Consider the following 81996-nt stretch of genomic DNA (forward strand, 5'->3'; position numbering starts at 1 on the left):
ATAATAATTGAGGTTTGATTGTATTCGCTGCCGCAAAGCTACAATCAAACCTCAAGGTGTAAAAGGTGCATTTGTCCGAATGCTTACCTTTAGTAAGGAGCATCTATTTTATAGTTATTTGTGTTTTTGGAGGCAGCCCTTTGGCGTTGGTCGTTCTCCGACCGATGAGTTTTCTGGAGAGAAATAATGCATGGAACAGTTTATTTTACATTGCTTGCTTCTACTTTGTTAGATTTTATTATTTTTTCGGTAAAACGTAGTTTAATCGATTTCCTCCTATAATCCCACATTTTCATCCTATCTTGTTTCAAGGTTTTCTATCTACATTTGTTTTTGTAAATCGAATTACGGGATTATCCGTAAAAAAGCAAATTGTAAATTTTTAGAGAACGAAAAATAGGCATGAATCAATTTGTATTATTAAGCTGTTTGTGGCTGGGAGCCTGTGCAACGGCTTTTTCTCAGCAGGCCAGTGGGGTGAACTATCAGTTGGAACCCATGCCGTCAGTGCATAAACCGCTGCCGGAAAACTCTGTTCCGATGGGGGACAGCCAGACTTTTGAGGAAGTGAAACTGGATTTACCAATTACTGCCGGGCCGTATGAGCCCACGTGGGCATCGATAGAGTCCAATTATCCGGGTACGCCCGAATGGTTGCGGGATTCCAAGTTCGGGATATGGATTCACTTCGGACCGCAGTCGGCCGGAGAAAGTGGCGACTGGTATGCCCGCAAAATGTATGTGGAAGGGACGCCGGCTTACGAGAATCACCTGAAGAATTACGGACATCCTTCGGAAGTGGGCTACAAGGAGGTGCTACGCGACTGGAACCCGAAGAAGTTCAATCCTAAAGAATTAGTGGATATTTACAAGGATGCCGGCGCACGTTTTCTGATTATTCAGGGGGTACACCATGACCAGTTCGACTTATGGAACTCCAAATATCAGGCTTGGAATGCCACCCGCCTGGGACCGAAACGGGACTTGATTGGTGAGTGGGAGAAAGCGGCAAGAGAGGCGGATATCCGTTTCGGACTCACTTTCCATCATGAATACTCTTGGTGGTGGTGGCAGACGGCTTTTCAGTGTGATACGAAGGGCGACAAGAAGGGAGTACCGTATGACGGACACCTGACATTAGCTGATGGAAAAGGAAAATGGTGGGAAGGACTGGACCCCAGATACCTTTACGGCATCAATTTGAGAGAATATGAAACAGTGGCTGAGGCAGCCAACTCGCCTTGGTCACCTCCCAAGGCTGGCATTTTTAGCGGGCATCTGGCGTATGCGAAATGGTATGCGAAATGGTGGGCCTTGCGCATGATGGATGCCGTGGATAAATATAACCCGGATTTCATTTATACGGATGGTACGGACCAGCAGCCTTTCAGCGGTTCCGGTACGGGTACGGGATACAAGTGTGACGCCATGCAGCGGGTGATTGCGGATTTTTATAATAAGACACTGGCCCGTCGTGGAAAGGTGGATGTGTTCAGCATCGTGAAGTTCCGCAAGCAGACGAACGGTACGGTGAATACGTGTGAATCGGGAATTCCTGAGAATATCAAGACCGACCAGGCTTGGATTGCGGAAACCCCGGTAGGCGACTGGTTCTATGGCCCGAATTTCGTATACAGTTCAGATGCGATGATACGTTATCTGCTGGAGATTGTAGCGCGTGATGGTTCGGTGGGTGTTTCTATTCCGCTGCGTCCAGACGGCTCATTGGATGAAGGTTGCGTGAAGATGCTGAAAGAGGTCGGTCAATGGATGCGGGTGAACGGACAAGGCATTTACGGCAGTTCCGCTTGGTGTGTATTGGGTGAAGGTAAGGACGGCAAGCTGAATGTGTTGCCGGGTGGATTCATCGGAGGCAGTCAGGCTAATCATATCTTCTATTCTACGGATTTCCGTTTTACGGTAGGAAAAGACAAAGCTTTGTATGCCTGGTGCATGACGGTGCCGAAACCGGGAGAGACTTTGAAGATTGTGTCTTTGGGTACGAACTCCACAGTGGAAAAGAAGAAGGTGACTTCAGTAGAACTGTTGGGTGTAAAAGGTAATAAATTAGAGTGGAAACAGGAGGCAGACGGATTGCGTATTGTGTATCCGAAGTCTGCTTCTTTGAAGACGGCTGTAGGGTTTAGAATTGTATGTGAATGAGGAAAGCCGTCTGTAGGGTTTGAAACGAAAAATGCGGGATATGAGTGTCCCGCATTTTTTTTGTAGTATAGTCTGGTAAGTTTACAGTTTATACCCCCACTGCTCCAAGGCGAACGACCAGTTCTTTTCAACCAGTTCGACGGTCTCAGGCTTGTATTGGTATTTGTTTTTCTTGTACCCTTTCTTCTTGTTGACGTATGCTTCGATGTCGGCACGGGCTTCGTCAAAGCCGGGGAGGTTCAGTTTCTGGTAAATCTCCTGCGTCATATCGAAGGCGTTCTTCTCGTAATCCTCAAAACGGACTTCCACCAAGTTACCTTCCGGAATGAACTTCTTGTCGGCCTCGTACTTGTGATACAGCTTGGCGTAGACAGAAAGGATGTTGGTCTGCAGTTCTTCGTTACTGATGTCCTGCAATTTCAACGGCTGGATGGTGTTGGTGAAGAAACTGCGGGTTGATTCGAATACCGTGTACGGATTACGCATCAGGTAGATGAACTTGGCGTTCGGGAACATCTTCACCAGTTCTTTCACGCGTCCGGTGTGCGGTGGGTTCTTGCTGAGGAATTGTGTGCCGTGGGTGTTCCACAAGGAAATCTTGATCAGTTTGGTGAAGGTTTCCTCAAACACTTTCAGTTCGGCGTCACTGATGTCATCAAATAGCAGGTATTTGTCGGCGTATTCCTGCATGTATTTCGGCAGGAACCAGAAGTTGTAGTACGTGTAAGGCATCATGTTGGCCAGGGCAAACTCTTCTTCCTGTGGAAGGTCGACGGCCAGCTCCATGTTATCGGTCGGACGTTTGTCCGGCATCAGCCAGCTCATGTTCTTCTTGAAGAAGGGTTGTCCCCACATCATCAGGTGCGGAAACACTGTCTGATAGGTGGTGTTGTAGCCAAAATGCTTGTCGCAGGAGAACACGTTGTGCATGAAGGTGGTTCCGCTGCGCCAGTGTCCGAGAATGAACACAGGGTCGTGTTCCAGGGGATTGTCGGCCAGCAGCTTTTCATACCGTTTGTTCTGCAAGGGAACCAGGGTGGACAACAGACGGCATACGGCCTTGGTCAGGCGGTATTTGCCTTTGTACGCCGGGTCGATGGTACGTCCGGCAGTAATCTGGTTGAAGGTCTTCCAGTCGGCTCCTACCAGGGTATTGATGGGGAGTTTATTAAATTCAAGTAGTCCCATAATCTGTTTTGAGGGTTAATAGATTATTTTTTGATTTCCACGGCAATGCCCTGACGTTCCAGTTCTTTTACGGCACGTTCAATGGCTTCGTAATGTTCCGGACCGATGCCCAGTTTCGGCAGGTTGAGGACAGGCAGTTCCATCTGGTTGTGCATGTCTTTGTCGGCCACCTGGTTGATGATCATACCCACGGCACTGGTGTTGTTGGTAATCGGGTCAATCAGGATGAAGGCACCCGTAGCTTTGTTCTTGGTATAAGGGTCGAAGAACAACTCCTTGGAAGAAGTCAGTACCACATGAGCAATTTGGTTGAGCTGCATGGGCACATCTTCCTTGGCCAGGCGTCCGTTTTCCACAGACAGGTGTTCCATGGTGTTGATATCTACCTTGTACTTGATACTGTCAATGCGGGTACGGCTGGTGTTGGTGGTCTGTTTCAGGAAGAAAGATTTCTCCATGTCCATCTTTTCTTCGTCCATCCATACCAGCATGGCTTCGAAGTTACGTCCAATCATCGGCATGTTGTCGGGGTGTACCAGCATTTCACCACGGGATACGTCAATTTCGTCTTCCAGGGTCAAGGTGACAGACATCGGCGGGAAGGCATAGTCGAGTTCTCCGTCGTAAGTCACGATGCTCTTGATGTGCGAACGCTTGCCGGAAGGCAGGGCTACTACCTCATCACCTTTGTGTACCACGCCGGAAGCTACCTTTCCGCAGAAACCACGGAAGTCGAGATTCGGACGAAGCACATACTGTACCGGATAGCGGAAGTCTTTCAGGTTATGGTCGTTACCGATGTGGACGGTTTCCAGGAATTCCAACAGGGCGGGGCCTTTGTACCAAGGGGTACGGTCGGATTTTGCTACCACATTGTCTCCTTCCAAGGCTGACAGCGGAATGCACTGTACGTCGGGGATACCCAGCGGGGTAATGAAGGCTATATAGTCGGCTACAATCTTGTCGAACACTTCTTTGGAGTAGTCTACCAGGTCCATCTTGTTGACAGCCAGTACCACGTGCTTGATACCCAGCAAGGATACCAGATAGGTATGGCGGCGAGTCTGGGTGATGACGCCGGTACGGGCATCTACCAGGATGACGGCCAGGTTGGCAGTCGAACCGCCAGTAATCATGTTACGGGTATATTGTTCGTGTCCCGGAGTGTCGGCAATGATGAACTTACGGTTGTTGGTAGAGAAATAACGGTAAGCTACGTCGATGGTGATACCTTGTTCACGTTCGGCTTTCAGTCCGTCGAGCAGTAGGGCATAGTCGATGTGTTCGCCGGCGTTACCCATACGCTTGCTGTCGCGTTCCAGGGCATCGAGCTGGTCTTCATACAATTTCTTACTGTCGAACAGCAGACGTCCGATCAGGGTGGACTTTCCGTCGTCAACTGAACCTGCGGTCAGAAAACGGAGCAGGTCCTTTTGTTCGTCTTTTTTCAGGAATTCCTCGATAGACATCTTGCCTCTGGCTTCTCCTTCCATCGGGTTGCCTGATTTGCTTTTATCTAAATGTTCCATGTCGTTGCGTAATTAAAAATATCCTTCACGTTTCTTTTGTTCCATACTGGCTTCCTGGTCGAAGTCGATGACACGGGTGGTACGTTCACTCTTTGTGGTGGTCATCATTTCCTCCACAATCTTTTCGATGGTGTCGGCTTCGCTTTCAATGGCGCCTGTCAGCGGCCAGCATCCCAAGGTACGGAAACGGATTTTCTTCATTTCAATCTTGTCGCGGTATTTTTCCGGCAGACGGTCGTCATCGGGCATAATCAACTGTCCGTCGATGTTGACCACCGGACGTACCTTCGCGAAATACAACGGTACGATGGGGATATTCTCCAGACGGATGTACTGCCAGATATCCAGTTCGGTCCAGTTACTCAACGGGAACACACGGATGCTTTCTCCTTTGCGGATGCGGGCATTGTAGATGTCCCAAAGTTCCGGACGCTGGTTCTTGGGGTCCCACTGGTGGAACTCGTTACGGAAAGAGAAGATACGTTCCTTGGCACGTGATTTCTCCTCGTCACGGCGTGCACCTCCGAAGGCAGCATCGAATTTGTATTTGTCGAGGGCGTGCAGCAGGGCCTGGGTTTTCATCAGGTCGGTGTGTACCTTACTTCCGTGAGTGAAGGGGCCTACGCCTGCGCGGAAGGCTTCCATGTTGCTTTCCACAATCAGGTTCCAGCCGTATTTTTTAGCGTATTCATCGCGGAACTGAATCATTTCCTTGAATTTCCATTTGGAATCGATGTGCATCAGAGGAAAAGGAACTTTTCCCGGAGCGAAGGCTTTTTCTGCCAGACGGACCATGACGGATGAGTCTTTTCCAATGCTGTAGAGCATCACCGGATTCTCAAATTCGGCAGCCACTTCACGGATGATATGAATGGACTCGGCTTCGAGTTCTTTTAAGTGGCTTAATTTATATTCTTCTTGCATGGCTAATATATAATTTATTTTTTAGTGACTTTGGGAAGAATCAGGTCGAGCAGCTGGTCGACGGATTCTTTGAGTGACAGTTTGGAGGTGTCGAGCGAAAGGGCCGGATGCGCCGGTGCCTCGAATGGAGCCGAAATGCCGGTGAAGTTTTTGATTTCTCCCCGGCGGGCCTTGGCGTACAGGCCTTTTACATCGCGGCGCTCACATTCTTCCAGCGGGGTGCTGACGTAGATTTCCAGAAAATCGTCTTTCCCGATGATGCGGGCGGCCATTTCTCGGATTTCGTTATTGGGGCTGATGAAAGCTGCCAAGGTAATGATACCGGTATCGACAAACAGCTTGCCCACTTCGGCAATGCGTCGGATATTCTCTACCCGGTCTTCGGCTGAAAAGCCCAGGTTGTTGTTGATGCCGCTGCGGATGTTGTCTCCGTCAAGAATGCGGCACAACAGTCCACGTTGTTGCAGTTCGCGTTCCAGGGCGATGGCGATGGTGCTCTTTCCCGAACCACTCAGTCCGGTGAACCAGATCATAAGTCCGTGCTGGTGAAGGAGCTCTTCCTTATCTGCACGTCCCAGCATGCGGTCGAATATCGGATAGATATGAGTTGCTTTTGAATCGTTCATATTGTAAGGTTGTCTGTTTATATCTGTTTTAAAACGGCCATATCAGCGGGATGAGAAAGACCGATATCAGGAACGTGATGATGTTCAGCGGCAGTCCGATGCGGACGAAGTCGGTGAACTTGTAGTTTCCTATACCTTGTACAATCAGGTTGGTCTGATAGCCGATAGGGGTGGAGAAACTGGCCGAGGCTGCCATGCAGATGACCACGAAGAACGGCATGGGATTGACTCCCAACTGGGTGGACAGTGACAGGGCAATGGGGAAGGACAGGGCCGCCGCCGCATTGTTGGTAATCAGTTCCGTAAAGATGTTCGTAATGATGAACAGCACGGCCAGCAACACATAAGGACCGTAGTCATGGCTCAGGCTGATAATGTAACCGGCCAGCAAGTCGGCCACTCCGGAGTTCTCCATGGCTTTGCTGATGGCAAAGGCACAGGCAATGGTAATCAGAATGTCCCAGGATATATATTTGGTATATTTCTGAGGCGGGAATATCTTGGCCCATGCCATGATGACCGTGGTGATGGATACGAAAAAGAACATATCCAGTTTGATGCCTTCGGGAAGGAATTTCTCAATGCCCGGCAGTTCACCGATGGTGGCTCCCACAATCATGAACAGGAGCAGGAAGAGGGTAAACCAGCGCTTTTTCTTTCCGGCCGGTTCGTATTCTTTTCCGTTGGCCAGCATCAGGAAGACAGAAGATTCTCCCCATGTCTGGATAAAGCTGTCGTCTGTCAGTACCACCAATGTATCGCCTTCGCGGAAACTGACTTTGCTCAGGTTGGTATAGGTACGTCCGTTACGGCGAAGTTCTTTTACTTCCGCTCCATAATGACGCTTGAAGTCGAATTCGCTGACCGTCTTGTTGATACCCGGGAAACGGGGACCGATGACAGCTTCTACCAAATGCCGTGAAGAGTCGTTCTCTTCTTCATTGGCTGTGTCCGGACGGTTGGCGGGTAATAATTTCTTAGAGAACAGAAACAGGTAGATAATGCCTGCCAAAGCGATGAATACACCTACTTTACCCAGCTCGAACATGCTGAATCCTTTCATTCCGGCATCGAGAATCATGCTGTGTACCACCAAGTTGGTAGAGGTACCAATCAGCGTACAGATACCACCGAGAATTGTCACGTATGACAATGGAATCAGAAAGTAAGTGGCCGGAAGCTTGACATAGTTAGCCCACCGCTTGATGATGGGGGCAAATATGACCACCACTGGTGTATTGTTCAGAAAGGCTGATATGAAAGCGATGCTGGGCAGCATGCGCGCCTGTGCCCGGAAGACGGAGGTTGTCTGCTGGGGAAGTAGCTTTTTGATAAGCTGGGTCAAGGCACCGCTTTGACGTACTCCTTCACTGACCAGAAACAGTAAGGCGACCGTAATCATTCCTTTGTTGCTGAAGCCTTCCAGCATTTCTTTCGGGGTGAGAATGCCGGTGCAGAGGAAGACGACGACAACCGAGAATAGAATCATTCCCGGCCGCATCTTGTCCATAATCAATGCGACCAGCATGGCCACAAGTGAAAAAAGTACGATAAGAATCTCGATAGACATACAAATAGTTGGGTTATTCTGCTATGAACCAAGGGTTCAGCAAGTCTGTTTTGTTGTATTGTAGTGGCTCTTTTTTCCCAGCCTGATACACTTCCTTCCCGGAAGCACGGATAATGGCATGGCCGGCAGCGGTATCCCATTCCATGGTCGGGGCAAAACGAGGATATACATCGGCGTTGCCTTCTGCGATGAGGCACAATTTCAGGGAACTTCCTTTGGAGATGGTTTCTACCTGTGCATGCTTCTGCTGCATTTCGTGGATATAGGCTTCCGTCTCAGGAGTCAGGTGTGAACGGGAAGCGACGATGATAAAGTTTTGGTTGGTTCGGTTCGTATACGGCAAACGGTGCGCATGAGCAATCAGCGCATCCAAGGAAGTATATTCACCGGTTTCCGTGATGTGGTCTATCTTGTAGGCTCCTAAGGTGGTGTCGGCAAAATAGAGTTCCTTTTTGACAGGGATATAAATGACTCCTGCTTCGGGGCGACCGTCCTTTACATATGCAATGTTGACGGTAAATTCGCCGTTTCGTTTAATGAATTCCTTGGTGCCGTCCAATGGGTCGACAATCCAGAGTTCTTTCCATTGCTGTCTTTCTTCAGGCGCTATTTTGGCCCCTTCTTCACTCAGTAAGGGGTAGGGAGTGGAAGCCAATGCTTTGGTAATGACAGCATGCGATTTGCGGTCGGCAATGGTTAGCGGAGAATTGTCTGCTTTTCTCTCTATTTCAAAATCTGCGTTCGGGTCTGTATACACCGACATAATTTCTGCTCCGGCGGTAAGTGCGGCCTGGATGGCAGTATATAATATATTTTTATCCATGATAGTATAAATCGCTGTAAAATAACAGCTTTTTTAAATATCGTTTATGGTTGATTATTCGTTTTTTTTGTTCCTGTCCTATTTTTATAACTTCTTTTAAGAAACTACCTCTTTATCAAGTGAATGGAACTTGTCGTGAGGATGTTTCCAAATTCGCCACATGTAGTAAGCACAATGGGTGAAGGCAAACACAAAGGAAATGATTAGCAGGGTTTTATCTTCGTCCCATCCTACGGTTTGCTGGTGCCACAATCCGGTTACTACACTCAGTACTGACAAAATCAATCCCGTAAGGTTTAATACCATATCTCCTTTACGGTGTTTTCGTCCAGGTTCCAGTTTGCTGTGGTGGATACCATAAGACGCATATACATCCAGGCCGATGAGCATCCACAGTACCAGTCGTATCCAGGTATCGGCTGGAAGAAAGCTCATCATGCACAGGCAGGTGAGGATGCCCATGATGGGTACAAAGGGGACGAACGGGGTTTTGAAAGCCCGGTGTACATGGGGCATGGTTTTACGTACTATCAATATGGCAGCACAGACCAGGGTGAAGGCCAGCAGTGTACCGATACTGGTCATTTCGCCGGCAACTTGGGCTGGAATGAAACCGGCCAGCAGGCTGACTACGACCATGAACAAGGCATTGCTATGGACCGGTGTGCGGAAACGGGGATTGATTTTGGAAAAGAACGGAGGTAATAGTCCGTCGCGGCTCATACTCAGGAAAACACGGCTTTGTCCGAGCAGGGTAACCATGATGACCGAGCAGTAGCCGAACAAAATGGCCAGGATGATGGCCTTGTTCAACCATGGATAAACCGGTTGGATGATGCCTTGGGCATCAGGGTATCCCATTTTCTCGATGGCTACGGCTACCGGGGCGATGCCCACTTGTCCACTGAAATCGGTGTAGTGAGCCACTCCCGTCATGACATGAGCAAAGAGAATATATAAAATGGTACATACTAATAAGGATACCAAAATACCGATAGGCATATCTCGTTTGGGGTTTTTGGTTTCCTGGGCTGCGGTACTCACCGCATCAAACCCTAAAAAGGCGAAGAAGACGATGGCGGCCCCTCGGAAAATACCCGAAATACCAAATTCTCCCAATTTACCGGTGTTGGCAGGTATGTAAGGTACGTAATTGTCACTTTGGATGAAACGCCAGCCCAGTACGACGAAAATCAGAATCACCGCAATCTTCAGGAAGACAATCAGTCCGTTGAAGAACGAACTTCCGGCAGTACCCCGCATCAGAATCAGGCTCATGAGTACCACAATGACCATGGCAGGAATATTGACAATACCTCCGTCCCACGGACAGGCCGTGAACGCTTGAGGGAGATCAATGCCTATTCCTTGTAGGAATACGGTCATGTAACGGCTCCAGCTGATACTGACTGTCGTAGCGGCTACGGTATATTCGAGCACAAGGTCCCACCCAATAATCCAGGCGATGAGTTCGCCCATGGTGGCGTATGAATAGGTATAGGCACTTCCTGATACAGGAATCATGGAGGCAAATTCTGCGTAGCAGAGCCCGGCAAAGCAGCATCCGATGGCTGCAATGATGAACGAAAGCGTGATGGCTGGACCTGTATAAGAAGCCGCCACGGTACCGGTAATGGAAAACAGACCGGCTCCAATAATGACTCCCACTCCGAGAGCCACCAGGCTGACAGGACCTAACACACGTTTTAGCGTGCCGCTTCCTGTTTCTTTGGCTTCTGCTTGCAAAGCCTCAATACTTTTTCGAATAAAAAGCCCCATTTTTGCTGTATTTGTGAATTGTGGGGCAAAGATACAAAAAAATATGAAATATTTATTTCAGGTATTGTGTCACCTTTCCACTAAGTTGCAGCAAAGAGATTTCACACATCTTCGTATCATATTCTGCGGAAAGAATACGCTCTTCCGCATCAAGGAGGCTTTTCTGTGCTTCACGCATTTCGATTCCGGACAAATCTCCCAGCAGGTAACGTTCTTTGGCTATCTCATGGTTCTCTTTGGCTGAAATCAGGTTTTGCCGTTCCAAGTTCAACAGTCGGATGTTGTTGCGGTAGGCCTGCCACAGGTTACTCAGGTCGGCCCGGAGTCCTTGTTCCAGTTCGTCGCGGGCCAGCTGGGCGTTGCGGATGGCGAGGCTGGCATTCCGTTTTTCCCGTCGCCGGTTACCGTCAAAGATGTTGAATCCCACGGTGATGCCACCGCTGAATCCCCAGTTACTTCGCTGGCGGGTAGCATTGACATCGTATTTATTTAAGGTATAACCGTAACCTGCATTCAACCGTACATATGGATAGTTGCGCGACAATACTTTTTTATAATCCAGTTGGGCCAGCACGGTATTTTGATCAGCTTGTAGCAAACTGGAGTTGGCTTGGAGGGTACCCTCCCATAAAGCATTGAAATCCAGGTTTTCGTTGACGTCAATCACCGAGTCTTTCACACTGATGGGGCGGTCCATATCTTTGGCGGCCATCAGCTCGTTCAGGTTGATGCGCGAGGTGTGTACCAGTACCCTTTGCTTGATATACTGTGCACGGTCGGCATTGAAGTCCACCGTGGCCTGCTGGTAATCCAGTCGGGAGAAGTTACCGATGTGGTAGCGTTCTTCCACGATGCGCAGACGTTCCCGTGACAGCGACACGGCATAGCGGAAGTTCTTCAATCGGATTTCCTGTTGGATGTAGTTATAGTATTCTGCCGTGAGGGTGGCGATAAAATCCTCGATGGCAATCCGGGTGTTGGTGGCTCCTTGTCGTTCGAGTTCTTTCAGCTGCTTGTAAGTGGTGCTGATGTTGAATCCGTCGAAAATCGTCCAGTTCAAGTCGATACCCGCATCCAGAGTCTGGTCGTATACGCCACGGAGCTTGGTAGTTTCTCCTGTCTCACGCGACTGGCTGTTGCTGTTGTCCGCATTGCCGGTATAGCCAGCGGTCAAATCCACCGTAGGCAGGTACCCCGCATTTCCTAAGGTAGCGTTGTTCTTACTTACCTGTTCTTCGTTGCGGGTGATGCGGAGCGAATAGTTGTTGGCCAATCCTTCTTCCAGGCATTGTTTCAAGGTATAGGTGTACTGGGCCTGCGCCGAAAGTCCCAGGCCGAGCAATAAAAATGCAAGATAAAAAGCCCGTATTCTCATTTCTTTTCTTTTTTAGTGCGGTTAGTCGATATATAAGAATAAATGGCCGGTACGATGTACATGGTCAGGAAGGTAGAAACCAGCATACCGCCCACTACAGCCACTCCCATGGCGATGCGCTGGTTGGCCCCTTCGCCCGAAGCGAAGGCCAGTGGCAACAGGCCGAGGATGGTAGAGGCACTGGTCATCAGGATAGGGCGCAGGCGCTGGAGGGCCGCATCGCGGATGGCCAGCATCTTTTCTTCGCCCGCCTCCTGTTTCTGATTGGCAAATTCCACAATCAGGATACCGTTCTTGGCCACCAGTCCAATCAGCATGATGATACCAATCTGACTGAAGATGTTCATCGTGATGTCGCCGAAGTACATGAAGACCAGGGCACCGGCAATGGCCAGCGGCACGGTAAGCATGATGATGAGCGGGTCCTTGAAACTTTCAAACTGGGCCGAAAGAATCAGGTAAATCAAAATCAGAGCCAGGATGAAGGCGAACATCAGGCTGGAGGAACTTTCGCGGTATTCCTTGGAGTCGCCCGACAAGGCGGTGCGGAACGTGTCATCCAATACCTTGTCGGCAATCTTGTCCATTTCGTCCAGACCGTCTCCGATGGTTTTGCCTTCGGCCAGTCCTGCAGAAATGGTGGCCGAGATGAAACGGTTATAATGATACAGTTTGGGAGGTGCCACGGCTTCCACAAATTCCACTAAGTTGTCCAGCTGTATCATCTCTCCCTTGTCGTTCCGGATATAAATCGACTTGATGTTGGCGGGTTGGTTACGTTGCTGACGGTTGATTTGTCCGAGAATCTCGTATTGCTTTCCGTTCATGTAGAAATAGCCCATGCGCTGCCCGCTCAACCCATATTGCAAGGTTTCTCCGATGTCGCGCACACTTACTCCCATGGTACCGGCTTTGTCGCGGTTGATATTGACACGCATTTCCGGACTGCTGAATTTCAGGTCCACGTCAGCCATCTGGAAGGTAGGGTTGTCGTACACCTGAGCCAGGAACTCCGGCAATACCTCCTGTAGTTTTTCAATACTGACGGCCTGAAGCACGTATTGTACCGGCATGCTGGCTCTTCGTCCGCCGAAAGAAGACTGCTGCTGCACGAAGGAACGGGCTTTGGTGTGTGTACGGATAGCCTTGGAGATTTTTTCAGCTACTTCCATCTGGGTGTAATCGCGTTCCTTGATGTCTTTCAGAGTGACTTGGATGTTTCCGCTTCCACTTGATACGCGGGCGGTGATAAAAGCCGCATCCGGCACGATAGAATCCACCAGGGTATTGATTTCTTCCGTATAGTCACGGATGTATTCATAGCTGGCTCCTTCGGCCGCACTGGTCCGGATGTTGATTTGCGAGCGGTCTTCCAATGGAGCCATTTCGGCTGGAATATGGTTCCATAAGTAGCCGATGAGGGCTAGGGTAATCAGAATGAATGGGATAGCGATGATACGCTTGCGCAGAAAGGCCTGGAGTGAACGGGAGTACAGACGGTTCATGCCTTCAAAAAAAGGTTCTGTTTTCCGGTAAAACCAGTTCTGCTTTTCTCGGCGTTTTAGCAGTTTGGTAGCCAGCATCGGGGTGAAGGTTAAGGCCGAGAAGGCTGAGATAATGACGGAGCCGGCTACTACGAAACTGAATTCGCGGAAGAGGCGTCCGCTGGTTCCTTCCATGAAGACAATCGGGATGAACACGGCGGCCAAGGTAATGGTGGTGGAAATCACGGCAAAGAAAATTTCTTTGGCTCCCTCAATACCTGCCTCAAACGGTTTCATGCCTCTCTCGATGCGGATATAGATGTTTTCGGTCATCACGATGGCGTCGTCGACCACCAATCCCACTGACAGAACGACAGCCAGCATGGTGAGCACGTTGATGGAGAATCCGGCAATGTACATCACGAAGAAGGCACCGATGAGGGAGACCGGAATCACGATACAGGGAATCAAGGTGACACGCCAGTCGCGCAGGAAAAGGAAGATAATGATGATAACCAGTGCAAAAGCCTCGTACACGGTACTTTCCACTTCTGCAATGGAGGCACGGATAAAGCGGGTGTTGTCGAAACCGTACGTGTATTCCACGTCATCGGGCAGGTCCTTCTTCATCTGTTCCATGCGTTCGTACACGGCGTCGGCAATGTCGATGTGGTTGGCGCCCGGTTGAGGAATGACGACAACACCTACCATGGGCACTCCGTTCATCTTCATGTAGCTCTTCAGGTCGGCCGGTCCCAGTTCCGCGTAACCGATGTCACTGAAACGTACCACCTGTCCGTTTTGTTCTTTCAGGATGATGCTGTTGAACTCCTTGGCCGTATGCATCTGTCCCATGGTGCGCAGGGTCAGTTCCACGGTGTTCCCTTCAATGCTACCAGAAGGCAGTTCCAGGTTTTGGTCGTTGATGGCGTTCTTGACATCCACGGGCGTAATGCCGTAGCCAGCCATCTTGACTGGGTCGAGCCACAAGCGCATGGAGTAACGCTTTTCTCCCCAAATGGAGACGCTGCTCACGTCGGGAATGGTTTGCAGTTGCTCCTTGACGGTTAGGTCGGCAATTTCACTCAGTTCCAGCAAGGAACGGGTGTTACTTTGTATGGCCACCATGAGGATGGGGCTGGCATCGGCGTCGGCTTTGGATACGGTAGGAGGGTCGCAGTCGCGGGGCAGGTAGCGCTGGGCGCGCGACACTTTGTCACGCACGTCATTGGCCGCGGTTTCCAGGTCGACCGACAGTTCGAATTCCACGGTGATGCGGCATTGTCCCTGTTGGCTGGTGCTTGACAAAGAACGGATGCCCGGAATTCCGTTGATGTTCTGTTCCAGCGGTTCCGTAATCTGGTTTTCAATCACTTCTGCGTTCGCTCCCGGGTAACTGCAGGTCACGGAAATGATGGGATTGTCCACTGACGGGTATTCGCGTACCCCTAAGGTGGTGTAACCAATCAGTCCGAAAAGCAGGATGATGATGGTGAGCACAGTGGCCAATACGGGCCTTCGTATACTAAGTTCGGAGATGTTCATAAGGCAGAAAGTTAATCGATTTGGTCAAGAATTACCGGCATGCCGGTACGCAGCTGCAAGGTACCGGAGGTCAGGATGGTATCTCCGGCCGACAGTCCTTTCAGTATCTGTACTTCTGCTTCTGTACGAATGCCGATTTCCACATCCACGGGTTCAGCTACTCCCGAACGGTACAGGAATACCTTGTTCTTTCCCATTTCAGGGACGATGGCTTCCGACGGAATGGCGATGGCATTGTGAATTTCTTTCTGCTTCAGTTCGATATCCGCATAGCGTCCGGGCAACAGTTCTCCGTTCCGGTTCGGATAGAGGGCGCGGACGGTCAGCGTATGGGTTTCTTCGTTGATGCGTGATTCCGTGGCATAGACCTGCGAGTTGAAAGCTTCCAGTCGTCCTTCAATCTTGAAAGTCAGGTTTGTACCTTTCTTGATTTCACGGGCATAACGCTCCGGTACGGCAAATTCCACTTTGAGTGGCGTGATTTTCGTCAACTTGGCAATGACCGTTGTGGGGGAGGCGTAGGCTCCTAAACTGACCTGCCGCAATCCGATGATGCCGTCGAACGGGGCCCGGAGTTCCGTCATGGCTATGTTTGCTTTCACGTTCTCGATGTCTGCATTCAGGGTAGCCAGTTCCGTTTTCACCTGCTCATACGCTTCCTTGCTGACCGCATCACGCTGTAGCAAGGCATTCTGGCGGAACACACGGTCTTCGGCCAGCGGCATTTGGGCTTCCAGCCGTTTCAGCTGGGCCTGCAATTGGCTGTCATTTACTTTGGCCAGTAGTTGTCCTTTGGACACGAAAGAACCTTCCGTAAAATCAATGCTCGTGATTTTCCCGGAAGTTTCAAACGACAAGTCTACTTCCTCATCCGGTATCAGCCTGCCGCTGACAAACAGCTGGTCGGTGAGCAAGTGTGGTTTCAGTATTTTGGCATTTACATTGAGTGCCTTTGACTTGTCGGTCGGTACTTGCTTTTCAGCGGCTTCCAGTTCTTCATTCTTTCCAGGAGTAAACGTATGAATGGCCAGGGCGACGATGCCTGCTCCTATCAATACGATGATTCCCCATTTGATTCGTTTGTCCATGTGTGTTTTTCGTAAGGTTTGAGGTTAAATAGGTTAATAGGCCGATCGGTATTTCCCTTCCTCTTTATCTTCCAGTATGTTCAGGTAAGAGGCATACCGTGACTCGCTGATGTAGTGGTTCTCCACGGCTTCGCGTACGGCGCAGCCCGGCTCGTGGCGGTGGGTGCAGTTCCCGTATTTGCAGTGTGCGGAGAATTCGAATATTTCCTTGAAGTAGTGTCCCACTTCCTCGTCTTTCATGTCAAAGGTACCGAACCCTTTGATGCCCGGGGTATCGATGATGTATCCGTCGCCTTCCACCGGAAACATTTCGGAAAAAGTGGTGGTGTGCATGCCTTTGTTGTGTGCCGTGGATATTTCGCCCGTCTTGACATTCTGTTCCGGTAGGATGGCATTGATGAGGGTGGACTTTCCTACACCGGAATGTCCGGAGAACAAGGTCACCTTGCCTTGCAGGGCTTGTTTGATTTCCTCTATGCCAGTACCTTCCAGTGCAGAAATCCGGTAGCAAGGATATCCGATATGGGTGTACAGGTGAATCAGTCCCTCCAGGTAATGCAATTCCTCTTCCGTGTAGCGGTCCACTTTGTTGAATACCAGGCAGACCGGCACGCGATAGGCTTCAGCGGAGGCCAGGAAACGGTCGATGAAGATGGTGGAAGTTTCCGGATAGTTCACTGTGACCACCAGCATGCACTGGTCCAGGTTGGCCGCAATGATGTGCGATTGTTTGGAAAGATTCGAAGAACGGCGGATGATGTAGTTTTTCCGGTCTTCTATTTCGGTAATGAATGCGGTCCCTTCCGCATTGACATTGATTTGTACCCGGTCGCCCACGGCGATAGGGTTTGTGCTGCGTATTCCTTTCAGGCGGAAATTTCCTTTTATCTTACATTCAATCAGCTTTCCCTCGTCGGTTTTGACCAGATACCAGCTTCCTGTATTTTTAATGACCAGACCTTTTTCCAATAGATGTAAATTTAAAAAAAGAGGAGGGAAGAAATCCTGACGGTTCCCTCTCTCCTCTTATGGGGGTGAATAAAATTTATACTGTCATGATTTCTTTGTCCTTGGCAGCCAGCATGTCGTCAATTTGCTTGATGTACTTGTCGTGTACTTTCTGCAACTTGGCTTCCGAGTTCTTCTGTTCGTCTTCCGGCATACCGTCTTTTACGGCTTTCTTCAAGGCATCGATGGCGTCGCGGCGTGCGTTGCGGATGCTTACCTTGGCAGTTTCTCCTTCGCCTTTGCACTGCTTGCTCAGTTGTTTACGGCGTTCCTCGGTCAACGGCGGGATGCCCAGGCGGATGATTTCACCGTTGTTTTCCGGCATGATACCCAGCTCAGAGTCGATAATCGCCTTTTCAATGATGCGAAACATGCTCTTGTCCCACGGTTTGATGGCAATGCTGCGTGCGTCGGGAGTAGTCACTGCGGCTACGTTATTGATGGGCACCATGCTTCCGTAAGAGTCTACGCGGATACCGTCCAGCAGACGTACGTCGGCTTTTCCGGCACGGATGTGAGCCAGCGCGTCTTCCAGGTACATGATTGCCATATCCATTTTCTCTTCAGCTTCGCTGATAATAGTTTTAGAATCTGCCATATATTTCTTGCATTTATAGGTTTTATATTCTCTGATAAGTATTTATGTGAACAAAAATAAGCTATTTTTTATTCTCTTGCAATACTTCGGAACATAAGTTTGTGTCTGTCTGGCCCGAAACTTGCCGGAAACTTCTTATCTTTGTTTGTCAACTTAAAAATCAGTACGGTTTATGATTACACTTTATTTGGCCCGTCACGGACAGACGGAAGAGAATTTGAGTCGGATTTTTCAGGGGCATTTACCGGGTACCTTGACGGAAGAAGGCAAGCGGCAGGCGGTGGAACTGGGACAGGCTCTGCGCGAGATTCCGCTGGATGCGGTGGTGAGCAGTGACCTGAAGCGGGTGGTGGATACAGTACAGCTGGCCGTGGGCGACCGACATCTGCCGTGGCAGCAGACCGCTTTGTTGCGGGAAATCGACTGGGGGCCATGGACTGGACTGACAGTGGGCAGCGTGGATTTGAGTCATCCGCCTGTCGGAGTGGAGACTCCTCAAATGTTGTATGACCGTGCTGGAACTTTTTTGGAGTATCTGTGGCAGCATTATGACGGGAAGCGGGTACTGGTCGTGGCGCACGGGCAAATCAACCGCAGCTTGGAAGCCCGGATAAAAGGGGTGGCATTGGCTGATCTTCGTACGGTTCCCTTGATGAAAAATGCCGAATTCCACCAATATGAACTGACACGTGAATAAATAAAAACGGCAAGGAACAGTGGTTCGCTATTCCTTGCCGTCTGTTTATTTAAAAGGATTGGATAATCAATTGTGTACCAGTGTACCGATGTTTTCGCCCGACATCACTTTCTTCAGGTTACCTACAGTATCCATGTCGAATACAATGATTGGCAGGTTGTTTTCCTTGCACATGCAGGTAGCGGTCAGGTCCATAACCTTCAGGCCGCGTGACAATACTTCATCGTATGTAATGTCGTCAAACTTCGTAGCAGTCGGGTCTTTTTCCGGGTCGGCGGTATAGATTCCGTCCACGCGGGTACCCTTCAGCATCACGTCGGCTTCAATTTCAATGCCTCGCAGTGAAGAGCCGGTGTCGGTGGTGAAGAACGGATTACCTGTACCGGCTGACATGATGACTACTTCTCCGTTTTCCATGGCCTCAATGGCTTTCCATTTGGTATAGAATTCACCGATAGGTTCCATGCGGATGGCGGTCAGTACGCGTGCCTTCACGCCGGCAGCCACCAAGGCAGAACTCAGTCCCAAGCTGTTGATAACTGTAGCCAGCATACCCATCTGGTCGCCTTTCACACGGTCGAAGCCTTTCCCGGCTCCTGATAATCCGCGGAAAATGTTACCTCCACCGATGACGATACCAATTTGTACCCCCATGTCATGGATTTCCTTAATCTGCTGTGCATATTCGCCCAGGCGCTTTTCGTCAATACCGTATTTTTTTTCTCCCATCAAGCTTTCGCCGCTGAGTTTTAACAGGATGCGTTTGAATTTTGCCATAATCGTAGTTGTTTTATTAGTTGGTACAAAGTTAGTAATAATTTCGGATATCCCCGCTTTGTGATGAAAACTATGACAAGGGATGTAAGCCTGTAAGCTGCTTTCGGTAAAGGATGATTCCTTGCACGATACCCCGCAGCGCCAGGTACACGATGAAAGCCATCCAGAGGGCATGGTTTTCCAGCGTGTGGTGCAGGCCGTAGTAAAGGAGGAAGAAGCTGGCGGAGGCAACCAGCATGGCAATCAGCATGAGGCGGGTAGCCGTGGCCCCGATGCAGACCCCGTCGAGCAAAAAGGCGGAGAAACCGGCCAGTGGGATGGCCAATACCCAGTAAATATATTCTTCGGACGCAGTTATGACAGAGGCATCATCCGTCAACAGGCCGAGAAATCCTTTTCCTCCCAATCCGTAGAGCAGGGTAAACAGCAGGGAAAGAGAAATGCCCCACTTGAAAAGATGTTTTACGGTTTGTATCAGGGCCTTGTGGTTCCGTGCTCCGATGTATTTCCCGGTGAGGGCTTCTCCCGCGTAGGCAAATCCGTCCATGAAGTAGGAAAAGAGGGTGAACAATTGCATGAGCAAGGCGTTCACTGCCAGTACCACATCGCCGTATGCGGCTCCCGTGGAGGTGAAAAAGACGGTCACGGCAATCAGGCAGAGGGTACGGAAGAAGATATCCCGATTTACCTGGAAGAAGCGTTTCATTTCGGTTCGGTCGAACAAACCTTTCTGGTGCAAGTATTTCCGAAGCGGACGATAGTAGATAAGCCAGAGCAGGCAGGCCATTCCCAGTCCTGCATATTGTGCCACAAGGGTGCCAAGGGCCACTCCTTCCACTTTCATGCCGAGGGAGAAGACGAAAAACAGGCTGGCAGCAATGTTGACAATGTTTTGGGTAATGGCGATGAACATCGGGAAACGGGAGTTCTGCATGCCGATGTACCAACCGTTGAACCCGTAGAGCCCTAAGGTGGCCGGAGCTCCCCAGATACAGATATGGAAATACAGCGTGGCCAGCTTCTGTACCTCTTCACTCGTATCGATGAAGGTAAAAGCTAAGCTGCGGATGGGAAATTGCAAGATCAGCAGGGCAAGAGCCAGCAGCAGGCTGATGCTCAGTGAGCGGAGCAGGATTCGGGTAGATTCCTGCAAGTCGTGCCGGCCGTAGGCCTGGGCGGTGAGTCCTCCTGTGCCCATACGGAGAAAGCCGAAGAGCCAGTAAATCATATTGAACAGCATGCCTCCCACGGCGATGGCCCCGATGTAGGAAGCCGCTCCCAGGTGGCCTACAATGGTGACGTCAATCAGTCCCAGCAGCGGGACGGTGATGTTGGACACGATGGAGGGCAGGGCGATGTGCAGAATTTGTCTGTCGGTCGTCTTCATAAGATGTACTCCACTTCCTTGAATAAATAACCTCTTATGTTTCCTTGTGCGTCTTCCAATATCAGGCGACCGTTGGGTTCGATGTCCACGATACGGGCCTGGAACTGTCCGTTTTTGTCCTGGAACGGGTGTAAGCCTTCTTTGCGATAGAGGGCTTCCTTATAACGCGTTTCCAGTAAGTCAGTCTGTCCTTCCTTCAGCCGTTGGTAATAGTCGGCGACCTTGTCCATGATTTGCTCTAAAATCTCACGGACGTCATACCGGTTGCCTGTAATCTGGCATAAGGAGACCGGATTGGGGGCATCGCTGTAGAAACGTTCCTGATTCAGGTTCACCCCGGTGCCCGAGATGGAACGGCTGATGTGGATACCGGTCAGGTCATTTTCAATCAGGGTGCCGCAAATCTTTTGGTCTCTCCAGTAGATATCGTTGGGCCATTTGATGGAGATGCCTTCCGTATGACTCGACAGTACATCATACAAGGCCAGGGCAGTGACTTGTGACAGATAGAACTGGCGGTGTGCCTCCAGAAAGTCCGGATACAGCACAAAACTGAAGAGCAGGTTCTTGCCTGCTTCCGACTCCCAGCTGTTGCCCCGTTGTCCGCGGCCGGCCGACTGGAAAGAAGAATATACACTGGTGAGTTCCGGACACGTCTGCGCATTGCAAAGGTCCGACAAATAAGAGTTGGTAGAAGTGGTTTCTGCCAGTACAATAGGTTCGGGATATTTCATGACTTTTTATGCATTAATTAGTTCCACACAGGCGGGAAGAAAGCATCCTCGATGTGTTCTATCCGGAAAGGAGGCTGTATCCCCACCACGGTAATGAGGTCGAAGCGGACAGGAAGGTCGATGGCGAATTTCCGGACATACGCATCAGCAGAAGCCACAATGCTCCGTATTTTCCGGTTGTCCACGGCTTCTTCCGGCTGTCCGAAGCGGTCGTCCCTTCTGGTTTTCACTTCCACGATGACCAGGGTACCGTCTTTTTGCGCCACGATGTCCAGATCGCGGTGCCCGGAGTGCCAGTCCCGGTGCCTGATTTCATACCCTTTTTGGGTCAAGTAGTCTACCGCAGCGTCTTCACCTTCTTTTCCCAGGTCATTATGTAGTGCCATTTTCTGCTTTTTTGCAAAAATACGCATTTTTATGCTTCAATTTTAACGGAATACGCTAATTTTGCAGGACAAATGGTAAATGCCGGGAAAAAAAGAAAGAAAGTACCAGTCAGCAATCCTCCCCGCCGTCAGCGGATGGTTTGCCTGATGAGCGAAGAAGAGGTGCGGATTGTGGACCGTTATCTGGAGAAGTATCAGATAACGAACAAGGCACGCTGGCTTCGTGAGACGGTTTTGTCCTTTATCCATCAGAACATGGAAGACGATTATCCCACACTTTTCAAGGAACATGACATGCGCAGATAACCATGGCAGACGATTCTTTTTACATGAAACAAGCGCTGGCTGAGGCTGCACGGGCCGCAGGCCGAGGAGAGGTACCCGTGGGGGCTGTAGTGGTCTGCCGGGACCGCATCATTGCGCGTGCGCATAACCTGACTGAAACCTTGCACGATGTGACGGCGCATGCGGAGATGCAGGCAGTGACGGCAGCTGCCAATGCATTGGGGGCGAAATACTTGAACGACTGTACCCTGTATGTGACGGTAGAACCTTGTGTGATGTGTGCCGGGGCGATTGCCTGGGCGCAGGTCGGACGTCTCGTATTCGGGGCGGAAGACGAGAAAAGAGGTTACCAGCGGTATGCGCCGCAAGCCTTGCACCCTAAGACGGTGGTCGTAAAAGGGGTGTTGTCCGACGAGTGCGCCGGATTGATGAAAGACTTCTTCCGAAAGAGAAGATGAAAAGTGTTATTTGATTTCTTCGAAATCCACGTATTCCCCTTCTTCTTTGTCGAAAATCTTTTTCCGTCGGCGTACGGAAGTATTTCCTTCGTTGGAATAAGAGTCGAAGTGGTCTTCCTGTGGCTGACTGGAACCGGAGGAATAAGTGGTCCGTTGGGTAGAGCCGTTACGTTGCATACGGCGTTTGAATCCGAATATCATGCCGACAACTCTGGACAGAATGAACAGTCCGATGAGCAGGACGATTAATATGATGAAAAATATAAAGCCTAAAATATGGAACATTTTCTTTCGTTTTTAATTAGAAGAAACAAAAAACGTGCCACAATTCCCTGCCTATTTTTTGCGTGTCAGCAAAGACAAAATAATATACCATACGATGACTGCCGCAAATCCGCTCAATTGGAAGATAATCAGCAACGGGATGCTGACAATCAGGAAGATATAGCTTATCTTATTGTGTCCCCATGACAAATCTTTAAATTTCAGAGAGAACATGGGCAGTTCGGCTACCAGCAGCAATGACATGACAAGTACCAGGATAAACAAGTATAGGGCATTGAAGCTGTCAGAAATCAGAAAGTCGTGTGCTCCTACGGTGAGTGAGCCCCAGAACAAGGCATTGGCCGGAGTTGGCATGCCGATGAATGAACTCGTCTGGCGTTCGTCCAGGTTAAACTTGGCCAGTCGCAGGGCAGAGAATACGGAAATCAGAAAAGCCGTATAGGGTATGATGTCCGATAAGGGAAGGAGAAAATCCGGATAGTGTACCTCCTTGAACAAGGAGAAGGCAATGGCTGCCGGTGCCAGTCCAAAAGTCACATCGTCGGCCAGCGAGTCCAGTTCTTTCCCGATGGGTGACGACACATGCAGCAGGCGGGCTGTCATCCCGTCGAAGAAATCGAACACCGCTCCCAGTACGATGAAAAGCAGTGCCCATTCATATTTGCTATGGAAAGCCATGTAGCAGGCTATACACCCACAGAACAGATTACAGCTGGTAATCGTATTGGGAGTATTCCGGATAATCGCGTGAGCCATGATATTATATATAAATAAGGTATAAAGATGTCGTTTTTCAGGGTTAAGGCAGACGGGCAATCACCGTTTCGTTGCCGGTTGTTTTCTGTCCCATCGACACACATACCTCTGTGCCCAGCGGCAGATACACATCCACCCGCGACCCGAACTTGATGAATCCCATGTGTTCGTCAATGTAGCAGTCTTCTCCCGGCACTGCATAAGTGACAATGCGCCGGGCTACGGCTCCTGCAATCTGACGGGCCATTACCGTATGGCCATCCGGCGTGTCAATGACGACCATCGAACGCTCGTTTTCTGTGCTGGCTTTTGGCAGCCAGGCTTTCATGAAACGTCCGTTGTGGTGGTCTACATGCTTCACCACCCCGTCTACCGGATACCAGTTGGCATGTACGTTTGTAATCCCCATGAAGATAGAAATCATCAGTCGACGGTCATGGAAATATTCATGTTCGTCCACTTCTTCAATGACTACCACATGTCCGTCGGCCGGTGCTACGACTGTTTTTTCTGTATCCCCTTTAAACAAGCGTATCGGGCAGCGGAAAAAGTTGACCATCAGTCCGTAGACGATGATGCTTACAAGTGCTACCAGATAGAATGGTATTTTGCATTCTATTCCCCAGTATAAGGCAATATTTATAAGGAGTAACAGGATTGCACTGGTAATCAGTATGTGGGTACCTTCGTGATGAAGTCGGATTTTTTTTAGTTTCTTTATCTTGTTCATTCGGGTCATAACAAAGTTACATGTATTTATCGTGCGAAGATAGGGCTATTTTAAGAACTCTGCAAATTATGGCAACAGAAAAACGGTTTGGAACGAAGATTTCCTCTTTGTAAGGTGGAAAAACGGGTAATTTTTGTAGCTTTTTGCTACTTTGTGAAAAAGAGGAAAGTCCCACATAAAATATTCTCTCCATACGGTTCCTTAAATTCATTTTTCCCTTGCATCTTCTTCTGAATCATCTTTCATATTCTCTGTTTCACAGTGCGGGATTTGTGTCCCACAGTGTGAAATATATATCCCACACTGTGGTTTTTGTATCCCACAGTGTGGAACAGAGAATTCTTTTTGGCGTTTGAAGGAAAATGGGCTGAAAAAGAGAGGTTTGAGAGGGGGTTCCGGAATAAATCCTCTTTATGTGGAAAATGTGGGTATTTGTGTAAAGATTTCGTCTTTGCCACAGCTTGGTATGCCACTTTACGGTTATAGGAGGATGGGGCAATAAAAAATCCCGTTCTCCGGTATTGCACACAGAGAACGGGATTCCTAATCTTTATAAATTCTGATAAAATCAGTCCTTGTCAATCTTCACGATTCCACCCGTAGTGGGGTTGAATATGACACGGGTATTGACTTTCTTGTCAAACAGGCCGTCTACCAGCACTTCGGTATAGCCGAACTGGGTAAACGACATCTCGTCATCGAAAAGCTTCTTGCCCTGATAGGTGACGGTGACTTTTCCTTTGCCCGGTACGTTGTAGATGATACCGTCTTTTTTCTTTTTCTTGCCGTCTTCCGATACGGGCAGGCTTGAGGTGTTGCGTACGGAAACGTAAATCGGGTCTCCGGCGAGGTTATTGGTGGGGAGCACTCCTAACTGGGTGGAGAAGCGTGCGGCGATTTGTTCCTTTACGTTTTCTCCCGGTTCTACCAAAATGGTGAATACCTTGTCTGTGCGGTCGGTAATGCCGGTAAAGGCTTGCATCAGTGCTTTCTCTTGCTTGTTAAGTTGGTCGATGACCAGTTGCAGGGAGGCACCGTCTTTAGGCATGGTGTCTGCTTGTCCGCGCAGGATAAGATTCTTGCTGTCGCGGATGTTATAGATTTCTCGAGCAGTCAGTTCGGCCATTTTGGCATTGGAACCCGCCATGAGAATGTCTTCGGTCATATATTTGCTGGCATTTTCGTGGGGCTGGGGCGTTTCCAGTTTGTAGTCGGGAAGCGATTCTTGCTCCGTGGAGGTCGTGTTGATGGCTTTCACGATTCCGTTGTCTGTCAGCTGTATATTAGAAGCCACGCTTTTGTCTTTCAGCTTCATGATGTAAGCCTTGGTGGAGTCGGGTACTCCTGCCAGTCGTACGTGGATGTCTTTGATTTCCCAATGAGTTTCGGGTTTCGTACTGATATTATTCAACCGCAGATACCGGCTGGCATAGAGGCAGAAGTCGCCTGGCTGATAATCTACTTTCGTAGCAACAATGTCGATGGCTACTTTTGTCTTCGGCAGAAAGTAGACGATGCCTTCACCTTCCTGTGGCACGTAGCTTTCCTGGGAATAGGCACTCAGAGAGGCCAGCAGTCCCAATGCGATGATTCCTCTTTTCATATTGTCTGTCATTTGGTTTCCGTTAATTGTTTCCAGGCTTCAGGCAAAGCTTCCACGATGTCGCCGGAAGTCATGCTGATAACTCCTTTTTGTTGGCAGGCGATGTCACCGGCCAGGCCGTGTACGTAGACTCCTAAGCGGCACGCCTCCTCTTGCGTATATCCTTGTGAGAGAAGTGAGAGAATGATGCCCGTCAGCACGTCTCCGCTGCCGGCAGTGGCCATTCCCGGATTACCTGTCGGATTGAAATAGGTCTCTCCGTCGGGCGTGATGACAGCGGTCCATGCTCCTTTCAGTACGATGTAGCATTGCAGGTAGGCAGCCAGTTCCTTCGCTTTGGACAGTCTTTCAAAACCGTTGCTGCAACGGCCGATGATACGTTCCAGTTCCTTTACGTGGGGGGTAAGGATGCTGTGGCGGGGAATACGGGTCAGGTAATTGCGGTAGTTGCTGAAAATATTCAAGGCATCCGCATCGAGTACCAAAGGAATGTAGCAGTTGCTGATCTGGTCGAATAGCGCCTGCACGGTTACTTCATCCTGTCCCACTCCCGGACCGATGGCTACGGCTTGGAAATTGTCGAGGTCGGCCGCTTCGGCAAAGTAACGGTCGTGTACGTCGTCTTGTACAATGGCTTCGGGCACATAGGCTTGAACCAGGTCATGGTTGCATACAGGCGTATGTACGGTGAGCAGACCGATGCCCGAGCGAAGGCAGGCCTTTGAGGCCAGTAAGGCGGCTCCTCCCATACCGTAGGAACCGGCTACCAGCAGTCCGTGACCGAACATGCCTTTGTGGGCGAACTTCTTTCGGGGTTTGATCAGGTCATGCATTTCCTTTGCTTCGGTGATGAAGTACGGAGTCTTGGCCTTCTCGATAAACTCACGGCTGATGCCAATGTCGAGCAGTTGCCATTCGCCTACAATGTCGGCATTCTCTGCAAACAGGAAAGAAAGCTTCGGCAGCTGGATGCTCAGGGTCAGGTCGGCCTTGATGATATTCTGACGGATGTTGTGTGTATTATCTTCGCCCATCAGTCCGGAGGGGATATCAATGGATACCACCTGTGAGGGGGAAGCGTTGATATATTGTACTACGGCCGCAAAGCCTCCACTTAACGGCTTGTTGAGGCCGGACCCGAACAGTCCGTCTACTATGACGTCGTGGGTGCCTAATTGTGGAGGGTCAAATTGGCTGCTGACTTCTGTATAATTGGCAAATCCGCTTTCTTTCAACCGCTGTACGTTGGTGAGGCATTCTTCGGAAAGAGTGCCTTTTACGTTGAACAGGTAGACTTCTACCGGATAATGTTTCAGGAAAAGGATGCGGGCTACAGCCAGCGCATCGCCTCCGTTGTTGCCTGGACCGGCAAAGACGATGATGCGGTGTGACTTATCCCAGCGGTCGCTGATGGCTTGTGCCAGCAGGCCAGCTGCTTTTTCCATGAGGTTAATAGACAATATGGATTCGTGGGCGATGGTATATGCATCGGCTTCTTTTTGTTGTGTACAACTTAAAATTTTCATTGTATATATAAAAAGCTATTTTGTCGGTAAAAGTACGAAAAAAGCCCTGAATGGTGTATATGTTCTATTGAAAATATCTTTAAATACTCAAAGGGATGTGTGGCGGTTTTAGGGAAAATCCGTAAATTTGCGCAATTTCTAAAAACTACATCATAACATGGAAACGATTCAGATAAAAGACAAACGTTTTAAGACGTTTATCCCGGAAGCAGATATTTTGAAGGAAGTAGCGCGTGTAGCTAATGAAATTAACCGTGATTTGGAGGGTGAGAAACCACTGTTTTTGAGTGTGTTGAACGGCTCGTTCATGTTCACGGCCGATTTGATGAAACATCTGACGATTCCGTGTGAGATTTCATTCGTGAAACTGGCTTCGTACGAAGGAACGGCTTCTACGGGCAAGGTAAAGGAACTGGTAGGACTGAACGAAGACATTACGGGACGTACGGTAGTCATCGTGGAAGATATTGTGGATACGGGACTGACCATGCAGCGTCTGCTGGAAACCTTGAAGGCACGTAACCCGAAAGAAATTCGCATCGCTACCTTGCTGGTGAAACCGGACAAGCTGAAAGTGGACCTGGACATTCATTATGTAGCCATGAATATTCCGAATGATTTTATTGTGGGATACGGACTGGACTACGACGGGCTGGGCCGGAACTATCGCGACATTTATACGGTGATTGAATAATTTTTTTATAAATCATATCTAAAACAACATGTTGAATATTGTAATTTTTGGTGCTCCGGGTTCAGGTAAAGGAACTCAGAGTGCTCGTATTGTGGAAAAGTATGGTTTGAACCATATTTCTACGGGAGATGTATTGCGTGCAGAAATCAAAAACGGTACAGAACTGGGTAAAACAGCCAAAGGTTATATCGACAATGGTCAGCTGATTCCTGATGCATTGATGATTGACATTCTGGCCAGCGTGTTCGATAGCTTCAAAGACAGCAAAGGTGTAATCTTCGACGGATTTCCTCGTACCATCGCTCAGGCTGAGGCTTTGAAAAAGATGTTGAAGGAACGTGGTCAGGAAGTATCTATCATGCTCGACCTGGAAGTGCCGGAAGATGAACTGATGACTCGTCTGATCAAACGTGGACAGGAATCAGGTCGTGCCGACGATAACGAAGAAACCATCAAGAAACGTCTGGTAGTATATCATTCTCAGACTGCTCCGTTGATTGACTGGTACAAGAACGACGGTAAATATTGCCACATCCAGGGTCTGGGTACCATGGAAGGTATCTTCGCTGACATTTGCGCAGCTATCGATAAACTTTAAATAATGGATAAACTGGCGGGCTGGTGACAGTCTGCCAGTTCTTAAACTTTAAATTATGGCTGAATCGAATTTTGTTGATTATGTAAAAATCTATTGCCGCTCCGGAAAAGGAGGCCGCGGTTCGGTGCACATGCGCCGTGAGAAGTATATGCCCAACGGAGGTCCAGACGGTGGCGACGGTGGTAGAGGAGGTCATGTGATTTTGCGGGGAAACCGCAATTATTGGACGTTGCTGCACCTGAAGTATGACCGTCACGTGTTTGCAGAACATGGTGGAAACGGTTCGAAGAACAAGAGCTTCGGTAAAGACGGGGCAGACAAGGTCATCGAGGTTCCATGCGGAACCGTAGTTTATAATGCCGAAACCGGCGAATATGTGTGCGACGTAACGGAGCACGGACAAGAAGTCATCTTGCTGAAAGGCGGACGTGGCGGACTGGGAAACTGGCATTTCCGTACAGCGACCCGTCAGGCACCTCGTTTTGCGCAACCGGGGGAACCCATGCAGGAGATGACGGTGATTTTGGAATTGAAATTATTGGCAGATGTGGGTCTGGTAGGTTTTCCGAATGCGGGGAAATCGACTTTGCTGGCCGCCGTTTCTGCGGCACGCCCGAAGATAGCCAACTATCCTTTTACCACGCTGGAGCCGAATCTGGGCATCGTGTCTTATCGCGATGGCAAGTCGTTCGTGATGGCGGACATCCCGGGTATCATTGAAGGGGCCAGTGAAGGAAAAGGACTGGGATTGCGCTTCTTGCGTCATATTGAGCGTAACTCTTTGCTGCTGTTCATGGTGCCGGGCGATACGGACGACATCCGGAAGGAGTATGAGATTCTGCTCCATGAGCTGGCTACCTTCAATCCGGAGATGCTGGACAAGCAGCGGGTACTGGCTATTACGAAGTGTGATATGCTGGACGAAGAACTGATGCAGATGCTGGAGCCTACATTGCCTGAAGATATACCTCATGTCTTTATTTCTTCCGTGTCTGGAATGGGTATCCAACAGTTGAAAGACCTGCTGTGGACCGAATTGAATAAAGACAGTAACCAGTTGGAAGCCGTACGCCGGGAAGCCATCGTACATCGTCCGAAAGACCTGAAGAAACTCCAGAAAGAGCTGGAAGATATGGGTGAGGACGAGGACTTCGAGTATGAATACGAGGAGGATACAGACGAAGATGACTTTGATTACGAGTACGAAGAAGAAGATTGGGACGACGAAACACAGAAGTGATGAATAACCTGACAGAGGATAAGAGGATGTGGGTGTACGGGCTGACAAATTCGTGCACCGACATCTTTTGTTTTTCTACTACCCGTCATGGAGGGTACAGTGAAGGAAATTATGCCTCGTTCAACTGTAACCATTATTGTGGGGATGATCCTGAAAAAGTAGAACAGAACCGGGAGTTGTTATGTTCGCTGATGCCGGTCCGTCCGGAAATGCTGGTAATACCTCATCAGACGCATGGCACGGAGGTGAGAGAGATAGATGAGACGTTTGTCGGACTTGCTTCAGAAAAGCAAAAAGAACTTCTGGAAGGGGTGGATGCTTTGGTGAGTGATTGCCCAGGAGTCTGCCTGTGTATCTCTACAGCCGACTGCATTCCGGTGCTTTGTTACGATACGAAGCACAAGGTAATAGCTGCTATTCATGCCGGATGGCGGGGGACGGTGGCTCGGATTGTGGAGAAAACCCTTGACCGGATGAGTGAACTTTACGGTACGAAGGGAGAAGATGTACAAGCTTGCATTGGCCCCGGTATTTCCCTTGAGGCATTTGAGGTGGGCGAGGAAGTGTACGAAGCCTTTAAAATTGCTGGATTCGATATGGAAAGAATAGCTCGACGATATGCGAAGTGGCACATTGATTTATGGGAGGCCAACCGTATACAGTTGCTTTCTAAAGGAGTAAAGGCATCCAATGTGGAATTGGCGGGCATCTGTACCTATCAGCATGCTACGGACTTTTTCTCGGCACGCAGGTTAGGAATTCACTCCGGACGTATTTTGTCGGGAATTATGCGAATGGAAAAATAGGAAGGAGAGTTTTGCGGAATGGATTTGAAAATTGAAGTATCAGAAGAATTGCGGCAGGCTTGGCCGCAGTTTCGCGGAGCAGCCGTTTTTGCAACCGTGAAAAATTCACCGTATAGTGAAGCTTTGTGGAAAAAAATTGATGAGTTTACGGAACTCTATCGCCAGAAATATACGGTAGATTCCATCAAGGAGATGCCGGCTATTCAGGCTACCCGTCAGGCCTATAAAAAATGTGGAAAGGATCCCAGTCGTTATCGGCCTTCTTCGGAAGCCTTGTGCCGCAGGTTGTTGAGAGGACTCTCCCTGTATCAGATAGATACGTTGGTTGATTTGATTAATCTGGCGTCTATCTACAGCGGTCACTCTATCGGTGGTTTCGACCGTGACAAGATTCAGGGCGACAAACTGGTGTTAGGAATCGGAAAGGCGGGTGAGCCTTACGAGGGTATCGGCCGTGGAGAATTGAACATTGAAGGCATGCCAGTGTACCGGGATGCGATAGGAGGTGTCGGCACGCCGACCAGCGACAATGAACGGACGAAAATTTCAGAAAACACCACTCATCTGTTGGCGATTATGAACGGATACAGTGGCAGTGAGGGGCTGGAAGAGTCTGTGAACTACATGGTGAATCTCTTGAAGGAATTTGCGGATGCACAGGATGTAGAACTTTATTATTTTAAGTAAGATGAAGCGGTTGGTATGGTTGATGATTGTTTGGTGCTTCTGGGCTGGAAGTATTCGGGCCAGTGAGCCGGAACCTGTCGGGTTCACGTCTATGGAACGTAATCATGTCAGGGTGCAGACTCCGGGATTGTTTGCTAAAGGGAATCGTTTTGAAATTCATCTGGAATGTTTGGCTGACTCTCAGTTTTGTTTCCCTCTTCGGAACGGAAAGGTGATTTCGGCCTACGGAAGCCGGGGTGGACATTCGGGTGCGGATATTAAAACAAAAGCCAATGATTCCATTGTGTGTGTGTTCGACGGCGTGGTGCGCATGGCCAAGCATTATGGTGGATATGGAAAAGTGATTGTAGTGCGTCATGCCAATGGATTGGAAACCGTGTACAGCCATAACTCTAAGAATTTGGTGCAATCGGGAGATACCGTAAAAGCTGGACAGGTCATTGCGCTGACTGGACGGTCGGGGCGGGCCACTACGGAACATCTTCATTTTGAATTGCGGGTGAACGGACAGCATTTTAGTCCCGGACTCTTGTTTAATATGCAGACGCGCCAGCCTCTGAAACGTACCTTGATTTGTACAAAATCGGGACGGCATGTAAAATTACAACCTAAAAAATAAGCAGATTATGGATATTGAAAAAATATTGACCGAAGGGATTGTCTTTAAGGGAAGCAAATCTTCGGATGGGAAGAAGAAAGAAGAAAAGGTAAAGACGAAAGCCAAGAAGAAAACGTACATCACGGGACTTCATGGCTCGGGTTCTGCCAAGATGAAGGCGGAGTATCGTCGCCGGAGGGCCAACCGACACAAACAGGGTTGAGCATCCGGAATCTTGGAATGAAAAGAGAAAAGTGTATCAAAATAAATTGTAGAACAAAAAAGACGATTATGAAAAAATTATTTTTACTTGTGGTGATTGTCATGGCGGCAATCTCAGCCAGTGCACAGGAAGGTGTGTATCTGGGAGGTGGCATCAGCTTGTGGAGAAACAATGATGTGGATAAGGCTTCATTCTCCATTACCCCGGATGTAGGTTATAATTTAAGTGAGAAATGGGCAGTAGGTGTGGAACTGGCTTATGCATATAAAGGATATGACGGAGAGCATGAAATAGATACCAATGCCTTTGCTTTTGCTCCGTATGCCCGTTATTCATTCTACGAAAATAAAATCGTACGTTTGTTCCTGGATATGGGATTCGGCTTTTCTACCTATAAGGCAAAACATGCGGATGCTGTTAACGGTTTTGAAATTGGTGTAAAGCCCGGTCTGGCCTTGAAATTGAACGACCATTTCAGCTTTATTACAAAAGTGGGCTTTGCCGGTTATCGCGACGATTATTATCGTGATATGGAAGGAAACGGATTTGGTGTCGGTTTGGATATGGAAAACATTTCCATTGGTATCGATTACGAATTCTAAGAAATAACGTTTAAAACCTTGTGAGAAGGGAGCAAAAAGAGGGAAAAACTTCTTTTTTGCTCCCTTTTTATTTGCAGCTTCGCTTTATCTTCTTATTTTTGTGTAAATCATCTATTGTAAGTTTATGAAAAGAATTGCATGTATAGTGGCCTGTTTGTTCACCGTGTTGACAATGGCCGCACAGACGAAAGTGACCTGGAGTATGAAGGTAGGGCTGGGTATGAGTACCTGGATGGGGAAAGATGCTGGAGATTCTTCTCCTCTGTTTAATCAGAAAGTAGGAGTGGGCATTGATGTGCCCTTGAGCGGACTGGTTTCTTTCCAGACCGGATTAAACTGGGTATCCAAAGGGGCTGGTATGGACATGGACTTTGCAGGAGTTAATACGCAGAATAAGGTGAGCGTGCATGTAAATCAGAATTACTTTGAAATGCCTTTGCTGGCAGCCTTTCATGTAGGAACTGCATCCAATTTTGATATGGTTTTTACCGCAGGTCCGTATCTGGCTTACGGTGTGAGCGGTAAACGGGATGCCGATATAGATGATCTTACCATTTCTTATGATACATTTGGCGATTCAAAGGTGGAAGAAGAAGTCCTTCCGGGTCTGCGTCGTTTCGATGCCGGACTGATAGGAGGAGTCGCTTTAGACTTTCCACGTTGGACGGTAGGGCTCGACGGAGAATTTGGTCTCTGTAAGCTGGCCAGTTATTCCAAGACCCGTAACCTTGCCTTCTTCTTTACCGCTGCTTATAAGTTCTGATGTTTAACAGGACGATGAATGCTGGACAGTTTGTATCTCTTCTTGACGGGCAGACTGTGCAGCATTTTTAATGCAGATACGTGACGGTCACGCCATATTCGGTAGGTGACAACAATGGCCAGAAAAACGGTACCGATAATGCAGACCCATCCGAAGAGCTCTTTTAAACTGGTCAGCATGGTTTGAGTGTTCACCTCGTTGTAAAGTTGCATGAGGGAAGCATTATTGGGCATCCATTCGGTCAGGTCGTCCATGTTTCGACTCAGCAAGGCCCAGTTGTCCAGCTGGAGGTGTTTCATCCAACGGTTCAGAATGGCGCTTCCCAGCGGGGTAGCAATACTGGTACGGATGAAGCTGAGTACGCACAATGATTGGAAGAAGTGCTTGAAGGGAATATTTTTGGCCACATAGATGGTTAATGCAATGTACAAAATTCCATGGCCGATTCCTTTTAGAAAGTTAGGTAGATACAGACTTTCAATATTCAGGTCTGGATAAATGAGAAAATACATGTAATACTGGTACACGACAATCAGTGTAAATCCGATTGAAATCAGCAACTTATACCCTTTCTTCCAGACTGCCTGACGTAGAAAGACAATTCCAGCTCCAGCCAGAATACCTACAAACACACACCAGTTTAAGGAAATAGCGTTCAGAGTATCGTACTTCAAAATAGACATCATGAAGGCATTTTGGAGGACGGAAGACGTGGTGAGAAACAGGCAGAGCATGAGGAACAGAAACAATATGACAGGGAATTTCTTGTACTTGAATACCTGTGGGTCAATGTAGGGATGGCGGATGGAGTTCATCCGATTGATGTTGAGCAACAAGGCCACAACGGCAATGACGATGCTGGCACGGATTTGCACGCTGTCCAGCCAGTCATAATAGTCTCCATAGATGCAGATGAAAACAATGGCAAACAGCACGGTAGTCCATAGGGCAAGTCCTTTCCAGTCGATGCCATATAAGGGCATTTTTTTCATCAGGCGGACAGAACGGGTAAGGCACATCACGCAAACCCATACAATCATCAGCATGCCGATGACGAACCAGTGCATATATTGCCAGTTGGCCCAGTCATTGAGGTGCATCGTTACCAGTCCAGACAACTGGATGCTTTCGAGTACGATGATGTAGATGACAGGATAGAACACGGAGAAGTTGCCCGAAGGAGTGATGCTCAGACGGATATTGGAGAAACATTCAAACGTACCCCACATGCGGAAGAATCCCGATACGAAGCATACACAAATCATGAGAAAAATATTTTCCGTGTGCATGGTAATCAGGTTGCAGGCAATCAGTACCGGACATACCGTCATGAAAATGGAACGTGTCGTAAACCGAGCTTTCAGACGGAACAGAATCGGGAAGATGATGGTCATGCCGATGAACGACGCATATCCGGCCATGTTTACATCTTCTTGGATGCAGCCCAAGGCACTCGACATCTGGGTGGCTGCCGGCAAGAATACACCTCCGTTGAACTGAAACACCATGGCAAAGAACATGGATATGGCAATGCAGACAGAGGTGGGAAGAAAATCTTTAAAATATAGGATACGGGGACGTTGTTCAGCCATTTCTTTACTTGTTGTTCAGTTTATTGTTTTACGTAACATTCTACATTCATTCCGGCTCTCAGACGCTGCAGGTCTTCCGGGCGGTTGTTTTTGGTAAATTCAATGCGGACAGGAATACGCTGTTCCACTTTCACAAAGTTTCCGGCAGAGTTGTTTTGCGGAATCAGTGAATAAGAAGCTCCTGTGGCATCTGAGATGGAAGCGATACGTCCTTCAAATTTCACACCCGGAATGGCATCAACTTTCACTTCTACCAACTGATTCCTTTTCATGTCAGTGGTTTGTGTTTCCTTGTAGTTGGCAATCACCCATTTTTCCGTACCGTCTACCAGTGTCACCAAGGCTTGTCCTGGCTGTACCAGTTCTCCTTCGTGGATTTCCTTTCGTCCGGTCACACCGTCAGTGGTAGCCAAGATAACCGTATAAGAAAGATTCAGTTTGGCCAGGTTAAGCGCAGCTTCTGCCAGTTTGATGGCTGATTCATTCTGATCCAGTCGCTGAGTCTGTTCCTGCTTCTGAAGCAAAGTAGACTGTTTTTGGCGTAACAATTGTTCGTAACGTGCCTGAGTGGCTTCGTAGTCTGTTTTGACCCGGTCGAATTGTTGCGGAGTAACTGCTTCTTCTTTCAGCAGTTCCTGGTAGCGTTTGTAATCAGTTTGTGCATTTTTCAGGCGGACCCGTTGTTCATCAATGGCTGCATCCGTGACAAGGATGTTGTTCTGTGTGGTATTGATGGTGGTGTACATGGCACTCTTTCCGGCCAGGGCATTGCGGTAGTCGGCCTCAGCCTGTGCCACTTTCAACCGATATTCCGTGTCTTCGATGATGGCGAGTGTATCTCCTTTTTTCACGGTCTGGTATTCTTCAAAACAAATTTTCTTGATGAATCCCTGTACCCGTGTGCTGACAGGGGTCAGATGCTGTTTCACCTGTGCATTGTCAGTGTATTCCACATTACCCAAGTGGATGAACTTTCCACATACCCAGCTGATACCTGCTGCGAGGACCAGAAGTATAAAGAAATTAGAAATAGCTCTTTTTTTGTTTCGTATCATATCTAGATTTTTTGTGTGAATATAAATGAAGTTAAAGGGTTCCTGTAATCTTTTTCAGCAGATAGTATTGATACAATATACCTATCTGATAGTTGGCCAGCTGAAGTTCCATGTCTAGCTGCATGTTACTGGCATCCAGCATGTCGGTAATCAATGAAAGTCCGTTCAGATAACGTTGGCGGACAATCCGGAAGTTTTCATGGGCCAGCTGCACACTCTTTTGTTGCGTCTGTAGCCGTACGTATGCTTCGTTCAGGTTCACGTACGCTTCATGTACGTTATTCTCGATTTCTTCCTTGGCCAGTTCGTAGTTCTTTTCGGCTTTGGAGGTGGCAATTCGTGCCTGCCGCAGTTTCTTCTTCGTTTTGAAGAGGGCATCCAGGTTGTACGAGATTCCCACACCGGCAAACCAGTAGGTGAAGTTGTTGTTCAATGGCGGCACTTCCACCAGAATCGGTCCGGTGAAGTCGTTCGTTGCTGTCAGGCTGATGTGCGGTCTGCGTTCTGAACGAACCAGGTCCTGCTGGTTATGGCTCAGCTTGATGGCAGTCTGTGCCTGCTGGAGGGTGGGAGATTCTTGCGAGTCTTCCATCCAGGAAATCTCCTGTCGCTTGTCCACATTGATTTGGAACAGAGCGGTAGAATCCGGTACGATGTGTACGGTCGGTTCCAGTCCGATTGTCGTAGTCAGTTTATGGTTCAGCACGTTGAGCTTGTTCACCGTAGAGGTCAGTCCCAGCTGGAGATTCTGGAGCTGGAGTTCATAACGGGTAATGTCACTTTTCAGTGCAGTTCCCTGTTGGTAAGCAGCCCGCATATCTTTTACCAGCAGGCGGGTCTGTTCAATGTTCTTTTCGTATACCGTCTGTTGGTTTCGCAGTTGGAACAAGTCGAGGTAATAACCCAACAACATGAAACGTAAATCCTGCTGGTTGTTGTAGTAAGTCTGTTGCGACAGTTGGTGTTGGAGTTTCGCTTTTTGGATGTTGGCGTTGATGCTTCCTCCCGCATAGATGACTTGTGAAGCCTTGAGCACGAAGGTATTCCCGAAATGAGGCATATCGGCATGTACCCCATTGCTGAGATTTCTGTCAGTCATGCAACCGTCACCGATGTAGTTAAGTTCCAGCTGGGCATTGATAGACGGCAGTTTGGCATCTTTGGCAACCTTTACGGCCTGTGCGCTCTCGTTGATGGCCAGTTCATGCAGCTGAATGCTTTTACTGTTCTGGTCTGCCAGCTGAAACAGCTCGTCAATGGAAAGCACTCGTTCCTGAGCTGCGGTGTACATAAAAAAAGAAAGAATTCCGATGCTTGCAATTAGTCTTTTATTCATTGTTCTGTGTGATATTGAAATACAGTTTGAAACCAGTTGACCACTTTCTCGATAACCGGTTGCTGGAACCAGTACAAGTCGCCGTGTCCAGCACCTTCTACCGTGATATAGGTAGCCTGGTTTCCTTTCTCGGTCAGTGCCTTATATAATTGTTCGCTTTGTACGGGGGATACCAGCTTGTCGTTGCTTCCGTGCATAATCAGAAACGGAGGCATATGTTCTTTTACGTGTCCCAGCGGACTGGCTTTCATGGCCTTTTCCGGGTCTGACAAGATGCTGGCGCCTGCGAAATCTGCAAAGGCTGTACCATGTACGAGTAAAGCTTCTGTCACGGCTGGTGAAGCATGTACCTGTTGTACGTGTGCTGAATATCCTTCGCCGATGTTCAGCAGATTGCTGATACCGTAAATGGTGACGGCTGCTTGTACATCAGACGACTGGTCCAGATAATCCCCTTGGTCGAATTCCTTTTCCCCGTTGGTCGTCCCCACCATTTGTGACAAATATCCTCCGGCAGAATCTCCCAATACTCCGATGCGGGTCGGGTCGATATGGAACTGTGCGGCATGGGCTCTCAGGAAGCGTACAGCCGCTTTACCATCGACTACCAGTGCGGGGAATTTGTCGGGAACTGTACGGTACTCTGCTGCAGCCACCACGAATCCGGCTTTGGCCAATGCCATGCGCATTTCAATAAATTTCTCATAATCTGCCGATGTGAATCCTCCTCCGGGGAAATATACAATTGCAGGTTTGGGCGTACGGGTCCGTGGTACCAGGACGGTCATCCGCAACGCACGGTTGCTTCGGGTGGAGATGACTTGTGAGTAGATAAGGCCGCTTATCACGTCAATTTGTCCTTCAGTGATTTCTACTTTCATGCTTTCCTGCTTGTTTTCAGAAATCTTCTCGGGCGCAGCCGATGCGCTGAAGGTGGTTCCTGCGAGCAAAACTGCAATTGCAAAAATACATTTCATCATAATTTCATCGATAATTTATAGTCTCTTCTATTGCTGGTGCAAAATTAAACCTTTATTTTTATGCGGAATTTGCAGTTTATGCAAAAAGATTACCATTTTAAGCCATTGGGAAAAGATGAATCAAGAACAGAAGAGCTATATTTCATTGATTAACCATACGCGTAAGGAAACCATCCGTATCAAGAAAACGGGTTGGGAGGAAATCAATCTTCCGGGACATACCCACGAAAGGTGTCAGATTATCTATACGCTTTCGGGGACGTTGCATGTGCAGATTGGGGCTACGAATTATTTTGTGCCGGAGAAACACATCGCCTGGATACCCAGCTATATGGGGCATGAACTGAGCAGTAACAACCGGCGGACTTCATTGGTGATATTCTATTTGTCGTTGGATGTCTGTGAAGACGGTACACCGCTGAACGAGTTTTCCATTTACCATGCCGATTCGTTCATTGCAGAGAATCTGAAGTTCATCGCTTCCAAAGGGCGGGAGATAAACCGGGAAGATGCTCCGGACTTGTATGCGTTTGCCCTTGGCTTTTTCCGATTGCTTCCTACTATCTGCCAGAACATGGAATTTCTGCTCAAGACCTTGGCTATTCCTAACGATGCCCGTCTGCACCCCATCCTGGCTTATTTGCAGGAGCATTTGCAAGAAAACCCGAAAATGCCACAACTGGCTGAACATTTCGGTTTCTCAGTGCGCAACCTGAGTCGTTTGTTCAATGAATCGGGGATACGTTTCAGCTATTATGTGAACAACCTTCGGATTATGCGGGCCATTGAATTGTTTGCCGACGGGGGAAAGACCATGCAGCAGATTGCTTACGAAGTGGGATTCAGTACCCCGAATAATTTCAACCGGGTATTTCGGCAGATTACGGGCATGTCGCCTCACAACTTCGTGAAAAATGACTGAGCCTTTTTTCTCGGTCTGCTTGTGAAGAGAGAAAAAAGGCTCAGCGATTTTAAAAAAGTAAAGTATCATACATACGTTTCGAGGAAAGAAACCTCACCGTCCGGCACTACTTCTAAGTTTTGAGTGGTAGCAGGGAACAGCACCGACTCACCAGCTCGCAACGGGATGCTGTGGCCTTCATTGTCGGTCACGGTGCAGCTGCCTTTCATGCAGATGTAGATGACAAAGGAATCCAATTCACTGTAGTCCATCGTCATGGGTTCTGTCAGGTTATAGACAGAAGTGGTGAAATACGGACAGCTGACCAGTTCCACCGGTTCGTCCTTGCGCGGAGTGTAGTGGGTACGATAGTCGTTTTCCACCGTATAGTCGATGGCATCCTTTGAAAGTTCGGTATGCAGTTCACGCAGATTGCCGTTCTTGTCTCTTCGGTTGAAGTCGTAGATACGGTAAGTGATGTTGGAAGTCTGCTGGATTTCAGCCAGGAAGCATCCGGCTCCGATGCTGTGAATACGTCCGGCAGGCAAAAAGAATACATCACCCGGCTGCACGTCATATCGGGCCAGTGCGTCACAAATGGTGTTGTCTTCAATCATCTGGGCATATTCTTCCGGGGTAATCTTTTTCTTCAGTCCGGAATACAGATGAGCCTTTCCACCTGTGTTGTCGATGATGTACCACATCTCCGTTTTTCCCATGGACTGGTGGCGCTTCATGGCCAGTTCGTCGTTCGGGTGTACCTGAATGGATAAGTCTTGTTTGGCATCGATAAATTTGATGAGTAAGGGAAACTTACCCTGGAAACGCTGGTAGTTTTCTTTCCCTACCAATTGTTCCTTATATTCTTGCATCAATTGAGTCAGATTCTTTCCGGCATCTGCTCCGTCGGCTACGACCGATTCGTCGCCCGGTACATCGGATATTTCCCAGCTTTCTCCCACCTGTTCCTGCTGGCAGTCCAGTTGTTTGAAAGGGATAATACGTTCACCGCCCCAAAGGGTGGATTTTAAGATAGGTTTAAATTTAAAAGGATACATCATATGATTTTAATTTAGGTCTGGACAAAAATAAGAAAAACCCTTCATAAAATCAGAAAATAAGGGAAAAAAGAATCTCCGGTTTTCATACGCAGCAGGTGCGTTGCATGAAAAACCGGAGAAAAAAAGAAGAAAAGCAATCTTGTGTGGTGGGGCTTATTTAAAATTGATAGCTTGTCCAACTGAAGGCTGACTAATCGGCTCCTGTATTGCCGTTCACCACTTTGACATTCTAAGTTCTTTGCCACTGAGGGTAGAACTGATATTGTTGGTAACGCTGATGCTGGTTGCTGTAGCGGCGTTTCCTTTGGAGTCGGTCACGGCTCCGATGCTGCTCCCTACAATCTGTACCGTGGCGCCAATCAGTGGCTCTTTTGATTTCTGGTCTGTAATGCAGCCCTTGATATTGACATTTACCTCTACGGCAAACACGTGGGCCGTAATGAGTGAGGTAAAAAGGGCGGCACTGATCCATCTTCTTGTTCTGTTCATGTATCGTTTGCTTTTTCTGCTGCAAAGTTGCAGTCTTCCTGTTACAGGGTAAAAGCAATCCGATGAAGTTGCATTTACGAAGATGTGTCGTCAGGGTTTCCGGCTTTTCATTTCTATTTCAGTAGGAAGCGGAGTGTCTGTGCATCGCTGGAAGCCGTATCGTAGGAAAAGCCTTCCCATTCAAAAGCTTTTAGTTGTTCCGGTTGTTCAATCCGGTTCTTCAGGATGAAGCGGGTCATTTCGCCGCGGCACATCTTGGCATAGACGACCACGGTGGTGGGTTTCCCGTTCTTCAAGGTATAAAATTCGGGAGTGATGACCTGGACTTCCCGGCATACCTTGTCCCAGTGGAACAAGTCTTTCATTTCGCCACTGGCCAGATTAATCAGAATACCTCCTTGCTGGCGGACAGCTTCGATGAAATAGTCGGTCAGAATCGGTTTCCAATAATCGAACTGTGTTTGGTGCTGGTGTTCCGGCAGGCGGACATTCCCTTCCATCCGGTAGTTCTTGATGGCATCCAGCGGACGCAACAACCCATATAAGAAAGAGGTAATGAGCAGGTGCTGCTGGGCAAATTGAAAATCCTCAGGGGTAAAGTCGGCTGGATGGATGCGTTTGAACACCATACCTGTGTAGGCCAGCAGTGCCGGGAGAGACGGGGTATCTGGGGAAAGGAAGTCTTGGTAACGCAGACGGTTCTCTGCTGCCAGTTTGGCATTCACCTTCAGTATCTGTCCCAGTTCTTCGGCAGTGAACTGGTTCATGTACAAGGCATTTTTCCGGGCTTCTTCCTGAAAATGAGGTATTGTGGTTTCGGGATATTTTATCTTGGTGCGTGCTGTCATGGTTTTGGCACACGAAATGAAGGTCATCATATTATGGGTTTATTTTTTTCGTTAAAACTCTTTACAAAGATAGGTTCCCCGGCGGATTTTCCATCGGTTTACGGTATCTTTGTCAGGATTTAACATTTACAGAAAGGAAAAAGACAATGAAAAGCGTACGAATCTGGAGTCTTCTGTGCCTGATTTGGATAGGGGTGCTGGCAGCCTCTGCACAGGATACGGGAAAAGAAAAATTGAAAGTGGGGGATGCGATGCCAGCCATCACGCTCAATTCTGAAGTGTATGGAAAAGTGACCCCGGCCGACTTGAAAGGAAAAGTGGTACTGGTGAGTTTGTTTGCCACGTGGTGCGGTCCTTGCCAGCTGGAATTGGCAGAGGTGCAGAAAACCTTGTGGCCGAAATACAAGGATTGCAAGGATTTCAAACTGCTGGTCATCGGACGTGAACATACCGATGCCGAGTTGAAGAAATACAACGAACGGAAGAAATTTACTTTCCCTCTTTATCCGGACCCGAAACGGGAAGTGTTCTCTCTGTTTGCTGACCAGAGTATTCCCCGTGCTTATCTGTTCGGAAAGGACGGCAAGCTGATTCATGCTTCCGTAGGGTATACAAAAGCTGAGTTTGAAGAGCTGATGAAGACCATTGAAACAGCCTTGAAATAAGCGAAAAAAGGTCCTGAAAAAACGCCTTTGCGTTTCAGGTAAAACGTACTTACGTTTTCCTCCAAACGCAAAGGCGTTTTACTTTAAACGTAAGTGCGTTTTAGTCCAAACGCACTTGCGTTTTTTAGGGCCTCAAAAACCTGCTGAGAAAGCCTCTACAGGCTCCTGATTTACCTTTTTTATTTGTATTCCTGCCAACTTTTGATTTGGATTTCTTCCTGCGTCATGTGGCAGAAAGCTTCAATGAAGGCTTTGGCCAGACGGGCATTCGTAATCAGCGGAATGTTGTGGTCGATGGCACCACGGCGGATGCGGTATCCGTTGGTGAGCTCCCGTTTGGTATGGTTCTTCGGGATGTTCACAATCAGTTCAAACTTGTGTTCCGCAATCATCTTCATCACGTTGTTTTCGGCGTGCGGACGTTCATCGGGCCAGAATACCGGCGTGGTCGGAATGCCGTGGGAGTTCAGGAAGGCAGCCGTGCCAGCAGTGGCATAGATGTCGTATCCTTTCTGGTGCAGCATGTGGCTGGCATCCAACAAGTCCACTTTCGACTTGGTGGCACCGGACGAGAACAGTACCGCTTTTTTCGGAATCTTGTAGCCCGTGGCAATCAGGGCGTTCAGCAAAGCTTCGTCAAAGTCGTCACCTAAGCAGCCTACTTCTCCCGTAGACGACATGTCGACACCTAATACCGGGTCGGCATTTTGCAGACGGGCGAACGAGAACTGGGAGGCCTTGACCCCAATCCAGTCGATGTCGAACGCCAGTTTGTCGGGACGTACGTACGGGGCATCGAGCATGATGCGGGTGGCTGTTTCGATGAAGTTACGTTTCAATACCTTCGATACGAACGGGAAGCTGCGGGAAGCACGCAGGTTACATTCAATTACTTTCACGTCGTTGTTCTTGGCCAGGTACTGGATGTTGAACGGACCCGAAATGTTGAGTTCCTTGGCAATCTTGCGGCTGATTTTCTTAATCTGACGGGCCGTCGCAAAATAAATGTGCTGTGCGGGGAATACCAGTGTGGCGTCACCGGAGTGAACTCCCGCATATTCGATGTGTTCCGAAATGGCGTATTCCACAATCTCTCCGTTCTGTGCCACGGCATCGAATTCGATTTCCTTGGTTTCCTGCATGAACTGCGATACGACCACCGGATATTCCTTGGATACCTCGCTGGCCATTTGCAGGAAGCGTTCCAGTTCCTCTTGGTCGTAGCATACGTTCATGGCCGCTCCGGATAGTACGTACGACGGACGCACCAATACCGGATAGCCCACTTTCTTCACAAACTCTTTCACATCGTCCAAGCTGGTCAGTTCCTGCCAGGCTGGTTGGTCGATGCCGAGCTGGTCGAGCATGGCTGAGAACTTGTTGCGGTTTTCCGCCCGGTCGATGGAAATCGGAGAGGTTCCGAGTACCGGTACCGACTGGCGATACAGTTTCATGGCCAAGTTGTTCGGAATCTGTCCGCCCACGGAAACGATGACACCGCGAGGCTGTTCCAAGTCGATGACATCGAGTACCCGTTCGAAGGAAAGTTCATCGAAGTACAGACGGTCGCACATATCGTAGTCGGTAGATACCGTTTCCGGGTTGTAGTTGATCATGATGGATTTATATCCTAACTTACGGGCGGTCTGGATGGCATTCACCGAGCACCAGTCAAATTCCACGGACGAGCCGATGCGGTAGGCACCCGAACCGAGGACGATGACCGATTTCTCATTCTTATAATAATTGACATCGTAACCTTCCACGGCATACGTCATATACAGGTAGTTGGTCAGTTCCGGATGTTCGGAAGCCACCGTGTTGATGCGTTTCACTGCCGGAAGAATGTTCAGTTTCTTGCGGTAGGCACGTACTTGCAGGTTTTCTTTCTCCATGTTTCCCTGCGTGGGTTTCAGTACGAAGCGGGCAATCTGGAAATCGGAGAAGCCCATCACTTTGGCTTGGCGGAGCACGTCGGCCGGAAGTTCTTCGAGCGAGTTGTATTCTGACAGCTTATGTTTGTAGTCGACAATGTTTTTCAGTTTGCCGATGAACCACGGGTCAATCTTGGTCAGTTCGTAGATGCGCTCGATGGAATAACCTTCTTCCAGCGCCTGTGCGATGGCGAAGATACGCAGGTCGGTCGGGTTGGCCAGTTCGTCGTCCAGGTTCGTGAAGCGGGTATGGTCATTGCCCACGAAGCCGTGCATGCCCTGACCAATCATACGCAGGCCTTTCTGGATAATCTCTTCAAACGTCCGTCCGATGGACATGATTTCGCCCACCGACTTCATGCTGGAGCCGATGCGGTGGGATACGCCGGCAAACTTGTTGAGGTCCCAGCGTGGAATCTTGCAAATCAGGTAATCCAGTTGCGGAGCCACATAGGCCGAGTTCGGGGTCCCCATCTCGCCGATTTCGTCCAAGGTATAGCCCAAGGCAATCTTGGCGGCCACGAAAGCTAATGGGTAACCTGTGGCCTTGGAAGCCAGGGCGGAAGAACGGCTCAGGCGGGCATTTACCTCAATGATGCGGTAGTCGTTGGTTTCGGCATGGAAGGCATATTGGATGTTACATTCACCCACAATGTTCAAATGGCGGATGCATTGCTTCGACAAATCTTGCAGCATGGTTACTTGTGCGTCGGTCAGTGAGCAGGTAGGAGCCACCACGATGGATTCTCCGGTATGAATGCCCAGCGGGTCGAAGTTTTCCATGCTGGCCACGGTGAAGCAATGGTCGTTGGCATCGCGGATTACTTCGAACTCGATTTCTTTCCAGCCTTTCAGGGATTCTTCCACCAGAATCTGCGGAGAGAAGGTGAAGGCACTTTCTGCCAGTTCGATGAATTTTTCTTCATCGGGGCAGATGCCGCTTCCTAAGCCACCCAAGGCATAAGCTGAACGGATCATGACCGGATAGCCGATGGTGCGTGCGGCCTCGAGGGCATCCCGCATGTTTTCCACTGCCCGGCTGACAGGTGTTTTAAGAGGTACTTCATCGAGTTTTTTGACAAACAGGTCGCGGTCTTCGGTGTACATGATGGCTTCCACTGAGGTGCCCAGCACTTCCACGCCATATTCTTTCAGAATGCCTTTCTGGTAAAGTTCCGTACCGCAGTTCAGGGCTGTCTGTCCGCCGAAAGCCAACAGAATACCGTCCGGACGTTCCTTCTTGATGATTTCGGTTACGAAATACGGAGTGACAGGCAGGAAGTAAACTTGGTCGGCAATGCCTTCCGAAGTCTGGATGGTCGCAATATTAGGGTTGATGAGGACGGAACGGATACCTTCTTCGCGCAATGCTTTCAAAGCTTGCGAACCTGAATAGTCGAACTCTCCGGCTTGTCCGATTTTCAGTGCGCCTGATCCGAGAACCAGGACTTTTTTCAATTCTTTCTTCATGGTTATAGATAAATTGGTGTTTTTCTCAAAGGTTGTTTGCGTCCGGCGGCAGTTTTTGTCGTGGAGGACTACTTGCAAAGAAACGATTTATTTTGAAGAAAACAAAGGATTTATATATCTTTGCTGCAATTTAAAAAGTAGATACAATAGCTTATATTATGAAGAAAGAAAAGATTATTTTGACCGGTGACCGCCCTACCGGTAAATTACATATCGGCCACTATGTGGGTTCATTGCGCCGACGTGTGGAGTTGCAGAATTCAGGACTTTACGACAAAATATTTGTGTTCGAGGCCGATGGACAAGCATTGACCGACAACATTGACAATCCGGAAAAGGTGCGTCAGAACGTGATTGAAGTGGCATTGGACTATTTGTCTGTGGGACTTGACCCAGCAAAGTCTACCATCTTTATCCAGTCGCAGATTCCGGAACTGTGTGAATTGACGTTCTATTACATGGACCTGGTTACTGTTTCCCGTTTGCAGCGTAACCCGACGGTGAAGACCGAAATCCAGATGCGTAACTTTGAAACGAGCATTCCGGTCGGCTTCTTTACTTATCCTATCAGTCAGGCTGCCGACATCACCGCCTTTAAGGCGACTACCGTACCGGTGGGAGAAGACCAGGAACCGATGATTGAACAGACTCGTGAAATTGTGCGTCGTTTCAACCATATCTATGGGGACACATTGATAGAGCCGGAAATCTTGTTGCCGGATAATGCGGCTTGTCTCCGTTTGCCGGGTACAGACGGAAAGGCCAAAATGAGTAAGTCATTGGGCAACTGTATTTACTTGGCTGATTCAGCAGACGAAGTGGAGAAGAAAGTAAAGAGTATGTATACCGACCCGACACACATCAAGGTGAGCGACCCGGGTAAACTGGAAGGTAACTGTGTGTTTACTTACTTGGATGCATTCTGCCGTCCGGAGCATTTTGGTCGTTATTTGCCGGAATATGCCAGTCTGGACGAACTGAAAGCTCATTATACGCGTGGCGGACTGGGCGACATGAAGGTGAAGAAGTTCCTTGCAGCCGTCATGCAGGAAGAACTGGAACCGATTCGTGAACGTCGTAAGGTATTTGAAAAGGACATTCCGGCTGTCTACGATATGCTGAAGAAAGGTTGTGAAGTAGCCCGTGAGGCGGCTTCCCAAACGCTGGATGAAGTACGCCGTGCCATGAAAATCAACTATTTTGACGATGCCGCGCTGATTGAAGAGCAGGCAAAACGCTTCGCAGAGCAATAAGAATATGGAAATAGAGGAACTATATAACCGCTTTACGGAATGTAACGGACTGACGACCGACAGCCGCCATTGTCCGGAGGGTTCTATGTTTCTGGCTCTGAAAGGAGAAACATTCAACGGGAATGCTTTTGCGGCCCAGTCGTTGACACAGGGCTGCCGCTATGCGGTGGTCGATGAACCGCAATATGCTTCCCCCGAGAATCCGCGGATTATTTTAGTGGACAATTGTTTGGAGACCTTGCAGAAGCTGGCCAATTATCACCGTCGCCGGTTGGGAACCCGCATGATTGGGGTGACCGGTACGAACGGAAAAACCACTACAAAAGAATTGATTGCAACTGTGCTGGGTGAGAAGTTTAAGGTGCTTTATACTCAAGGGAACTTCAACAACCACATCGGAGTGCCGTTGACCTTGTTGCGTCTGAAGCCGGAACATGAAATGGCAGTCATCGAAATGGGGGCCAACCATCCGGGAGAAATCAAGACCTTGGTACACATTGCCGAGCCGGACTATGGTATCATTACCAATGTAGGAAAGGCGCATCTGCAGGGATTCGGTTCCTTTGAAGGGGTTATCCGTACCAAAGGAGAATTGTATGATTTCCTGCGGGAAAAGGAAAATTCCACCATCTTTATCCAGAATGAGAATCCTTACCTGAACAAGATTGCCACAGGATTGACCTGCGTTCGCTACGGACAGACTCCGGGACTGGATGTGACGGGTAAAGTGGTATCCTGTTCTCCATTCCTGCGTTTCAGTTGGACGGCCGAAGGTACTTCTCACGAGGTACAGACGCATTTGATTGGTTCCTATAACTTGGACAATGCCTTGGCTGCGGTAACCATCGGCCGTTATTTCGGGGTAGAGGATGCAAAAATCTGTCATGCATTGTCTTCGTATGTACCGCAGAACAACCGTTCACAGTTGGTACACACTGCTTCCAATACCTTGATTGTGGATGCCTACAATGCCAATCCCACCAGTATGATGGCGGCATTGGAAAACTTCCGTCAGATGGAGGCGGCGCACAAGGTGGCTATCTTGGGCGACATGAAGGAACTCGGAGAAGGAAGTCACGAGGAACACCAGAAGGTGGTCGACTTTTTGAAAGAATGCGGATTTGAACGGGTAATGCTGGTCGGTCCGGAATTTGGAGGTACTGCCTCTTCTTTCGAGCATTATAAAGATGTGAAAGAAGTAGAAGCCCTGTTGGCAGCTCATCCTTTGCAAGGGTGTTGTGTGCTGGTAAAAGGTTCCAACAGCATGAAGCTGAGCGAACTTCCGGCCAGTCTATAACATAAGAAATCGCTTTTAGGCGTGGAGTCCATATTCGAGAGAAAGTCTCTGGAATATGGACTTTTTTTGTGGGGCTGGAGATGAAATGTATGGCAGGATGTGATCATCTTAGTAAAAAAGGAATCAAATTGTGGGCTAAGCGTATATTTGCTCGTTTTTTTCTCTTTCCTTGACGAGATTTTTATCCCTTTCTTGTGTTGAAAATCTTATTTTTGCAGAAAGAACTTAAACACATAGGCTATGAAGCACATCTTTTTTTTATTTCTAATGGGATTCCTTGTATGGGAAGGACTGTCAGCACAACGGCTGGTAGAGGTGGCCGAGGGTTATAGCTCCACCTCTGTGAATACAGCCATTTTCCGGAACAGTTCGTTGGTGACCGACAAGGGAATACAGTATGTATCGTATTATGATGCGGACGGTTACCTGGTAGTGGGTAAACGCGATTTGGGAACGGAGCAATGGACCTTGCACCGCAGCCAGTATAAAGGTAATGTGGCAGATGCGCACAATGTCATCAGTATGATGGTGGATGGTGATGGGTATCTGCATGTGGCTTTTGACCATCACGGCAACGAGTTGAATTATTGCCGGAGTACAGCTCCCGGAGCATTGACTTTGGGAGAAAAGGAACAGATGATAGGAAAGGATGAGTCGGATGTGACGTATCCGGAGTTTTATCGGATGCCCAACGGTGATTTGTTGTTTGCTTATCGTTCGGGGGCTTCCGGGCGGGGAAACCTGGTGTTGAACCGTTATGAGTTGAAAAGTCGCCAATGGACCCGGGTACAGGATATCCTGATTGACGGAGAAAATCAGCGGAACGCTTATTGGCAATTGTATATGGACGCAGACGGCCGGCTTCATCTGTCGTGGGTGTGGCGTGAAACCTGGATGGTAGAGACCAATCATGACCTTTGTTATGCTTATTCTCCCGATGAGGGACGTACATGGTATAAGACAACCGGTGAAAAGTATACGCTGCCTATCCGGAAGGACAATGCAGAGTATGCTTGTTACATTCCGCAAAACAGTGAACTGATTAACCAAACCAGTATGTGTACCGATGCGGAGGGACATCCGTATATTGTCACTTACTGGAGAAATGCCAAAAATGAAGTGCCCCAGTATCGATTGGTGTGGCACGATGGAACCTCTTGGCAACACCGACAGATAGTCAACCGTTCGCAGGACTTTACCCTGAAAGGCGGCGGGACGAAGATGATTCCGATTTCCCGGCCACGTCTTGCAGTAGATGAAGGAAAGGCTTATTTTATGTTCCGTGATGCAGAACGTGGAAGTAAGGTCTCAATGGCCTACACCGATGATGTGAAGTCGGGAGAATGGCAGGTGAAAGACTTGACCGATTTCTCGGTGGATGCCTGGGAGCCCAGTTATGACACGGAGTTATGGAAAGCCCAGAAAAAGTTGCATGTGTTTGTGCAGGAAACACGTCAGGGCGACGGAGAAAGAGTAAAGGCTTCCGCAGCGACTCCTATTTATGTATTGGAAATTGATTAATCTCAAAATAAAACTATGAAACAAACAGGTAAATTTTTATTGGCTTGTGTGATGGGACTGTGCGCCGTGTCGGCAGGGGCCAAGGATTCTGAGGCTGTTCAAGTCCGGAAGATGATTGAGAAAGTAAATCAGCATTGGCAGGTGGAGCATTCGCCGGAGGTACGTGCGTTTTGGGACAATGCCGTATATCATACCGGAAATATGGAAGCATATTTCCTGACGGGTAATGAAACGTATCGCACTTATTCGGAAACATGGGCCAACTACAATCAGTGGAAAGGGGCCAAGAGTGACAACCGGGCAGAGTGGAAATATTCCTACGGAGAGTCGGATGAATACGTACTCTTCGGCGATTATCAGATTTGTTTCCAGACGTATGTCGATTTGTATAACTTAGCTCCGGAAGATCGGAAAATCCGTCGGGCCCGTGAAGTGATGGAATATCAGATGAGTACCTCACAGAATGATTACTGGTGGTGGAGCGATGCGCTCTATATGGTCATGCCCGTGATGACTAAATTATATAAGGTGACGCATAACACACAGTATTTGGATAAGCTGTATGCATATCTGCAACATTCCGACAGCATCATGTTCGACAAGGACGAAAACTTGTATTACCGGGATGCGAAATACGTCTATCCCAAGCATACCACAGCCAACGGAAAGAAGGATTTCTGGGCCAGAGGAGATGCTTGGGTACTGGCCGGACTGGCCAAGGTGTTGAAAGATATGCCGGAAAATTATGTGCATCATTCGTTTTTTGTGAATAAGTTTCAGCACATGGCCCAGGCCGTAGCGGCCATTCAGCAGCCGGAAGGATACTGGACGCGCAGCATGATGGATCCGGATTTTGCTCCGGGGCCGGAAACTAGCGGTACGGCTCTGTTTACCTACGGCTTTTTGTGGGGGATCAATAATGGGTATTTAGCAGAAGATACTTATTTGCCGGTGGTAAAGAAAGCATGGCACTATTTGTCAAAGAAAGCGTTTCAGAAAGATGGTACGGTGGGGTATGTACAACCGATTGGGGAGAAGGCGATTCCTGGACAAGTGCTCGATGCCAATTCTACGGCAAATTTCGGAGTCGGAGCCTTCTTGCTGGCAGCCTGTGAATATGTACGTTATCTGGAAGCTCCGCAGACTGCCGACCGTGCCTACTGGTGTGATTTGGCGTATCGGATGGCCGCTCCCGTATTGCGCAATATGGCCAAGGGAGAATTGCAGAAGAACATGCAGCTGGAGGTTAGTCCTACCTGGGACGGACGCAATAAGAAAGTGGCTTATATGGAAACCTTCGGGCGTCTGATGGCAGGTATTGCTCCTTGGCTGTCCTTGCCGGATGACGATACCAAAGAAGGAAAAATGCGTAAGGAATTGCGTGAGTGGGCCTTGAAAAGCTATGCCAATGCAGTCGATCCACAAAGTCCGGACTACCTGCTGTGGCGTCAGGAAGGACAAACATTGGTCGACGGTGCCTATGTAGCTGAAAGTTTTCTTCGGGCGTACGACCAGCTTTGGATGCCGTTGGATGAAATCACCAAGAAGCGTTACATCGAAGAGTTCCAGCAGCTGCGCCGAATTGATCCGCCTTATACTAACTGGTTGCTGTTTTCGTCTACTATTGAAAGTTTTCTGGCTAAAGTGGGAGTGAAGTTTGACGAATACCGGGTGAACTCCGCCATTCGTAAGGTGGAAGAATGGTATACGGGCGATGGATGGTACTCAGACGGTCCTACTTTTGCCTTCGATTATTACAGCAGTTATGTGTTCCATCCCATGTATCTGGAAACTCTTCAGGCCATGAAGGATGCCGGTATCCGCAGCCGGATTGATTATGGAAAATATTATGACCGAGCCTTGAAGCGTGCCCAGAAGTATAGTCTGATATTGGAACGTTTCATTTCGCCGGAAGGAACTTTCCCTGTGTTTGGCCGTTCCATTCCTTACCGTATGGCTGCCATGCAGCCGCTGGCACTGATGGCTTGGTATGAGGAATTGCCGGCAGGGGTGACAGGTGCACAGGTGCGTTGTGCATTGACTGCCGTCATGAAACGTATGTTTGCAGACGGACGTAATTTTAACGAAGGAGGATTTTTGACCATCGGTTTCACGGGAAGCCAGCCGGATGTGGCCGACTGGTATACCAACAATGGAAGTCTGTATATGACTTCTTTGGCTTTTCTGCCGTTAGGACTTCCGGCGGCTCATCCGTTCTGGACCAATGCCCCTCAGGAGTGGACCAGTATTCGGGTATGGGGTGAAAAACCTTTCCCGAAGGATCATCAGTGGAAAGATGAAATCCGTACGTGGGATTTGTTTTAAAGGAGAAACCTGCTTGTCGGGAAATGAGACAAACGAAAAAATATACCTTAAATAAATAAACATAAAAATGAAAATGAGAAAATTTTGTCTTTTAGGAAGTTTCTGTCTGTTTCTGGCTACCATTTGTTCGGCTGCCAGTCCGAAGAAAATTCGGAGTGGAGAGATTTGGCCCGATAACCATGGAGTGCATATCAATGCGCATGGAGGAGGCATGCTGTATCATGATGGAGTCTATTATTGGTATGGGGAGAATAAATCGGATACAACAAGCAATGCGATGGTAGGCATCATGTGTTATTCTTCTTCCAATCTGACAGACTGGAAAAATGAGGGAGTTGCGCTTTCGGTTGTGAAGGATGACGAGAACAGTGACATTGTGCCAGGTTGTATTATGGAGCGCCCGAAAGTGATTTACAATGCCAAGACAAGCAAGTTTGTCATGTGGTTTCATCTGGAATTGAAAGGGAAGGGATATGAGGCAGCCCGTTCGGCGGTTGCAGTAGCGGATTGTCCGACGGGTCCGTTCCAATACATCCGTTCGGAACGTATCAATGCAGGAAAGTTGCCTTTCGATATGACAGCAGCTCAGCGTGCGGAACTGGATACATTGGATGCCGACAAATACCAAGAGTGGTGGACGCCAGCCTGGCATGAGGCTATTCATAAGGGTTTGTTTGTAAAGCGTGATTTGCCGGGCGGACAGATGGCCCGCGATATGCAACTGTTTGTGGATGATGATGGAAAGGCTTATCACATTTACTCTTCAGAAGACAACCTGACACTACAGATTGCGGAATTGAGTGAAGATTTTCTGAGCCATACAGGCAAGTATGTGCGTGTAGCTCCCGTCGGACACAATGAAGCACCTGCCTTATTCAAAACGAGTGAAGGTACGTATTGGATGATTACTTCCGGATGTACCGGTTGGGCTCCTAACGAGGCCCGCATGTTTTCCGCTCCCAGTATTTGGGGACCGTGGACTCAGCATCCGAATCCTTGTCGGGGACCGAAGTCGGAAATCACGTTTGGCGGTCAGAGTACGTATGTATTGCCGATGCCGGGAAAGAAAGATGCCTTTATTTTCATGGCCGACATCTGGCGCCCGAAACATCCCAGTGATGCCCGTTACATTTGGCTTCCTGTACAGTTTGAACAGGGAATCCCGTATGTGGAATGGATGGACAGCTGGTCGCTTGATTTTTTTGACAAGAAATAATGTTCCGTAAGGAGAATAAATGAAAAGGCCATTGCCTCGTGTCGGTTTAACCGACGGAGGCAATGGCCTTTTTTATCGTGCGATCAGAGGAAGGAAGACCTCTTATCCGATGTTCTTTACTTTAATCAGGTATTCTGCAATCTGTACGGCATTCAGTGCGGCACCTTTCTTGATTTGGTCACCTACAATCCAGAAGGTCAGACCGTTTTCGTTTGACAAGTCCTTGCGGATGCGTCCTACATATACAGGGTCTTTTCCAGCCAGGAACAACGGCATCGGATATTCTTTCTTTTCCGGGTTGTCCATCAGTACCAGGCCTTCTCCGTGAGCAAAGGCTTCGCGGGCTTCTTCTACAGAAACCGGACGTTCAGTTTCAATCCAAATGCTTTCTGAGTGAGAACGAAGAGCCGGTACACGTACGCAAGTGGCACTGACTTTCACGTCAGAATGCATGATTTTACGTGTTTCGTTGTACATCTTCATCTCTTCTTTGGTATATCCGTTGTCGGTGAATACGTCTATCTGAGGAATCAGGTTGAAGGCCAATTGGTAAGCGAACTTTTCTACTTTCACTGGTTCGCCGGCCAATACCTGACGGTATTGCTCGTACAGCTCGTCCATGGCAGCTGCTCCAGCCCCACTGGCAGCCTGGTATGTAGCTACGTGTACACGTTTGATGTGAGTCAGGTTCTCAATGGCTTTCAGGGCTACGACCATCTGGATAGTCGTACAGTTCGGATTCGCAATGATTCCGCGCGGACGGTTCAGGGCATCAGCTGCATTGACCTCGGGTACCACCAAAGGAATGTCATTGTCCATACGGAAGGCACTGGAATTGTCAATCATCACGGCACCATATTTGGTGATGGTTTCTGCAAATTCTTTTGAGGTGCCTGCACCGGCTGAAGTGAATGCAATGTCAACTCCTTTGAAATCATCGTTGTGCTGCAGAAGTTTGACTTCAATTTCTTTTCCACGAAAAGTGTATTTTCGTCCGGCACTTCTGGTTGAGCCGAACAACAGCAGTTCATCTACCGGGAAATTTCTTTCATCAAGCACGCGCAGGAACTCTTGTCCTACGGCTCCGCTTGCACCAACAATTGCTACTTTCATTTTTTATGTTTATTATTTAAGTTAATAGATTTCGTTCTTGCATAGCTTTCTGTGTTTCAGTAAGATTCTTTTTATTCTTCTTACAGCTATTGGAACGCAAAATTAAAACATTTTGGAATACGAAACGGGAAATGCGGAACTTTTTTCGTATTTTTGTCCATAAATTTAAAACCGACCGCTCATTTATATGGAAGAATTGTTAGATTTGTTTCATTTCGATATAGATTTTCCCATTACTGACCCGACCTGGATTTTTTTTCTGGTATTGGTAATCATTTTGTTTGCGCCGATTGTGCTGGAGCGTTTGCGTATTCCGCACATCATCGGGATGATTCTGGCGGGTATTGTGGTCGGTGAACATGGGTTCAACATCCTGGCCCGTGACAGCAGTTTTGAACTTTTTGGAAAAGTAGGATTATACTACATCATGTTTCTGGCGGGTCTGGAAATGAACATGGAAGACTTTAAGAGTATCCGTGTGAAGGCGACCGTATTGGGATTGCTGGCGTTTATTTTCCCGTTGGGCATTGGAGTATGGACCAATTTGAATCTCTTGGGATACGGACTGATAACCTCTGTCTTGCTGGCCAGTATGTATGCTTCTCACACCTTGATAGCCTATCCGATTGTGATTCGTTATGGCATCAACCGGCAGCGGGCGGTAAGTATCGCTGTGGGAGGTACGGCGGTGACCGATACGTTGACATTGCTGGTGCTGGCCGTGATATCCGGTATGTATAAGGGAGAAACGTCGGATATGTTTTGGATTTGGCTGGTGCTGAAGGTGGTGGTGTTGAGTGCCGTCATCATGGTTACTTTCCCCCGTATCGGTCGCTGGTTTTTCCGTCGTTACAGTGATCAGGTAGTACAATATATTTTTGTGATGGCCATGGTCTTCCTGGGAGCGGGCCTGATGGAGTGGGTCGGTATGGAAGGCATTTTGGGCGCTTTCCTGGCCGGACTGGTATTGAACCGGTTGATCCCGCATGTGTCTCCGCTGATGAGTCACCTGGAGTTTGTTGGAAATGCCTTGTTTATTCCTTACTTTTTGATTGGGGTGGGTATGTTGATTAACGTCAATGTACTTTTCGGACATATTGATTCTATCAAGGTGGCTTCGATAATGATTGTGGTGGCTTTGCTGGGTAAATGGATTGCTTCCTGGCTGACACAGAAGATTTATCGCATGAAGCCGGTGGAACGAGAACTGATGTTCGGACTGAGTAACGCACAGGCGGCGGCTACGTTGGCGGCGGTACTGGTAGGCTACAATATTATACTTCCTTCAGGCGAGCGTTTGCTCAATGAGGATGTGCTGAACGGTACCATCCTGTTGATTCTGGTAACTTGTGTGGTCAGCTCCTTCATTACCGAACATGCCGCCAAGCGGATTGCCATGGATGATGCGGAACTGGATGAGGAAAAGGAACAGAAAAAAGAACGGATTCTGATTCCCGTAGCCAATCCGGATACTTTGGAACGGTTGATGCAGTTGGCACTGGTGGTGCGCGATGAGAAACGTACGGATAATCTGGTGGCGTTGAATGTGATTAACGACAATAATGATTCAGTGCGATTGGAAATGCGGGGCAAGCGGAGCCTGGAAAGAGCAGCACAGATTGCGGCTTCGGCCAATGTGCCCTTGAAAACGGTGAGTCGTTTTGATTTGAACATTGCCACGGGAATCTTGCATACAGCCAAGGAAACGGAATCGACCACGATTGTCATCGGTTTGCATAACAAATCCAATCTGGTAGATTCGTTCTTCGGAAATCTGACAGAGGATTTGTTGAAAAATACTTATCAGCAGGTGATGATTGCGCGTTTTCAGATGCCGGTCAATACGCTGCGGCGTATTATTGTGGCTGTACCTCCCAAGTCGGAATTTGAGCATGGATTTGTGAAATGGATTACGCACCTGTGCCGGATGAGCAGTCAGTTAGGATGCCGTCTGCATTTCTTTGCCCATCCGCAGACTTTGGGTTACATCAAGGGATATATCCAGAAAAAGCATAAGGATGTGATGACGGAGTTCCAGGAATTGGACAACTGGGACGATCTGCTGATTATTACCGGACAGGTGAATTTCGATCATCTGCTGGTGATTGTAAGTTCCCGAAGAGGATCTATCTCGTATGATTCTTCGTTTGAGCGTTTGCCGATGCAGGTTTCCAAGTATTTCAATAATAACAGCATCATGCTGTTGTATCCGGACCAGAAAGGTGACCCGAATGAAACGCTGAGTTTTGCCGATCCTCGCGGATGGGCCGAGACCCAGTATTATGACAAGGTGGGCAACTGGTTTTATAAATGGTTTAAGAAAGATTCATGAACGAAAATAACAGTATGGAATGGCAGCAGCGTACGGAACTGCTGTTAGGTAAAGAAAAAATGGACCGCTTGCGAAATGCACACGTGCTGGTCGTCGGCTTGGGCGGTGTAGGTGCCTATGCGGCAGAGATGATTTGCCGTGCTGGAGTAGGGCGTATGACGATTGTGGATGCAGATACGGTGCAGCCGAGTAACATCAACCGTCAGTTGCCAGCTACCCATTCCGTGATTGGCCGACCGAAGGCAGAAGTGCTGGCGGCACGTTTCCGGGATATTAATCCGGACTTGGACTTGACTGTATTGCCGGTCTATTTGAAGGATGAGGCGATTCCGCAGTTGCTGGACAGTGCTTCGTTTGATTTCATCGTAGATGCCATCGATACGGTGGCTCCCAAATGTTACCTGATTTACCATGCACTCCAACGGGGCTTGAAGATTGTCAGCAGCATGGGAGCAGGGGCCAAGAAGGATATTACGCAAGTACGTTTTGCTGATTTGTGGGAAACGTATCATTGTGGGCTGAGTAAGGCCGTGCGGAAGCGTTTGCAGAAGATGGGCATGAAGCGGAAACTGCCGGTAGTTTTCAGTACGGAACAGGCCGACCCGCAGGCAGTGATATTGGTAGACAACGAGCAGAACAAGAAGTCGACAGCGGGTACGGTGAGCTACATGCCGGCGGTGTTTGGCTGTTATCTGGCAGAATATGTGATTCGTAAATTGTAAAGGAATGATTCAGTTAGAAGGAATAACCAAGAGCTTTGGCACGCTTCAGGTGTTGAAAGGAATCGACCTGGAGATTGCCAAAGGGGAAGTGGTGAGCATTGTAGGTCCCAGTGGCGCGGGAAAGACGACGTTGCTGCAGATTATGGGTACGCTGGACAAGCCGGATAGCGGACGCATCGTCTTGAACGGAACGGAGGTGAACCGCTTGAAAGAAAAGGAACTCTCTGCTTTCCGGAACCGGGAAATCGGTTTCGTGTTTCAGTTCCACCAGTTGCTGCCGGAGTTTACGGCAGTGGAGAACGTGATGATGCCGGCCTTGATTCAGGGACAGCCGATGGGTACGGCCCGGAAAGAAGCGTTGGACATTTTGGCGTTTTTGGGACTGTCGGAACGTGCTTCCCATAAGCCGGCCGAGTTGTCGGGAGGCGAGAAACAGCGGGTGGCCGTGGCCCGGGCCTTGATCAATCATCCGTCGGTTATCCTGGCCGATGAACCTTCGGGCAGCTTGGACACACAGAACAAGGGCGAGCTGCATCAGCTGTTCTTTGATTTGCGTGACAAACTGGGACAGACGTTCGTCATCGTGACCCACGATGAAGGACTGGCGGCACAGACCGACCGCACGATTCACATGATAGATGGTAAAATAAAAATGGAAGAATTATGAGTCATATCAAATTAGGAAAATATAATCAGCTGGAAGTGGTGAAGGAAGTCGATTTCGGAGTCTATCTCAATGGGGATGAGGACGGCGAAATTCTGCTTCCGAAACGGTATGTGCCCGAAGGTACAAAACCGGGCGATATCTTGAACGTGTTCATTTACCTCGACATGGAGGAAAGACTGGTGGCTACCACCTTGCAACCGTATGTGCAGGTGGGCGAGTTTGCTTGCTTGGAAGTGGCATGGGTCAATCAGTTCGGGGCCTTCCTGAACTGGGGACTGATGAAGGACTTGTTCGTGCCTTTCCGTGAGCAGAAAATGAAGATGCAGAAGGGAAAACGCTACGTGGTGTATGTGCACCTGGATGAGGAAAGCTACCGTATTGTGGCTTCAGCCAAGGTAGAACATTTCTTGTCGACCGAAAAGCCGGATTACCAGCCGGGGCAAGAGGTCGAGGTGCTGGTATGGCAGCGCACGGAGCTGGGATATAAGGTGATTGTGGAAAATAAGTTCAGCGGTATGCTGTACCACAATGAGATTTTCCAGCCTTTGGAAGTCGGCATGCGGCTGACGGCGTTTATCAAGCAGGTACGTCCGGACGGAAAGATTGATTTGGTTTTGCAGAAAGCTGGTGCCCGGAAGGTGGATGATTTTTCGGAGGTGCTGTGGCAATATATCAAGGACAACGGCGGATTCACTCCGTTGAACGACAAGACGGATGCGGAGGTGATTTACCACACCTTTGGGGTAAGCAAGAAGACTTTCAAGAAGGCCGTCGGCGATTTGTATAAAAAACGTCGCATCGTATTGAAAGAAGACGGTATACATTTGGCTTGAGGTCATCAACCTCAAATAAAAAGTGCTGAAGTTTCTCGGAAAATTCCGGTAGGCTTCAGCACTTTGAGTTTATAGACGCTTAGAGAGAGATTTTCGGTCGTTGGACACTTCTTTTCTTTGATTCTGCCGGGAACGGCTTTGTGCGGGTTTCACCGTGGTACTTTTGTTCGGCCTTGCCTGTGGGCGAGTGGCCGGTCGTCTTTGTGGGGCAGTTTCAGGTCTTCGCTGTGTTTGGCTTTCAGGCCTTTTTTGCGGACGGGCTTCCGGACGAGCCTGAGGCCGGTTGTTCGGCTTTTGTACAGGTCGGTATTCCGGTCTGCCGTTTGCCACGGGTTGGTGTCCCGGGCGGGGAGCCGATGTCCAGTGATTAGCCTTAGGCGGGCGGTTTCCCGGTTTTGGTCTGGCAAAATCCTTGGGACGCAGCTGGGGACTGATATGGCACGGACGGCTGTACACCGGATGACGATAGCGTATCGGATAGTTTCTCCGGTAGAAGCTGGCGCCGCCGAAATGGGCCCGGCAGTGTCCTCCCCGGTAGGTCAGGTAGTGGCGGGGCGGGCCGAAGTAAAAATAGTTCCGGTTGGGGTATACCTGATAAATACGGAGGTAGCACACGCTGTTGAGGGCATAAATGGGGCGGAAGAAGTATTCTATTCCCATGAAGCGTACATATTCCGCATTCGACAGTACCCAGCGGAGGTCATCGTTGCGTTCGTCCAGGTAACGGTAGTACGCATCCAAGGCGCGGCTGTCAGCAATGGCAATGCCTGAAAGGTAAGGATCGACATTGTTCAGAAAGTCGTAGTTGATTTCGTACAGGTCATTGTACTGGTCGGTACTTAAGTGCAATTCAAATGCCATACGGTCGGTCAGGAAACGGGCGTTGAGGCGGAAGTCTCCCCATCCGGAGGCATAGCTGGAAACTGTGGTCAGGCAGAAGGCCAGCAGACAGAGGAAAAATGTACGGGTTCTCATAACTTGTAGTCTTTATCAGCCGAAGGAGGCAACTCTTTCAGCTTTTGTTCATGGTACAAAGTTAGGAGGAGAAAAAACGCCCGTCAAGATGAAAACGCCCATTCTTTGATAGGGTTTTCCCTATCTTGTATAGGAGTTTCGTCACTTTGCTTACCGGATAATCTTGAGAAATTTCTCGATGTCCTTTCGAATCATTTGATAGAGCGGGGAATTGGTGTAGAAGTTGTTCCGGTGGATGACGATTTCCACGCCCACCTGGCTGCGTTGGTAGCTGGTCAGCTCGTTGTGCAGCTGCATGTCGTGGAGTGCCAGGTCATGAATCTGCTGTTCCCGTTCTCGGCGCAGCACGGTGCATACGGGAATCAACAGGCGCAACACCACGTTGTCCATGATGTGATGGCCTTGGATGAACATGTAAGTATTGTCGGGATGTACGCCGAGTTGTTCAAATTCTTTTTTCATGTCTTCAATTTCTCCCAAGGCATCGGGGTGACGGTGTTCCAGGTCGTGCAGTTTCCGGTTGACTTTTTTTGCCATGTTCTCCAGGCTCCGTTCCGGATGGTGGGTGCTGACCTGTTCCAGCTTGACGTACGAACAGAAATCCAGCAGGGAGAATTCCGAGAGAATGTGCCGGCGGTAGAACCACACCGACCAGATGAACAACGGATAAGCAATCTGGGAATACATTTTCATGAATTCCACAAAGTTGATGAGCTTGTGGTCGTTCAGGGTAGCCATGACACAGACTTCGTGCAATCCCTCTGCATAGCAGTGATAGTTCTCAATGGCGTAAGCATAGGTTTGCATCACGTAGGGGCTCTCGATGATGTATTGGGAAGTATGGGTACGTCCTTGCAGGAGGTAATCGTAATCGCTGTCCACGCAGGCAATCATGTTTTCGCCCAACTGCTTGCCGAGCTGGTTCATCAGTACGGTTTTCTTGCCTTTGGCCAATGAGGTCTGCGAGGGCAACATCACTTCGAAGTAGCGGGTGTTGTCTTCGTATTCCGAGAGGATGGTCCTCCAGAAAGAAATATCGTCGTAGCTTTCCACGTAAGCCACGATTTTTCTTCTCGCACGTTTGGGTTTGAGGCGGTTGGCCGCTCCAATGTACAGGGAAGAAAGGTTCTCAGTCAGTCTTTTTCCCATACAGCTACTTAGTTTTAACGGGTGGTAATGTCACTTACTTCGGTCACGGCATCCATCCAGCCGTTCATGATGAGGGCGGGGGAATGGGTGGTCAGAATAATTTGCACATTCGGATTCAGGCTCCGGATGAGGGAGATGAGGCGCTGTTGCCATTCCACATGAAGGGAGATTTCCGGCTCGTCCATGAACAGGGTACACGACTGGTTGTCCTGTACCAGTACGGTGAGCAGAATGACCAGCATCTGCTTTTCGCCGGAAGACAGTTGGTAAGGTGTCAGGATGTCGCCGTCCTGTTCAAACAGGATTTCGTTGTTCTGGCGGAGGATTTTCTTTCCGGTCTCGCTGAACAGGTCGTCCATCAGGTCCTGGAAATGGGTCTTCGGCTGTGAAATTTCAGCCGCTTTCGCCTGGTTCTCCGGCTTCCCGCTTGTCAGCAAGGCAATTATCCGGTTGCCGATGTTCACCTGATAGTCCAGATAGCGCCGCTGAAGCAGATAAAGCTGCCAGTCGAGCTCTGTCTTCACGTTCTGGTTCCCGATTTTATCCAGCAATCCGGCGCTGAGCAGCGGACGGTCGAAACTGCGTATCACATCGAAATGGATGTAGGTGGCATCTTCGGGATAGAAAGTAAATGATACCCCCTCATGCACCCCGTTGCTGAGAGCACCACCTTCCAAGTCGCTCAGACGGCGTACGGAATTGTTCAGGATCGTGCTTTTCCCGATGCCGTTCACTCCGCTCAGGATGTTGACGTCCGGGCGTAAATCCCAGGCAATGTTTTTCCGGCCCCATAAGCCTTTAATCTCAATGCGCTTGATGTATTCAGCTTGCTTTTTCATGGCTGTCTTTGTTTACACGTCAAACAAAAATAGCAAATTGCTTGGAATAAATCAATGGGGAGCCAGTTCTTTTTTTAAAAACCTCGTAACTTTGCAAAAATTAGGGAATAGTAGGCCGTGAGCATGGTAAACCGAGGGTCCCAAGGGGCTTGTGTCTGACGGCTATCCTTCAATTGGGAAAGAGAAAAATATGAAAAAAGAAGATACAGTCATCCAATCGCCGATATTGTATTTGCAGCATCATTATGAGCTGTTGAAGCTGGAGTATGAATACGAGAAAGCGCAGTTCAAGCAGCAGACCGAACTGATGGGCATCGGCCGGAAAATCAAGCGGGGTATGTGCTGGTATCCCTTGTCGCTGGGAAGAAGTTATTACAACGCCTTGAACCAGTTGGTCATCGAGGTAGAACGGAAGGAGGACAAGGAGATTGAGCATCTGTTTGAGTATGGACGTCCGGTGTGTTTCTTTACACAGGACCTGTCGGGCAAGCTGACCTACCTGAACTTTGTGGCCACGGTGAACTATGTGGAGGAAGACCGCATGGTGGTGATTCTGCCGGATGCCAATGCGTTGCTGGCTTTGCAGAGCAAGGAAGTGCTGGGGGTACAGCTGTATTTCGACGAGACCAGCTACCGGCTGATGTTTGAGGCCGTCAAGCAGGTCCTCAGTGCGAAGAACAACCGTCTGGCGGAATTGCGGGATATTTTCCACGGCACACAGCCCGTATCGACTTTCTCGTTTCAGCCGGTACGTTTCCCGTGGTTGAACGCCACACAGGAAGAGGCGGTCAACAAGGTGTTGCATGCCAAGGACGTGGCCATCGTACACGGCCCTCCCGGAACGGGAAAGACGACCACGCTGGTGGAAGCCATTTATGAAACCCTTCATCGGGAAAATCAGGTGCTGGTCTGTGCACAGAGCAACATGGCCGTCGACTGGATCAGTGAGAAGCTGGTCGACCGGGGCGTGAGTGTGTTGCGAATCGGGAATCCCAGTCGGGTCAATGACAAGATGCTGTCGTTTACCTACGAACGGCGTTTCGAGGCCCATCCGGACTATCCTCAACTGTGGAGCATCCGCAAGGCGGTGCGCGAATTGTATGCGCGCAGCCGGAAAGGAGCCGACCGGGAGAGCATCCGGCAGAAAATCAATTCATTGAAAGACCGGGCCACGGAACTGGAAATCCGCATCAACGAAGCCCTGTTCAGTGAGGCGAGGGTGATTGCCTGCACGCTGGTGGGAAGCGCCAACCGTCTGCTGATAGGACAGAAATTCGGAACGGTATTCATTGACGAGGCAGCCCAGGCGTTGGAAGCGGCCTGCTGGATTCCGTTACGGAAAGCCGACCGGGTGATTCTGGCCGGCGACCATTGTCAGTTGCCGCCTACAGTGAAATGTCCGGAGGCCCTGCGTGCCGGATTGGGGCATACGCTGATGCAGTGCATTGTGAAGAACAAGCCGGAGGTGGTGTCGCTGTTGAAGGTGCAGTACCGCATGAACGACGAAATTATGCGCTTTTCGTCCGACTGGTTCTACGGGGGTATGCTTCGCTCGGCGCCCGAAGTGAAATACCGCAGCATCCTGGACTTCGATACTCCGATTGAATGGGTCAATACCGAAGGAATGGATTGCAACGAGGAGTTCGTGGGTGAAAACTACGGGCGCATCAACAAGCCGGAGGCGGAACTGTCCATCGGGCAGTTGAAGGAATACATCACGAAAATCGGACGGGAGCGTTTCCTGGAAGAACGCATCGACGTGGGACTGATTTCACCGTATAAGGCGCAGGTGCAGTACCTCCGCCAGTTAGTCAAGAAAGATGCGTTTTTCAAGCCCTACCGTTCCCTGATTACTATCAATACGGTGGACGGTTTTCAGGGGCAGGAGCGCGACGTCATTCTCATCAGTCTGGTACGCGCCAACGAAGACGGACAGATTGGTTTCCTGAACGATTTGCGCCGTATGAACGTGGCCATCACGCGGGCTCGTATGAAGCTCATCATTTTAGGAGATGCTTCCACTTTGACCAAACATGCTTTTTATAAGAAGCTCTACGAGTATATCCATAGTTTGCAGGAGTGAATTCAGAAGTCGGGATAAGGATATTCGCAAAATTTGTTTATCTTTATCCCGATTTTATTCACACTATTCTAATTTTTTATGTTGACAGACTTACTGCAAACTTCGTATTTTGCAATTTTCTTGATTGTAGCCTTGGGCTTTATGCTCGGACGTATCAAAGTGATGGGCCTATCGCTCGATGTGTCTGCCGTGATTTTTATCGCCCTTGCTTTCGGGCATTGGGGCGTGTCTATTCCAAAGGAACTGGGAACCTTCGGACTGGTGTTGTTCATTTTCACCATCGGCATTCAGGCCGGTCCGGGTTTCTTCCACTCTTTCCGAAGCAAAGGAAAGACCTTGATTCTGATTACCTTGCTGATTGTGGCTTCTGCCTGTCTGACGGGGGTGGCCATGAAGTATCTTTTCGATATCGATACGCCCAGTATCGTGGGACTGATTGCGGGTGCGCTGACCAGTACGCCGGGTTTGGCGGTGGCCATCGACAGCACGCAGTCGCCGTTAGCTTCCATTGCCTACGGTATCGCCTATCCGTTTGGGGTGATTGGGGTAATCTTGTTCGTGAAACTGCTTCCCAAGCTGATGCGCATCGACTTGAATGAAGAGGCCCGGCGCTTGGAAAAGGAACGGCGCAGCCAGTTCCCGGAGCTGAACACGTGTCTGTTCAAAGTGACCAATCCTACCGTTTTCAACCGTACCTTGATTCAGTTGAATATCCGGGCCATGACGGGGGCTGTGATTTCGCGCTTGAAACGAGGCGACGAGATTCTGATTCCGAAAGCCCATACGGTGTTGCAGGAAGGCGACTGCATCCAGGCAGTGGGTAGTGAAGATTCCTTGAAGAATCTGGCCCTGATGTTAGGCGAACGAGAGGAAGGAGAACTTCCGCTGAGCCATACGCAAAGCATTGAATCGTTGTTGCTGACCAAGAAAGACATGATTAACAAGCAGTTGGGAGAACTCAATTTGCAGAAGAACTTCGGTTGTACGGTCACTCGCGTCCGCCGAAGCGGCATCGACCTGTCCCCCTCGCCGGAACTGGCCCTGAAATTTGGCGACAAACTGATGGTGGTGGGCGAAAAGGAAGGTATACAGGGAGTGGCCCGGTTGCTGGGGAATGACGTGAAACGCCTCTCGGATACCGATTTCTTCCCCATTGCCATGGGTATTGTGCTGGGCGTACTGTTCGGCAAACTGCATATCTCTTTCGGAGGAGGAATGACCTTCTCTCCGGGACTGACCGGTGGCGTGCTGATGATGGCGTTGTTCCTGAGTGCCATTGGTAAGACGGGACCGATTATCTGGTCCATGTCGGGACCGGCCAACCAGCTGTTGCGTCAGTTGGGCTTACTGCTGTTCCTGGCCGAAGTGGGAACCTCAGCCGGAAAGACCTTGGTGGCGACCTTCCAGGAGAGCGGTTTTCTGCTTTTCGGGGTAGGTGCTTTGATTACCCTCGTGCCGATGCTGCTGGCGGCTGTCGTAGGACGGCTGGTATTTAAAGTTAGCCTGCTCGATTTATTAGGTACTATTACCGGCGGTATGACCAGTACTCCGGGACTTGCGGCTGCCGACTCCATGACCGACAGCAATATTCCGGGAGTGGCCTACGCTACGGTGTATCCCATCGCCATGGTGTTCCTGATTCTGTTTATCCAGTTGATTGCACTGGCAGTGATATAGTTTGTGAAGGCATTGCGTTGCCTTCGGTGAGAAAATCCTGAAAGTCTGTACCTGTAAAGAGGGCGGCTTTCAGGATTTTTTTGTGGCTTCCGGCGGATACTTTCAGCAGCCCCGGAGATAAAGTTCAGATTCCTTGTCGCATACTTCTTTTTGTCCCGAAATATTCTCTGTTTCACACTGCGGGATTTGTATCCCACACTGTGAAATATATATCCCACACTGTGGTTTTTGTATTTCACAGTGTGGAACAGAGAATTTATCCTGGAGTTTGGGAGAATATGTAAGGAGAAACGGAAGTTTTTGCCGGGGCTGTTTTTATTTGTTCGCTGGAGAAAGTCAGTCTTAAATTTGAAAAAAATAGGATAAATTCTTCTCCTTTTGTTCTTTTCACTTGGTTTCCGTATATTTGCGATTAGCAATCATCCCATCCTTAATTATCAATTGAATCGTATGAAATATCCCATTGGAATACAGAGCTTCGACCAGCTGATAGAAGACGGTTACGTATATGTGGACAAAACCGATTTGGTTTACCGTCTGGTGAAGGAAGGCAAGATTTATTTTCTGAGTCGTCCGCGCCGTTTCGGAAAGAGTCTGCTGGTATCCACGTTGAAAAACTATTTCCTCGGCAGGAAGGAATTGTTCAAGGGACTGAAGATGGAGGCGCTGGAGAAAGATTGGAAGGTGTATCCGGTGTTTCATATCGATTTCAATGGAGGGAACTTTACCCAAAAAGGCGTTTTGCAGCGTTGGATTGACGGGTATGTATCTTCTTGGGAGCGTGAAATAGGGATGGAGGCAGACAAAAGTCTTCCCACCGGATTGAGGTTCATCGAACTGCTGAAAACGGCCTATGAGAAGTCTGGTCTGCGTGCTGTGGTACTGGTGGATGAATACGACAAACCTATTCTCGATGTCTTGGACTATGACAAGGACCTGGAGGAGGAACATCGCAATATCCTGAAAGGGTTTTATTCCACCTTCAAGGGGGCGGATGAATACTTGCAGTTTGTCTTCCTTACCGGTGTGACGAAGTTTTCGCAGGTGAGTGTGTTCAGCGGTTTCAACCAGCCTAAAGACATCAGCATGCACGCCAAGTATGAAACACTGTGCGGTATATCGCAGGCAGAATTTGAGCATTATTTCAGGGAGTCCGTCGGGCAGATGGCAGATGATTACGGATGTGCTTTTGATGAAATGATGAATAGGCTGAAATTGCAGTATGATGGTTATCATTTCAGTGACAGAATGACGGATGTATATAACCCTTTCAGTTTGCTCAATGCGTTTGATTCCGGAAGAATTTATGATTACTGGTTCAAGAGCGGTACTCCTACCTATCTTATCCGTTTGTTGGCGCACTCAAACGAAAATATGAACGAGATTACAGGAAAGTATTATTCTCCGGAGGAATTTATCGATTACAAGGCGAATGTGGAACAGCCTTTGCCGATGATTTATCAGAGCGGCTATTTGACCATCAAGGAGTTTGATAGGGAAGAAATGACGTTCCTGCTTGATTTTCCCAACAACGAAGTGAAGCGCGGCTTCCTTACGATGGTGGCTTCCTCGTATTTTGGTGATAAAATGGAGACTGCCTCATGGATAAGGAAAGCGGCCTCACAATTGAAAAAAGGGGAACTCGATGATTTCCGTGCAGGCCTGACTTCTTTCTTGGCCAGCATTCCTTATACCATGCGCCGTAAGGAGAACGAGCGTGAAAAGGAACGGTATTTCCATTATACCTTCTATCTGATTATGCGTCTGATCAGTGTTTATACGGTTTATACGGAGAAGGTGCAGAGCCAAGGTCGGGTAGACTGCATCGTGGAAACTCCCAATTATGTGTATATCTTTGAGTTCAAGCTCGATGGTACAGCCGAAGAGGCCATGCGGCAGATAGAAGAGAAGGGTTATGCGAAAGAATATGGGGCGGATACCCGTAAACTGTATCAGATAGGAGCGGTATTCTCCTCAGAAACGGGAACAATAGAGGAGTGGATCGTCAGATGACAGACTGATCCACTTTATCTCTTTGGGTTACAGTTTGCTCAAGAAGCGTTCCCGGTCCACAATATATCGGATGTGAACGCCTTCTCCCACCAGTCCCTTGCGGTCGGAGGCACTTACCTTGAAGGTCAGTTTCCGGCCTTCAATTTCGGTGAGTTCTGCGGTGGCGGTGACTTCTTCTCCCAGACCGGAAGGTTTGAGGTGCGAGGTCTGTATCATGGCACCTACGGTGGTGGAGCCTTCCGGAAGAGCCGGTTGGACGGCATGCATGGCTGCATTTTCCATCAAAGCCACCAGGGCGGGAGTGGCAAATACTTCCATGTCGCCCGAGCCGAGCGCCAAGGCGGTGTTGGTGGAATTTACCTGTACGGTACTGCTGTATGTAAGTCCTGTTTCCATTGTTCTTTTATTTTGAAGTTATAAATTCATTTTTCTCATTGGGTTGAAAATCGGTTCCGGCAGGGCGTTGGAAGATGTGCAACCCGAATTCCGGTACCATGGCAATCAGATGGTCGAAGAGTTCGCCTTGCAGGGTTTCGTAGGGGATCCAGTCGGGCGTATTCGAAAAGCAATAGACCTCGACGGGGATGCCTTCGGTGGTAGGTTGCAACTGGCGGACCATCTGCATCAGGTCGTGGTTCACGTCGGGATGGCTACTGATGTACTTGAGGGCATATTCCCGGAATACGTGCAGGTTGACCGGTGGTTCACTACCTTCTGTGGGGGCAGTCATCCAACCTTTTTCCGTGAAACGGGCCACTTCTTCCGGGGTACAGAAATGTACGGTGGTTATATCGATGTATAGCGACCGCTTGATGCGTCGTCCGCCGCTTTCACGCATGCCCCGCCAGTTCTGGAAGGAGTCACTCACCAAGGCGTAGGGAGGGATGGTGGTGATGGTCTTGTCGAAGTTCTGTACCTTGACCGTAGTCAGTGAGACTTCCAGCACATAGCCGTCGGCCCCGTATTTGGTCATGGTAATCCAGTCGCCCGGACGCAGCATGTCGTTGGCCGAAAGCTGTACCCCGGCTACCAGTCCCAGGATACTGTCTTTGAAGATCAACATCAGCACGGCGGCTGAGGCACCGAGTCCGGTCAGGATGGCCGTAGCGTTCTGGTCAATCAGCACGCTGATAATCAGGATGACGCCAATGCCGATGGCCACCAGGTTAATCATCTGGTAGATACCTTTGAGCGGACGGTTTTTCAAGGCTTCGTGTTCGCTGGAAATTTCATACAGTGAGTCCAGGAAACATTTAATTAGCATGAGGGCGGTGATGATGAGGCAAATCAGACTGATCTTCAGTAAAATTTGAAGCAGGTAGGCTGATTGATCATTGAAGGCGAAGGGGAGCAGGATGTACCAGATAATAGGGGGAATCATCCGGCAGAAAGAAGTCATCATCTTGTCGTTAAACAGATAGTCGTCCCACGTAGCCTTGGTGCGAGCCGTGATTTTCCGTACAGCCGGCATAATCAGGTGGCGGAACACCAGAGTGGTGAGATAGGATATCAGTAAAATGGCTAAAATAAGCACCACTTGGGTAGTCCAGCTGAGATCGTTCTTTTCAATGCCGGTCTGCTGGAGAAGTTGTGCGATTTCTTGATTCAGTGTATTCATATTTGCAGTGTCTTTTTATCTTTTCCGGACTCAAAGATAAACAAGTTCTGAGAGTTTGCAAAACTTGTGTTTCTTGTTTATCTTTACCGTATGAAGTGGAATCTGATTTTTTTAGGAATTCTTCTTGGATGCTTGTGCTGTACTTGCATCCGTGAAGATGTGACGGCTGGCGAGGATATTGTGAAGAAGGGAGATTGGTTGCCCGATTTTTCGGTCGTATTGAACGACGGTTCGGTGGTGAGCCGGGAGTCGCTGGAGGGAAAAGTGGCTGTGCTGATCTTTTTTCATACGGGCTGTCCGGATTGTCAGAAAGAACTGCCGGTTATCCAGCAATTGTATGAGGAATATGCTTCCTCGCCCGAGGTCTGTATTTGTGCCATCAGTCGGGAAGAAGGGGAAGCAGAGGTGGCTTCCTATTGGCAGACTCATGCGCTGACTATCCCTTATTCGGCGCAGGAAGACCGGAAGGTTTATGCGCTTTTTTCTACGAGTGGGGTGCCTAAAGTCTATGTGTGCGGGCCAGACGGAAGGGTAGTTTCTGTCTATTCCGATAATCCCATCGCTACCTATTCTGAGTTGAAGGAAGATGTGGAGAATGCACGTATTTTTTCTTCATATCTTTTTGCGGAACAAATGGTTTCACTAAATTTGCCAACAAGAATTTACTAATACCAAAATAAGAATCTAATGAGTTTGAAAATTGTAGTATTGGCAAAACAAGTTCCCGATACACGCTGTGTGGGAAAAGATGCCATGAATGCCGACGGTACGATTAACCGTGCGGCACTTCCGGCGATTTTTAATCCGGAAGACTTGAATGCCCTGGAACAGGCACTCAGACTGAAAGACACACATCCCGGTTCTACTGTGACAATTCTGACAATGGGACCAGGCCGTGCCGCTGAAATCATTCGTGAAGGATTATACCGAGGAGCCGACAACGGTTATCTGCTGACAGACCGTGCCTTTGCCGGTGCCGATACGCTGGCTACTTCGTATGCGTTGGCAACTGCCATCCGCAAGATTGGTGCATACGACATCATCGTGGGCGGACGTCAGGCTATCGATGGAGATACGGCACAGGTAGGTCCGCAGGTGGCCGAAAAATTAGGATTGCCACAGGTAACTTATGTAGAAGAAATTGAAGAGGTAAAAGACGGACGTATCCGCGTGAAACGTCATATCGAAGGTGGTGTGGAAACCGTAGAAGCTCCGCTGCCGATTGTATTGACAGTGAACGGCAGTGCTGCTCCTTGCCGTCCGCGCAATGCGAAGCTGGTGCAGAAATACAAACGTGCACTGGGCGGTCAGGAAAAAGCTGCTCTTACTAAAGACGGGGCTGAACTGCCTTATGCTTCTTTGTATGAAAGCCGTCCTTATCTGAACATCACGGAATGGAGCGTAGCCGATGTAAACGGTGATACGAAGCAATGCGGTCTGTCGGGTTCTCCGACCAAGGTGAAGAAGATTGAAAACATCATCTTCCAGGCGAAGGAAAGCAAGACACTTACCGGCAGCGATGCAGACGTAGAGAATTTGATTGTTGAACTGTTGGCTAACCATACTATCGGATAAAGACTATGAATAACGTATTTGTATATTGTGAGATGGAAGGTGCCCATGTGGCCGATGTCAGTCTCGAACTTTTAACCAAAGGTCGTAAGTTGGCTAACCAGCTGGGATGCCAGTTGGAAACGATTTGTGCCGGCAGTGGCCTTGCAGATGTAGAAAAACAAGTTTTGCCATACGGAGTAGACCGCGTGCATGTGTTCGACGCTCCGGGCTTGTTCCCTTATACTTCACTTCCTCATACTTCTATTCTTGTCAACTTGTTCAAGGAAGAAAAACCGCAGATTTGCCTGATGGGTGCGACAGTCATCGGTCGTGACCTGGGTCCGCGTGTGTCTTCAGCCTTGACAAGCGGTCTGACTGCCGACTGTACGCAGTTGGAAATCGGTAACCACGAAGACAAGAAGAACGGTATCACTTACGAAAACCTGTTGTATCAGATTCGTCCGGCTTTCGGAGGTAACATTGTGGCTACCATCGTCAATCCGGAACATCGTCCGCAGATGGCTACCGTACGTGAGGGTGTGATGAAGAAAGAAATCGTAGATGCCAACTATCAGGGTGAAGTGATTCGTCACGACGTAGCGAAGTACGTGCCCGAAACAGATTATGTGGTGAAGGTTATCGACCGTCACGTGGAAAAAGCGAAACATAATCTGAAAGGAGCGCCTATCGTGGTAGCCGGTGGTTACGGTATGGGCAGCAAGGAAGGTTTTGATATGCTGTTCGAACTGGCCAAGGAACTTCATGCAGAAGTAGGAGCCAGCCGTGCGGCGGTAGATGCCGGTTTCTGTGAACACGACCGTCAGATTGGTCAGACAGGGGTAACGGTACATCCGAAATTGTATATCGCGTGCGGTATTTCCGGACAGATTCAGCACATCGCCGGTATGCAGGATGCAGGTATCATCATCTCTGTGAACAGCGACCCGAATGCGCCAATCAACACCATCGCCGACTATGTTATCAACGGTACGGTAGAAGAAGTAATCCCGAAAATGATTAAGTATTACAAAAAGAACAGTAAATAATGGCAAACTTTTATACAGAACATCCGGAACTCAAGTTTCACTTGAACAATCCGATGATGGAGCGTATCTGTCAGTTGAAAGAACGCGATTACAGAGATAAAGACGAGTACGATTATGCGCCGCAGGATTATGCGGATGCCATCGACTCTTACGATAAAGTGTTGGAAATTACCGGTGAAATCACGGGTGAGGTGATTGCACCCAATGCCGAAGGAGTAGACCAGGAAGGTCCGCATCATGCCAATGGCCGTGTGGAATATGCTTCGGGTACAAAGGCTAACCTGGAGGCTATGGTAGAAGCTGGATTGAACGGAATGACCATGCCGCGCCGTTTCGGTGGTTTGAACTTCCCGATTACACCGTACACCATGTGCGCGGAAATCGTGGCACAGGCCGATGCCGGTTTCGGTAACATCTGGTCTTTGCAGGACTGTATCGAAACTTTGTATGAGTTTGGTAACGAAGACCAGCACAGCCGTTTCATTCCGCGTATCTGTGCGGGCGAAACCATGTCTATGGACTTGACTGAACCGGATGCAGGTTCCGACTTGCAGAGCGTGATGTTGAAGGCTACCTACGATGAGGCTAACAACTGCTGGCGTCTGAACGGAGTGAAACGTTTCATCACGAACGGTGATGCCAATATTCACTTGGTACTGGCTCGTTCGGAAGAAGGAACTCACGACGGTCGTGGTTTGTCTATGTTCATCTACGACAAGAACGATGGCGGAGTAGACGTACGTCGTATTGAAAACAAGCTGGGTATCCATGGTTCTCCGACTTGTGAACTGGTGTACAAGAATGCGAAGGCTGAACTTTGCGGCGACCGCAAGCTCGGTTTGATTAAATACGTCATGGCATTGATGAACGGTGCCCGTCTGGGTATCGCAGCTCAGTCAGTAGGTTTGAGCCAGGCTGCCTACGATGAGGCGTTGGCATACGCAAAAGACCGTAAGCAGTTCGGTAAGGCGATTATCGAATTCCCGGCAGTGTACGACATGCTGGCTACTATCAAGGCAAAACTGGATGCCGGTCGTGCGTTGTTGTACCAGACTTCCCGTTATGTGGATATTTACAAGGCCTTGGACGACATTGCTCGCGAACGAAAGCTGACTCCGGAAGAACGCCAGGAACAGAAACGTTATGCGAAACTGGCCGACAGCTTTACACCGCTGGCAAAAGGTATGAACTCTGAATATGCCAACCAGAATGCTTACGACTGTATTCAGGTACATGGCGGTTCCGGCTTCATGATGGAATATGCGTGCCAGCGTATCTACCGTGATGCCCGTATCACCAGCATCTACGAAGGTACCACTCAGTTGCAGACGGTTGCTGCCATCCGTTATGTGACCAACGGTTCGTATGCGGCTACTTTGCATGAATTTGAAACGGTACCTTGTGCGCCGGAATATGAAGGTTACATGAACCGTATCAAGGACATGACCCGTAAGCTGGAAGCTTGCACCAATGCAGTGAAGGAAGCACAGAACCAGGAACTGCTGGATTTCGTGGCCCGTCGTTTGTATGAAATGGCAGCTGTCTGCGTGATGAGTCACTTGCTGTTGCAGGATGCCACCAAGGCTCCTGAAATGTTCGGTAAGTCATTGAATGTGTATGTGAACTATGCAGAGGCTGAAGTGGAAAAACATTTCAACTTTATCCGCAAGTTCCAGGCTGAAGAACTGACCAGCTACCGGCAATAAGATTTCTGATTGAGATATAAAAAGGCGAATTTCTTTCGAAAGAAGTTCGCCTTTTTTATATGGTACAGTCTTTAAAGCGTTTTATGCATTTTCTTGTGTAGCCATCGGTTGAAGAAGAACAATAGACAGAGCGCACAGAATGTGGGCAAATAGAATAGGAGTGTATGAGAGTCTGGAAGTATTTCCTTGCAGGTTTGCCAATAACTGATGAAAGCTGCTCCGTATTTCCATATAAAAAGTCCGATGCAACTTCCTCCGCTGAGTATGGCGAAGATAAGGAAGAGGATGAACATTCTTTTCTCCTGCCGTTTTTCGCGTAAGATATTTTCCTCTTGTATCTTTTGCATCATGCGGTAACTGAAATTGCTGGGCAGTTTGTAACGAGGCTGCCTCTTTATGGCTTCCTGAAGTCCTTTATCTGTCGTTCTCATGATTTAAATCTCCTCTTTCATTAAAGTACATAGCTTTTTTCGAATGCGGTGCAATCTTACTTTTACATTGCTTTCTGTCAGGTGAAATATGTAGGCTATTTCTTCTATGGTTTTTTCTTCTTCATAGAACAGAGTGACCAGTGCCTGCTCATCGGGTTTGAGCTGGGTGAGTGCCTGCTGTAGTTTCTGAATCTGCACTTCGTTTTCGGTGTCCAGCTCCTCATCAACTTCTTTATCTGAAAGACTGTTCCACATTCGGTCGTCGAATGAAAGCTGTTCTTTATCTTTTTTCCGGAGTGCGGAGGTCGCTTCATTGTAGGCAATGCGGTAAATCCAGGTAGAGAAACTGCTGTCTCCATGAAACGAGGAAAGGTGGGTGAAGGCTTTCATAAAACAGTCTTGTGTCAGTTCTTCGGCATCTTCCGGTGAGCCTACCATGCGGACTATCAGGTGGAAAACCTGTGGTCCGTAGGTGTCGAGAAAATAGGCGAACTGTTCGGTTCGTCCGCTCAGGATAGATGCGATGATATGTAGTTCCTCGTGATTCATGATGCCCTTTAGACGCAGAGCAAAGTAAAAGGTTACACTGAAATTAGAAAAATATTTTTCTCGGTAAAAGTGTAACCTTTCTGTGTGGGTTGCGTCTAAAGGGCAAAGTAACAAATTAAAAACCGAATAAAATGGAAGAATTGATGATTGTGGCCAATGTGGCAATTGTTTTTGGAGTGATTTATAAATTGTTTGAACTGTTTGTCTGTCGAAGAGAGCGGATGATGCTGATTGAAAAGATGGGCGACAAACTGACGCCAGAAACCTTTAAGAATGGTATTATGTATCGTCCCAGCTTGTATTCGTTTGGAGGACTGCGTATAGGATGCTTGCTGCTTGGATTGGGGGCAGGACTTTTGGTAGGATACGTGTTGACATGTACCACCCAACCGGATTACTTGTCTGATAATTACCCTTATACCGTAAAAGAGGCCGTTTCTATAATTTACGGAGCGTGCGTTCTGTTGGGAGGCGGTTTAGGTCTGGTCATCTCTTATTTGATTGAAAAAAAGCAGCTGGACAAGGAAAAATAAAAATTCATTTTACTTTCAGACAAAGCGGTTTGATGCAGGATTGAGGTATCAAATCGCTTTTTTTATGGCGTGATTTACCTTAAAGATGTGCATTTATTCTTTATTTATCCAAACAGATGTAACATATAAAGGTATTCGTCGTAACTTTACAGAGAGGTTAAAATGGAGGTTTTGGGTTATGAAATGGAATTACATAGCAGGAGTGGTATGTGCTTTCATGCTGTTTGCGGGTCAGGTACATGCACAAGTGGAAGGAACGGATTCGCTTCGGATGGTGATGTACCATGACGGTGAGAATGAGTTAAAGGAGATGATAATCTGTCCGCCCGTATTTTGTTCCTTGCCCGACGGAAAGCGCGTGAAGATGAAAATCTGTAACAACGGAGAAGAAACGGTGCGGAAAGTCTCTTTTTGTTTATTCTATAAGAAGAAAAGGGTTTGTAGGGTTCGTCTGCCGCATATGCAGAAAGGAGAAACCTATGAGTTTGCGGTGAATATCCACGAAAGACTGTCGCGGAAAGACCGGGAGAATCTGGAGTTTGAGTTGAAAAAAGGCCGATGCTACCGAATGTACAAGCTTCCGTCTTATTAGAGGGAGGATGTCTCTGCACTTTTTAGCTTTGCTTCTTTACTTGTTAAGAGATTTAATCAAAGAGGAGGAGGTTGTTAATGTATGTTGTAAAACATTCTTTTTTAGCTTCAGGCTTTGCTATTCCAAATAAAATAAATACTTTTGCACTGTGTTTTTCATAGTATTAGATTTAAGGTTAACAAAAGGTTGGAGTTCAGCGGAACTCCTTTTTTTATGTCCGTACGTCTGGGCCTGAAAAAAGGCCATTTCCATGGGTGATGGAAACAGCCTTTTCAAAGTAATTCACTATTGTTTTTCTGATTGATTTTATTCTGATTTCAAGCAGTCTACCGGATTGCTGGTGGCTGTCCGATAATTCTGTATCGTAATGGTGACCAAGGTGATGGCGCTGATAAGCAGGCAGGTACAGAGGAAGACCCAAGGCGAGATGGGAATCCGTTCATTGAACTGCTTCAGCCATTCTGAGACGGCATACCAGGCGATAGGACTGGCGATGAGGGAACATACCACTGAGAGAATCAGATAGGAACGTCCGAACATCCAGAGGATTTGCTGGATGGAGGCTCCGTAGACCTTGCGCACGCCAATTTCCTTCTGCCGGTGTTCAGCCTCGAATATAATCAAGCCGAATACGCCTACCAAGGAAATGAGAATGGCCAGCAGACTGAACCAGGTTATGATTTTTTGCTGGTCGGTTTCTTTCTGATACAGTTGTCCGTAGACCTGGTCATAGAACTTCACTTCGGTGGGATAACCGGTGAAGCAGTCGCTGATGGTCTTGCGGATGTGTTTCAGGGCGGTATCCATGTCGCTCCCGGCTTTTACGCGGATATAGGCAAACGGCAAGACTTGGTTGCTGTAGGTACCGTTGGGACAGAATACGTAAGGCACGGGATTCATCTTTAATGAAGTAAACTGCACGTTGTTCACATACCCTTTGAGAAGGGCTTTCATTCCCCACGGGAAAAAGTCGAGTGTCTCTCCTGCCGGAATCCCGCTTTCTTGCTGCAAGTCTTGTGTGGCGATGAAGTTCAGCTGGGAGGTGTAAATGGAATCGCTGGGCAGGAAGTCACTTCCCGACAGGATGTGCATGCCCATGACGCGGCAGAAATTGGGAGTGACGTCAATATACTGATGCCCATATTGATTCCCTTTGTAGGTGAAAGAATATTGCGTGTATCCTTCGCTGGCCCCCAGTTCCCATTTGGCGTAGGCGATGTCGTCGATTTCCGCAAAACTCTTCAGCTGGCTGTCGAACTTACGGTACGGACTGCTGTGGAAAGGCTGTTGGGGGAGGGAAGCTACCAGTATCTGGTCTTTGTCGATGCCTAGGTCATGGTTGCGCATGAAGCGGTTTTGCAGGAAGATGAAAGCGGCAGTAGTAATCAGGGCGAACGAAACGATGTACTGGAAGCCGATGAGTATTGTACGCAACCGTTGTCCTTTTCCACTCAGGGCGTAGTTGCCTTTCAGCACGAGGGCAGGCGGGAAGGAGGTCATGTACCACGCCGGATACAGTCCTGCCACGATGCCGGTGAGCAGGGCTATCAGGCCCGTGTAGACCACGTATTTCCAGTAGACAAGCAGGGAGGGCGTAAAGCCCATGAAGGATAGCACGTTCAAGTGAATCAGGGCGGCCACGATGCACAATGACAGCAACCAGCTGACCAGTACGATGACGACCGATTCGAGGGTCAAGGCACGGCGCAGTTCTCCGTTGGTACTTCCCAGCACTTTCTGGGTGTTGATGCTGCGCATGCGCATCGGAGCCAGTGCCGTACTGAAATTGATGAGGTTGATGCATGCAATGAGGATAATCAGGAAGCCGATGCTTACCAGTAAGGTCATGGTGCTGCGGCTGCCCGTCTTGAAATAGTAGGGGGAATACATGTCATAATACAGTTTCTGTATCGGGAAGACATAGAGTTTCTGTGTACCTGGATCTCCTGTGAACAGTCGTTCGTCGACCCCTGTAGCCGTAATCTGTTGGTTGACTTCTTCTACGCTGACGCCCGGCTTCAGCAGAAAGAACGCATAGAAGTTCTGGCTGCCCCAGTCGTTCTCCTGCAGCTTTCCCATCGGTACGAAAAGGTCGTTCTTGAACTGGCAGTTCTCGGGGAGGTCTTCAAAAATACCGCATATCCGGAACTTCGTGGCTTCCGGACTTCGCCAGTCTGGGGTGTCTGCATACAGATAGGAGCCCAAGGCATTTCCTTTGGGGAACAGCTTGCGGGCATAGCTCTCGGAGATAATGACACTTTCCGGCTGGTTCATCTCCTGGTCGCTGCCTTCCACGAACTTCAGTCCGATGATTTTGCCGAAGTCCGGATATACGGCCCATGGTTCCTCGTAGAAATATTGCGGATTCTTGGGGTCGGTGTAGAAAGCCTGCTTGGACCAGGCAGGGGAATAGATGGTACCGTATTCGATGCCGGGCACTTGCTGGATGAGGTAGTCGATAGGACCTCGGGGAAGGATACTGACATGATTGCTTCCTTTGGCTTCTGACAGGTTCAGCATGACCAAGCGGTCGGCATGGGGATAGCAGGTATCGAAATTGCGCTCGTAGCTCACCTTCATCATGAGTAGGACAAAGGCGGCAAAGGCGGCCGAAAGTCCCAGGAGGTTCAGCACGGAGGCGGTCCGGAAGCGCTTCAGGGTGTAAAATAGGTTTCGTAAAATGGTTCTCATATCGTTGTTATTTTATGTTTTGGGTTTGATAGATATTATTCAGTCTTCAGGTTGCATACCGGATTTTCCCGTACTGCCTTTCGGCTGATGAGCCAGACGGAGGCCAGGGAGATGAGGCTCACAATCAGGAAGGCGGCAATCGGTACCCACCAGGGAAAACTGCTCTCGTAGGTTACAATCTTGTCTATCTGGCAGATTCCCATATACATCAGCGGGAGCGCAATTAGCAGACTGATAACGAGCGAGATGAAAGAGAATTTCATCAGTTGCAGCATCTCGTGGCGGCTGTCGGAACCGAATACTTTGCGGATGGCAATGTCGCGTTTCCGCTGGGCGATGAAATAGATGCTCATGGCAGTCAGTCCCAGCAGGGAGATGACCAGTGCTGCACAGGTGAAGATGCGGATCAACTGGCTCATGCGGGTAATATTCTCATAGATGTCCTGCATCAGGGTGTCATACCATTCCGATTCAAACGGGTATCCGTCTATGATTTTGGAATAGAGCTGGTCGAGTTGCTTTTTATATACATCAGGTTGGTCGTCAAGTACTTCTACCAGAATGTTCCAAGGGCTGATGCTGTCGGCAGGAGCAATCTGCATGCGCAGCGGATGAGGGTCTTTTTCCAGCAGAGAGCGGACTTGAAAATCCTTGAATTCGCCGGTGATGTTCCAGGAATAGTTCCCGTCACTGCTGTGGACATGGTCGGTAAATCCCAGTTGTTTTAGCCTTTTCATGGCCGATTGGCTCACCAGATAATTGTGCGTATCAAATCCGGCATGACGGTCGTCCGTGATTTGGATGTGAAACATGTCGATAAAGGCAGAGTCAACGATAAAACTCTGGAAGCTCAGTACTTCTGTACTGTCGGCAGAGTTAAAGTTCATCGTGTCGTTGTTGCCTCCGTCCAAGGGGGTACCCTTTGAAAAACTGACGTGCTTCACAAAAGGAAGTTTCTGGGCTTCGTGGCGGAAGAGTTGCAGCTTCTGGTCGCTGGCCATAGGAGGGTAGTAAATGACGTGTCCGTATTCATATCCTAATGGGGCGTGCAGGATGCGGTAAATCTGTACAGTCAGATAGAGGGCACATCCCAACATGGCGATGGTCAGTCCGTTTTGCACGATGTTCAGCAAGCGGAGATATAACGTCTTGGTCTTCCGGCGGAAGGTACCTTTCACGATGTCCAGCGGATGGTAGTGCGACAGCATCGTGGCGGGTACGAAACCGGAAAGCAGGGAAAGTACGACAATCAGCAGCAGATAGCAGGATACGGTGACGGGATTTAACCCTCCTACAATATCGAGCCGTGTGTGAAGCAAGTCCATGGCGGTCGGTTCTGCGGCTTTGGCGAGCAAGAACCCCACTAGGAAAGCGAAGGTGGTCATCAGGAACGACTCGGCAATCATGCGCCAGAAAATATTCTTCCTGGAAGAACCTAACAGGCGGCGGGTAGCCATTTCCTTTGCCCGGTAGCTGGTCTGAGCCACACTCATACTGATGTAGTTGAAGGTGGCCATGCACAGAATCAAGATGCTGATGGTCAGGAAAATGAGTACCAGTTTCCGGCTGTACTGGTTAAGGGTTGCTCCGGCAGCAGAAATATCGGAGAAATAAAAATCGTGCACAGGAATAAAGCGTACTTCTTTGAGAATGTCAAATTGGTAAACCCAGAAGAATTCCTTGAAGAAGCGGGCAATGTCACCGGCCTTGTTGTTGGGATTGACACCCGGATGGAAACGCAGGAAGAAGATGCAGCTGGCGGCGTTACCTAACTCAGTATTTTCTTCACTGGCACTCCATTGGACGTATCGTATGTTTTTATGCGGGCTGAATGCTTCAATGTTGGAAGGAAAGATGGAGTTATCAATGTCTTCGATGATACCGCTTACTGTACATTTCTGGTTGTCGAATGCCTGTTCTGTGAGGGTTTTACCCAGCGCATGCTCTGTACCGAACAGCTTGATGGCGCAGGAACGTGTCAGCACGATGTTATTTTCATTGCTCAGTAAGGTCTCGGGATTCCCTTCCAGCAGATGGAAATTAAAGAACCGGAAGAAATTTTCGCGGACAAACATTATTTGTATATTCACGGGCTTGTCATTGGTTTTGACAAACTGTTCGTAGGAACCGCTCACGGCGCACCAGTCTTCTATTTCCGGATAACGGCTTTGTAGTTTGTCGCCCAGCAGGATATGACCTCCTGCCCATATTTCGCTGGCCAGTACGTAAGTGTGGTCTGCGTCTTTCATGTCTTTGTCTACAGTGAGTTGTCGGGTTACCATGTGGCTGATCAGCAGGAAGAACATCAGGGAGATGCTCAATCCGATGACGTTGACAAAAGTGAAGAGTTTGTTGCGTTGTAAGAATGTAAGGTAAGTTTTCATGCGCTATGGTTATATTTTTGTTTGTTGTCATTCTTGATACAATTTCCGTGCCATTATCGCAAGTAGCTGATTGATAGAATTATGATGATTTTGCGATGAAGAAGGAGTGTCTAATTTTTTGACAATGAGTGTATGATTTTTAGACAACCGTAAGTCTTATTTCAAGAGTATAATATCCCGCATCGTGGAGTGTTGCACTTTTTCAGTTTTAATCCTTGTTCTGTTAATGGATTTTATCGGGCCATGTCAGATGGTTAATATGTGTTGTAAAACATGATTTTCCAGTGGTTTCTTTTGTGGTTTCAACCGGAATGTTTACTTTTGCACTGTGTTTTTCATAGTATTAGATTTAAGGTTAACAAAGGTTGGAGTTCAGCGGAACTCCTTTTTTTATGTCCTTATGTGAGGTTTCCTTTTTCCTGATTGCTGAGTCGTTGTTTTATTTGTTCGTTTTTCTGTAAGTTTTCCTTCAAGCTGTTTCTTCAGTTTTTCCTGTAAGCACCTACTTATTTTTCCTTGTAAGCACCCCATTTGTTTTTCAAACTCTTCGTTTTTCCTCCTTCAAGCGTTCCGTATTGAAGAAATGCCGGTGAGATAATCCTTTGTTATAGTTATGATTTCTATGTTTCCGGCATGAGAAACGTATGTTTTCCTTTCGGGAAACGTACGTTTTCCAGGGCGGAAACCTACGTTTTCCGAGAGGAAAACATAGAAAATGCCGGGAGTCTCTAGAAAAAATGTGCTGGCGGTGCGAGTTTTTCAGGTCGTTATTTGTCATGCCGCCTGCGAAAATCACGGATTTTATGGCGGACTGGTGACTCCGTTTCCTGCGTTTTCGGGCGTTTTTCCGGTTTATAGCCTTCGTGCAGGAAAGTTTCGTGCAGGATTTTTCCGTGTTTCCGCTGTTTTTTATACCGGTTCGGCGTGCATCTTTGCCTTTCCCTTTTACACATGCGCCCATGTGCGCGTATACACGCCCGCGCGAAATACATAATGTAGTGCCTTTTCCGT

72 protein-coding genes are annotated in these 81996 nt (G+C 48.6%); 33 read left to right on the forward strand and 39 right to left on the reverse strand.

The annotated features are described in order from the left end of the window. Window positions 1–402 precede the first annotated feature (402 nt). On the forward strand, window positions 403–2163 hold the full coding sequence (locus RDP42_RS03660; RefSeq protein WP_308762579.1) for an alpha-L-fucosidase: 1761 nt from the start codon (window positions 403–405) through the stop codon (window positions 2161–2163). 81 nt (window positions 2164–2244) lie between these two features. Here RDP42_RS03660 and RDP42_RS03665 read toward each other — a convergent pair whose 3' ends face one another. The 12 genes from RDP42_RS03665 to frr all read right to left on the reverse strand — a co-directional run bounded on the left by RDP42_RS03665 (window position 2245) and on the right by frr (window position 17700). Next, window positions 2245–3351, reverse strand: coding sequence for a sulfotransferase (locus tag RDP42_RS03665; RefSeq protein ID WP_308762580.1), 1107 nt, complete (start codon window positions 3349–3351; stop codon window positions 2245–2247). Between the two features lie 23 nt (window positions 3352–3374). After that, window positions 3375–4820, reverse strand: a complete 1446-nt coding sequence (gene cysN / locus RDP42_RS03670) for a sulfate adenylyltransferase subunit CysN (protein ID WP_374046912.1) — start codon at window positions 4818–4820, stop codon at window positions 3375–3377. A gap of 72 nt (window positions 4821–4892) precedes the next feature. Then, window positions 4893–5804: a sulfate adenylyltransferase subunit CysD gene (gene cysD, locus RDP42_RS03675; protein WP_148329772.1), complete on the reverse strand. Its 912-nt coding sequence runs from the start codon at window positions 5802–5804 to the stop codon at window positions 4893–4895. Between the two features lie 14 nt (window positions 5805–5818). Then, window positions 5819–6430, reverse strand: a complete 612-nt coding sequence (cysC, locus tag RDP42_RS03680; RefSeq protein WP_177865688.1) for an adenylyl-sulfate kinase — start codon at window positions 6428–6430, stop codon at window positions 5819–5821. A gap of 28 nt (window positions 6431–6458) precedes the next feature. Further along, complete coding sequence (locus RDP42_RS03685) at window positions 6459–8000, reverse strand: SLC13 family permease (protein WP_308762582.1); 1542 nt, start codon at window positions 7998–8000, stop codon at window positions 6459–6461. Window positions 8001–8013: 13 nt separating this feature from the next. Further along, a complete protein-coding gene (gene cysQ, locus RDP42_RS03690; RefSeq protein WP_308762583.1) occupies window positions 8014–8823 on the reverse strand; it encodes a 3'(2'),5'-bisphosphate nucleotidase CysQ in 810 nt (269 codons plus the stop codon). A gap of 96 nt (window positions 8824–8919) precedes the next feature. Beyond that, window positions 8920–10602: an amino acid permease gene (locus tag RDP42_RS03695; RefSeq protein WP_308762584.1), complete on the reverse strand. Its 1683-nt coding sequence runs from the start codon at window positions 10600–10602 to the stop codon at window positions 8920–8922. A gap of 52 nt (window positions 10603–10654) precedes the next feature. Then, window positions 10655–11977 (reverse strand): TolC family protein, encoded by a 1323-nt coding sequence (locus RDP42_RS03700; protein WP_308762585.1) that lies wholly within the window; start codon window positions 11975–11977, stop codon window positions 10655–10657. Then, window positions 11974–15006, reverse strand: coding sequence for an efflux RND transporter permease subunit (locus tag RDP42_RS03705; protein WP_308762586.1), 3033 nt, complete (start codon window positions 15004–15006; stop codon window positions 11974–11976). The genes RDP42_RS03700 and RDP42_RS03705 overlap by 4 nt, the downstream gene beginning before the upstream one ends. Before the next feature lie 11 nt (window positions 15007–15017). Continuing rightward, entirely contained in the window at window positions 15018–16094 is a 1077-nt protein-coding gene (locus tag RDP42_RS03710) for an efflux RND transporter periplasmic adaptor subunit (protein WP_308762587.1), read from the reverse strand. Window positions 16095–16127: 33 nt separating this feature from the next. Beyond that, complete coding sequence (rsgA, locus tag RDP42_RS03715; protein WP_308762588.1) at window positions 16128–17063, reverse strand: ribosome small subunit-dependent GTPase A; 936 nt, start codon at window positions 17061–17063, stop codon at window positions 16128–16130. A 76-nt stretch (window positions 17064–17139) separates the two neighbouring features. Beyond that, complete coding sequence (gene frr / locus RDP42_RS03720; RefSeq protein WP_204475053.1) at window positions 17140–17700, reverse strand: ribosome recycling factor; 561 nt, start codon at window positions 17698–17700, stop codon at window positions 17140–17142. Window positions 17701–17872: 172 nt separating this feature from the next. On the opposite strand from frr, the gene RDP42_RS03725 reads away from it, so the two are divergent. Further along, complete coding sequence (locus tag RDP42_RS03725; protein WP_308762589.1) at window positions 17873–18397, forward strand: histidine phosphatase family protein; 525 nt, start codon at window positions 17873–17875, stop codon at window positions 18395–18397. A 66-nt stretch (window positions 18398–18463) separates the two neighbouring features. Here RDP42_RS03725 and pyrH read toward each other — a convergent pair whose 3' ends face one another. From pyrH to RDP42_RS03745, 4 genes are all read right to left on the reverse strand, one after another. Beyond that, window positions 18464–19174 (reverse strand): UMP kinase, encoded by a 711-nt coding sequence (gene pyrH, locus RDP42_RS03730; protein ID WP_177865661.1) that lies wholly within the window; start codon window positions 19172–19174, stop codon window positions 18464–18466. A 70-nt stretch (window positions 19175–19244) separates the two neighbouring features. Next, window positions 19245–20561, reverse strand: a complete 1317-nt coding sequence (locus RDP42_RS03735; protein WP_308762590.1) for an MATE family efflux transporter — start codon at window positions 20559–20561, stop codon at window positions 19245–19247. Beyond that, window positions 20558–21295 (reverse strand): biotin--[acetyl-CoA-carboxylase] ligase, encoded by a 738-nt coding sequence (locus tag RDP42_RS03740; RefSeq protein ID WP_308762591.1) that lies wholly within the window; start codon window positions 21293–21295, stop codon window positions 20558–20560. The genes RDP42_RS03735 and RDP42_RS03740 overlap by 4 nt, the downstream gene beginning before the upstream one ends. A gap of 17 nt (window positions 21296–21312) precedes the next feature. Continuing rightward, window positions 21313–21681 carry a YraN family protein gene (locus RDP42_RS03745; RefSeq protein WP_308762592.1) on the reverse strand — a complete coding sequence of 123 codons (369 nt, stop codon included), beginning with the start codon at window positions 21679–21681 and terminating at the stop codon, window positions 21313–21315. 72 nt (window positions 21682–21753) lie between these two features. Here RDP42_RS03745 and RDP42_RS03750 point away from each other — a divergent pair, with 72 nt between their 5' ends. Together RDP42_RS03750 and RDP42_RS03755 are read left to right on the forward strand one after the other, a co-directional pair. Then, complete coding sequence (locus tag RDP42_RS03750) at window positions 21754–21987, forward strand: hypothetical protein (RefSeq protein ID WP_308762593.1); 234 nt, start codon at window positions 21754–21756, stop codon at window positions 21985–21987. A gap of 2 nt (window positions 21988–21989) precedes the next feature. Continuing rightward, window positions 21990–22424: a nucleoside deaminase gene (locus RDP42_RS03755; protein WP_308762594.1), complete on the forward strand. Its 435-nt coding sequence runs from the start codon at window positions 21990–21992 to the stop codon at window positions 22422–22424. Window positions 22425–22430: 6 nt separating this feature from the next. Here the strand turns inward: RDP42_RS03755 and RDP42_RS03760 are convergent, their stop codons facing one another. The 5 genes from RDP42_RS03760 to RDP42_RS03780 form a co-directional block, all read right to left on the reverse strand. Then, a complete protein-coding gene (locus tag RDP42_RS03760) occupies window positions 22431–22709 on the reverse strand; it encodes a DUF4834 family protein (RefSeq protein WP_308762595.1) in 279 nt (92 codons plus the stop codon). A 51-nt stretch (window positions 22710–22760) separates the two neighbouring features. Continuing rightward, complete coding sequence (gene pssA, locus RDP42_RS03765; RefSeq protein WP_308762596.1) at window positions 22761–23465, reverse strand: CDP-diacylglycerol--serine O-phosphatidyltransferase; 705 nt, start codon at window positions 23463–23465, stop codon at window positions 22761–22763. A 43-nt stretch (window positions 23466–23508) separates the two neighbouring features. After that, window positions 23509–24195, reverse strand: a complete 687-nt coding sequence (locus tag RDP42_RS03770) for a phosphatidylserine decarboxylase family protein (RefSeq protein ID WP_308762631.1) — start codon at window positions 24193–24195, stop codon at window positions 23509–23511. A 568-nt stretch (window positions 24196–24763) separates the two neighbouring features. Continuing rightward, window positions 24764–25798: a DUF4831 family protein gene (locus RDP42_RS03775; protein WP_308762597.1), complete on the reverse strand. Its 1035-nt coding sequence runs from the start codon at window positions 25796–25798 to the stop codon at window positions 24764–24766. 8 nt (window positions 25799–25806) lie between these two features. Continuing rightward, complete coding sequence (locus RDP42_RS03780) at window positions 25807–27324, reverse strand: NAD(P)H-hydrate dehydratase (protein WP_308762598.1); 1518 nt, start codon at window positions 27322–27324, stop codon at window positions 25807–25809. A 157-nt stretch (window positions 27325–27481) separates the two neighbouring features. On the opposite strand from RDP42_RS03780, the gene hpt reads away from it, so the two are divergent. The 9 genes from hpt (at window position 27482) to RDP42_RS03825 (ending at window position 33535) form a co-directional block, all read left to right on the forward strand. After that, window positions 27482–28018, forward strand: coding sequence for a hypoxanthine phosphoribosyltransferase (gene hpt, locus RDP42_RS03785; protein WP_303916798.1), 537 nt, complete (start codon window positions 27482–27484; stop codon window positions 28016–28018). 28 nt (window positions 28019–28046) lie between these two features. Continuing rightward, a complete protein-coding gene (locus RDP42_RS03790; RefSeq protein ID WP_204475038.1) occupies window positions 28047–28616 on the forward strand; it encodes an adenylate kinase in 570 nt (189 codons plus the stop codon). 55 nt (window positions 28617–28671) lie between these two features. Beyond that, complete coding sequence (obgE, locus tag RDP42_RS03795; protein ID WP_204475037.1) at window positions 28672–29856, forward strand: GTPase ObgE; 1185 nt, start codon at window positions 28672–28674, stop codon at window positions 29854–29856. After that, complete coding sequence (gene pgeF, locus RDP42_RS03800; protein ID WP_308762599.1) at window positions 29856–30662, forward strand: peptidoglycan editing factor PgeF; 807 nt, start codon at window positions 29856–29858, stop codon at window positions 30660–30662. The genes obgE and pgeF overlap by 1 nt, the downstream gene beginning before the upstream one ends. A 24-nt stretch (window positions 30663–30686) precedes the next feature. Continuing rightward, window positions 30687–31349, forward strand: a complete 663-nt coding sequence (locus RDP42_RS03805; protein ID WP_308762632.1) for a phenylalanine--tRNA ligase beta subunit-related protein — start codon at window positions 30687–30689, stop codon at window positions 31347–31349. Window position 31350: 1 nt separating this feature from the next. Continuing rightward, on the forward strand, window positions 31351–31968 hold the full coding sequence (locus RDP42_RS03810; protein ID WP_374046910.1) for a M23 family metallopeptidase: 618 nt from the start codon (window positions 31351–31353) through the stop codon (window positions 31966–31968). 7 nt (window positions 31969–31975) lie between these two features. Beyond that, entirely contained in the window at window positions 31976–32170 is a 195-nt protein-coding gene (locus RDP42_RS03815) for a hypothetical protein (RefSeq protein ID WP_204475033.1), read from the forward strand. A 68-nt stretch (window positions 32171–32238) separates the two neighbouring features. Beyond that, on the forward strand, window positions 32239–32772 hold the full coding sequence (locus tag RDP42_RS03820; protein ID WP_204479422.1) for an outer membrane beta-barrel protein: 534 nt from the start codon (window positions 32239–32241) through the stop codon (window positions 32770–32772). 124 nt (window positions 32773–32896) lie between these two features. Next, window positions 32897–33535: a porin family protein gene (locus RDP42_RS03825; protein WP_308762600.1), complete on the forward strand. Its 639-nt coding sequence runs from the start codon at window positions 32897–32899 to the stop codon at window positions 33533–33535. On the opposite strand, the gene RDP42_RS03830 is transcribed toward RDP42_RS03825, so the two are convergent. From RDP42_RS03830 to RDP42_RS03845, 4 genes are read right to left on the reverse strand one after another with little or no spacing between them, the layout of a single operon-like run. Then, entirely contained in the window at window positions 33523–35127 is a 1605-nt protein-coding gene (locus RDP42_RS03830; protein WP_308762601.1) for a hypothetical protein, read from the reverse strand. The two genes, RDP42_RS03825 and RDP42_RS03830, sit on opposite strands and share 13 nt — an antisense overlap. Before the next feature lie 20 nt (window positions 35128–35147). Then, window positions 35148–36182, reverse strand: coding sequence for an HlyD family secretion protein (locus tag RDP42_RS03835; RefSeq protein ID WP_308762602.1), 1035 nt, complete (start codon window positions 36180–36182; stop codon window positions 35148–35150). 31 nt (window positions 36183–36213) lie between these two features. Next, on the reverse strand, window positions 36214–37518 hold the full coding sequence (locus RDP42_RS03840; RefSeq protein ID WP_308762603.1) for a TolC family protein: 1305 nt from the start codon (window positions 37516–37518) through the stop codon (window positions 36214–36216). Then, window positions 37515–38498, reverse strand: coding sequence for an alpha/beta hydrolase (locus tag RDP42_RS03845; protein WP_308762604.1), 984 nt, complete (start codon window positions 38496–38498; stop codon window positions 37515–37517). Before RDP42_RS03845 ends, RDP42_RS03840 begins: the two co-directional genes overlap by 4 nt. 115 nt (window positions 38499–38613) lie before the next feature. On the opposite strand from RDP42_RS03845, the gene RDP42_RS03850 reads away from it, so the two are divergent. Beyond that, entirely contained in the window at window positions 38614–39420 is an 807-nt protein-coding gene (locus RDP42_RS03850; RefSeq protein WP_308762605.1) for an AraC family transcriptional regulator, read from the forward strand. A 65-nt stretch (window positions 39421–39485) separates the two neighbouring features. On the opposite strand, the gene RDP42_RS03855 is transcribed toward RDP42_RS03850, so the two are convergent. The 3 genes from RDP42_RS03855 to yaaA form a co-directional block, all read right to left on the reverse strand. Next, the gene (locus RDP42_RS03855; protein ID WP_308762634.1) at window positions 39486–40457 is read right to left on the reverse strand and encodes a type I phosphomannose isomerase catalytic subunit; all 972 of its coding nucleotides are present in this window, start codon (window positions 40455–40457) and stop codon (window positions 39486–39488) included. Between the two features lie 216 nt (window positions 40458–40673). Continuing rightward, window positions 40674–40949: a carboxypeptidase-like regulatory domain-containing protein gene (locus RDP42_RS03860; protein ID WP_308762606.1), complete on the reverse strand. Its 276-nt coding sequence runs from the start codon at window positions 40947–40949 to the stop codon at window positions 40674–40676. A 113-nt stretch (window positions 40950–41062) separates the two neighbouring features. Beyond that, on the reverse strand, window positions 41063–41827 hold the full coding sequence (yaaA, locus tag RDP42_RS03865) for a peroxide stress protein YaaA (RefSeq protein WP_308762607.1): 765 nt from the start codon (window positions 41825–41827) through the stop codon (window positions 41063–41065). Window positions 41828–41943: 116 nt separating this feature from the next. Here yaaA and RDP42_RS03870 point away from each other — a divergent pair, with 116 nt between their 5' ends. Then, window positions 41944–42462: a TlpA disulfide reductase family protein gene (locus RDP42_RS03870; RefSeq protein ID WP_308762608.1), complete on the forward strand. Its 519-nt coding sequence runs from the start codon at window positions 41944–41946 to the stop codon at window positions 42460–42462. A gap of 179 nt (window positions 42463–42641) precedes the next feature. On the opposite strand, the gene carB is transcribed toward RDP42_RS03870, so the two are convergent. Next, entirely contained in the window at window positions 42642–45866 is a 3225-nt protein-coding gene (gene carB / locus RDP42_RS03875; protein WP_308762609.1) for a carbamoyl-phosphate synthase (glutamine-hydrolyzing) large subunit, read from the reverse strand. A gap of 158 nt (window positions 45867–46024) precedes the next feature. Between carB and trpS the strand changes: the two genes are divergently transcribed. The 5 genes from trpS to RDP42_RS03900 all read left to right on the forward strand — a co-directional run bounded on the left by trpS (window position 46025) and on the right by RDP42_RS03900 (window position 53478). Beyond that, window positions 46025–47119, forward strand: coding sequence for a tryptophan--tRNA ligase (gene trpS / locus RDP42_RS03880; RefSeq protein WP_308762610.1), 1095 nt, complete (start codon window positions 46025–46027; stop codon window positions 47117–47119). A 4-nt stretch (window positions 47120–47123) separates the two neighbouring features. Next, window positions 47124–48416, forward strand: a complete 1293-nt coding sequence (gene murF / locus RDP42_RS03885; RefSeq protein ID WP_308762611.1) for a UDP-N-acetylmuramoyl-tripeptide--D-alanyl-D-alanine ligase — start codon at window positions 47124–47126, stop codon at window positions 48414–48416. Between the two features lie 240 nt (window positions 48417–48656). Continuing rightward, a complete protein-coding gene (locus RDP42_RS03890) occupies window positions 48657–49937 on the forward strand; it encodes a BNR repeat-containing protein (RefSeq protein ID WP_308762612.1) in 1281 nt (426 codons plus the stop codon). 15 nt (window positions 49938–49952) lie between these two features. Then, window positions 49953–52262 (forward strand): DUF2264 domain-containing protein, encoded by a 2310-nt coding sequence (locus RDP42_RS03895; RefSeq protein ID WP_374046911.1) that lies wholly within the window; start codon window positions 49953–49955, stop codon window positions 52260–52262. Window positions 52263–52329: 67 nt separating this feature from the next. After that, window positions 52330–53478 carry a glycoside hydrolase family 43 protein gene (locus RDP42_RS03900; RefSeq protein ID WP_308762613.1) on the forward strand — a complete coding sequence of 383 codons (1149 nt, stop codon included), beginning with the start codon at window positions 52330–52332 and terminating at the stop codon, window positions 53476–53478. 102 nt (window positions 53479–53580) lie between these two features. Here the strand turns inward: RDP42_RS03900 and RDP42_RS03905 are convergent, their stop codons facing one another. Beyond that, a complete protein-coding gene (locus RDP42_RS03905; protein ID WP_177865572.1) occupies window positions 53581–54591 on the reverse strand; it encodes an aspartate-semialdehyde dehydrogenase in 1011 nt (336 codons plus the stop codon). Between the two features lie 187 nt (window positions 54592–54778). Between RDP42_RS03905 and RDP42_RS03910 the strand changes: the two genes are divergently transcribed. The 4 genes from RDP42_RS03910 to RDP42_RS03925 are packed head-to-tail and all read left to right on the forward strand — an operon-like array spanning window position 54779 to window position 59145. Next, entirely contained in the window at window positions 54779–56923 is a 2145-nt protein-coding gene (locus tag RDP42_RS03910) for a cation:proton antiporter (protein ID WP_308762614.1), read from the forward strand. Next, window positions 56920–57645, forward strand: a complete 726-nt coding sequence (locus tag RDP42_RS03915; RefSeq protein WP_303914720.1) for a tRNA threonylcarbamoyladenosine dehydratase — start codon at window positions 56920–56922, stop codon at window positions 57643–57645. Before RDP42_RS03910 ends, RDP42_RS03915 begins: the two co-directional genes overlap by 4 nt. Window positions 57646–57649: 4 nt before the next feature. Beyond that, window positions 57650–58312, forward strand: coding sequence for an ABC transporter ATP-binding protein (locus tag RDP42_RS03920; protein ID WP_303914723.1), 663 nt, complete (start codon window positions 57650–57652; stop codon window positions 58310–58312). Continuing rightward, window positions 58309–59145 (forward strand): S1-like domain-containing RNA-binding protein, encoded by an 837-nt coding sequence (locus RDP42_RS03925; RefSeq protein WP_308762615.1) that lies wholly within the window; start codon window positions 58309–58311, stop codon window positions 59143–59145. The genes RDP42_RS03920 and RDP42_RS03925 overlap by 4 nt, the downstream gene beginning before the upstream one ends. Before the next feature lie 69 nt (window positions 59146–59214). Here the strand turns inward: RDP42_RS03925 and RDP42_RS03930 are convergent, their stop codons facing one another. The 3 genes from RDP42_RS03930 to RDP42_RS03940 all read right to left on the reverse strand — a co-directional run bounded on the left by RDP42_RS03930 (window position 59215) and on the right by RDP42_RS03940 (window position 62108). Then, on the reverse strand, window positions 59215–60120 hold the full coding sequence (locus RDP42_RS03930) for a hypothetical protein (protein ID WP_308762616.1): 906 nt from the start codon (window positions 60118–60120) through the stop codon (window positions 59215–59217). 150 nt (window positions 60121–60270) lie between these two features. Continuing rightward, complete coding sequence (locus tag RDP42_RS03935; protein ID WP_303914732.1) at window positions 60271–61269, reverse strand: DUF4435 domain-containing protein; 999 nt, start codon at window positions 61267–61269, stop codon at window positions 60271–60273. Window positions 61270–61283: 14 nt separating this feature from the next. Further along, window positions 61284–62108, reverse strand: coding sequence for an AAA family ATPase (locus RDP42_RS03940; protein ID WP_308762617.1), 825 nt, complete (start codon window positions 62106–62108; stop codon window positions 61284–61286). 190 nt (window positions 62109–62298) lie between these two features. Between RDP42_RS03940 and RDP42_RS03945 the strand changes: the two genes are divergently transcribed. The 3 genes from RDP42_RS03945 to RDP42_RS03955 all read left to right on the forward strand — a co-directional run bounded on the left by RDP42_RS03945 (window position 62299) and on the right by RDP42_RS03955 (window position 67881). Further along, the gene (locus RDP42_RS03945; protein ID WP_308762618.1) at window positions 62299–64191 is read left to right on the forward strand and encodes an AAA domain-containing protein; all 1893 of its coding nucleotides are present in this window, start codon (window positions 62299–62301) and stop codon (window positions 64189–64191) included. 78 nt (window positions 64192–64269) lie between these two features. Next, window positions 64270–65868, forward strand: a complete 1599-nt coding sequence (locus tag RDP42_RS03950) for a TrkA C-terminal domain-containing protein (protein ID WP_308762619.1) — start codon at window positions 64270–64272, stop codon at window positions 65866–65868. Between the two features lie 450 nt (window positions 65869–66318). Further along, a complete protein-coding gene (locus tag RDP42_RS03955) occupies window positions 66319–67881 on the forward strand; it encodes an ATP-binding protein (protein WP_308762620.1) in 1563 nt (520 codons plus the stop codon). Window positions 67882–67908: 27 nt separating this feature from the next. Here the strand turns inward: RDP42_RS03955 and RDP42_RS03960 are convergent, their stop codons facing one another. Together RDP42_RS03960 and RDP42_RS03965 are read right to left on the reverse strand one after the other, a co-directional pair. Beyond that, window positions 67909–68277 (reverse strand): thioesterase family protein, encoded by a 369-nt coding sequence (locus tag RDP42_RS03960; protein WP_308762621.1) that lies wholly within the window; start codon window positions 68275–68277, stop codon window positions 67909–67911. A gap of 7 nt (window positions 68278–68284) precedes the next feature. Beyond that, window positions 68285–69499 (reverse strand): mechanosensitive ion channel domain-containing protein, encoded by a 1215-nt coding sequence (locus tag RDP42_RS03965; protein ID WP_308762622.1) that lies wholly within the window; start codon window positions 69497–69499, stop codon window positions 68285–68287. Between the two features lie 90 nt (window positions 69500–69589). On the opposite strand from RDP42_RS03965, the gene RDP42_RS03970 reads away from it, so the two are divergent. From RDP42_RS03970 to RDP42_RS03985, 4 genes are read left to right on the forward strand one after another with little or no spacing between them, the layout of a single operon-like run. Beyond that, window positions 69590–70168, forward strand: a complete 579-nt coding sequence (locus RDP42_RS03970; protein WP_308762623.1) for a TlpA disulfide reductase family protein — start codon at window positions 69590–69592, stop codon at window positions 70166–70168. A gap of 18 nt (window positions 70169–70186) precedes the next feature. Next, on the forward strand, window positions 70187–71074 hold the full coding sequence (locus RDP42_RS03975) for an electron transfer flavoprotein subunit beta/FixA family protein (protein WP_308762624.1): 888 nt from the start codon (window positions 70187–70189) through the stop codon (window positions 71072–71074). A 5-nt stretch (window positions 71075–71079) separates the two neighbouring features. Further along, complete coding sequence (locus RDP42_RS03980; RefSeq protein WP_118431935.1) at window positions 71080–72099, forward strand: electron transfer flavoprotein subunit alpha/FixB family protein; 1020 nt, start codon at window positions 71080–71082, stop codon at window positions 72097–72099. Then, the gene (locus tag RDP42_RS03985; RefSeq protein WP_308762625.1) at window positions 72099–73805 is read left to right on the forward strand and encodes an Acyl-CoA dehydrogenase C-terminal domain-containing protein; all 1707 of its coding nucleotides are present in this window, start codon (window positions 72099–72101) and stop codon (window positions 73803–73805) included. Before RDP42_RS03980 ends, RDP42_RS03985 begins: the two co-directional genes overlap by 1 nt. A gap of 71 nt (window positions 73806–73876) precedes the next feature. On the opposite strand, the gene RDP42_RS03990 is transcribed toward RDP42_RS03985, so the two are convergent. Both RDP42_RS03990 and RDP42_RS03995 read right to left on the reverse strand, forming a co-directional pair. Next, on the reverse strand, window positions 73877–74236 hold the full coding sequence (locus RDP42_RS03990) for a hypothetical protein (protein WP_308762626.1): 360 nt from the start codon (window positions 74234–74236) through the stop codon (window positions 73877–73879). Between the two features lie 3 nt (window positions 74237–74239). Continuing rightward, the gene (locus RDP42_RS03995; RefSeq protein ID WP_308762627.1) at window positions 74240–74785 is read right to left on the reverse strand and encodes a sigma-70 family RNA polymerase sigma factor; all 546 of its coding nucleotides are present in this window, start codon (window positions 74783–74785) and stop codon (window positions 74240–74242) included. A gap of 131 nt (window positions 74786–74916) precedes the next feature. Between RDP42_RS03995 and RDP42_RS04000 the strand changes: the two genes are divergently transcribed. After that, window positions 74917–75318, forward strand: coding sequence for a DUF6249 domain-containing protein (locus RDP42_RS04000; protein ID WP_177865535.1), 402 nt, complete (start codon window positions 74917–74919; stop codon window positions 75316–75318). Window positions 75319–75496: 178 nt separating this feature from the next. Then, window positions 75497–75910: a hypothetical protein gene (locus tag RDP42_RS04005; RefSeq protein ID WP_308762628.1), complete on the forward strand. Its 414-nt coding sequence runs from the start codon at window positions 75497–75499 to the stop codon at window positions 75908–75910. A 306-nt stretch (window positions 75911–76216) separates the two neighbouring features. Here the strand turns inward: RDP42_RS04005 and RDP42_RS04010 are convergent, their stop codons facing one another. Both RDP42_RS04010 and RDP42_RS04015 read right to left on the reverse strand, forming a co-directional pair. Then, complete coding sequence (locus tag RDP42_RS04010; RefSeq protein WP_308762629.1) at window positions 76217–78601, reverse strand: FtsX-like permease family protein; 2385 nt, start codon at window positions 78599–78601, stop codon at window positions 76217–76219. Between the two features lie 35 nt (window positions 78602–78636). Beyond that, complete coding sequence (locus RDP42_RS04015) at window positions 78637–80985, reverse strand: FtsX-like permease family protein (protein WP_308762630.1); 2349 nt, start codon at window positions 80983–80985, stop codon at window positions 78637–78639. Window positions 80986–81996: the final 1011 nt, after the last annotated feature.

Origin of the sequence: uncultured Bacteroides sp., assembly GCF_902472605.1 — a bacterium.
In the GTDB taxonomy this organism is placed as follows: Bacteria; Bacteroidota; Bacteroidia; order Bacteroidales; family Bacteroidaceae; genus Phocaeicola.

Bases quoted from the DNA above. Each gene is read 5' to 3' on its own strand.
- RDP42_RS03660 (WP_308762579.1), top strand. From the start codon at position 403: ATGAATCAATTTGTATTATTAAGCTGTTTGTGGCTGGGAGCCTGTGCA.
- RDP42_RS03665 (WP_308762580.1), bottom strand. From the start codon at position 3,351: ATGGGACTACTTGAATTTAATAAACTCCCCATCAATACCCTGGTAGGA.
- cysN (WP_374046912.1), bottom strand. From the start codon at position 4,820: ATGTCTATCGAGGAATTCCTGAAAAAAGACGAACAAAAGGACCTGCTC.
- cysD (WP_148329772.1), bottom strand. From the start codon at position 5,804: ATGCAAGAAGAATATAAATTAAGCCACTTAAAAGAACTCGAAGCCGAG.
- cysC (WP_177865688.1), bottom strand. From the start codon at position 6,430: ATGAACGATTCAAAAGCAACTCATATCTATCCGATATTCGACCGCATG.
- RDP42_RS03685 (WP_308762582.1), bottom strand. From the start codon at position 8,000: ATGTCTATCGAGATTCTTATCGTACTTTTTTCACTTGTGGCCATGCTG.
- cysQ (WP_308762583.1), bottom strand. From the start codon at position 8,823: ATGGATAAAAATATATTATATACTGCCATCCAGGCCGCACTTACCGCC.
- RDP42_RS03695 (WP_308762584.1), bottom strand. From the start codon at position 10,602: ATGGGGCTTTTTATTCGAAAAAGTATTGAGGCTTTGCAAGCAGAAGCC.
- RDP42_RS03700 (WP_308762585.1), bottom strand. From the start codon at position 11,977: ATGAGAATACGGGCTTTTTATCTTGCATTTTTATTGCTCGGCCTGGGA.
- RDP42_RS03705 (WP_308762586.1), bottom strand. From the start codon at position 15,006: ATGAACATCTCCGAACTTAGTATACGAAGGCCCGTATTGGCCACTGTG.
- RDP42_RS03710 (WP_308762587.1), bottom strand. From the start codon at position 16,094: ATGGACAAACGAATCAAATGGGGAATCATCGTATTGATAGGAGCAGGC.
- frr (WP_204475053.1), bottom strand. From the start codon at position 17,700: ATGGCAGATTCTAAAACTATTATCAGCGAAGCTGAAGAGAAAATGGAT.
- RDP42_RS03725 (WP_308762589.1), top strand. From the start codon at position 17,873: ATGATTACACTTTATTTGGCCCGTCACGGACAGACGGAAGAGAATTTG.
- pyrH (WP_177865661.1), bottom strand. From the start codon at position 19,174: ATGGCAAAATTCAAACGCATCCTGTTAAAACTCAGCGGCGAAAGCTTG.
- RDP42_RS03735 (WP_308762590.1), bottom strand. From the start codon at position 20,561: ATGAAGACGACCGACAGACAAATTCTGCACATCGCCCTGCCCTCCATC.
- RDP42_RS03740 (WP_308762591.1), bottom strand. From the start codon at position 21,295: ATGAAATATCCCGAACCTATTGTACTGGCAGAAACCACTTCTACCAAC.
- RDP42_RS03745 (WP_308762592.1), bottom strand. From the start codon at position 21,681: ATGGCACTACATAATGACCTGGGAAAAGAAGGTGAAGACGCTGCGGTA.
- RDP42_RS03750 (WP_308762593.1), top strand. From the start codon at position 21,754: ATGGTAAATGCCGGGAAAAAAAGAAAGAAAGTACCAGTCAGCAATCCT.
- RDP42_RS03755 (WP_308762594.1), top strand. From the start codon at position 21,990: ATGGCAGACGATTCTTTTTACATGAAACAAGCGCTGGCTGAGGCTGCA.
- RDP42_RS03760 (WP_308762595.1), bottom strand. From the start codon at position 22,709: ATGTTCCATATTTTAGGCTTTATATTTTTCATCATATTAATCGTCCTG.
- pssA (WP_308762596.1), bottom strand. From the start codon at position 23,465: ATGGCTCACGCGATTATCCGGAATACTCCCAATACGATTACCAGCTGT.
- RDP42_RS03770 (WP_308762631.1), bottom strand. From the start codon at position 24,195: ATGAACAAGATAAAGAAACTAAAAAAAATCCGACTTCATCACGAAGGT.
- RDP42_RS03775 (WP_308762597.1), bottom strand. From the start codon at position 25,798: ATGAAAAGAGGAATCATCGCATTGGGACTGCTGGCCTCTCTGAGTGCC.
- RDP42_RS03780 (WP_308762598.1), bottom strand. From the start codon at position 27,324: ATGAAAATTTTAAGTTGTACACAACAAAAAGAAGCCGATGCATATACC.
- hpt (WP_303916798.1), top strand. From the start codon at position 27,482: ATGGAAACGATTCAGATAAAAGACAAACGTTTTAAGACGTTTATCCCG.
- RDP42_RS03790 (WP_204475038.1), top strand. From the start codon at position 28,047: ATGTTGAATATTGTAATTTTTGGTGCTCCGGGTTCAGGTAAAGGAACT.
- obgE (WP_204475037.1), top strand. From the start codon at position 28,672: ATGGCTGAATCGAATTTTGTTGATTATGTAAAAATCTATTGCCGCTCC.
- pgeF (WP_308762599.1), top strand. From the start codon at position 29,856: ATGAATAACCTGACAGAGGATAAGAGGATGTGGGTGTACGGGCTGACA.
- RDP42_RS03810 (WP_374046910.1), top strand. From the start codon at position 31,351: ATGAAGCGGTTGGTATGGTTGATGATTGTTTGGTGCTTCTGGGCTGGA.
- RDP42_RS03815 (WP_204475033.1), top strand. From the start codon at position 31,976: ATGGATATTGAAAAAATATTGACCGAAGGGATTGTCTTTAAGGGAAGC.
- RDP42_RS03820 (WP_204479422.1), top strand. From the start codon at position 32,239: ATGAAAAAATTATTTTTACTTGTGGTGATTGTCATGGCGGCAATCTCA.
- RDP42_RS03825 (WP_308762600.1), top strand. From the start codon at position 32,897: ATGAAAAGAATTGCATGTATAGTGGCCTGTTTGTTCACCGTGTTGACA.
- RDP42_RS03830 (WP_308762601.1), bottom strand. From the start codon at position 35,127: ATGGCTGAACAACGTCCCCGTATCCTATATTTTAAAGATTTTCTTCCC.
- RDP42_RS03835 (WP_308762602.1), bottom strand. From the start codon at position 36,182: ATGATACGAAACAAAAAAAGAGCTATTTCTAATTTCTTTATACTTCTG.
- RDP42_RS03840 (WP_308762603.1), bottom strand. From the start codon at position 37,518: ATGAATAAAAGACTAATTGCAAGCATCGGAATTCTTTCTTTTTTTATG.
- RDP42_RS03845 (WP_308762604.1), bottom strand. From the start codon at position 38,498: ATGATGAAATGTATTTTTGCAATTGCAGTTTTGCTCGCAGGAACCACC.
- RDP42_RS03850 (WP_308762605.1), top strand. From the start codon at position 38,614: ATGAATCAAGAACAGAAGAGCTATATTTCATTGATTAACCATACGCGT.
- RDP42_RS03855 (WP_308762634.1), bottom strand. From the start codon at position 40,457: ATGTATCCTTTTAAATTTAAACCTATCTTAAAATCCACCCTTTGGGGC.
- RDP42_RS03860 (WP_308762606.1), bottom strand. From the start codon at position 40,949: ATGAACAGAACAAGAAGATGGATCAGTGCCGCCCTTTTTACCTCACTC.
- yaaA (WP_308762607.1), bottom strand. From the start codon at position 41,827: ATGATGACCTTCATTTCGTGTGCCAAAACCATGACAGCACGCACCAAG.
- RDP42_RS03870 (WP_308762608.1), top strand. From the start codon at position 41,944: ATGAAAAGCGTACGAATCTGGAGTCTTCTGTGCCTGATTTGGATAGGG.
- carB (WP_308762609.1), bottom strand. From the start codon at position 45,866: ATGAAGAAAGAATTGAAAAAAGTCCTGGTTCTCGGATCAGGCGCACTG.
- trpS (WP_308762610.1), top strand. From the start codon at position 46,025: ATGAAGAAAGAAAAGATTATTTTGACCGGTGACCGCCCTACCGGTAAA.
- murF (WP_308762611.1), top strand. From the start codon at position 47,124: ATGGAAATAGAGGAACTATATAACCGCTTTACGGAATGTAACGGACTG.
- RDP42_RS03890 (WP_308762612.1), top strand. From the start codon at position 48,657: ATGAAGCACATCTTTTTTTTATTTCTAATGGGATTCCTTGTATGGGAA.
- RDP42_RS03895 (WP_374046911.1), top strand. From the start codon at position 49,953: ATGAAACAAACAGGTAAATTTTTATTGGCTTGTGTGATGGGACTGTGC.
- RDP42_RS03900 (WP_308762613.1), top strand. From the start codon at position 52,330: ATGAAAATGAGAAAATTTTGTCTTTTAGGAAGTTTCTGTCTGTTTCTG.
- RDP42_RS03905 (WP_177865572.1), bottom strand. From the start codon at position 54,591: ATGAAAGTAGCAATTGTTGGTGCAAGCGGAGCCGTAGGACAAGAGTTC.
- RDP42_RS03910 (WP_308762614.1), top strand. From the start codon at position 54,779: ATGGAAGAATTGTTAGATTTGTTTCATTTCGATATAGATTTTCCCATT.
- RDP42_RS03915 (WP_303914720.1), top strand. From the start codon at position 56,920: ATGAACGAAAATAACAGTATGGAATGGCAGCAGCGTACGGAACTGCTG.
- RDP42_RS03920 (WP_303914723.1), top strand. From the start codon at position 57,650: ATGATTCAGTTAGAAGGAATAACCAAGAGCTTTGGCACGCTTCAGGTG.
- RDP42_RS03925 (WP_308762615.1), top strand. From the start codon at position 58,309: ATGAGTCATATCAAATTAGGAAAATATAATCAGCTGGAAGTGGTGAAG.
- RDP42_RS03930 (WP_308762616.1), bottom strand. From the start codon at position 60,120: ATGAGAACCCGTACATTTTTCCTCTGTCTGCTGGCCTTCTGCCTGACC.
- RDP42_RS03935 (WP_303914732.1), bottom strand. From the start codon at position 61,269: ATGGGAAAAAGACTGACTGAGAACCTTTCTTCCCTGTACATTGGAGCG.
- RDP42_RS03940 (WP_308762617.1), bottom strand. From the start codon at position 62,108: ATGAAAAAGCAAGCTGAATACATCAAGCGCATTGAGATTAAAGGCTTA.
- RDP42_RS03945 (WP_308762618.1), top strand. From the start codon at position 62,299: ATGAAAAAAGAAGATACAGTCATCCAATCGCCGATATTGTATTTGCAG.
- RDP42_RS03950 (WP_308762619.1), top strand. From the start codon at position 64,270: ATGTTGACAGACTTACTGCAAACTTCGTATTTTGCAATTTTCTTGATT.
- RDP42_RS03955 (WP_308762620.1), top strand. From the start codon at position 66,319: ATGAAATATCCCATTGGAATACAGAGCTTCGACCAGCTGATAGAAGAC.
- RDP42_RS03960 (WP_308762621.1), bottom strand. From the start codon at position 68,277: ATGGAAACAGGACTTACATACAGCAGTACCGTACAGGTAAATTCCACC.
- RDP42_RS03965 (WP_308762622.1), bottom strand. From the start codon at position 69,499: ATGAATACACTGAATCAAGAAATCGCACAACTTCTCCAGCAGACCGGC.
- RDP42_RS03970 (WP_308762623.1), top strand. From the start codon at position 69,590: ATGAAGTGGAATCTGATTTTTTTAGGAATTCTTCTTGGATGCTTGTGC.
- RDP42_RS03975 (WP_308762624.1), top strand. From the start codon at position 70,187: ATGAGTTTGAAAATTGTAGTATTGGCAAAACAAGTTCCCGATACACGC.
- RDP42_RS03980 (WP_118431935.1), top strand. From the start codon at position 71,080: ATGAATAACGTATTTGTATATTGTGAGATGGAAGGTGCCCATGTGGCC.
- RDP42_RS03985 (WP_308762625.1), top strand. From the start codon at position 72,099: ATGGCAAACTTTTATACAGAACATCCGGAACTCAAGTTTCACTTGAAC.
- RDP42_RS03990 (WP_308762626.1), bottom strand. From the start codon at position 74,236: ATGAGAACGACAGATAAAGGACTTCAGGAAGCCATAAAGAGGCAGCCT.
- RDP42_RS03995 (WP_308762627.1), bottom strand. From the start codon at position 74,785: ATGAATCACGAGGAACTACATATCATCGCATCTATCCTGAGCGGACGA.
- RDP42_RS04000 (WP_177865535.1), top strand. From the start codon at position 74,917: ATGGAAGAATTGATGATTGTGGCCAATGTGGCAATTGTTTTTGGAGTG.
- RDP42_RS04005 (WP_308762628.1), top strand. From the start codon at position 75,497: ATGAAATGGAATTACATAGCAGGAGTGGTATGTGCTTTCATGCTGTTT.
- RDP42_RS04010 (WP_308762629.1), bottom strand. From the start codon at position 78,601: ATGAGAACCATTTTACGAAACCTATTTTACACCCTGAAGCGCTTCCGG.
- RDP42_RS04015 (WP_308762630.1), bottom strand. From the start codon at position 80,985: ATGAAAACTTACCTTACATTCTTACAACGCAACAAACTCTTCACTTTT.